General features: G+C 68.7%; 74 protein-coding genes and 2 tRNA genes (1 of these 76 running past the window's edge). 51 read left to right on the top strand and 25 right to left on the bottom strand.

The window, feature by feature from the left end; all coding sequences use genetic code 11:
- The 18 genes from BLU09_RS32010 to BLU09_RS31925 all read left to right on the top strand — a co-directional run.
- Positions 1–277 carry the final stretch of a Tad domain-containing protein gene (locus BLU09_RS32010; protein ID WP_090494291.1) on the top strand. The gene continues 1,808 nt to the left of window position 1, outside the view, so the window shows 277 of its 2,085 coding nt (coding positions 1,809–2,085); its start codon lies off the left edge, out of view; its stop codon occupies positions 275–277.
- An 8-nt stretch (positions 278–285) separates the two neighbouring features.
- Positions 286–1,479 carry a TadE/TadG family type IV pilus assembly protein gene (locus tag BLU09_RS32005; protein WP_090494289.1) on the top strand — a complete coding sequence of 398 codons (1,194 nt, stop codon included), beginning with the start codon at positions 286–288 and terminating at the stop codon, positions 1,477–1,479.
- A gap of 1 nt (position 1,480) precedes the next feature.
- Complete coding sequence (locus tag BLU09_RS32000) at positions 1,481–2,254, top strand: hypothetical protein (RefSeq protein WP_090494287.1); 774 nt, start codon at positions 1,481–1,483, stop codon at positions 2,252–2,254.
- Positions 2,251–3,060, top strand: coding sequence for a hypothetical protein (locus BLU09_RS31995; protein ID WP_090494285.1), 810 nt, complete (start codon positions 2,251–2,253; stop codon positions 3,058–3,060). The genes BLU09_RS32000 and BLU09_RS31995 overlap by 4 nt, the downstream gene beginning before the upstream one ends.
- A complete protein-coding gene (locus BLU09_RS31990) occupies positions 3,057–3,284 on the top strand; it encodes a hypothetical protein (RefSeq protein WP_011554647.1) in 228 nt (75 codons plus the stop codon). The genes BLU09_RS31995 and BLU09_RS31990 overlap by 4 nt, the downstream gene beginning before the upstream one ends.
- Positions 3,281–4,027: a hypothetical protein gene (locus BLU09_RS31985; RefSeq protein WP_090494283.1), complete on the top strand. Its 747-nt coding sequence runs from the start codon at positions 3,281–3,283 to the stop codon at positions 4,025–4,027. Before BLU09_RS31990 ends, BLU09_RS31985 begins: the two co-directional genes overlap by 4 nt.
- A 116-nt stretch (positions 4,028–4,143) precedes the next feature.
- Positions 4,144–4,875, top strand: a complete 732-nt coding sequence (locus tag BLU09_RS31980) for a hypothetical protein (protein ID WP_090494280.1) — start codon at positions 4,144–4,146, stop codon at positions 4,873–4,875.
- Positions 4,876–5,078: 203 nt separating this feature from the next.
- Positions 5,079–5,894: a Flp pilus assembly protein CpaB gene (cpaB, locus tag BLU09_RS31975; protein WP_011554644.1), complete on the top strand. Its 816-nt coding sequence runs from the start codon at positions 5,079–5,081 to the stop codon at positions 5,892–5,894.
- 41 nt (positions 5,895–5,935) lie between these two features.
- A complete protein-coding gene (locus BLU09_RS31970; protein WP_090494277.1) occupies positions 5,936–6,781 on the top strand; it encodes a type II secretion system F family protein in 846 nt (281 codons plus the stop codon).
- A gap of 10 nt (positions 6,782–6,791) precedes the next feature.
- On the top strand, positions 6,792–7,682 hold the full coding sequence (locus BLU09_RS31965; RefSeq protein ID WP_011554642.1) for a type II secretion system F family protein: 891 nt from the start codon (positions 6,792–6,794) through the stop codon (positions 7,680–7,682).
- A 6-nt stretch (positions 7,683–7,688) separates the two neighbouring features.
- Positions 7,689–9,143, top strand: a complete 1,455-nt coding sequence (locus BLU09_RS31960; protein WP_090494275.1) for an FHA domain-containing protein — start codon at positions 7,689–7,691, stop codon at positions 9,141–9,143.
- A gap of 27 nt (positions 9,144–9,170) precedes the next feature.
- Positions 9,171–10,919 (top strand): FHA domain-containing protein, encoded by a 1,749-nt coding sequence (locus BLU09_RS31955; RefSeq protein ID WP_090494273.1) that lies wholly within the window; start codon positions 9,171–9,173, stop codon positions 10,917–10,919.
- Positions 10,916–12,631 (top strand): exodeoxyribonuclease VII large subunit, encoded by a 1,716-nt coding sequence (gene xseA / locus BLU09_RS31950; protein ID WP_090494271.1) that lies wholly within the window; start codon positions 10,916–10,918, stop codon positions 12,629–12,631. The genes BLU09_RS31955 and xseA overlap by 4 nt, the downstream gene beginning before the upstream one ends.
- 42 nt (positions 12,632–12,673) lie before the next feature.
- Positions 12,674–13,030: an exodeoxyribonuclease VII small subunit gene (gene xseB / locus BLU09_RS31945; RefSeq protein WP_090494269.1), complete on the top strand. Its 357-nt coding sequence runs from the start codon at positions 12,674–12,676 to the stop codon at positions 13,028–13,030.
- 24 nt (positions 13,031–13,054) lie between these two features.
- Positions 13,055–13,435 (top strand): response regulator, encoded by a 381-nt coding sequence (locus BLU09_RS31940; protein ID WP_026113988.1) that lies wholly within the window; start codon positions 13,055–13,057, stop codon positions 13,433–13,435.
- A gap of 17 nt (positions 13,436–13,452) precedes the next feature.
- Positions 13,453–14,346 carry a polyprenyl synthetase family protein gene (locus BLU09_RS31935; RefSeq protein ID WP_090494267.1) on the top strand — a complete coding sequence of 298 codons (894 nt, stop codon included), beginning with the start codon at positions 13,453–13,455 and terminating at the stop codon, positions 14,344–14,346.
- Positions 14,346–16,097 (top strand): 1-deoxy-D-xylulose-5-phosphate synthase, encoded by a 1,752-nt coding sequence (locus tag BLU09_RS31930; RefSeq protein WP_090494265.1) that lies wholly within the window; start codon positions 14,346–14,348, stop codon positions 16,095–16,097. The genes BLU09_RS31935 and BLU09_RS31930 overlap by 1 nt, the downstream gene beginning before the upstream one ends.
- Positions 16,094–16,834, top strand: a complete 741-nt coding sequence (locus BLU09_RS31925; protein WP_090494263.1) for a TlyA family RNA methyltransferase — start codon at positions 16,094–16,096, stop codon at positions 16,832–16,834. Before BLU09_RS31930 ends, BLU09_RS31925 begins: the two co-directional genes overlap by 4 nt.
- Positions 16,835–16,843: 9 nt before the next feature.
- Here the strand turns inward: BLU09_RS31925 and BLU09_RS31920 are convergent, their stop codons facing one another.
- Positions 16,844–18,445 (bottom strand): hypothetical protein, encoded by a 1,602-nt coding sequence (locus BLU09_RS31920; RefSeq protein WP_090494261.1) that lies wholly within the window; start codon positions 18,443–18,445, stop codon positions 16,844–16,846.
- Between the two features lie 486 nt (positions 18,446–18,931).
- Here BLU09_RS31920 and BLU09_RS31915 point away from each other — a divergent pair, with 486 nt between their 5' ends.
- From BLU09_RS31915 to BLU09_RS31875, 9 genes are all read left to right on the top strand, one after another.
- A complete protein-coding gene (locus tag BLU09_RS31915; protein ID WP_090494258.1) occupies positions 18,932–21,442 on the top strand; it encodes an ATP-binding protein in 2,511 nt (836 codons plus the stop codon).
- Between the two features lie 43 nt (positions 21,443–21,485).
- The gene (locus BLU09_RS31910) at positions 21,486–23,360 is read left to right on the top strand and encodes a tetratricopeptide repeat protein (protein WP_090494256.1); all 1,875 of its coding nucleotides are present in this window, start codon (positions 21,486–21,488) and stop codon (positions 23,358–23,360) included.
- A 12-nt stretch (positions 23,361–23,372) separates the two neighbouring features.
- Positions 23,373–24,212 carry an alpha/beta hydrolase gene (locus BLU09_RS31905; RefSeq protein ID WP_090494254.1) on the top strand — a complete coding sequence of 280 codons (840 nt, stop codon included), beginning with the start codon at positions 23,373–23,375 and terminating at the stop codon, positions 24,210–24,212.
- A gap of 55 nt (positions 24,213–24,267) precedes the next feature.
- Positions 24,268–24,609, top strand: a complete 342-nt coding sequence (gene bacN / locus BLU09_RS31900) for a bactofilin BacN (RefSeq protein WP_002636699.1) — start codon at positions 24,268–24,270, stop codon at positions 24,607–24,609.
- Complete coding sequence (gene bacO / locus BLU09_RS31895) at positions 24,606–24,986, top strand: bactofilin BacO (RefSeq protein WP_011554629.1); 381 nt, start codon at positions 24,606–24,608, stop codon at positions 24,984–24,986. The genes bacN and bacO overlap by 4 nt, the downstream gene beginning before the upstream one ends.
- A gap of 3 nt (positions 24,987–24,989) precedes the next feature.
- Complete coding sequence (gene bacP, locus BLU09_RS31890; RefSeq protein WP_090494252.1) at positions 24,990–25,712, top strand: bactofilin BacP; 723 nt, start codon at positions 24,990–24,992, stop codon at positions 25,710–25,712.
- 64 nt (positions 25,713–25,776) lie between these two features.
- Positions 25,777–27,216, top strand: a complete 1,440-nt coding sequence (locus BLU09_RS31885) for a ParB/RepB/Spo0J family partition protein (protein WP_244172203.1) — start codon at positions 25,777–25,779, stop codon at positions 27,214–27,216.
- 3 nt (positions 27,217–27,219) lie between these two features.
- The gene (pyrE, locus tag BLU09_RS31880; protein ID WP_090494249.1) at positions 27,220–27,786 is read left to right on the top strand and encodes an orotate phosphoribosyltransferase; all 567 of its coding nucleotides are present in this window, start codon (positions 27,220–27,222) and stop codon (positions 27,784–27,786) included.
- Entirely contained in the window at positions 27,783–28,415 is a 633-nt protein-coding gene (locus tag BLU09_RS31875) for a hypothetical protein (RefSeq protein ID WP_090494248.1), read from the top strand. The genes pyrE and BLU09_RS31875 overlap by 4 nt, the downstream gene beginning before the upstream one ends.
- Before the next feature lie 6 nt (positions 28,416–28,421).
- Here BLU09_RS31875 and BLU09_RS31870 read toward each other — a convergent pair whose 3' ends face one another.
- The 3 genes from BLU09_RS31870 to nadB form a co-directional block, all read right to left on the bottom strand.
- Positions 28,422–29,015 carry an LOG family protein gene (locus BLU09_RS31870; protein ID WP_090494247.1) on the bottom strand — a complete coding sequence of 198 codons (594 nt, stop codon included), beginning with the start codon at positions 29,013–29,015 and terminating at the stop codon, positions 28,422–28,424.
- Between the two features lies 1 nt (position 29,016).
- Positions 29,017–29,670, bottom strand: a complete 654-nt coding sequence (locus BLU09_RS31865) for a rhomboid family intramembrane serine protease (protein WP_090494245.1) — start codon at positions 29,668–29,670, stop codon at positions 29,017–29,019.
- A gap of 93 nt (positions 29,671–29,763) precedes the next feature.
- Complete coding sequence (gene nadB, locus BLU09_RS31860) at positions 29,764–31,353, bottom strand: L-aspartate oxidase (RefSeq protein WP_090494243.1); 1,590 nt, start codon at positions 31,351–31,353, stop codon at positions 29,764–29,766.
- Positions 31,354–31,440: 87 nt separating this feature from the next.
- Here nadB and BLU09_RS31855 point away from each other — a divergent pair, with 87 nt between their 5' ends.
- From BLU09_RS31855 to BLU09_RS31810, 10 genes are all read left to right on the top strand, one after another.
- Positions 31,441–32,127: a lytic transglycosylase domain-containing protein gene (locus tag BLU09_RS31855; protein WP_090494241.1), complete on the top strand. Its 687-nt coding sequence runs from the start codon at positions 31,441–31,443 to the stop codon at positions 32,125–32,127.
- A complete protein-coding gene (locus BLU09_RS31850) occupies positions 32,084–33,580 on the top strand; it encodes a tetratricopeptide repeat protein (RefSeq protein ID WP_090494239.1) in 1,497 nt (498 codons plus the stop codon). The genes BLU09_RS31855 and BLU09_RS31850 overlap by 44 nt, the downstream gene beginning before the upstream one ends.
- 13 nt (positions 33,581–33,593) lie before the next feature.
- Positions 33,594–34,283: a CDP-diacylglycerol--glycerol-3-phosphate 3-phosphatidyltransferase gene (gene pgsA, locus BLU09_RS31845; protein ID WP_020477889.1), complete on the top strand. Its 690-nt coding sequence runs from the start codon at positions 33,594–33,596 to the stop codon at positions 34,281–34,283.
- Between the two features lie 81 nt (positions 34,284–34,364).
- Positions 34,365–34,439: transfer RNA gene (locus BLU09_RS31840), tRNA-Gly, on the top strand.
- Positions 34,440–34,490: 51 nt separating this feature from the next.
- A tRNA-Gly gene (locus BLU09_RS31835) sits at positions 34,491–34,565 on the top strand.
- Positions 34,566–34,766: 201 nt separating this feature from the next.
- The gene (locus BLU09_RS31830; protein ID WP_090494237.1) at positions 34,767–35,549 is read left to right on the top strand and encodes an ABC transporter permease; all 783 of its coding nucleotides are present in this window, start codon (positions 34,767–34,769) and stop codon (positions 35,547–35,549) included.
- An 8-nt stretch (positions 35,550–35,557) separates the two neighbouring features.
- On the top strand, positions 35,558–36,871 hold the full coding sequence (locus BLU09_RS31825; protein WP_090494235.1) for an ABC transporter ATP-binding protein: 1,314 nt from the start codon (positions 35,558–35,560) through the stop codon (positions 36,869–36,871).
- 41 nt (positions 36,872–36,912) lie between these two features.
- The gene (locus tag BLU09_RS31820; protein ID WP_090494234.1) at positions 36,913–40,701 is read left to right on the top strand and encodes a rhamnosyltransferase WsaF family glycosyltransferase; all 3,789 of its coding nucleotides are present in this window, start codon (positions 36,913–36,915) and stop codon (positions 40,699–40,701) included.
- A gap of 60 nt (positions 40,702–40,761) precedes the next feature.
- Positions 40,762–42,816 (top strand): methyltransferase, encoded by a 2,055-nt coding sequence (locus BLU09_RS31815; protein ID WP_090494232.1) that lies wholly within the window; start codon positions 40,762–40,764, stop codon positions 42,814–42,816.
- Positions 42,813–45,140: a glycosyltransferase gene (locus BLU09_RS31810; RefSeq protein WP_090494230.1), complete on the top strand. Its 2,328-nt coding sequence runs from the start codon at positions 42,813–42,815 to the stop codon at positions 45,138–45,140. Before BLU09_RS31815 ends, BLU09_RS31810 begins: the two co-directional genes overlap by 4 nt.
- A gap of 13 nt (positions 45,141–45,153) precedes the next feature.
- Here BLU09_RS31810 and BLU09_RS31805 read toward each other — a convergent pair whose 3' ends face one another.
- The 4 genes from BLU09_RS31805 to BLU09_RS31790 form a co-directional block, all read right to left on the bottom strand.
- Positions 45,154–46,428 (bottom strand): hypothetical protein, encoded by a 1,275-nt coding sequence (locus BLU09_RS31805; protein ID WP_244172202.1) that lies wholly within the window; start codon positions 46,426–46,428, stop codon positions 45,154–45,156.
- Positions 46,429–46,535: 107 nt separating this feature from the next.
- Entirely contained in the window at positions 46,536–48,731 is a 2,196-nt protein-coding gene (locus BLU09_RS31800) for a glycosyltransferase (RefSeq protein ID WP_090494226.1), read from the bottom strand.
- A 109-nt stretch (positions 48,732–48,840) separates the two neighbouring features.
- The gene (locus tag BLU09_RS31795) at positions 48,841–49,350 is read right to left on the bottom strand and encodes a hypothetical protein (protein ID WP_090494224.1); all 510 of its coding nucleotides are present in this window, start codon (positions 49,348–49,350) and stop codon (positions 48,841–48,843) included.
- A complete protein-coding gene (locus BLU09_RS31790) occupies positions 49,340–50,977 on the bottom strand; it encodes a glycosyltransferase (protein WP_090494223.1) in 1,638 nt (545 codons plus the stop codon). The genes BLU09_RS31795 and BLU09_RS31790 overlap by 11 nt, the downstream gene beginning before the upstream one ends.
- Positions 50,978–51,097: 120 nt before the next feature.
- Between BLU09_RS31790 and rfbB the strand changes: the two genes are divergently transcribed.
- From rfbB to BLU09_RS31765, 5 genes are all read left to right on the top strand, one after another.
- The gene (rfbB, locus tag BLU09_RS31785; RefSeq protein WP_090494221.1) at positions 51,098–52,123 is read left to right on the top strand and encodes a dTDP-glucose 4,6-dehydratase; all 1,026 of its coding nucleotides are present in this window, start codon (positions 51,098–51,100) and stop codon (positions 52,121–52,123) included.
- Between the two features lie 3 nt (positions 52,124–52,126).
- The gene (locus BLU09_RS31780; RefSeq protein WP_090494219.1) at positions 52,127–53,029 is read left to right on the top strand and encodes an SDR family oxidoreductase; all 903 of its coding nucleotides are present in this window, start codon (positions 52,127–52,129) and stop codon (positions 53,027–53,029) included.
- A gap of 15 nt (positions 53,030–53,044) precedes the next feature.
- Positions 53,045–53,926, top strand: coding sequence for a glucose-1-phosphate thymidylyltransferase RfbA (gene rfbA / locus BLU09_RS31775; RefSeq protein ID WP_090494367.1), 882 nt, complete (start codon positions 53,045–53,047; stop codon positions 53,924–53,926).
- Positions 53,923–54,474: a dTDP-4-dehydrorhamnose 3,5-epimerase gene (gene rfbC, locus BLU09_RS31770; RefSeq protein ID WP_090494217.1), complete on the top strand. Its 552-nt coding sequence runs from the start codon at positions 53,923–53,925 to the stop codon at positions 54,472–54,474. The genes rfbA and rfbC overlap by 4 nt, the downstream gene beginning before the upstream one ends.
- 81 nt (positions 54,475–54,555) lie before the next feature.
- Positions 54,556–55,911, top strand: coding sequence for an MFS transporter (locus BLU09_RS31765; RefSeq protein ID WP_244172201.1), 1,356 nt, complete (start codon positions 54,556–54,558; stop codon positions 55,909–55,911).
- Between the two features lie 10 nt (positions 55,912–55,921).
- Here BLU09_RS31765 and BLU09_RS31760 read toward each other — a convergent pair whose 3' ends face one another.
- The gene (locus tag BLU09_RS31760; protein ID WP_090494214.1) at positions 55,922–56,992 is read right to left on the bottom strand and encodes a hypothetical protein; all 1,071 of its coding nucleotides are present in this window, start codon (positions 56,990–56,992) and stop codon (positions 55,922–55,924) included.
- A gap of 138 nt (positions 56,993–57,130) precedes the next feature.
- On the opposite strand from BLU09_RS31760, the gene BLU09_RS31755 reads away from it, so the two are divergent.
- Together BLU09_RS31755 and BLU09_RS31750 are read left to right on the top strand one after the other, a co-directional pair.
- Positions 57,131–57,580, top strand: a complete 450-nt coding sequence (locus BLU09_RS31755; RefSeq protein ID WP_090494213.1) for an SRPBCC family protein — start codon at positions 57,131–57,133, stop codon at positions 57,578–57,580.
- A gap of 112 nt (positions 57,581–57,692) precedes the next feature.
- The gene (locus tag BLU09_RS31750) at positions 57,693–59,654 is read left to right on the top strand and encodes a DUF4185 domain-containing protein (protein WP_244172200.1); all 1,962 of its coding nucleotides are present in this window, start codon (positions 57,693–57,695) and stop codon (positions 59,652–59,654) included.
- Positions 59,655–59,660: 6 nt separating this feature from the next.
- Here BLU09_RS31750 and BLU09_RS31745 read toward each other — a convergent pair whose 3' ends face one another.
- The 5 genes from BLU09_RS31745 to BLU09_RS31725 all read right to left on the bottom strand — a co-directional run bounded on the left by BLU09_RS31745 (position 59,661) and on the right by BLU09_RS31725 (position 74,675).
- The gene (locus tag BLU09_RS31745) at positions 59,661–60,980 is read right to left on the bottom strand and encodes an MFS transporter (RefSeq protein WP_090494209.1); all 1,320 of its coding nucleotides are present in this window, start codon (positions 60,978–60,980) and stop codon (positions 59,661–59,663) included.
- Positions 60,977–61,879 carry a cupin-like domain-containing protein gene (locus BLU09_RS31740; protein ID WP_244172199.1) on the bottom strand — a complete coding sequence of 301 codons (903 nt, stop codon included), beginning with the start codon at positions 61,877–61,879 and terminating at the stop codon, positions 60,977–60,979. Before BLU09_RS31740 ends, BLU09_RS31745 begins: the two co-directional genes overlap by 4 nt.
- Positions 61,880–61,902: 23 nt before the next feature.
- Entirely contained in the window at positions 61,903–63,669 is a 1,767-nt protein-coding gene (locus BLU09_RS31735) for a B12-binding domain-containing radical SAM protein (RefSeq protein ID WP_090494207.1), read from the bottom strand.
- A 41-nt stretch (positions 63,670–63,710) separates the two neighbouring features.
- Complete coding sequence (locus tag BLU09_RS31730; RefSeq protein WP_090494205.1) at positions 63,711–64,685, bottom strand: hypothetical protein; 975 nt, start codon at positions 64,683–64,685, stop codon at positions 63,711–63,713.
- Positions 64,686–64,796: 111 nt separating this feature from the next.
- Positions 64,797–74,675 carry a non-ribosomal peptide synthetase gene (locus BLU09_RS31725; protein WP_090494204.1) on the bottom strand — a complete coding sequence of 3,293 codons (9,879 nt, stop codon included), beginning with the start codon at positions 74,673–74,675 and terminating at the stop codon, positions 64,797–64,799.
- Positions 74,676–74,815: 140 nt separating this feature from the next.
- On the opposite strand from BLU09_RS31725, the gene BLU09_RS31720 reads away from it, so the two are divergent.
- A complete protein-coding gene (locus BLU09_RS31720) occupies positions 74,816–76,840 on the top strand; it encodes a RiPP maturation radical SAM C-methyltransferase (RefSeq protein WP_090494202.1) in 2,025 nt (674 codons plus the stop codon).
- Between the two features lie 10 nt (positions 76,841–76,850).
- Here BLU09_RS31720 and BLU09_RS31715 read toward each other — a convergent pair whose 3' ends face one another.
- The 7 genes from BLU09_RS31715 to BLU09_RS31685 all read right to left on the bottom strand — a co-directional run bounded on the left by BLU09_RS31715 (position 76,851) and on the right by BLU09_RS31685 (position 97,620).
- Positions 76,851–79,187: a M28 family metallopeptidase gene (locus tag BLU09_RS31715; protein WP_143043235.1), complete on the bottom strand. Its 2,337-nt coding sequence runs from the start codon at positions 79,185–79,187 to the stop codon at positions 76,851–76,853.
- 139 nt (positions 79,188–79,326) lie between these two features.
- The gene (locus BLU09_RS31710; RefSeq protein ID WP_167371203.1) at positions 79,327–83,874 is read right to left on the bottom strand and encodes a non-ribosomal peptide synthetase; all 4,548 of its coding nucleotides are present in this window, start codon (positions 83,872–83,874) and stop codon (positions 79,327–79,329) included.
- 13 nt (positions 83,875–83,887) lie between these two features.
- Entirely contained in the window at positions 83,888–85,567 is a 1,680-nt protein-coding gene (locus BLU09_RS31705) for a PhpK family radical SAM P-methyltransferase (protein WP_090494197.1), read from the bottom strand.
- A gap of 132 nt (positions 85,568–85,699) precedes the next feature.
- Complete coding sequence (locus BLU09_RS31700; protein ID WP_090494195.1) at positions 85,700–91,846, bottom strand: non-ribosomal peptide synthetase; 6,147 nt, start codon at positions 91,844–91,846, stop codon at positions 85,700–85,702.
- Positions 91,843–95,130 (bottom strand): non-ribosomal peptide synthetase, encoded by a 3,288-nt coding sequence (locus tag BLU09_RS31695; RefSeq protein ID WP_090494193.1) that lies wholly within the window; start codon positions 95,128–95,130, stop codon positions 91,843–91,845. Before BLU09_RS31695 ends, BLU09_RS31700 begins: the two co-directional genes overlap by 4 nt.
- A 107-nt stretch (positions 95,131–95,237) precedes the next feature.
- The gene (locus BLU09_RS31690; RefSeq protein WP_244172198.1) at positions 95,238–96,248 is read right to left on the bottom strand and encodes a GNAT family N-acetyltransferase; all 1,011 of its coding nucleotides are present in this window, start codon (positions 96,246–96,248) and stop codon (positions 95,238–95,240) included.
- A 61-nt stretch (positions 96,249–96,309) separates the two neighbouring features.
- Complete coding sequence (locus tag BLU09_RS31685) at positions 96,310–97,620, bottom strand: PLP-dependent aminotransferase family protein (RefSeq protein ID WP_090494189.1); 1,311 nt, start codon at positions 97,618–97,620, stop codon at positions 96,310–96,312.
- Between the two features lie 274 nt (positions 97,621–97,894).
- Between BLU09_RS31685 and BLU09_RS31680 the strand changes: the two genes are divergently transcribed.
- Positions 97,895–104,131: a non-ribosomal peptide synthetase gene (locus BLU09_RS31680; RefSeq protein WP_244172197.1), complete on the top strand. Its 6,237-nt coding sequence runs from the start codon at positions 97,895–97,897 to the stop codon at positions 104,129–104,131.
- Positions 104,132–104,163: 32 nt separating this feature from the next.
- Here the strand turns inward: BLU09_RS31680 and BLU09_RS31675 are convergent, their stop codons facing one another.
- The 3 genes from BLU09_RS31675 to BLU09_RS31665 are packed head-to-tail and all read right to left on the bottom strand — an operon-like array spanning position 104,164 to position 108,490.
- Positions 104,164–105,921, bottom strand: coding sequence for a serine/threonine protein kinase (locus tag BLU09_RS31675; RefSeq protein ID WP_090494185.1), 1,758 nt, complete (start codon positions 105,919–105,921; stop codon positions 104,164–104,166).
- 36 nt (positions 105,922–105,957) lie between these two features.
- Positions 105,958–106,950 carry a tetratricopeptide repeat protein gene (locus tag BLU09_RS31670; protein ID WP_090494183.1) on the bottom strand — a complete coding sequence of 331 codons (993 nt, stop codon included), beginning with the start codon at positions 106,948–106,950 and terminating at the stop codon, positions 105,958–105,960.
- On the bottom strand, positions 106,940–108,490 hold the full coding sequence (locus BLU09_RS31665) for a PEGA domain-containing protein (protein WP_244172196.1): 1,551 nt from the start codon (positions 108,488–108,490) through the stop codon (positions 106,940–106,942). Before BLU09_RS31665 ends, BLU09_RS31670 begins: the two co-directional genes overlap by 11 nt.
- A gap of 246 nt (positions 108,491–108,736) precedes the next feature.
- Between BLU09_RS31665 and BLU09_RS31660 the strand changes: the two genes are divergently transcribed.
- Positions 108,737–109,816: a YihY/virulence factor BrkB family protein gene (locus BLU09_RS31660; protein ID WP_090494179.1), complete on the top strand. Its 1,080-nt coding sequence runs from the start codon at positions 108,737–108,739 to the stop codon at positions 109,814–109,816.
- Positions 109,817–109,865: 49 nt separating this feature from the next.
- Complete coding sequence (locus tag BLU09_RS31655) at positions 109,866–110,090, top strand: hypothetical protein (protein WP_244172195.1); 225 nt, start codon at positions 109,866–109,868, stop codon at positions 110,088–110,090.
- A 96-nt stretch (positions 110,091–110,186) separates the two neighbouring features.
- Here BLU09_RS31655 and BLU09_RS31650 read toward each other — a convergent pair whose 3' ends face one another.
- The gene (locus BLU09_RS31650; RefSeq protein WP_090494177.1) at positions 110,187–111,785 is read right to left on the bottom strand and encodes an ABC-F family ATP-binding cassette domain-containing protein; all 1,599 of its coding nucleotides are present in this window, start codon (positions 111,783–111,785) and stop codon (positions 110,187–110,189) included.
- A 314-nt stretch (positions 111,786–112,099) separates the two neighbouring features.
- On the opposite strand from BLU09_RS31650, the gene tgt reads away from it, so the two are divergent.
- From tgt to BLU09_RS31635, 3 genes are all read left to right on the top strand, one after another.
- Positions 112,100–113,269, top strand: a complete 1,170-nt coding sequence (gene tgt, locus BLU09_RS31645) for a tRNA guanosine(34) transglycosylase Tgt (protein WP_090494175.1) — start codon at positions 112,100–112,102, stop codon at positions 113,267–113,269.
- Positions 113,266–114,117 carry a tRNA (5-methylaminomethyl-2-thiouridine)(34)-methyltransferase MnmD gene (locus BLU09_RS31640; protein WP_090494173.1) on the top strand — a complete coding sequence of 284 codons (852 nt, stop codon included), beginning with the start codon at positions 113,266–113,268 and terminating at the stop codon, positions 114,115–114,117. The genes tgt and BLU09_RS31640 overlap by 4 nt, the downstream gene beginning before the upstream one ends.
- A gap of 153 nt (positions 114,118–114,270) precedes the next feature.
- A complete protein-coding gene (locus BLU09_RS31635; RefSeq protein WP_090494171.1) occupies positions 114,271–115,137 on the top strand; it encodes an alpha/beta fold hydrolase in 867 nt (288 codons plus the stop codon).
- The last annotated feature ends 206 nt before the right edge of the window (positions 115,138–115,343 follow it).

Raw genomic sequence — 115,343 nt, 5'->3', positions numbered from 1 at the left:
GTTCGCCTTCACTCCGGACACGGACGGCCTGGAGATGCTGAACAACCGGAAGAAGTTCCTGGGCCTGGTCGAAGGCCTCAACGTCATCTCCCGCGGCCAGGCCTACTACCACCGTCCCGGCAACTGGGCGGAGCAGCCCAACTTCTTCAACCCCTACTGGCGCCCGCGTCTGGCGTCCGTGTTCCAGGGCCGCAACTCGCTGCCGAAGATTGGTGAGATGATGGATGCGCTGCCCGGACCGCTTCAGGGCATTGCCCCGAAGATCATTACGCACTGAGGACTGCCATGCGTGCCCGTCTCCAAATGCGCTCGCGCTCAAGAGGTGCCGCCACGGTCGAGTTCGCGCTCTCCGTGCCGCTCCTCGTGATGATCCTGATGTTCAGCATGTACCTCACGGAGTTGGTGAGGGCGAAGCTCAAGCTCCAGGAGGCGGCGCGCTACGCCGTCTGGGAGATGACGAGCTACGCGCTCTCCGACTTCGCGAACGGGAAGCACGATGACGCCTTCGAGGACGCCCGCCGGGAGGCGCACAAGGAGTTCGTCGAGCGCTACAAGGACATGGACTCGGTGGAGCCCAACGGCACGGGCGGCAATTTCATTGCCCGCTACACGGACGTGACGGCGACCATCTCCAACAAGGAGATCGCGCTCCTCGAGAGTGGGATGCTCAGCCGCCCGAGTACCAGCGAAGGAGGCGGCCTGGCGGGCGCCATCCTCAGCCCGTTGAACAACGGCATGGGATGGGTTTTGAACCAGTGGGGTTTCAACAACAAGGGCTGGGTCGAATCCGAAGTCGAGATGAACTACGAGAACGTCATCCTGCCGACGCGGTACCTCGACAAGAGCGGTGGCAACGGCGGCTTCTTCAAAGAGAACATGATGGGCGGGCGCGACCTGGGCAGCCTGCGGCTCAAGTCGAAGTACTCCATGTACGCCAACGGCTGGCACATGCCGGACGGCGGTGACGCCATCATCCGTGGCCGCCGCGCCGGTCAGCACACCGGTGGTTCCCTCAGCCAGCCCCACGGCCTCTACCGCCAGGTGGACCGGATGGTGTTCCTGGGCTTCGCCTCCACGTTGGACAGCCTGGGCATTGGCGCCATCCTCGATGTGGTCGCCTCGGTGCTCCCCAACTTCCTGGGGACCTTCGTGGTGTCCCGGAACTACGGCGTGGGCGCCTCGCAGAAGGGCGACTGCACCGGCCTTGCCCAGTATGATGCGAAGGCCAGCAGCGGCCTCCACGTCATGCACAAGCGCCGCTTCGAGCTGACCGACCACGAACGGCCCAACTGCTTTGACACCGCGCCGTTCCGCGACGAGATGACGTACGCGAACAGCAACTACATCAAGGTCTTCAACGCCCGTGGCGAGTTCTACATGGGGTGCAAGCGGGCCATGGCGGACGACCCGACCGACCCGGATGCCCGCCCGGAGGCCACGGAGAATGACGAGCAAGACCTCAAGGTTCCCTGTGAGTAGGGTGGCGGCCGCCCGGAGGGCGCTCCTGTGCGTGCTGCTGGCCTCCGTGCCAGCAGCCGCGGAGCAGGAGCTGCCCATCTATCCGGGCACCATCCACACGCGCATCGGCAACGACCTGGTCATCGGTGGGGAGTACTACCGCCTCGCGTACTTCACGACGCCGGACCCCATGGAGAAGGTGGCCGCCTACTTCGCCCGGAAGTGGCAGGAAGAGGGCTACCCCACCGTGGTGGAAGGGGACATGCAGGACGAGGGCGTGGTGTCGGCGCTCTATACCCGCGAGGGGCTCCAGCGCGGCGTCGTGCTGCGCAAACACCTGGGCAAGACGGTGGGCTTCACCGCGCTGCGGGACTTGTGGGTGCGTCCGCCCAAGAAGCCGGCGCCCGGGCTGGTGGCGCTGGAAGGTGCGCTCTACAGCCAGGACCTGGCCACGCGAGATGACCCGGGTGGCTCGCAGAGCCGCACCACGCTGGTGACGGGAGAGCTGACGAAGGTGCAGCAGCAGGTGAACGCGGAGTTGGAGCGCCGCGGCTACGCGCCCGTGCGGCAGTCCGCGCTCAAGATGGGCGGCGGCACGCAGTTGACCATGGAGCACGCCCGCAAGGGTGAGCAGGTGGTGACGACGCTGTCGCCCGCGGAGGAGGGTGTCACCGCCGTGGTCCAGATGTGGATTGGCTCGGACCGGCCGGACGCGGTGCCCAACGACGATGCCGTGCGCCAGAGCCGCGAGGCTTACGAGCGGGAACAGGCCCAGAAGAAGGAGGGCGCGAAGTGAGGGCCCTGCTCGTGGTGGCCGCAGTCGTGCTGGCGTTCCCGGTCCGCGTGGAGGCGAATCCCGCGCGGGAGCTGGTGCAGCACATGTCCCGCGGCGCGCGTCCGGCCCGGCTGGGCGACTGGGTGACGTACCGCTTTAACGGCGGCGGCCTGCGCGTCTACTACTGGCGCCTGGCGGTGGTGGGGGAGGAGAAGGACAAGGAGGGCCGGGACGCGGTGTGGGTGGAGATGGAGGCGGGGACCCATCCGGCCATGAAGTCGCCGCTCGCGCAGATGCGCATGCTGGTGGCCCGGGAGGGCGACGAGATTCGCTATGACGCCATCTCCCGCCTCTACATCGGCACGGGCTTCGGCCAACCCCAGGAGTATTCGGACGAGGCGCTCCAGCACGTGCTCAAGCAGGAGGAGGCGGACGCGAAGAAGGCTCAGGCCGCACCGCCGGAGAAGCAAGCGCCGCTGCCTAAGGGCGTGAAGCCCACGACGCGCTCGGGCAAGGAGTCCCGGTTGATGACGCTGGCTGGCACCGTGGCGGCAGTCCCCGTCGAGGTCGTCCTGAAGAACACCGTCATCAAGCGGATGTGGCTCAGCCGTGAGATTCCGCTGCTGAACCTGGCCAAGATTGAGATTCCCGGCATCGGTCACGCCATGGAAGTGGCGGAGTACGGAATCGACGCCAAACCCCGCATGCGCATCCCCGCTCCAGACGCACCGAAGATCAAGCTGGAGTACGCGGATGCTATACTCGATGACCTGCCCGGCGCCGCGGACGACGGGCACGGACACGACACCTCTGAGGACACGCCGTGAACCACCCGAAGACGCTGCGTTCCCGCGCCCGTAACCGTCGCGGGCAGGCCATGCTGGAGTACTCGCTGTTGAACTGGATTCTCGTCGTCGCGCTCATCATCGGCGCGTCGGTGAAGGTCCGCTGGTCGGAGGACCGGCAGTCCAACGTCATCGACCTGTTCATGGAGGCGTACCAGATTTATTACGACTCCTTCTACTTCGTGCTGAACCTGCCGTTCCCGTGACAGCAAGCAGTGAGGTGGGGCAGCCGTCCCCGCTGGGGCTGCGGCTGGTGCACGCCGTCTTGTTCATCGCCTTCGCCGCGGGCGTGGGCGTGGCGTCCGTGCCCGAGTGGACGCACCTGGCGCAGGCCTTGAGTCAGCCCTTCCACGCGGGCGCGGCACCGCGCTGGCTGGTGCTGGCCGGTTCGTTGCTGGCTGCGGTGGGCACGGCACGCCTGGGCTGGGAGCTGGTGCGCGGCCGGTCCGCGCCGCTGTGGGCCTCCGGCGTCATCCTCCTCGGCGTCATGGCCACGCTCGCCGGCGGTCGTCCGCAAGGGCTGGAACAGTCCCGCTCCGACGTGGCGGCCAACCTGGAACTGCTCCGCGTGGCCCGGCGCGTCCACCTGCTGATGGTGCACGAGCTCCAGTCGCATGGAGAGACGCCTCGGTCGCAGGACGCGTGGCGCGCCGCGCTCCAGAAGTCCGGCGCCAGCGAGGTGCGGGTGTACACGCGCGCCTTCCTCCCCGTTCATCCCCAGGTCGCCTGGCTGCCCTCCGAGAGCGCGGTGCCGGACCCGCTCGTGCCGGGGCAGCTCGCGGTGCACGTGACGCCGGATGGCGTGGGCTTCTCGGTGCGGCTGGTGGGGCTCCACCAGGGCCAGCCGGCGCTCCTCAAGGATGACCAGGGGGCAACGCTGGTGCTGCGAGGCCTGTACAACCCGGACCTTCCGCCGCCTGCGCAGCCCACGTTTCCGCCCACTCCCTGACACCTCGCGCGCTCAGCAAGGTTGCGGGTTCCTAGAGACTCGGCCAGTCTCGCCAGACCTCATGACGCGGCGGTCCCGGCCGGTGGGTCGTCCTGGATTGACGGAAGGAGCGCGCAATGGCGCAGGCGGCATGGAAGTGGTTGGTCGTCGCGGCGGCAGTCGGGGCAGGGGTACTGGCATGCGACGGCGGTGACGGAAACAAACCGCCGCCCCCCACCGGGTTCGACGCGGGCGTGAATGTGTTCCGCCCCGGCCTGGGCGAGGACGACGGCGTGCCGCAGGGCACGCCCCTTTCCCTCCCCGAAGGCGTCAGCTTCGCCGGCACCCTTCGCGGCGCCGCCGAGGTCTCCGGCGAGTGCGAAAACGCCAGTGTGGAGTCACAGGGCTCGGGCGCCTTGGTCCGCGTCTGCGTGCCCCTCCGCAATAACACCGGGTCGCCTGTCGAAGTGGAGTTCCCCCCGGGGCTCGTCGTCGTGTCCACCTCCGAGGGACGCGGCCAGAACGGGCTGCTCATCGAGCGCACCATCCTCGTCGTTCCGCCCACCCCCCCGGGGCCCGGCGGGCGGGACGATGCTGGTACCCCGGACGGCGGGGTGGAGGAGAACGCCTATATCGTCCCCCTCTACATGTACTGCCTGAACAAGGAGCGGGACCCCTCCAACGAATTCATGACCTACGCGGTCGGCCCCATCACGTCGGATGACGCGCTGCAGGAACTGCTGCGGCTCCTCGAGGGGAAGGTCATCGACAGCGCCGAGGACGTGGGCGTGGTGCAGAACGCCCTCTATAGCATCACCGAGGGCCGCGGCCTGACGACGCCGGACCGCGACGCCATCAACGACCTCTGACGCGGTACGATGTCAGGTCCCGGATTGCGCGCGATACAGAGCTGTCGCGAGAGGTGGTTTTGACACCCGGTGTATCGCACGGCTAACATCGCGCGCCATCCGCTGATTGCACTGCACTGTATTCCAACACCTGCTCTGGACTCCACTTCGGACTCCATCATCGCCGCCGAACGGCTCCCCCCCGTTCTGGAGGTTTCTGAACCATGCTGAAGGGCAAGACTCCGCTCGTCGTCGCGCTTGTGCTGGGCCTGTTGGCCGGCGTCATCGCGTATTCCGCCATCAAGAAGAAGGAGGCGGATGTCCGCCGCGGATGGAACCTGGTGCCCGTCGTCGTGGCGGCGCAGGACGTCCCTGAAGGCACGGTCATCACCTTCGAGATGATCTCCCAGCGCTCCGTGCCGGAGCAGTTCGTGACGTCCTCCGTGGTGCGTCCGGACTCCGCGTCCTACATCGTGAACCAGAAGGTGCTGGTCGCGCTGCAGGCGGGTGATCCGCTGCTGTGGAGCCAGTTCGAGACGACCAAGGCCGCCGAGCGGCTGTCGTCGAAGGTGCAGAAGAAGGCGCGCGCCCTCACCATCGAGGCGAAGCACACCACGTCGGTGGGCGGTTGGATTCGCCCCAATGACCACGTGGACGTGATTGGCACCTTCCGCGACCCGCAGACGGACGAGAACGTCGCCGTGACGCTGCTCCAGAACGTCATCGTGGTGGCCACGGGCAAGATCACCGGTACCACCAACGTGAACCTCATCCCGGAGAACCAGCGCGAGTACAACAACATCTCGCTGATGGTGCTGCCGGAAGAGGCCGAAATCCTGGTGCTCGCGGTGGAGCTCGGCCAGCTGACGCTCAGCCTCCGCAACGAGGACGACGTGGACCTCATCGAGGAGCGTGGCCGCGCGACCATCAGCACGCTGCTGTCGGGTGAGCGCACCCGCGTGCTGGAGCAGAAGCGCCGCGAAATCATCCAGATCATCAAGGGCGGTGCCGAGCGGGCCGCGGGCGCTGGCGCGCCGTGATGGCGTGCGTCGTCCACCCTCGCTCTTAGGGAAGCGCGCACATGCTTGCTGGAATCGTCCTCCTCCTCGTCACCGGCTCGGTCTTCTTCTTCAGCCTGGTGATCTTCAGCGTCCTGTCGAAGGCGTATGAGCAGTACCAGGAGCGCTACGTCGCCAAGTCGATGAACGACTTGAGCGACATGTTCCTCTTCATCGATCCACGCCAGATGTTGATCCTCAACATCGCGTGCATGTGCTTGTTGGGGATCCTGTCGTACATCATCTTCAACCCCATCATGGCGGTGGTGGCCACGGTGTTCGGCTTCTTCCTGCCGATGCTGATGGTCAAGCACTACCGGAAGCGGCGCATCAAGAAGTTCAACGTGCAGCTGGTGGACGCGCTGCAGGCCATGGCCAACGCCTTCAAGGCCGGTCTCACGTTCCCCCAGGCCATCGAGCACGTGGCGCGCGAGGCGATGCCGCCGCTGTCGCAGGAGTTCGGGCTCTTCGTGAAGGAAGTGAAGCTGGGTGTGCCGCTGGAGGAGGCGCTCATCAACATGGGCCGCCGCGTGGGCAGTGACGACCTGGAGCTGGTCGTCGTGTCCACGAACATCGCCCGTCAGCTCGGCGGCAACATGGCCGAGATGTTCGAGACGATCTCCACGGTGATCCGCGAGCGCTTCCGTCTGGAGGGCAAGATCGACGCGCTCACCTCGCAGGGCAAGCTGCAGGGGTGGATCGTCGCGGCGATGCCCGGTGTGCTCGGCATGGTGCTCAACTACATGCGGCCCGACCTGATGGAGCCGATGATGGACCACATCTTCGGTTGGATCCTCGTGATCATCATCGCCATCATGGAAGTGATGGGCATCCTCATCATCCGGCGCATCGTCAACATCGATATCTGAGAGGTGCACCGTGGACGATGTCCTGACGCCAATCTTGATCGGCAGCTCGGCGCTCCTCTTCGCGGGCGCCGTGGGCTTCCTGGGCCTGGGGCTGTACCAGACGATGCTGGAGCGCTTCCTGTCGGAGGTCCGTGACGAGTCCACGGGCGGCATGAAGGGCTTTGGCTCGGTGGCCATCCGCCGCCTGGGCGCGATGAACCGCCGCTTCATGTGGCCCGGCTACGAGGCCAAGGCGCGCCGCAACCTCATCAAGGCGGGCGAGCCTCAGGCGTACAAGCCCGAGGACATCATGGCGCTGCAGGAAGTCAGCGCGGTGGTGGGCCTCATCATGGGCCTCATCCTGCTCAACGGCTTCGGCGTGAGCCTGGTGTGGGCGCCGCTGTTCCTGCTCTTCGGCATGTACTACCCGCTGATGTGGCTGAACGACCAGGTGAAGAAGCGCCACCTGCTCATCAGCCGCGCGCTGCCCTACAGCCTGGACCTGCTGACGCTGTCAGTGGAAGCCGGCCTGGACTTCACCGCGGCGCTGGCCAAGGTGGTGGAGAAGGGCAAGCCGGGGCCGCTGCGCGAGGAGCTGCAGCTGGTGCTCAAGCAGCTGAAGATGGGCAAGACGCGTGAAGAAGGCCTCAAGAGCATGATTGTCCGCGTGGACCTGCCGCCGCTGACCACCTTCGTCACCGCGCTCATCCAGGCGGACAAGATGGGGACCAGCTTGGGCAAGGTGCTGCGCATCCAGTCCACGCAGATGCGCATCGACCGCACGCAGCGCGCGGAGAAGCTGGCCGGCGAGGCGCCGGTGAAGATGCTCTTTCCGCTCATCGCGTGCATCTTCCCCACGGTGTTCATGGTGCTGTTCGGGCCCATCGTGTTCCAGTTCATGTTCGGAAACGTCGCGGGGTAGCGCCCCGTGCCCATCCTCCTGACCATCACGCAGGGGCTCCAGCAGGGACGGGAGCTCACCTTCGAGGCGGCCGAGGTCAACATCGGCCGCACCTCGGAGAACGACCTGGTGCTGCACGACCACGGCGTGTCGCGCAGGCATGCGCGCATCGTGCTCCGCAGCGACAAGTACTTCGTCGCGGACATGGGCAGCTCGAATGGCACCGTGCTCAACGGTGGGCTGCTGTCGGGTGAGCAGCAGCTTCGGGATGGGGACAAGATTGGCGTGGGCCCCGTCGAGTTCACCTTCGTCTGGGTGCCGCCGGAGGGGGACGAGGAAGCCACGCGGCCCATCCGCCGGGGCGACCCGGTCCCAGCGCTGGACCCGGACGCCACCCGTCCCATCCGCCTCAACGACCCCATTCCCGCCGAGAGCGGCATCGTGCTGCCGGAGGGCCATCCCACCGCGCAGCGGCCCGCGGTGGTTCCGGTGCGTCCGGGCACCGCCGCCGTGGCGAAGGCCGAGCCCGGCGCGGGGCAGACGGCGGCGGAGCGCGCACGCCGTCGCCGGGAGCTCGCGGGCAGTCCGGCGGGCAGGTTGCTCCTGTGGTGGGGGCAGCTGTCGAAGCCGGCGCGTCTGGGCGTGGGCGCGGTCGGAGGTGGCCTGGTGCTGGCGCTGGTGGGCGTGCTGGCCGTCTTCTTCATGCCCAAGGGCGAAGGCCGGGCGTCTGGCGTGGAGCCGGAGGACCTGGGCTTCGAGGTGATTTCAGACTCGTTCGGGGTGGGCGAGGGCGTGACGTGGGAGAACCCGGAGCACAAGTCGTTCGCCTTCCAGTTCGTCACCCCGACGCGGGCGGTGGCCGTGGTCCACTACATGGCCAGTGGCATCTCCAAGGAGGAGGTGGCGCTGGTCGTCAACGGCGTGGACGTGGGCTGGGTGCCGCCGGACGTGAACGCGGTGGCGGAGCGCGGGCTGGAGCAGATTCTCCCGCCCTCCGCGCTGAAGCGGGGTGAGCTCAACTCCATCGTCTTCGACAACGTCCGCAACCCGCCGGGGCGGGACACCTGGCGTGTGTGGAACCTGCGCCTGGAAATCATCCCGGTGCCGGAGTTGCCGCAAGACGAGCTCCTGGCCAAGGCGCGTCAGTACGTTACCGCAGGCGCCCGGTTCTATGAGTCGCGCGACGTCGGCGCGGAGAACCTCTTCAAGGCGTGGCAGCAGTACCGCTTCGCCTGGGTGACGCTGGAGGCGCTGGACACCAAGCCTGACATCTATCAGGACGTGCGGTTCCAGCTTGGCGAGGTGGCAACCGAGCTGGACCACAAGTGCAGCCAGCTGCTGCTCGATTTCCAACGCAGCGTACAGTACCGGAATGCGCGGACGGCTCGGGCCGCGTTGCAGGAAATGGGTCGACGCTTCCCTACGGCCGAGCATCGCTGCCACAATCTAGGTTTGCAGTTGGCTTATGAGCACGAGCTGTAGGCGCGTGCTCACTTCGACAGGAAGTCGGTGATTCGCATGTCCAACGGTTCCCCTCCGGCACGCCGCCGGCCCCCTTCCGGGGCGCCCTCGGGTGGGACCGGGTCCCGTCCCGCCGTGCGCAGGACGTCCGCCCGGCCCGCGCCTGCCCCCGTCTCCGCCGCAGCCCGGCTCATTTGCATCGCGGGCCCCAAGGACGGTGAGGAGTTTGCCCTGTCCGAGGAGGAGTACGTCATCGGTCGAGCGACCGATAACGCCATCTGCATCCCGGACACCTCCGTGTCCCGCAAGCACGTCATGGTGCGGAAGTCGGGAGCGGGCTGGGCGGTGAGCGACCTGGGCTCCGGCAACGGAACGCTCATCAATGGCGACGCCATCAACGAAGAGACGCCGCTGGCCAACGGTGACGTCATCACGTTGGGCGACACGGAGCTGCGCTTCGAGGACGTGGCCAACTCCACGATGATGGTCGGCGCGCCGGCCCCTGGTCCGCGTCCTCGTCCGGCGGCCTCGGGCAGCCGCGGCGCGGTGCCGCCCCGTCCGGGGCCTCGCGTCGAAGGTGGTCGCGTGCGCAGCGCGCGCGCGACGGCGGCCACGGCGCCGACCCCCGAGGAGCTGAAGAAGAAGAAGCTCATCAAGCTGGGGGTGGCGGGCGCGGTGGTGGTGCTGTTCGCGGGCCTGGGCGTGGTGCGGATGAACGTCCAGAAGCAGCAGGCGGTCGCCGCGGAAGAAGCCCGTCAGGGCAAGAACCACCGGGAGCGGCTGGGCAGCCTGTTCCAGGACGCCAAGAACCTGGTGCGCGAGGGCAAGTGGGTCGAAGCGAAGGCAAAGCTGGAGGAGCTCCAGTCCGAGGCGCCGGAGTACCCGGGCGTGGCGGACTACCTCGGGCACGCCGCGCGCGAGATTCCCGTCCAGGAGAAGCTGACGGCGGCCAAGGAGGCCCTGGCGAAGAAGGAGCTGGGCAAGGCCGGTACGCTGCTGGCCAGCGCGGGTGAGAGCCAGTTCCTCTACGAGCAGGTGAACTCGACGAAGCGCGCGCTGTCGGAGGCTGCGGACACGCGCACGCGCGAGGCGCGCAAGCTGCTGGATGAGAACCAGCTCGACATGGCCAAGGCCATCACCGAAGACATCCTGGTGGCCTTCCCGGAGCACCGCGACGCCAAGCTCATCAACGAGCAGGCGGCGCAGGCCATCATCGTCCGTGACACGCCCAGGCCCGTGGTCCAGGGGCCGGCCCCCAAGCCGTGGGAGCCCGCCGTTGACCGCTTCCGCGACGGCGACATGTCCGGCGCGGTGGCCATCCTCAACGCGTGCATGGCGCGCACGCCGCAGTGCAAGAAGGTGCTCGGGCAGGTGACGGAGTTCGGCAACCTCTACAAGCGGCTGGAGGACCTGGACGCCCGGGGCCTGTCGAAGCTGATGTCGCTGGACAAGGACATCACCGGCGGCCGTCCCAGCAAGATGGCGCGCAACGCGGGGACGCGGGCGGCCACCATCTTCTACAAGGGCGCCACCGCGGCGAAGGCGGCGGGGCAGTGGAGCCGCGCGATGGACTACTCGCGCAAGGCGCTGCAGGCGGACCCCGGGCACGCGGGCGCCACCAACATCATCAGTGAGCTGAAGGCGAAGGCGAAGGACGTCTACCTCCAGGCCTACTCCCTGAAGGACGGGAGCCCCGAGGAGGCCCTGCCCAAGTTCAAGGACGTGGTGGCGATGACGCCGCCGGATGACGAGTACCACGAGAAGGCGAAGACCTGGGTCGAGAAGCTGTCCCGATGACCCGGCGCAAGGTGGGAGGCGGCACGCTGCCGCCAGTGGGCCAGCAGGGAGACCTGTTTGGCAGTGGCGCCTCCACGCCTCGTGCGGCTGGCGCGGCGCGGAAGGCCGCGGCGCCGCCGAAGCCTCCGCCGCCTCCGGTGGACGAGGACGGCACCTCGCTGCTGGGGCCGATGGAGGGCGCGCCGCCTCCGCCGCCCAAGCCCGAGCGCGTGGTGCTGTCGGTGGGCGAGCTGACCCGCCAGCTGAAGCAGACGCTGGAGTCGCGCTTCGCCCGCGTCATCGTGCGCGGCGAGGTGACGGGCTTTCGCGGGCCCAACGCGCGTGGCCACTGGTACTTCTCGCTGAAGGACGCGGGCGCGGCCATCGACGCGAAGGTGTGGGCCTCCATGGCGGCCCGCCTGCGCTTCGCGCTGCGCGACGGCATGGAGGTGATTGCCGAAGGCAGCGTGGACCTGTACGAGCCGCAGGGCCGCTACAGCCTCATCGTCCAGCGGTTGGAGCCGGTGGGCGAGGGCGCGCTGGCGCTGGCCTTCGAGCAGCTCAAGGAGCGGCTGGCCCAGGAGGGACTCATTGGTCCCGGGCGTGTGCGGCCCCCCAGGCCGTTGCCGTACCTGCCTCGGCGGATTGGCGTGGTGACGAGCCGGACGGGCGCGGCGCTCCAGGACTTCCTGCGCGTGCTGCATTCGCGCAACCCACGGCAGAGCGTCCTGGTGGCGGATGCGCGCGTGCAGGGCGAAGGCTCCGCCGTGGAGGTGGCTCGCGCCATCGAGCGACTGGCTCGCACGGACGTGGACGTCATCGTGGTGACGCGCGGCGGTGGCTCGGTGGAGGACCTCTGGACCTTCAACGAGGAGCGGGTGGCGCGCGCCATCTTCGCCTCGCCGGTGCCGGTGGTGTCCGCCATTGGCCACGAAATCGACTTCACCATCTCCGACTTCGTGGCGGACCTGCGCGCGCCCACGCCCAGCGCCGCGGCGGAGCGCCTGGCGCCGGTGCTGGCCGACCTGGAGCTGACGCTGGCCACGCAGGCGGGCCGTCTGCGGCGTGCCATGGAGCGCCGGGTGTTGGAGCTGCGCGAGGAGCAAGGACAGCTCGCGTCGCGGCTGGAGGACCCTCGGCGGGCCATCAACCACCAGCGGCTGCACCTGTCCGAGCAGGTGGAGTCGATGATGCGCGTGCTGCGGCCCGCCGTGCGGGGGCACCGCGAGGAGCTGCGGTCGTTGACCGAAAGGCTGCAGCGGGCGCGCCCCCAGGCACGGCTGGGTGAGCAGCGGGCGCACCTGCTGAAGCTGGCCATGCGGCTGTCGGAGGCGGTGCGCGCAGGTGTGGCGACGCGGCACGGGGCGCTGGCAACGGCACGGCTGGGGCTCGAGAGGGCGTCTCCGGCGGCCCAGGTGTCCCGCGAGCGCGCCCGGCTGGCCGCGCACCGGGCGCGGCTGCTGGCGCTCCAGCAGGGGGCCCTGGCGGATGCGCAGAAGCGTTTCCAGCGTCTGGAGGGACGTCTGGACGCGATGAGTCCGTTGAAGGTGATGTCCCGCGGTTATTCGGTGGTGTTCCGCCAGCGCGATGGCGCGGTGGTCCGCACGGGCGCGGATGTCCAGGTGGGAGAGCGCCTGGGGCTGAAGCTCGCGTCGAACGGGGCGAAGTCGCTCGGGGGATGTGAAGAAATCGAAGCCACCGTCACGGCGGTGAAAGGGCCGGTGGACTGCTGACGGGCCACCCTCTAGAGTCCCGCGCCCCATGCGGGGAGGTGGATGGAAGTGGCGAAGTCGGACAAGGCGCCCAAGGCGGACAAGGTAGCGGAGACCGAGGTCCCCGAGCAGTACGGGGACGTGGTCTCCCGGCTCGAGGAGACGGTGGGCCGGCTGGAGAGCGGCAATCTCTCCCTGGAGGACTCGCTCAAGGCCTTCGAGGAAGGCATCCGGCTGGTGCGCCGGGGTGAGAAGCTGCTCACCGAGGCGGAGCAGCGCATCGAACAGCTCCTGCTGGACGAGGACGGAAACGACGTGGTGGCGCCCCTGTCGGTCGCCGCGCGTCCGGCGGCACCCGCGCCCTCGGCCCCTCGGGCCCCCGCTCCCCGCCCGCCCCCGGAGGATGACGTCCCGTTCTAGGTGCTCGGGCGCGTCCATTCCGGCATGTCGAAGCTGAAAATCACCATTGTCGATGATGACCGCGACACGCGGGAGCTGCTGGCGGCGGCCCTGGAGTACGAGGGCTTCGCCGTCACCATGGCGGCCAACGGCCTGCGGCTCATCGCGTCGCTCCAGCTTCACCGGCCGCATGCCATCCTCCTGGACGTCAACATGTCCTGGATTGACGGCTTCGAGCTGTGCCGGGCGGTGAAGAAGAACGAGCAGTTCCGGGACATCCCCGTCATCTTCATCAGTGGCCGCGGGGAGCCCGAGGACAAGCGGCACGGCATGGCGGTGGGCGCCGCGGACTACTTCGTCAAGCCGCTGGACATGGACAAGCTCGTCAGCCGCATTCGCGAGCTCGTGCCCGCGCAGATTCCATAAGAGGAGCACGGACGCTCGTGGCAACGTTTCAACTGAATTCCTTCCTGGCCGCTCAGCAGGCGCGCGTCGAGGCCCTGCTGAACGAGCGCGTGGCGCGGCTCGGGCCTTCCGGGACGCCGCCGCAGCTCGCGGAGGCCATGCGCTACTCCCTGCTGGCCGGCGGCAAGCGCCTGCGCCCGGTGCTCTGCCTGGCCTTCGCGGACCTCGTGGCGCGCGGAAGCGCCGTGTCCGCGGTGGCGGGCGACGCGGCGTGCGCGCTGGAGTACGTGCACACGTACTCGCTGGTGCATGACGACCTGCCGGCGATGGACAACGACGACTACCGCCGGGGCCGGCTCACCAACCACAAGGTGTACGGTGAGTCCATGGCCATCCTCGCGGGGGACGCGCTGTTGACGGAGGCCTTCACGCTGGTGGCCAGTGGGCCCGAGAGCATGCGCGCCGCGCTGTGCCGGGAGCTGGCGGTGGCCTCGGGCGCGGCGGGCATGGTGGGCGGGCAGGTGCTGGACACCGCCGAGGACCGGCCGTCCGCGCTGGACTACCTCATCCGGATGCACCGCATGAAAACGGGCGCCCTCATCCGGGCCGCGTGCCGCATGGGCGTGCTGGCCAGCGGTGGAGACGCGGACGCATTGGCGCGCGCGGACACCTACGGTGACGCGGTGGGGCTGGCCTTCCAGATTGCCGATGACGTGCTGGACGTGACGGCCACGGCGGCGGAGCTGGGCAAGCCCGCGGGCGCGGACGCCGCGGCCGGGCGCTTCACCTTCCCGGCGGTGGTGGGCCTGGAGGCGTCGCGGAAGCTGGCGGACCAGAAGGTGGCCGAGGCCATCGCGGCCGTGCGCCCCCTGGAGGGCGAGGACGGGCCGCTGGCGGCGTTGGCGCGCTACACGGTGGAGCGGAAGTCCTAATGTCGGAGTTGCTGTCACGCATCGGCTCGCCTTCGGACGTCCGCGCACTTCCCGAGGAGGCACTGCCGCTCCTGTGTCAGGAACTGCGCGAGGACATCATCTCCATCTGCGGCCGCGTGGGGGGGCACCTGGGGGCCTCCCTGGGCGCGGTGGAGCTCATCGTCGCGCTGCACCGCGTGTTCCATTCGCCCCAAGACGCGCTGCTGTTCGACGTGGGGCACCAGACGTACGCGCACAAGCTCCTCACGGGGCGGCGTGACCGCATGCACACGCTGCGGCACGCGGGCGGCATCGCGCCGTTCCTGGACCCGCGGGAGAGTCCTCACGACGCGCTGCTCGCGGGGCATTCATGCACGGCGGTGTCCGCGGCGCTGGGCGTGCTGGAGGGCCGGCGGCAGCAGGGGCACCGGGGCCATGTGGTGGCGGTGTTGGGCGACGGCGGCCTCACGGGGGGCCTTACATTTGAAGGGCTCAACAACGCGGGGGGGAGCTCCCTGCCGTTGGTCGTCGTCCTCAACGACAACCAGATGTCCATCAGCGCCAACGTGGGGGCCATCCCCGCGCTGCTGCGCACCCGCGAGGCGCGCGACTTCTTCGAAGGCCTGGGCTTCACCTACCTGGGCCCGGTGGATGGGCACGACCTGCCTGCGCTGATGCGCGCGCTGCGCGAGGCCCGTGCCTCGTCGCGGCCGGTGGTGGTGCACGCGCTGACGCTGAAGGGGAAGGGCTTTCCGCCAGCGGAGGCCGACGCGCAGACGCGTGGACATGCCATGGGCCCGTATGAGTGGCGGGACGGCAAGCTGGTGCGCTCGCGCGGTGGCCAGCGGACCTTCAGCGAGGCCTTCGCGGCGGTGCTGGAAGACGCCATGGCCCGGGACCCACGGGTGGTTGCGGTGACTCCCGCGATGTTGGAGGGCTCGGCGCTCAACGCGCTCAAGGCGCGCTTCCCGGACCGGGTGCACGACGTGGGTATCGCGGAACAGCACGCCGTCACGTTCAGCGCGGGGCTGGCCATGGCCGGCGCGCGGCCGGTGTGCTGCATCTATTCGACCTTCCTCCAGCGCGCGTACGACCAGATCATCCACGACGTGTGCCTGCCGGGCCTGCCCGTCGTCTTCGCCGTGGACCGCGCGGGGCTGGTGGGCGCGGATGGGGCGACGCACCAGGGCACCTACGACGTGGCGTCCCTGCGCCCGCTGCCGGACCTGCACCTGTGGTCGCCCATGGTGGGGGAGGACCTGGCGCCCATGCTGGACACCGCCCTGGTGGCGCCGCACGCCTCCGTCATCCGCTTCCCACGCGGCACGCTGCCGCCCCTGCCCGAAGGACTGAGCGCGGGTGAGGTGCCGCTGCGGGGGGCTCGCTGGCTGCTTCGCGCGGAGCAGCCCCGGCTCACGTTGGTGACGTTGGGGCCTTTGGGCATCGCCGCGCTGGAGGCCGCGCGGGGCGAGCCCGGCTGGAGCGTGTTGGATGCGCGCTGCGCTTCGCCTCTGGATGAGGCCGCCTTGCTGGAGGCCGGCCGGTCCGGTCATGTCGTGGTGGCCGAGGAGGGCACCACGCGCGGCGGGCTGGGCAGCGCGGTGCTGGAGCTCTTCGCGGCGCACGGGCTGATGGCCCGCGTCCGGTTGATGGGCATGCCCGATGCGTTCGTTCCCCATGGGGACGCGCGGGTTCAGCGCGCGGAGCAGGGGCTGGACGCGGCGGGCCTGCGGCGCGCGGGCCTGGCGCTGCTGGCAGGGGGCGGACGGTGAAGCCTCGCAAGGAGCGGCTGGACGTGCTGGTGGTGGAGCGCGGACTGGCCGAGTCGCGCACCAAGGCCCAGGCGCTCATCCTGGCCGGCCAGGTGGTGGTGGGCGACCAGCGCGTGGACAAACCCGGCACGCTGATTCCGCAGGAGGCGGAGCTGCGCCTCAAGGGCGAGGTGCTTCCCTACGTGTCGCGCGGCGGCCTGAAGCTGAAGGGCGCCATCGACCGCTTCGGGCTCGACGTTCGAGGCAAGGTGGCCGCGGACATCGGCGCGAGCACCGGCGGCTTCACGGATTGCCTGCTCCAGCACGGCGCCACGCGCGTCCACGCGATTGACGTGGGCTACGGGCAGCTCCACGAGAAGCTGCGCACGGACCCGCGGGTGCGCTCGCGCGAGCGTGTCAACGCGCGCTACCTCACGGAAGAGGACCTGCCGGAGAAGGTCGGCGTGGTCGTCATCGACGTCAGCTTCATCTCCCTCACGCAGGTGCTGCCGTCGGTGCTGACGTACCTGGAGCCGGGCGGGCTGTTGGTCGCGCTGGTGAAGCCTCAGTTCGAGGTAGGGCCAGACCGCGTAGGGAAGGGCGGCGTGGTGCGGGATGTCGCTGCCAGGCAGGACGCCATCGACACGGTGACGGCGTTCGTCCGCGAGCAGGGCCTGGAGGTCCTCGGGTTGATGGACTCCACGGTGCCCGGGCCCGCTGGCAACGTGGAGGCACTCCTCGTCGCCAGCAGGCCCTGAGTCCGCGCGCTACGGCCGGTAGCGGCGGTAGTCGGACAGAGGCAGCGTCTGCACCACGTCGAAGCCCGTGCGGACCCACAGCCGGCCTTCAGGGTCGATTGCACCGCTCAGGCTGTCGACCACCTGGTGGCGGAACAGCTCGCGGGCCTCGCCGCTGGACGTCTGGTCCACGGCGACGATTTCGTTGGGCAGCGTCGGCGCGCCATCCAGTCCGCGGGCCGGCGCGTTGAGCAGGAAGAGCTCCGGCGACCCCGGCCGGCGGAGCACCTGGAGCACGTTCAGCGCGCCATTCGCGTCGATGGAGCGGTTGTCCCGGTTGCGAATCTGCCCCGACGCGTCCAGGAACCACACGCGCTGCTTGCCCACCGCGACGAGGCGCGAGGCACCCGGGTGATAGACGATGTGCGCCAGCGGCACCGGGAGTGCGGGGCTCGTCCACTGGAGCCGAGCGCCCTCGCACTCGTCCTGGTTCGCGGCGCAGGCGATGACCTGCGATTGCTCCGAGCCGAGCTGGAGGCCCAGGAAGAGCGTGTTGCCCGTGTCATTGAAGGCGCCCAGGGGGAGGCGCTCGTTGCGCGCGAAGGTCCGCAGCTTGTACGCGGCCCGGGCCGTTCCGCCCGCGCCCTGCTCACCCGTCTCGCCCGCGTACAGCTCGGTGACGGTGACGTCCGTGCGCGAAGCATCCGGGCCCGTTCCCAGTGAGGCGATGAGAATCATCCCGTCCGCGCGAACCAGGGGCGGAGCGATGACGCTCTCCAGCGTCGTGGGTGCGTAGAGCCACTTGACCTCGGCCACGCTCTCCGACGTGCCGTCGTGGTTGTGGGAGAGCCGGCGCACCTCGTCGATGCGGTTGACGATGATGGCGTCACCGCCCGGCAGCACGGTGAGCTGCGTGGGGCCGATGTCCGTCGTCGTGCGCGCGGTGATGCGCAGGTCGGCGTCCACGGCGAAGGCGCCCACGTTCGGGGTCCACACCCAGCGCTTGCCACTGATGGGGTTGCGCTCGGTGATGACCGTCTCGGGAGTGCAGGCGATGGGCATTCCGACAGTGCCCGTCACCTTGCCGCTGAGGTTCACGCGGTACAGCGTGGAAATCTCCGTCGGCGGGACGCCGCAGCCCAAGAAGGTGGGATTGGCGCTGGTGCCGTCGATGACGAAGTGGTCGGTGACGACCTGTCCGGCGTTCTGCGGCTCCACGATGCGGCGCTGCACCGGGAAGTAGGAGACAGGGGCGGGCTGCGAGCGATTCGTACGCCCGTCGGAGCACGTGGCCACCGCGTTCAACGACAGGTTCGCGGCCAGGCCCGCCGTGGCGTAGGGAATGTCGTTGCGCTCCAGCGTCAGCGTCATGGTGCCGCCGCTGTGCGGGAAGGTCCGGAGCAGGGTCTCCCGGTCATTGACGTTGAGCGTCGAGCCGCCCTCGCAGCCAGACACCGTGACGATGACCTGGAGCTTGTCGTCGGAGATGATGCTCGCGGGCACCGTCAGGGCGACCTGGGGAGGATCCGGCGTGGGAGGGGGCGGTTCACTGCCGCCACAGGCGGCGGCTAGGCTGCCGGCGACGATGAGTGCGGAGCGCCGCGCGCGCCGCGTCAGGGAGGGGTGGGCCATGGCGGCGACTCTAGCCGGTACGCGGCGTCCCAGGCATCCAGGCCCGTTTGTCGGGGAGGCCCGAACCGATTCTCTCTCCCACCTGGGTACGGAACGTCCCCCAACGTCCGCGGGCTGTGGTAGTTCCGCCAGCGCCGTTGGGACCCTGTGCGGTGGGCGGCATCACAGCGCCAGGGATGCGCCAGGAAGTTGCATGTGCAGCCCCACTGGCGCCTGATGGGCGGTAGGCAGGGCGGGCGGCCGTGCGCGGTCCGCGGGTGATTGGGAAGTGACGTCCATCGTGTACGCTCGACTCCCGGAGGGCTTGGGGGCGGCGGGGACCGACGTGGCCACATCCTCCCACCCATGCCCGCCGTTCTGGCTCCAGGGCGTGTTCAGCGGCATGATCGGGATCCGAACCATGAACTCTTTCGCACGCAGCGGGTTTTTGCAGCCTCTCTACCCGGCGCAATGTCGCCGGGGCTGGGGTTCACCGTGAGAGTCGAGATGCAGGCTGATCAGCGGGGACGCGTGCTGGTGGTGGCCGCCAAGGAGGCGGGCGATGCGCTCATGGAGCGGCTCACGTCGAGCGGCTACCAGTGTGCGTCGGCGGAGAAGGAGAGCGGCCTGGCCCAGGTCGCGGACACATTGCAGCCAGAGGTCGTCCTGCTGGCGGTGACGGCGAAGCGGGCCGCGGAGATGCTGGAGTCGCTGCGCAAGGTGGACCGGCTCCAGCGCCTGCCGGTGCTGGTGGACCTGGGCCGCGCGCGCTCGGCGGAAGCTTTCAAGCGGCTGGCCGTGGACGATTGGATCCGCAGCGCCGACGAGGTGGTGCCCCGTCTGGAGGCCGCCCTGCGCGCAGGCCGGCTGCGTGACCGGGAAGAGCGGATCCGCCTGCGCATGGGGATGCTGCTGGAAATCACCCAGGCGGCCACCAGTTCGCTCGAGTTGGAGGAGATACTCCGCATCGCCGTGGACAAGGTGGGCCGTGTCACCGGGACGGACCGTTGCTCCGTGGTGCTGGTGGAGGGCAGCCATGCCCGCACCGCGAAGGTGGTGGCCACGCAGGAAGACCCGAGCCTCGTCCAATTGGACATCGAGGTGATGCGCTACCCGGAGCTGCGCCGCGCGCTGGAGACGCGGGAATCGGTGGTCATCGAGGAGGCACAGCGCGACCCGCTGATGGCGGAGGTCCGCACCAACATCCTGCCGCTGGGCGTGAAGTCCATCCTGGTGCAGCCCCTCATCTGTCAGGGCGACCTGCTGGGAGCGCTGTTCCTACGGGTATCGCGCGCTGACGCGTCGTTCGGCCGGGACGAGCAGGAGTTCGCCCAGGCAGTGGCCGGCGTGCTGGCCAACTCCATCCGCAACGCGCGCCTGCACACGGCGGTGAAGAAGAAGCGCGAGGACCTGGAGGAAGCCTACGTCCAGCGCTACCAGGAGCTGAACGAGGCCAACCGCCGGCTGAAGGAGCTCAACCGGCTCAAGGACGAAATCATCGCGGTGTGCAGCCACGACCTGCGCGCGCCGCTCCAGGTGCTCCTGGGGCACGGCCGGCTGTTGCAGGAAGGGCCGCTGGAGCCGCAGCAGCGCCAGTCCTCCGAGGCGATGATTCGCCAGGGCAAGAAGATCCTCGGCCTGGTGGAGTCGCTGCTGGAGAAGGGCAAGGGCGAGGCGGCGCGGCTGTCCATCGAGCCCCGGGTCCTGGACGTGGCACAGCTCTGCCGCGACGCCGTCAACGAGCTGGAGATTCTCGCCGCGGACCGGGGCGTGTCGCTGCGCGCCGACTGTCCCGACAGCCTGATGCTCATCGGTGACGAGGTGAAGCTGCACGAGGTGCTGCAGAACCTCATCACCAACGCCATCCACCACGCGCGCCAGGACGGCGAGGTGGTGGTGAGCACCCAGCGGCTGGGGCGTCCCGATGGAGACGCCGCCAAGGTGTGCGTGCAGGACGACGGTGTGGGCATTCCGCCGGACGAGCTGCACCTCGTCTTCGACCGCTACCGCCACGGCGGCAAAGGCGGGACCGGCCTGGGGCTGGCCATCTGCAAGGAGTTCGTGGAGCTGCACGGCGGTGAAATCTGGGCGGAGAGCCCGCCGGACACCGGCTGCATCTTCGTCTTCACGCTGCCGCTGGCGCAGGAAGCGCCGCGCAACCCGCGCCCGCCGCCCGCCGCCGCGTCCACGCCGCAGGAGCAGCCGCGCGTGCTGGTGGTGGAGGACGAGCCGGAGATCGCCGCGGTGCTGTCGGAGGTGCTGCGCTCCAAGTACCGCGTGGAGGTGGCGCGCGACGGCGCGGAGGGCTTGGCCCGGGCGAAGGCCCAGCGGCCGGACCTGGTGGTCATGGACGTGTTCCTGCCCAAGCTGGACGGCCTGGACGCGGCCATGGCGCTCAAGTCCTCGACGGACACCGCGCGCATCCCCGTCATCCTGCTGTCCGCCCACCAGGGCGTGGCGGAGAAGGTCCGCTCGCTGAACCTGGGCGCGGTGGACTACATGAGCAAGCCGTTCAACGCGGTGGAACTCCTCAACCGCACCGAGCGCGCCCTCAAGCTGCGCCAGGGTGAGCGCGAGCAGCAGGAGAAGGAGAAGTCCAGCGCCTTGCAGCGGCGCACCGGCAGCGACCCCGCCACGGGCCTGCACGACCGGCGCGGGCTGCTGCTGCGGCTGGAGCAGGAGGTGGCGCGCAGCCGGCGTTACCACCGCGCGCTCAGCCTCGCCGTGCTCCGGCCCGACCGGCCGGTGGATCCGGTGCCGTCCAGCATCGCCGATGTCATGCGCAAGCGGGTGCGCCACCCGGATGCCATCTCCCACCTGGGCGGAGGTGTGTTCGCCGTCGTCCTGCCGGAGTGCCAGGCGGAGGCGGCGCGCGCCGTCATCAGCCGCATGTTGCCGGATGTGGAGAAGGCGACGGACACGGAGTACCGGTCGGCGGTGGCGGATGTGAGCCAGGACAGCGACTCGGTCGAGAAGCTGCTGGAGAAGCTGGGCGCGCCGGCCCCCGAAGAGAGCTGAGGCGACTGCGCGCGGGACGGGCTCACGCTAGACTCATGCTCGCGTGCGCCCCTCTCGCCTCCTCGTGTCCGCCCTGCTGGCCGTCCTCGTGGCGCCGGGTGTGTCCGCGGCCGCCCCGTCACGGCGGCCGCGCGTGGACCCGGAGGCCATGCGGGAGGCCATCGACGCGGGCTCCACGGACGAAGGCCGCTATGCCTCCTCCGCCAGCTACACGAACTACCTCCAGTCCCGGCTGAAGCACCATGCCGGGGACCACCGGGGCGCGGTGGACGCGCTGCGGCTGGCCCTGGCCACGGATGATGGAAACCCGCTGCTGCTCACCCGGCTGGGGGAGGAGTACGCCCGTCTGGGCGACTTGACGCGCGCGGAGCGCGAGCTGCGCCGGGCCGTGCTGCGCGCCCCCGCCTACTACCCCGCGCACGTGCTCCTGGGCCGCGTTCTCACGGAGTCGAAGCGGTTCGCCCGGGCCCGCCTGCACCTGCGGCGCGCGGTGACCCTCAAGCCTCGCGAGCCGGAGGCGTATCTCGTCCTGACCCAGCTCCACCTGGAGATGGGGGCCCCGGACGAAGCGGTGAAGGTGGTGGACGCGCTGGCGCTGGCGCTGCCGGGGGAGGCCTCGGGGTACCAGCGCCTGGGGTTGGCGCTGGCGGAGCGGGGCGACACGGCGCGCGCCGAGCGCCTGCTGGTCGAGGCCGCCGCCCGAGCCCCGGGTGACGTGGAGGTGCTGACGGCGCTGGCGCAGCTGTACGAAGACACCGGCCGGCCCGTGCAGGCGGAGGAGTCCCTGGCTCGGGCGCTGGAGCGGGACCCGGACAGCCGCGAGGTGCTGCTGGGCGCCGGCCGCGCGGCGCTGAAGGCGGGCTCCGCCGTCCGGGCGCGAGCGTACTTCGACCGGCTGTTGTCCCTCTCCTCCGAGCCGGAGATGCCGGTACGGGTGGCCTTCAGCTACCTCGCCGCGCGCGAGCCCAGGGCGGCCGCGGAGGTGCTGGAGGCGGCGCGCCGGGGGGACCATGCGGACCCTCGGCTGGCCTACTACGCGGGGCTCGTCCATGAGCGGATGCGCCGCTTCGCCGACGCGGCGGAGGCCTTCGCGGGTGTGCCCGCTGAGGCGGATGTCTACGCCGACGCGCGCCTGCGCCGAGCCCGCTGCCTGTCGCTCCTGGGCGAGCACTCCCGGGCCCTCACGCTCTTCCGGGCCGCGATGCAGGAGTCGCCAGCGGACGTGGAAGTCCGGATGCAGTTCGCCCGAGCCCTGGAGCGCGGCGGCACGCCGAACCGCGCGGAGCTGCTCCTCCGCGAGGGCCTGTCCGTCGGTCCCTCCGCGGCGCTGTATGACGCCCTGGCCGCCACACTCCACCGGCAGGGCCGGGGGCGCGAAGCCCTGACACTGCTTCGCGAGGCGGTGGCCCGCTTCCCCCGGGACGAAGACCTGCTGTACGTGCTGGGCGCGGCGCATGAGCGGCAGGGCGACATGACGGGCGCGCTGGCCCGCATGCGGGCGGTGCTGGCTGTGTCACCGGACCACGCCGCCGCGTTGAACTTCCTGGGATACCTGCTGGCGCAGGCGGGGCAGAACCTGGACGAGGCCGAGCGGCGCGTGCGGCGGGCCCTGGAGCTGCGGCCGGACACCGGGGCCTACCTGGACTCACTGGGCTGGGTGTACTTCCGCAGAGGGGACTACGCCCGGGCCGTGGACGCGCTGGAGCGGGCCTCCACGCTGGCTCCAGACGAGCCCGTCATCCTCGAACACCTGGGAGACGCCTATCAGCGGGTGGCGAGGACGGACGACGCCGCGGCCGTTTGGCGGCGCGCCCTGGAAGTGCTGACGCTGGACCCCGAGTCCGCCGAGCCTCCCGGCCAGCGCGCCGCGTTGGAGCGCAAGCTCAATGCGCTACCCACGCGTGCGCCAGACCGCTAAGTTGGTGGGCCTATGGCGCGTAGCGACGAGGGCTTCTTTCCCGGCAGGGACGGGACACGACTGTACTGGAAGTCCATCCTTCCAGACGCCGAGCCCCGCGCGCATGTCGCGGTGGTGCATGGGTACGGTGACCACTTCGGGCGCTATGGCTTCGTGACGGACGCGCTGCTGGCGGACGGCTTCGCGGTCCACGGCTTCGACTACCGGGGCCATGGCAAGGCCGACGGGCGCCGGGCCTACTGCGAGAAGTGGCCGGACTACCTGGAGGACCTGGAGGTCTTCTGGGCGCGGGTGCGCGCGGTGTCGGAGGGCAAGAAGGCCTTCGTGTTGGCGCACAGCCACGGTGGCCTGATGTCGGCGACGTGGGCTTCCAGCCGGCAGGTGGAGGGGTTGACGGGGCTGGTGCTGTCGGCGCCGTACCTCAAGCTGGCCATCACTCCGCCGGCCTCGAAGCTGATGGCCGCGCGCGCGGTGGGCAAGCTGGTGCCATGGCTGAGCATCTCCTCCGGGCTGAAGGTGGAGGACCTCACCCATGACACCGACGTGCAGCGGGCCACCCGGGAGGACCCGCTCCACCAGGCCATCGCCACGCCCCGGTGGTTCGTCGAATCCACCCGGGCGCAGGGCGAGGCCGTGCTGCTGGCGCCGAAGATTCAAGTGCCGCTGTTCGTCCTGTGTGGCGCGGAGGATGGGGTGGCCGCTCCGGCGGCGGCGCGGGAGTACTTCGAGCGGGCGGGGTCGCCGGACAAGAAGTTCAAGGAGTACCCCGGAATGCGGCATGAGCCGCTCAACGAGGTGGGCCGTGCGGAGGTATTCCGGGATATCTCCGGCTGGATCTCCGCGCATCTCTGACATAATCAGGTCGCCCGGCTCCTAGGGAGGAGCTGGCGCTGGGTGAGGTCACCGCATGGCAACGGGTGAAACGGGCATCATCGGCAAGGGCATCGTCATCAAGGGCAACCTCACGGGAGGTGGGGACCTGGTGATCGAGGGACGTGTGGAGGGGCAGATTGCCCTGAAGAACCACCTCACCATCGAGAGCACCGGCAAGGTGCAGGCGGACATCCGCGCCGAGGAGTTGACCATCAACGGCGAGGCCAGCGGCAACATCGACGCCTCGTCGCGCGTGGCCATCAACGCCTCGGCCAAGGTGGCCGGCGACATCAAGGCACCTCGCGTCGTCATCGAGGACGGGGCTGTGTTCAACGGCTCCATCGAGATGGACGTACGGCTTCCTGACGACATTTGAGCTTCACGCCGCGCACGGCACGGCACACACCTTTCGAGAGGCGGACAACACTCATGGCGAATACGGTCATTGGCTCGAGCATCGTCATCGACGGGGAGATCTCCGGCGACGAGGACCTGGTCATCCAGGGCACCGTGAAGGGGAAGATTTCCCTCAAGGAAAGCCTCTACGTGGAGGGCAGCGGCGTCGTCGAGGCCGACATCGAGACGCAGAACGTGGAGATCGCCGGCCGCGTCACGGGCAACATCGTCGCCAGCGACAAGGTGGAGCTGAAGACGGACTGCCGCGTGGTGGGAGACATCAAGGCGCCTCGAATCCTCATCGCCGACGGTGCCTCCTTCAAGGGCAACGTCGACATGGACATGAAGGAGCGCTGATTCGTGGCCACCGCGAAGGAGCTCTCAGCGAGCAGCAACGTCGACAACACCGTGGTGGGGCCTTCCATCCTCATCAGCGGCCGGTTGACGGGCGACGAGGACCTCACGGTCCGAGGGCGCGTCGAGGGTGAGCTGACGCTCAGCCGCACCCTCATCGTGGAGCCCTCGGGCGTGGTGAAGGCCAACGTGGCGGTGAAGAACGCCATCGTCAGCGGCGTGGTGGTGGGCAACATCAACGCCACCGAGAGCGTGGAGCTCACCCGCGAAGGCCGCATGGTGGGCGACATCCGCGCCCCGCGCGTCATCATCGTCGACGGGGCCAGCTTCCGTGGCCGCGTGGACATGGGTGACGTGGAGCCGGGACGTCTGCCGGCCGAGCGCCCCGCGGTGGTCCGCCCCACGGCGGTGACCCGTCCCACGGCGACGCCCGCGCGTCCGACGATTCCGGCCGCACGGCCCATGCCTCCGCCGCCGCCGTCGCGGCCCACGCCTCCTCCACCGCCCGCGCGCCCCTCGGCGCCTCCCGCGGTGACGCGCCCCTCGGCGCCCATCACCCGTCCGGGGTTGGGTGGCCTGGGAAGCAAGCCGCTGCCGCCGCCTCCGCCGACCCGCGTGGAGCGGGCGGAGCCGCAGGCTGAGCAGGCGGGCTCTGCCGAGCCGCCAACGCCAGTCCTGGTGGGTGCTGGCGCGAAGAAGAAGGTCGTGGTGAAGAAGAAGACCCGCTAGCGCGCACGGCCCGCGCCGCCAGTCGTTGGCGGTGCGGGCGCGTGGGCTTATCAGGGGTGCCACCATGGACGCCGAGCACAGGGTTGATGGACAGGATGGGACGGCGGGTGCTGGGCCCGAAGGTGGCTCGCAGGCGCCGTCCGGGCAGGACGGCAGCCAGGGCGGTGCCGTGAGCGCCGAGCCGCCCGCTTCGGGGGGCTCCTCGGAGCCGCAGGGCGAGCACAAGCGCGAGGACGCGTCACCGGAGTCCGGTGGTGAGCACCGCGCAGAGGGCACGCCCCCCGCCGAAGGTTCGGAGCAGCGAGCCGAGGCCACGCCTTCCGAGCAGCAGGGCGTTGCGCATCGCGCAGAGGGCACGTCTTCCGAGCAGGGCGTTGCGCAGCGCGCAGAGGGCACGCCTTCGGAACAGGGCGAGCCCCAGAACGCCAGCTCCGCGCAGGGGCAGGGCGGTGAGCCTCCCGTCGCCAGTGGCGACACCCAGGGCGAGGGCGCACGACCGCACAACGTGGGCGGGGAAGCGCCGGGCTCCGCGGATTCCTCCGCGAGCGAAGGTTCGAAGGACCAGGCAGGTTCGCAGGAAGGTGGACTGCAGGCCGAGGGCACCTCGTCCCACGGTCAGGCGGAGCCACCTGCCAAGGATGCGTCTCATGCGCAGGGCGAGCACCAGGCCGTGAGTGAGTCCCACGGGCAGGACGGAAGCGAATCAGGAGGCGGGTCCGTCGCCAACGCGGAGACACGCGCCGAGCAGTCCCCCTCCGACGGCGAGGCCCATGTCACGCCCGGGCTGGACGAGCGCCCCCAAGGCGCGTTCTGGACGGGGGAGGCCGACGGGGACAAAGCCAGCGACTCTGACGAGGAGTCGCGGGAGGACGTCCTCCCCGAACCCGAGCAGCGGCTTTCGGGCCGGGTGACGACGGTGCTCCTGCCGCTGGAGAAGTTGCAGGACGAAAGCGCGTTCAAGCTGCGCCCGGAAGGCGACGTGTCGGGGCTGGCCACGGACATCGCGCGGCTGGGGCAGTTGTTCCCGGTGGACGTTCGCCCGGCGGGGGAAGACCGCTATCAACTCGTCTGTGGTTTCCGGCGGGTCGCGGCGCTGCGCTTCCTCAAGCGAGACGCCGTGCAGGCGCGGATCCACCTGCGGCTCTCGGACGAGGACGCGCTGGTGATGTCGCTGGCGGAGGCGATTCACGCCACGCCGGTGGGCCCGGAAGTCCTGGAGGCGAAGCGCGACGAGCTCGAGGCGCAGGGGCGCTTGAGCGCGGCCGTTCGCGACATGCTGGAGAAGGCGCTCGCCACCGAGGACACGCTGGCGCCGGAGGGCGTCGAAGAGGAGATTGACGCCGACGAGCTGGCGCAGGAAGTGGCGCAGCGGCTCGGGGCCATCAATCAGGACCTCTCACTGCTGGCGGACGTGTTCGCCGCGCTGGATGAGTCGCGCAAGGCAGAGCTCCTGATGCAGCTCCGCTACTCGTCCGAGCTGGTCACCTATCTGGAGGGGTTGTAAGCCATGGCGGAACCGCTCGTGCGTGACCGTGCCCGGCTGTTGGAGCTGCTCACCGAGCGCTCCTTCGAGCAGCGCCGCGTGGTGCTCTCGTCCGGCAAGGAGTCGGACTTCTACATCGACTGCAAGCGCACGGCGCTGCTGGCCGAGGGCCACTTTCTCATTGGCCGGCTGTTCCTGGAGGCCATCCGGCGCGAGGCCCCGGAGGCCGTGGGCGTGGGCGGGCTGACGTTGGGGGCCGACCCGCTGGCGTCCGCGGTGAGCCTCACCGGCTACCTGTCCGGCACGCCGCTGGCGGCCTTCATCGTGCGCAAGGAGCCCAAGGGGCACGGCACGGGTCAGTGGATTGAAGGCCTGAGCGGGCTGGGGCAGGGCGCGGCGGTGGCCATCGTGGAGGACGTCGTCACGACGGGAGCCTCCACGCTGAAGGCCATCGAGCGGGCCCAGCTGGAGGGCCTGAAGGTGCTGGGTGCCTTCGCGCTGGTGGACCGGTTGGAGGGTGGGCGTGAAGCCGTGGAGGCCTCTGGGCACCGGCTCCACACGCTCTTCACCCGCAAGGACTTCATTCCGTGAGTCGTCCGTTCATCACCGCGGCGCTGCTGGGGCTGCTCGCGGGCTGTGTCACCACGCCGCCCACCGCCATCAGTGATCCGCCGCCGTCGCTGCCGGATGAACACGCGGAGCATTCCTACCGGAAGATTCTCGCGCGCTACACGGGACAGAAGGAAATCTACGACGGCTTCGACACGCGCGTGTTCGCGGGCGTGACGCTGCAGACGCTGTCCTTTCGCGAGGCGCGCGTGCATCGCCAGGCCGCCTTCCAGCAACTGCCCACGGTGAAGGTGGAGCAGATGCTCGCCGAGGAGCAGGCGAAGGCCGCGCAGGCCCACGAGTTCTTCCTGGGCGTGCACTTCAACGACTTCGTCTACGCCGACTTCGACTCCAAGCACTCCATCTGGCGCCTGGCGCTGGTGACGCCCGCTGGCGAGGTGACGCCCTCGCGCATCCGCCGGCTGGGCCGGGTGAACATGCAGACGCGGGCGTACTACCCGTACACGTCGATTTTCTGGGTGGGGTGGGAGATTCAGTTCCCCACGCAGATGTCCGACGGGAGCCCCGTCATTCCGCCCGGCACGGAGACGGTGACGTTCCGCATGGCCTCGTCGTTGGGCAAGGCGGACATGCAGGTGCGCGCGCAGTAGCGCGGCTCACGTCTGGCTGGTGCGCTTCAGCCACTTCTCGGCGGGCGGCATCGTCGGGCCCGCCAGCAGCCGGTCCACCAGGGCCGTGGGAGACGCGCTCACGGCGAAGGGCACGGCCTGCTCCATGGGGACGAAGCCTTCCTCCGCGTGGTGCCGCGCCATGGCCAGCAATGGCTGGAAGAAGCCGCGCGTGTCCAGCAGGCCCATGGGCTTGCGGTGCAGGCCGAGCTGGGCCCAGGTCACGATTTCGAAGAGCTCATCGAGCGTTCCAAAGCCTCCGGGCAGGGCGATGAAGGCATCCGCGCGCTCCGCCATCAGCGCCTTGCGCTCGTGCATGGAGCCGACGGAGTGCAGCTCCGTGAGGCCTCGGTGGGCCAGTTCCTTGGCGCCAAGGAAGCCAGGCAGCACGCCGACGACGTTGCCACCCGCGGCCAGCGCGGCGTCCGCCACCGCGCCCATGAGCCCCACGCTGGCGCCGCCGTAGACGAGCGTCAGTCCTCGCCGCGCCAACTCGGCGCCCATGCGTGTGGCGGCGTCCATGTACTCCGGACGCGCGCCGGGCCGGGAGCCGCAGAACACACAGACACTTCGCACTTCCATGTCAAAAGCCTCCACGCCGCTCGGGGTGGGCTGCGTAGAGCGCCACCACCACGGAGAGAAAAAGAAGGATGGGCAGGGCGCGCGCGTAGACCTGCCGCCCCATGCGCAGGGCCAAGCCACAAGGCAGGCCGAAGAGGAAGCCGCCCAGATGCCCCGCCCAGCTCACGAAGGGGAGCAGGCTGAGGACAGCCACCTGCGCCAGCCAGATGAACAAGTCCCGGCGGCCCTCGCGTGTGGCGACGGGCAGCATGGCCCCCGCCCAGCCGAGAATCATTCCGGACGCGCCCACCGTGGGCACGTCGAAGTCGAAGATGAGTGAGAAGGTGGACGCCCCCAGCGCCGTCACCAGCGACAGGCCGAAGAAGCGCAGGCTGCCGATGCCTCGCTCCAGCGTGAAGCCGAGCGTCACCACCACCGACATGTTGAAGAGGAGGTGGAGGGGGCTGCCGTGCTCCAGCACCGCGCCCAGCAGCCGCCAGTACTGGCCCGCCTGCACGAAGGGGCCGTACAGGCCCAGGGGCGGAATCTGCATCCGCCCGTGCTCGCTCCGGACCACCTGGGAGATGGGCAGGACCTGCTCGGCCAAGAAGAGCGACACCGCACAGGCGATGAGCGCGTAGCACACCCAGGGGCGCGGCTGCGGTGGGCCTGGCACCGGTGGGCCAGGGGGCTGCGCGCCGGTGGCTTCACCGCCCGAGGCGGAGGAAGGGGCATCGAGAATGCGTCGTGGACGGGAGGACATTCGGGCTCACGGCTCCCTGGACACGACGGTGTCTCGCAGCCAGCGGTGGTCGTCCGGGTGCGGGTAGTCCAGCGTGTAGTGGAGGCCGCGGCTCTCCTTGCGGCGGCTGGCGCAGTCGACGATGAGGTAGGCGACATCGGCGATGTTCCGCAGCTCGATGACGTCGCGAGTCACCTTGAAGCGCCAATAGTAGTCGCGAATCTCCTCGCGCAGCAGCTCCAGCCGGCGCCGCGCGCGCATCAGCCGCTTGTCCGTGCGGACAATGCCGACGTAGTTCCACATGAGCCTGCGAATCTCGTCCCAGTTGTGGGTGACGACGACGCTCTCGTCCGACTCCACCGCGCTGCCCGAATCCCAGGGCGGCGGGTCCTCGGAGGGCGTGGGCTGGGAGCGCACTTCTTCGGCGGCCACCTGCACGGCGCGGTGGCCGAAGACGAGCCCTTCCAACAGCGAGTTGGACGCGAGCCGGTTGGCGCCGTGCAGGCCCGTGCAGGTGACTTCACCGATGGCGTACAGGCTGGGCACGTTGGTGCGTCCCTCCAGGTCCGTCACCACGCCGCCGCACATGTAGTGGGCCGCCGGGACGACGGGGATGGGCTGCACCGCCATGTCGATGTTGAACGCCTTGCAGGTGGCGTAGATGTTGGGGAAGCGCTCAGCGAGGAAGGCGCGTCCCAGGTGCGTCATGTCCAGGTAGACGCAGTCGTCGCCCGTGCGCTTCATCTCCGCGTCGATGGCACGCGCCACCACGTCACGCGGCGCGAGCGCGCCCATGGGGTGGTAGCGCTCCATGAAGGACGCGCCGCTCTTGAGCTTCAGCTTGCCGCCCTCGCCGCGCAGCGCCTCGCTGATGAGGAAGCTCTTGGCCTCGGGGTGATAGAGGCACGTGGGGTGGAACTGGTAGAACTCCATGTTCGCCACCTTCGCGCCCGCCCGGTACGCCATGGCCACGCCGTCACCGGTCGCCACGTCCGGGTTGGACGTGTACAGGTACACCTTGCCAGCGCCGCCGGTGGCCAGCACCGTCACCTTGGCCAGGAAGCGCTCGATGACGCCGTCCTCCAGCAGGGCGTAGACCCCCAGACACCGGCTGACCCCAGGGGAGGGGACGCGCCGGTCCTGGATGAGGTCGATGGCGGCCGTCTGCGGGAAGAAGGTGATGTTGGGGACTTCGTCACACGCGGCGAGCAGCGCGCGCTGCACCTCGCGGCCGGTGATGTCGCCCGAATGGATGATGCGGCGCGCGGAGTGGCCCCCCTCACGGGTGAGGTCGAATTCGCCGGTGATGCGGCGGTTGAACTCCGCGCCCAGGTCCGCCAGCTCCTGCACGCGGCTGGGGCCTTCCTTCACCGTGACTTCCACCGCGTCGCGGTGGCACAGCCCCGCACCCGCCACCAGCGTGTCCTCGATGTGGGCCTCAAAGGTGTCAGGGGGCGCGAGCACACTGGCGATGCCGCCCTGGGCATAGGCCGTGTTGCTTTCGAACCGGTCACGCTTGGTGAGGATGGCCACCGTGCCATGGCGGGCCGCCTGGAGGGCGAACGAAAGACCCGCCACGCCGCCTCCCAGGACGAGGAAATCGAACCGATGGGGCATGGTGAGCAGCCTTAACGACTGTAAGTGCTGGAAACAAGGCGTTTTCTTGAGGACTTTCCCGCGGATGTCTAAGGTTCGTGGGCCGATATGCGTGCCTATTCCGCGTTCCTCTCCGTCGCCGTGCTGGCCCTGCCCTTGTCGGCGGGGGCGGATGCCATCTACCGGTACGTCGAGAAGGACGGCACCATCATCTATACGAACGTGCAGCCCACGGGCAGCAAGCGGGCCAAGGTGCTGAAGGGCACGTTCACCAAGGCCCCCGCGAAGAACACGCCGGTGGTGGGCCGCAAGCGGACCCCGCCGGAGTTGGATCCGCACATCACCGCCGCGGCGCTGCGCTACCGCATCCCGCCGGCGCTCGTGCGCGCCATCATGCACACCGAGAGCAACTTCAACCCCAACGCGCTCAGCCACAAGGGCGCCAGCGGGCTGATGCAGCTCATGCCGGCCACGGCGACGGACATGTACGTGAAGGACATCTTCAACGAGCGCGACAACATCGAGGGCGGCGTGCGCTACCTGCGCGTGCTCGCCAACATGTTCGACGGCGACATGGTGAAGATGGTTGCCGCGTACAACGCCGGCCCCGAAGCGGTGAAGCGCTACGGTGGCAAGGTGCCCCCCTACGAAGAGACGCAGGGGTACGTGCGCAAGGTGCTCAAGCTCTACTACCACTACAAGGAGCGCGAGGCGGCCGTCTCGAGCGGCCCCAGCGAGCCCACATCCCAGAATGACGACGCGCGCGAAGGGGCGGGGGGAGACGAGCCCCGCTGATGATGAGTTCCTCCAGCAGCTCTCCCGCGGTGGCGAGCTGTTGGCCGCAGGCAGGGTCCACGAGGCTCAGCCGTTCCTGGAGCGTGCCCACCAGCTCCAGCCCCGCATGGAGAAGGCGCAGAACCTGCTGGGCCTCTGCTACTTCAAGCTCGGCCTGTACGACAGGGCAGCCGAGCTGTACGAGATGCTGGTGCGCGACAACCCGGTGGACCCGACACTGCGGGTCAACCTGGGCCTGGTGTACCTGAAGACGTCCGCGCTTCAGCGCGCGGCGCGCGAGTTCGAGACGGCCACCGACCTGGCCCCCGAGCACCAGAAGGCCCAGAACTACCTGGGCCTCACCCTGGCGCAGATGGGCGAGTACGGCCGCGCCCGCGAGCACTTCCTGCTCGCCGGCAGTGACGTCATGGCGGAGAAGATGTCTCGCGCCATCGCGGGGGAGAGCTACGCGAAGCCGGCCGCCGCCGCCACGCCGCCGCCCCGCAGCGCGCCGGTGGAGCCCCGTGTCGCCGAGCCGCCGCCGCCCGCCGCCGAACCGGAAGAAGAAGAGGAGATTCGCTTCGCCGAAGACGAGGGCCCCAGTGCCCTGTCCGACGCCTCGGCGTCCGAGGCGTCGGAAGCAGCGGCGGACAGTGGCGTGGCGCGGGAGGCGTCTCCCGAGTCGACCTTCGATGAGACCTCCGAGACGGTGGCCGCGAGCGTGCCGCCGGCGCCCGTGCCCCTGACGCGGTTGCATCTGCGCAAGATGCCCGCGACGTCGCCGGCGCCCACGTCTCCGGCGCCGGAGTCCTCACCCGTTCAGGACGGCGGGCGGTCGTCGCTGGCCGAGCTCGCCGGCTCGGTCGTCCTTCCCGGCGCGGAGGCGTCGCGGCCCTTCGGCGCGGGGCCGGGCTGCTACACCGTGGCGGTGGAGGGGGAGCTCCTGACGCGCCTGGAGGGCCTGGTGGCGCTGGCGGGGCAGCTCTCCTTCCAGCCGGAGATGAAGCGGTTCCGGGGCCGGGCCACGGACAAGTCGTTCGGGGAAGGGGCGGCGCGGATGGTGCGTGCCCGGGGGCAGGGCGTGCTCTACCTGGAGCCGGCGGCGACCCGTACTTTCCTGGCGGTGGACCTGGGCGAGGACTCCGCGTACTTCCGCGACGAGTGCGTGTTCGCCTTCGAGGAGCCGGTCATGTTCGAGAACGGACGGGTGCCGTCGGATATCGCGCCGGACCTGGACCTGGTGCACCTGCGAGGGCAGGGCCAGGTGCTCTTGAGTCTCCCGGGGCCGCTGCGTGCGGTGGCGGTGCGCCAGGAGCAGCCGGTGACGGTGCCGCTGACGCACCTGGTGGGCTGGCAGGGGAACCTCACGCCGCGCATGGTGCCCGTGCTCAAGTCCCCTTCTGGGGAGCCGCTGCGGGCGGCGGTGGAGCTGGGCGGTGAAGGTTTTGCCCTCATCGCCCTCGGTGTCCGCTAGAAGGGCCCCTGCCATGGCCACGGACCGAGCGGCGCGGAAACAGCGGAAGCGAGAGGAGCGCGCCCGAAAGCGCGCGGCGCGCAAGCCCAGCGTGTTGGTGCAGGAGTTCTGGAACCTGCCCAACATGCTCACGTTGGGGCGCATCCTCATCATTCCGCTCTTCGTGTGGCTGACCTACGACGCGGACCCTCTCAACTCGCTGCTGGCGGGGCTCGTCTTCGCGGTGGCCGCCATCACCGACGTGGTGGACGGCTACCTCGCGCGGAAGTGGAACCTCATCACCGTGGTCGGCAAGTTCATGGACCCGCTGGCCGACAAGCTCATCGCCATGGCGGCCCTGGTGATGATGGTGCGGCTGGGGCGCATCGCCGCGTGGGTCGTCATCGTCCTGCTGGCGCGGGAGCTCATCGTCAGCGGACTGCGCACCATCGCCGCCAGCGAGGGCATGGTCATCGCCGCGGGCCAGGAGGGGAAGTGGAAGACGTCCCTCCAGCTGGTGGGCATCATCTCGCTCTGCGTCCACTACGTGCATCCACTGGAGTTCGGCACCTTCTCCGTGCCGGTGGACTACAACCTGGTGGGCCAGGTGCTCGTCTACCTGTCCGGTGCCTTCTCGGTGTGGAGCGCGGTGGTCTACTTCCGGGCGTTCCTGGCCATGTTGGCGAAGCGTGGGGGGGAGCCTGACCCCGCGAAAAGTGTTTGACGGGTCCGGAAGGGCTCTGTATACCCCACCTCACTTCCGGCCCGGCGGTCACACGACGGTGACGGAAGCGCGGCACCTGATGCGGGAATAGCTCAGCGGTAGAGCATCGCCTTGCCAAGGCGAGGGTCGAGGGTTCAAATCCCTTTTCCCGCTCCAAAATCGGGCCCTCTGGAAACCCAGAGGGCCTTTTAGTTTGCAGGGTCTGACGCGGGAATAGCTCAGCGGTAGAGCATCGCCTTGCCAAGGCGAGGGTCGAGGGTTCAAATCCCTTTTCCCGCTCCAAATTGAGGCCCTCTGGGAAGCCAGGGGGCCTTTTGTTTTTCCGGTATCCTGGTGGCTCAGGTGCTGGAGCCAGGGCCGGACATTCGCTCGGTTGATGGCTTGCTCTTCAAATGAGCAGCCGTCCGAGGGCGTCAGCAGAGTGGGGCCGGGGCGCCGGGCGTCCTCGCAACAGCAAGCGGCCCTGCTATAGAAGGCCCCCTCATGATTCGGCTCGTCCGTGAACTGTATCAGTACCGGGGCTTGCTCATCAGCCTCGTCCAGCGGGAACTGAAGGCGCGTTATCGCGGCTCGTTCCTGGGCTTCCTGTGGACGTTCCTGAATCCGACGCTCCACATGCTGGTGTACGTGCTGCTGTTCACCGTGGTGATGCGGCAGAACATCCCCAACTTCCCGTTCTTCATGTTCACGGGGCTGTTGCCGTGGATCTGGTTCTCCACCTCGCTGGCCAGCGGCGCGAGCGCCATCAGCGACCGGCGAGATCTGCTGACGAAGGTCCGCTTCCCCGCTCAGGTGCTGCCCACCACGGTGGTGGTGACCAACCTCTGCAACTTCGTCCTCTCGCTGCCGCTGATGCTGGGGCTGGGCATGGCTTACGGGCAGTGGCCGACCTGGCATGTCGTCATGTTCCCGGTGGTGGTGCTCATCCAGCTCATCTTCACGCTAGCGCTGGCGTACATCCTGGCCGCCATCAACGTGACGTTTCGGGACCTGCAGCACATTGTCAGCAACCTGCTGACGCTTTGGTTCTTCGCCACGCCCGTGTTGTATCCGTTCTCCACGATTCAAGATGAGAACGTCCGCACGCTGATGATGGCACTCAATCCCATGGTCAGCTTCATGGCGTCGTACCAGGCCATCTTCTATGAACACCGGCTTCCGGATTCCGGACCGCTGCTGGCCCTGGGGGCGGTCTCCGTGGTGCTGCTGTGGGGCGCCTCGTCCATCTTCGAATCCCGCCGCGAAGAGTTCGCGGAGTCCATCTGAGCGTCGGCATGCCTGAATCCATGGACGCCATCATCCTGAAGGATGTCGTGAAGAGCTTCCGGAAGCGGACCATCCGGGGCGAGTACACGACCTTCAAATCCGAGCTGCTTCGCTGGTTGCGCGGCAAGCGCCAGGCGCGTGATGCGAGCCTCATCACCGCGCTGCGCGGCATCAACCTCGCCATTCCCAAGGGCAAGACGGTGGGCATCATCGGGCGGAACGGCTCGGGGAAGAGCACGCTGCTCAAGCTCATCACCGGCATCTACACGCCCACCTCCGGCGACCTGCAGATCAACGGTCGCATCTCCGCCTTGCTGGACCTGGGCGCTGGTTTCCATCCGGACTTCTCCGGACGGGAGAACATCCTCATCAACGGCATCATCCTGGGCATGACGCGCGCCGAGGTCCGGGCCCGGATGGATGAAATCATCGCCTTCAGTGAGCTGGGCGAGTTCATCGACGAGCCGGTGCGCACCTACTCCAGTGGCATGTACATGCGCCTGGCGTTCGCGGTGGCCACGCACGTGGACCCGGACATCCTCATCATCGACGAAATCCTCGCCGTCGGAGACGAGCACTTCAGCAAGAAGAGCCTCGCCAAGATGATGGACTTCAAGCGTCAGGGGAAGACCATCGTCCTGGTGACGCACGAACTGGGCACCGTGGAGCGTTGGTGCGACCTGGCTGCGTGGATTGATGGCGGCTACGTCCGCCGCGTAGGCAAGCCCTCGGAGGTCACTGCCGAGTACCGCGAGGCCATCTCCCTGGCCGAGGCCCAGTCCGCTGCCTTCACGCCCCCGGCGCTCACGGAGGGCGGCGGGGCGCTGCCACAGGTACCGGCCGCGACGCTTCCCTCGGAAGGCCCCGTTCGCATCCGCAGCGTTCAGTTGACGGACGCGCAAGGCGCACCCCTGGAGGTCCTGTCGCCTGAGCAGGGCGTGGAAGTACGCGCGGCGTTCGCGGTGGATGAGGCCTGCGAGGACGTGGACTTCGAGGTCCGGCTCCAAGCCGCGGACGGGCGAACCCTCTACGAGACGAGCACTCGCCGCGAGTCAGTGGTGCTTACGCGGATGCCGTCTCAAGGCGTGCTGCGCTTCCTGATTGAGCGACTGGGCGTCCTGGGCGGAGAGTATTCGCTGGTGGTGTCGGCCCGGTCCTCGAAAGGGGATTCGTCCGCGCGTTGTGTGTTCAAGGTGGTCTCCGAGGACGAGGACGAGGGCGTGTTCCGGCCTCCGCACCGATGGTTGGTGGAGGCGGGGTCGGAGGCTCAGCCGGGTGTCCCTTGCGCTTCGGGCACGCCCCAGCGCGTGGTGGTGGGATGAAGCGCTGGGAGCGCGCCAGAACCCACGGGGAAAGGTGATCCATGTGGCAGAAGTGGGCTGAAGTGACACAGGGGCCCGCGGAGGCGCCTGGTCCGGGGGAGTTCGCGCAGATGGTGGCTGCCCTCCGGAAGGTCTTGGAGGAGCGCCAGCCGTGCCTCCCCGAGCAGTGTGATGAGCGCAGCGCGCTGGAAGGCGCCTTGCGGCTGGCAACGGAACATCTCCACCGCGCGCTCCCCGAAGGGGGGCAGGGCTTGTCCTCGCTCCAGGAGGCCGCGCGGCTGGCGGACCCGGGTGCGTTCTCCGTTCCCGCCTCGCACCGGGCGCGTGGCGGCAAGTTGGTGACGACCGCCAAACGTGCCTTCGTCAACGGGCTCGCGCCCTTCCACATTGAAATGCTGCGCCCGCAGGGGCGCTTCAACCGCGCGCTGGTGCGGGTGCTGGAGTACCTGACGGTGCACCGGGCCCTGGGCCTACGTGATGACGTGACGTCCTGGGCCGTGGCGCAATTGGAGCCGCTGGCGGTGCCCACCCGGTGGGGAGTTGGCTCGCACCGCGGGCGCGTGGCGGGCGCGCTGGTGGGCTTCGCCAAGCGGGGCTATCTCCTCACGCTGGGCCCGGTGTTGGAAGCCGTACTGGAAGGGCAGGCCCGGTGGAACCTGGCCATGGTGGACGCCATCCGTGTGGCGGCGGGGCCGAACGCGCCGGCGGAGGCCGAAGCGCGGCGCGTGGTGGCAGAGGTCGAGGCGCTGCGGGAGCCGCAGGCCGGCCGCGCACTGCCCGGGGCACTGAAGGCGACTCACGTGCTGTGGGGCGAGGTGCTGCGGCGCCAGGCCCGTTTCAACTCCGAGTCCGTACTCGCGCTCGCCAACCTGTTGGGCACGCGGACGGCGCCTCCGCAGCCTCCGGCGCTGACGGACTATCCCGCCTGGTGTGAGTCGCGCGAACCGGCGCGCATCGCTGCGGCGCGTGAGGCTGTGGCGCGGCTGGTGGAGCGGCCCCGGCTGTCGCTCGTTACCCGTGTCCAGGACACACCTGAGTCCTTCCTGCGCGAGTGCCTGGGCTCAGTGGAGTCCCAGGTGTATGCCGACTGGGAGTGGGTGCTGGTGGATGACGCCAGCACGGCGCCTCATGTCGCGCCCCTCCTTCGGGAGGCAGCGGCGCGGGAGCCGCGCATTCGCGTTGTCGCCTCGGCCTCTGGTGGAATCGCCCGGGCCACCAATGCAGGGCTCGCGGTGGTGCGTGGCGACCTGGTGGGCTTCCTGGAGCCGGATGCAACGCTGGCGCCGCACGCGCTGGCCGAGGTCGCGCTGGCATTCGCGGCGCAGCCCGAACTGGACGTCCTCTACACGGACGAGGACCAACGGGATGCGGACGGCCGCCGGGCGGCGCCCTTCTTCAAGCCGGACTGGTCTCCCGACCTGCTGCGCTCCGTGAACTATGTGGGCCACTTCCTCGTGGTCCGTCGCGGAACGCTCGAGCGGGTGGGGGGCCTGCGCGAGGGATTCGACGGCGCCCAGGGCCATGACCTGGTGCTGCGGCTGAGTGATGCCTCCGCGCGCATCGGCCATCTCCCGGAGCCGCTGTACCACGGGCGTGCGGCGTTGACGCCGTCCCCAGGGAACGCCGAGGCCACGAAGGCGGGTGTGCGGGCGTTGATGGCGCACCTGGAGCGCAAGGGCGAGGTCGCCGAGGTGACGAGCCCGGCGCCCATGCAGTACCGGGTCCGCTATCCGGTGCGGGGCACGCCGAAGGTCTCCATCATCGTTCCCTTCAAGGACCGTCCGGACCTGCTGCGAACCCTGGTGGACAGCCTGCTGGCTCACACCCGGTATCCTCACTTCGAGGTGCTGCTCGTCTCCAACAACAGCACGCGTCCGGAGACGTTCGCGCTGCTGGAGCAGTGGGTGGACTCGCGGCTGGTGAAGCTGACGTGGGACCACCCCTTCAACTATCCCGCCATCAACAACTGGGCCGCGAAGCAGGCCACCGGGGAGCTGCTGCTCTTCCTCAACAACGACATGGAGGTGGTGGACCCTGCCTGGTTGGACGAGCTCGTGTCGCAAGCTCAGCGGCCCGAGGTGGGCGCGGTGGGGTGCAAGCTGCTCTTCCCCGAAGGCACCGTGCAGCACGCGGGCGTCGTGGTGGGGATGACGGGCTTCGCGGGGCACCCCTTCTGGCGGCTGCCAGATGGCCCCATCTCCACACCCTTTGGACATACGGAGTGGACCCGGAACTGGCTGTCCGTCACCAGTGCGTGCGTCATCCTCCGCCGCGAGGTCTTCGAGTCGCTGGGGGGCTTCGATGAGCGCTTCCAGGTGTGTGGCAGTGACGTGGAGTTGGGCCTGCGGCTGAACGCGAAGGGGCTGCGCGTCGTTTGCACGGCGCAGACCCGGCTCATCCATCACGAGTCCGCCAGCCGGCGCGCGGACGCCATTCCGGAGGCGGACTATTGGTTGTCGTATGCGGCCTACCGGCCCTGGCTGGGACCCAAAGGCGACCCCTTCTACAATCCGCACCTCACGCTGACCGCCACGGACTGCGGCCTTCGCCGCCACCTGGAGGACGGGGACTCGCTCGCGGTGCGCACCCTGGGGCGGGATGTGCCCAGTGCGAAGGACGTGAGAGGTGAGCAGCGCGCCCGGGCTCAGCGTCATCTGGTGGAGCACCTGGACGCCTGGGACTTCACGCCGGAGCAGGCACGGTCCGCGCGCGAGTCGGCGCCGGGGGCCCTGGTGGCGCTCCGCGCGAAGGGCAGGGTGGAGACCGCCACGTGGTTCGTGCCCGCGTTCGGCCACGTCTATGCGGGCATCCACACCATCTTTCGCTTCGCGGACCTGATGCAACGCCGCCATGGTGTGCGCAGCGACTTCGTCATCTACGACCAGCCGAATGTCCGGCCCGGGGACATCGAAGCGCGCGTGGCGAGCATCTGCCCAGGCGCGGTGGGCGCGGTGCGGGTGCTGCGCCGTCCGGAGGACGTGGCGGAGTTGCCCGCTTGTGACCTGGCACTGGCCACGGCGTGGACCTCCGCATACCGCGTGCTGCATCACCCTCGTGCCGGTGTCCGCGGGTACTTCGTTCAGGATTACGAGCCGCTGTTCCACGCGGCGGGAACACCTTCCGCGCTGGCCGAGCAGACGTATGGCCTGGGCTTCTACGGCATCTTCAACACGCCGGGCCTCTACCAGCACGTCGTGGACCTGCATGGAATGGACGGTGTCTGGTTCGAGCCGGCGGTGGATGGAACGCTGTTTCACGCCCGCCGTCCACCACGCCAGGGGCCTGTACGTGTGTTCTTCTATGGACGGCCTGGCAACGAGCGCAACGGCTTCGAACTGGGGCTTGCGGCCCTGGCCCGCCTCAAGCGGGAGCTGGGGCCGGCGGTCGAGGTGCTCGCCGCGGGAGCGGAGTGGGACCCGGAGGCCTATGGGGTCCGGGGGCTTGTCACCAATCTGGGGATGTTGCCCGCGGAACGGACGGCCGCGCTGTACCGCGAGTGTGATGTCGGGTTGTGTTTCATGTTCACCCGACACCCGTCCTATTTGCCGCTGGAGATGATGGGTTGCGGTGTCACTGTCGTGACGAACGATAATCCCACCAATCGATGGCTGCTGACGCATGGCGACAACTGCCTGCTTGCCGAGCCGACCCCGAGTGGCGTACTGGCCCGGCTTCGAGAAGCCGTTTCGGATGGCGCCCTCCGGCAGCGGCTCGGCGCGAATGCCGCGGAGCGGGTCCGTCGAACGACATGGGAGGCCGAGGTTGACCGAGTCATGACAGGCCTGCTGACGGGGGAGAGCGAGCTGCGCCCTGCCAGGCAGGTGGGGTGAAGCCAGTCGCTTCGGCGGAATCGCGCGGACCCTGGGGGGCCGCGCCAGAAGGGATATTTCATGCGGGACAGCACCCAGCACCGAATCGCTCCGGAGCTTGAGCCGGACCCTTCCCACGGGCCGCGTTCGGACGAGCCGGAAAGCAGCCAGTATTGGAAGTCCACCAGCGGCTACACGTACCGGGAGATGATCCGCAACCGGCAGGAGCACGGCAGCCGCGGCTATGCGCAACAGGAGCAACTGCTCACCACGCTCATGTTGACCGAACAGCGCGCGCTGTCACGGCCACTGGACGTGCTCGAGTTTGGCTGCGGCTTCGGCCGGCACGCGGCTTATCTGTCGTCGCTGGAGGGCGTTCGCTACCACGGCTACGACTTCTCCGAGGCCATGATGGAGCCGCTGCGCAGCGCGCCGCCCGTGGGGCTCCAGCCCGTCGAGGAGCGGCTCTGGAGCGGCCCGGACGCGCTCACGGCGGTGGGGAGCCGCCAGTTCGACATCGTGTTCACCGTCTCCGTGCTCATCCACAACCCTCCGGAGCTGCTTCCGGGGTTGCTGGACACGCTGGGGAAGCTCGTGCGGCCCGGAGGGCTGCTGTGTCTGGTGGAGAACAAGCTCGTCCCGGTGGGCGTCTGGGACAACGGCTGGCATGACGGCTGCTGGCTGCATCCCTATGCGGAGCTGGTACCCACGGGGTGGGACCTGCACTACGGCTCCGGGTTGATGGAGACGCACGACCTCTACGTCTTCAAGCGCCATGAGGGCCAGCGGCGTCGCTACTTCCTCCTCTCGGCGGCGGAGCGCGCCCGCGAGGAGACGCGTGAAGTGACGCTGGAGTCGCTCCAGGTCCAGTCGCTGCCCCGGTTGCGCGAGTGGACGCTCCAGGCGGGCGAGGCGCTGCGGGGCGCGGGGCGCACGGGAGACATGCGCGTCTCGGAGCTGAAGGAGCGGTTGGACGTCGAACTCCAGCGGTCGGCCCGGAGGCAGCGCCTGCTGGCACTTTCCGACGAACTGGCGCAGCTGCGAAGCGAGTCGCTGGAGGCGCCTCGGCCCGCGGCTTCGTCCGCGCCGACGTCGCCTGGGCACGTCGTCGTCACCGAGGGCGTGGTGGTCGACGCGCCCCTGGACACGCGCTGGGCACACCCGGAGCCCCGGCTGGCCCGGCTGGTCCACATCTTCCACCAGGAGTGGTACGGCATCCGCGCCGCCTCGGGCTACGCGCCTGGACACAAGATTGGTATCACCGCCAGCCGCCCGCTGACCGCGGCGGACCACCGGCGCATCGTGGAGACGTGCGAGGCGCTGGGGGCACGCGCTGTCGTCTTCCAGGGCTTCTCCCCGAATGCGCTTGAAGTTGTGCACATGCTGCGCCGCGTGTTTGGCGGTGCGTTGAAGCTGAGCTGTGTGTGGCATGGCTCCACGTCCCAGTTCCACTTCGACATCGAGCTGAACAGCTTCAGCCGGCTGCTGGCGCTGAAGGCGGAGGGGGTGCTGGACGGGGTGGCCTGCGTCAAACCGCAGATGCACCAGCTGTCGCCGCACATCTACCCGGACGTGCTGCTGAACTTCCCGCCGCGCGTCGCTCCCGAGGACTGCCGCCACCGGGCCCCCGCGACACGCGCGGCCCTGGTGCCCACGCCGAACAACTGGTGGAAGAACTTCTACTCCAATGTCTCCGTGGCCGCCTCGCTGCCTCGGATCGACCGCGTCTTCGTCACCAGCGCCTTCGCGTCCTCACCTGAGATTCCGCTGCGCGCGTCCATCGTCAACGTGGGCCCCTTGGGACGCGCCGAACTCTTCCACCTCATCCGCGAGTCGGACGTGCTGCTCAACGTCTCGCTCTCTGAATGCCAGCCGATGACGGCGCTGGAAGGCATGGCGCACGGCGTGGCGTGTCTCACCGGGCCAATCTCGCTTGGCAGGCTGGATGAACACCCGTTCCAGAAGATGGTCCAGATCGCGGGGACCGGGGCGCTCGGTGACATCCGCTCGGCGGTGTCCCGCGTCCTCGAACTTCGCGACCGCGCTCCCGACGAGTACGCGCAGATGCTGGAGGACTACACCCGCATCCTCTGCGCCGACGCCGTCAACCGTTACCTCGAGTTCGCCCAGCCATGAGTCCTACCCGCGTCTGTCTCGTCACTGACGAGCTCTACCCCTTCACGGCAGGGGGCATTGGCCGCCTCACGCACAATCTCATCGTGGATTCGCTGCGACGGACCGAGGACGTGGAGTTCCACGTGCTGGTCCCCGCGACGGTGCCGCTCCAGCCGGCGCAGGTCGAGGTGTACTTCGGCAACCGGGTGAAGCTGCACGTCTGTCGCTACCGAGAGCCCCAGCAGGGCGCCGCGGACGCGCATGGCATCTACCCGCCGCTGTCGGCCTTCCGCGACACGCGCTGGCATGGGGAGTCGCTGGAGTTCATGCGCTACCTCAAGGCGCGTGAGCAGGAAGGGCTGCGCTTCGACGTCGTCGAGTTCATCGACTTCCACGGTTGGGCCTTCTGCAGCCTCCAGGAGAAACGCCTGGGGCTCGCCTTTGCCCAGACGACCCTTTCGGTGCGGCTGCACTCCACCAGCGGCATCCTCATGCCGCTGGAGCCCAACACCCTCGAGGTGGAGAACCTCGGCCGGTATGAGATCGAGCGGAAGGCGCTGTTCGATGCGGATGTGGTGGTGGCGCACCTGCCCTGCATCGCCAGCATCAACCAGCGGTTCTACGGGTTCGACGAACAGTGGCTGCGCAAGGTCCGGGTGGAGTTTCCGCCCGTGGTCGTGGATGCGGCACCCGTGCCCGCGCCGCCGATACCCGCGACTCAGCGCAACCTCGTGTTCATCACGAAGATTCAGCCGCTCAAGCATCCCGATGTCTTTGTTCGCGCCGCCGTCCTCCTGATGCGCGGGTGGCCGGAGTACGCGGGTAAGGCCGTGTTGGCGTGCCATTCCTTTGATTCGAGCTACTTGGCGGAAATCAAGGGGCTGGTCCCCACGGACCTGATGGACCGCTTCGTGTTCATGAAGCCGGGGCCGGACCGGGACGTGCTGATGCGTTCGGGGGTGGTGGCCATCACCTCCCGCTTCGAGTCGCTCAACCTCACGGCTTACGAGAGCTCGGTCGCGGGCGGGCGGCTGGTCCTCAACGCGGAGTGCGCGGCCTTTGGCGACGACAGCCCCTTCGTGGATGGCGTCAACTGCCACAAATACGACGGCACGGTGGATGGCCTGGCGGCCACCCTGCGCAAGGCCTTGGAGGCGCCCGGGCTCGAGCCGGTGAAGTGGACCGTGAGCACGCCCTACTGGGAGACACAGGCCCCCGTCGCGGCGCACGCTGCGTCCACCAGGACGCCGCTGGTCAGCGTCATCATCCTCAACCAAGACCGTGGGCGCTCCCTGCCGGAGGCGCTGCGCAGCGTCGCTGCCAGCACGTACCTGGAGGTGGAGGTCATCGTCGTGGATGATGCGTCGACCGGGGGCTTCGACCTTCAGGTGCTGACGCGACTGGAGCAGTCCGCGGCGACCACCCAGGACCTCCGGGTCATTCGCTCTCCGGTGCGCCGCGGCCTGTCGGGGGCTCGCAACCTGGGCCTCCGTGCCGCGCGTGGCGAGTACGTCCTGTCGCTGGATTCGGATGGCTGCCTTGCTCCGGGGTTCATCCAGTACGCGGTGGCGGCGCTGGAGGCGCAGCCCGCGTTTTCGGGGGTGGCGCCAACCTCCGGACGTTTCCATGGGGCCGAGGACCTGGCGGAGCGCAGGTTCGCGGATTTCGACGTGTACCTGGGCGACTGTCCGTCCCTGTCATTGGTGGCGGACCGCGTGTCCTCGCACGCCGCGCTGCTTCGCAAGTCTCTCTTCGAGAAGCACGGCTACGACGAGGCCTTGTTGAGCCATGAGGACTGGGGGCTCTTCGTCCGGTGGGTCCAAGGGGGGCACCGTTTCCTGGTGACGAACCAGGCCCAGGTCTTCACCCGGCGGAGCGAGCGCCCGCCCCTGACGGACGCGGAGCGGCGTCGCTTCTTCCAGCGGCTCGTGGGCATCTTCGATGGGATGCAGGGGCCACTGCATCCCTCGGTGCGCGTGTTCAGCCTGCTGGCGCACTCGCGCGATGCGATGGTGGACCTGTTCAGCACCCTCCACGCACCCGCGCCCGCCTTGAATGCAGTCGCACCTGTTGAGGTGGCCCAGGCGATGTCGGCCGCGATGCGTCCGCTGCGCTATGACGTGGTGGACTGGATGAACGCCGCAGTGAAGCGTTTGCCTGGCGTGCATCCGCTCCTCAAGCAGGTGGCGGGGGCTACTGCCGTCGGGAGCGGCCCGGGTGACAGCGCGGAAGGTGGGGGGGGCTCGCCGCTGCGCTATGCACTGGTGGACCGCGTCAACGGCTTGTTCAAGCGAGCGCCCTTGGTTCACAGTGCGTTGCGCTGGACAATTTCCAAGGTCTCCTGATGCGCACGGGGCGCTACCCAGGCCGAGGCTGCGCTTCGGTTCCTGGGGGCGCCTCTTCGGTTGTGAGTAGCGCCAGCGTGGCGAAGGTGGCGATGACCGACCAGTAGATGAAGCGAAAGTCGTTGCCGATGCCGATGACGAGATAACTGAGCGCATAGCCCAGCCCGGACAGGGCTGTGCAGCAGGCTATCGGCGTCCTCCGGACGCGCCTCAGCGCCACGACCGTCAACGCGCCCAACACGAGGAGCCACGCCCAACCGCGGAAGAAGATCGACTTGCCAGCCCAGTTTTCAATGGCGCGCGCCCACTGGTTCACCAGTCCTTCTCTGGGTGTTCGAAGGTGGAATGGATTCGCATCGATGTCCTGGAGGATGGGAAATGGCATGGGACCCGCGAATGCACCCGTGAGGTGCCGGAACGAGGCAATCCGATGCTTCATCCAGGTTGCAGGGTGGGTGCGGAGGACCCGAAACCATTCGTCCACGAACTCCTGGCGCCGGAAGGCCAGTGCGTCGAACGGAATGGGGCGTGCCCCTTCACTTCCTCCGAAAAGCGGCCACACATGGGTCGGCGTGTAGCTGATTGCCAGTTCTTTCGCGGAGGTCTTCTCTGCCAGCAATGAGCTCGGTAACAGCTCCGGGTGGACAGTATAGATGCCTGCGAGATCGAACAGGAATAGCTGTCCCGCCGCCCATCCCCGGTTGGCATTGAGCACATGTTTGGGCAGGGCAGGCACAAGGGCGAGGCCCCCAATCATCACGACCAGAGCCGGTATTTTCAGGGGCCAGCGCCAACCATGTGGCGCGAGTTGGGCCATGGTGGGGATTGCCAATGGAATGGCTGCGACGATTGCGTTGTGACGAAATGCCACGCTCGCAAGAAGGAGTAGCAGTGCAAGAACGGGACGGTGAACCTTGAGCGCGGCGACTGCTCCGAGCAGCGCTGCGGCCATCATCACGTCCTTCCACAAGACGACAGCGAGTGCCCATACCGTCGGAGTGAGCAGGAATGCTCCCATGATGAGAAGCCCCCAACGCCCCTTTGTGGCATCCGACGACTTGACGAGTGCCGCCATGCACGCCCCCATCGCGAGGAGCTGCATGGCGAGCACGAGCCAGGGGGAGCCGACCAGCTTTCCGCTGATGCCTAGAATCCATGAGCCCAGAGGTGGATGGACATCGTTGTAGTGTCCATTGAGGCCCTGCGTGTACTGGTCGATGGAGTCGGAAGACATCAGCCCTGGCTGGAACGCGGCAAAGAGCGCCGCGGCCCAGAGCAGGACGCCCATCCGAAGGGCTCGATTCCGTGAGGGCTCATCCACGAGGAGCGTGGCGGACCACTTCCTGTAGATGGACTTGAGGGTGGCTTGAGTGTGCATTGCTTTGAGTGGATGCCTCATGAGGCCCTGGGAGGGCGCCGGACTCGAAGTCTGGAGAGGAGTTGGTGACGGAGCGGCCGGGAATCATCCGGGTCGTTGAGTAGTCGTTGGGCGGTGCGACGAACCAAGGTATGAACAGATTCGAATCGCTTGAGTGTGCTGTTGACCCTGTCGGCGACCTGCGTCAGGAGTGGAGCGGGGGCGGCGTTGGCCATGCGGATGCTGGCTTCTTGTCGGTGGGCGCGTCCTAGATGCATGCGGAGTGCGCGCTCCGGGTGGATCGGCAGCGTGGGGTGCTTCTGGCACAGGTAGGCCATCAGCGCATAACGGTCGTTGACGCGCATGCTGCGAGTCATCGAGTCCGGACGCAGCCGGTAGTGGAAGAGCGGCTCCGGGATGATGGAGCCCGTGAGGCCTCGCTCCGCCAGGGAACAGAAGACGTCCCAGTCCTCGTAGGCCGTGAGCCATTCGTCGTAGCCACCAACCTCTTCCACGCGCCGCCGTTCCATCAGCGCGGTGCAGGTGGAGGCTACGTTCTCCGCAAGCAGGGCGTCGCGCTCGGTGCCCCAGGGAATCCAGCCACCCACCGGCGCGTCCGGGCTGTCGACGAAGTAGGAGACGAGGGAGGAGACGTATGCCAACCCTGGCGTGCTCTCCATCACCGCAACGGCCTTCTCCAGGAATGTGGGATGGATGAGATCATCTGGATCCAGCGGAAGGATGTACCGGCCTCGTGCGGCGCGCAGCCCGACATTCCTCGCCGAGCTGAGCCCTCCGTTCGGCTTACGAAGGATGCGGACGTCCGCTGCATCGAGCGCGTCCAGTACGGCAATGCTATCCGGATCGGTGGAGCCATCATCCACGATGATGATTTCGTAGTCGGTGAATGTCTGTGCACGGATGGAGCGCAGCGTCTCCGGCAGGTAGCTCCCCATGTTGTAGTAGGGCACCAGAATGGACACATGGCGCGAGGTGCCGGGTGTAGCGCGGGGCGCGGCGCCAATGGGGCCAGGGTGGCGACTCGGCATGGCATCCGCCACTGTGGCCTCGAACCGGCGGACGAAGCTCGACGGCGCGCAATGCGAAGCGATGCGAGAAGGAGCTGCCTGACGAGCAGTTGCGCGGAGCGTGGACGAGGAAAGGGCCTGGCCGAGCATGGCTGCCAGATGCGCGGAGTCATCAGCCCGGAAGAGCAGACCGCTGTGGCCGTGCTCGATGAGTTCAGCAATGCCTCCGGCATCGCTGCCAACCACGAGTGCTCCGGCCGCCATGGCCTCCAGGCACACGTTGGAAAAGCCCTCCCACCGGGAAGGGATACAGCACACCGTCGCGCCAGTGAGGGTCGGGCCCAGTTCGGAGTCAGCACGCCCGGGGCCAAAATGGAATCTGCTCCTCCAAGCGGGCGCGATGCGCTGTTCCAGCCAGTCCCGCATGGATCGTCCGCAAGGGCCGGTGCGGGTGTCTTCGCCCACGAGGTGGACCTCCGCGGAGAGACCTCGGTCGAAGAGGGACTGCATGGCCTCGACGAGCAGGTGGACGCCCTTCCGGTACTCCAGGCTTCCGAAGTACAGCACTCGAGGTGGGCTGTCTCCTGCAGTCGGCGCGGTGGCGGAGCGCGGGGGGGGCTGGAAGGGAGGCGGAAGCACGAGACCGGTGTCCTTCATGCCCAGCCGAATCCGTGCACGTTCCAGGGCGGCCGCGGAGGGAGCGAGCACGAGGTCTGCTTCACGGATGGCGCTGTCCTCCATGTGCTCCCGCTGTGCGGCGTCCATGTCCAGCGCGGCAATTCGGTTGAGCCACAGCCGGTCGTGGCTGGAGTCGTGCAAACGCACCGCGAGGACCGCGGTGCGGAAGTGTCCCAGCGTCCGCCGGGCGCGCATCGCGAAGTAGCCCTCACCTTCGGTGTCAGGAAATTCGATGACGTCGAAGGGATGGCGCGTGTGGAGCTCCAGGACGCTCCGGTACGCCGACCACGCGTGGCGAAGGGCTTCGTGTGGGAACGCGCCTCGGAGGTCCGTCTCGCGCTCATCGACGGCGTGGACGCGGACATTGGAGAGGAGTGCCTTGGCCTGCTGCTCGGCCGCGTGGGCCTTCGTGAGGACGTGCACCTCGTGGCCCTCGGAGACGAGGGCCCGGCTCATCTGGGTGACGTAGGTCCCGAATCCATTTCCAGCGAAGGGGGTGAGTTCTTTGTAGACGAGACAGATTCGCAAGGACCTGACCTTGGGCAGGGACAGCGCCGAATGGACAGGGCATACACCCGAACGGCGGCCCGCCTCAACGGTGCCTCGGCCTCAACGGTGCAACGCTCGCCCTTCGTTGTCAGCGCTTTCGTTTCGGAGGCCGCCTCGGTGTCCCCGCTGGAGCGGGTTCGTGGCGCTCGGCAGTGACATGGCCCGTGGCTTCGAGCTTCGCCAGCCTGCGCTCCAACTCCTTGCGCCATGCGGCCTGGGCACGCGCCTGTTCGCGCTGCACGTCGTGCAGGGTGGCCAGCGCGTCGAGGATGGACTCGTTGAACTCCACCTGCTTGCGCAGCACTTCGTTGATGAAGGGCTGGAAGGTGAGCCGGAAGGCGCGCTTGGCCAGGACGAGCGCCGTGCCTGTGAAGCCTCCCCGGTGGGAGGTCGCCGGTTCCGCGTAGCGGCTGTCCATCTTCCCACGCGCCTCCTGGAGCAGCGCGGGCCAGGGCGCGGGCGTGGGTGGGCGGGCCGCCGCATCCAGCGTCTGGCGAAGCGCCTCCTGGGCTTCATCGGAGGGCGTGGGCAGTTGCTGTGTTTCGCGTGCCACGGCTTCGGCCGTGGGGCTGCGTGTGATGAGGTCTTCATGTCGCACGTGGGAGGACTCCCGTTGAAGCCAGCGTCGTGAGCAGTGCCTGCAATGCCGTCTCGACGTGAGCCGGCTCCTCCACCACCAACCTGCCACCCAGGTGCTCCCGAACGGATGCGAGCAGGGCCGGCTGGCTGGCAGGTGCACAGACGCCCCAGGCTCGCGCGGAGACATGGGGCAGCAGTGTCTGCGCAGACACCGTGTCCGCGCTCAGCAGCACCACGGGCGCGCTCGAAGCCCGCACCGCCGTCTCCAGCGCGGAGGACCCTGGTAGGGCCGTCCCAGGATTTGAGTCCACCGGTTGGTCGGGCGTGAAGTGCGTCACCGCGACACCGTCGTCGCTGAGGGGCTCCGGCGTCAGGGACGCGTCCTCTCCCCACGGGCGCAGGGCAAGCACCCGGGCACCCGGCAGGCGCTCCGCCAACCGGCGGGCCAGACGCGAAGCTGGCTCCTCGGACCGCACGGTGAAGCCCGGGCAGACGAGTTCCACGGTGGCCGCCGTCGTGGCCACCGGGCGCCGCGGCGCCGTGCCGGAGCAGATGCCTTCAAAGGCCACGCGGACCTGTTCGGCTACTGCCTCCTGCGACAGCTCGGCGATGCGTTCACGTTGCGCGTTGATGACCTGCGCGCGCAGCCCGGCGTTGCGGTCCAGCACGGCGAGCAGCTTCGCGACCTCGCGAGGCTCGTCCGAACGCGTGGCGAGCCCCGCGCCGCCCATCGTCTCCGGCACGGCGGCGGCACCGTAGGCCACCACGGGAACGCCCCGGTACATGGCTTCCAGCAGCGGCACGCCGAAGCCCTCGTGGCGGCTCATGGAGAGGTATGCGGACGCCGTGGCGAAGCAGGCGGAGAGCTGCGCGGCGCTGACGCGTCCCAGGAAGCGGACCTGCTCGGCGCCCAGCACGTCCTTCAACCCATGCAGATAGGCGCCGTAGGCCCCATCCCGGTGCAGGTAGCCCGCGACGACGAGCCGGCTGCGGGGCTGGTAGAGTCGCTGGTACGCGGTGAAGACGCGCAGCACGTCATCCACCTTCTTGCTGGGCACCGCGCGGCCCACGAAGAGGATGTTGGACATGCCGTCGTCCAGCTCGGCCTGGAGCGCCGGGTCCGGCGCCGTGTCGAACGTCACCCAGTCGATGGCGAAGGGCAGCACCGCGACGTTCGGGTAGCCCGCGGCCACCAGCTCCTCGGCGCTGAAGCGCGAGTAGGCGAAGGCCGCTTCGACGTGGGGACGCAGCGCCAGCAGTTCATCCCGGGCGGCGTCACACGCGGCGGCCACTTTTCGCTCGAAGCCCTCGAACAGCCTCGCGGGCGTCACGTTGTGGTAGACGAGCACCTTGCGGCCTGGGCTCTTCGCGATGCGTGGCACCAGCCGCGACTCGAAGCTGTGATGCACCAGCAGGACGGCGTCGCGGTCCGCTTCCCGCGCGTAGTCGCGCATCGGGCGGACCTGGTCCTTGCAGGCGTCGTCCCAGGCGTCGGCGTAGATTTCGGAGGCGTGGCCCCAGCGTCGCAGCAGGCCCTGGAGATAGCGCACCTGATTGCCCACGGCGTCGCCCCAGGCGAGCCGAGGGAGCACCTGATGGATGGCGGGAAGCCCGGTCCGGCGGGGAGGGGGGCGCGGTATGCTCACGACCGGCTCCCTTACCCCCGTGAAGGGCCGCCCACAAGCGTGGCTTCCCTCGCGCCTTGACGGTCGTGGACCCCTTCGATACGCAGGCGCTCGCTCCGAGCGCACGAGGTCCACGGGACAATGAACGTACTGGTGACAGGTGGCTGTGGCTTCATCGGGTCCAACCTCGTGAAGTATTTGCGCCGTGAGCGGCCTGCCTGGACGGTGGTCAACCTCGACAAGCTCACGTACGCCGGCAACCTGGAGAGCCTGTCCGAGCTGGAGGGCGACCCCCAGCACGTCTTCATCCGGGGCGACATCGGCAATCGCGAGCTGGTGGAGCACCTGATGTCCGTGCACGCCATCGACGCGGTGATGCACCTGGCGGCGGAGAGCCACGTCGACCGCTCCATCCTCGGGCCGGAGGTGTTCGTCACCACCAACGTGCTGGGCACCCAGCAGCTCCTGGAGGCCAGCCGCGCCCGCGGCGTGAAGCGCTTCCTCATGGTGTCCACCGACGAGGTCTACGGCTCGCTGGGGCCCACGGGCGCCTTCACCGAGTCCTCGCCGTTGCAGCCCTCCAGCCCGTACTCGGCCAGCAAGACGAGCTCCGACCTGGTGGCGCTCGCGTATCACCACACGTTCAACCTGGATGTCGTCGTCACGCGCTGCTCGAACAACTACGGCCGCTACCAGTTCCCGGAGAAGTTGATTCCGTTGATGGTGGTGAACGCGCTGCACGACAAGCCGCTGCCGGTGTACGGCGACGGCGGCAACGTGCGCGACTGGCTCCACGTGGAGGACCACTGCCATGCGCTGCTGTTGGCGCTGGAGAAGGGTCGGGCCGGCGAGGTCTACAACATCGGCGGCGGGGCGGAGCGGCGGAACATCGACATCGTGAAGGCGATTCTGGGCCTCGTGGGCAAGCCGGAGTCGCTCATCCAGTATGTGAAGGACCGGCCGGGACATGACCGGCGCTACGCCATCGACCCGTCGAAGATTCGTGCGGAGCTGGGCTGGACGCCCGCGCACACCTTCGAGCAGGGCCTGGCGGAGACGGTGCGCTGGTTCGTGGACCACCCCGCGTGGTGGGAGCGCGTCACGAGTGGCGCCTATCGCCAGTACTTCGAAACGCAGTACCGCACGCGCCTGCAGGGGAGGGCCTGAGCCATGCGCTTGCTCGTCACGGGGTCCAACGGGCTGGTGGGCAGCCGCGTGTGTTCCTTGCTCCACCAGGGCGGGCACCAGGTGGTGGGCCTGGGCCGAGGTGCCCGGCGCACGGGCGGAGCGTATGGCTACGCGAGCGTGGACCTCACGCGCGAGGCGGACGTCGCCGCCGCCGTGGAGACCGCCGCGCCCGAGGTGGTCATCCACTGCGCCTCCATGACGGAGGTGGATGCCTGCGAGAAGGACCCGGAGGCCGCGTACGCGGGGAATGTCACCGCGGCCGCCGCCGTGGCGCGGAGTGCTCGCAAGGCCGGGGCGCACCTGGTGCACGTGTCCACGGACTACGTCTTCGACGGCGAGGCCGGGCCCTATTCCGAGGACGCGATTCCGAATCCTCGCGGCGTGTACTCCGTGACGAAGCACATGGGGGAGCAGGCCGCGCGCGTGCTCGCGCCCGGCTGCACCATTGCTCGCACCGCCGTGGTGTATGGCTGGCCTCCGGTGGAGGGCCGGCTCAACTTCGGTGCCTGGCTGGTGACGGCGCTGGAGAAGGGGCAGCAGGTGCGCCTCTTCGAGGACCAGATCGTGTCGCCCAGCTTCGCGGACAACGTGGCCGCCATGCTGGTGGAGTTGGGGACGCGGCGGCTGGGTGGAGTGTGGAACACTTGCGGCGGAACGGTCATCGACAGGGTGGGCTTTGGCCGCGCACTGTGCGAGGTGTTCGGATTCGATGCGAGGCTCATCGTTCCTACCCGGATGGCGGAGCTGAAGCTCGCCAGCCCCCGCCCGCTCAAGAGTGGCCTGCGCACCGACAAGGCTCGTGCCGAACTTTCCGTTCCTCCCTTGTCGCTCGCGGAGTCCTTGTCGCGCTTCCATGCGACCTGGCTCGCGGCTCGGGGACACTGAAGTGCCGAGGTGGACATGAAAGGCATCATCCTCGCCGGTGGCTCGGGGACGCGGCTGTACCCACTGACGCGCGTGGTCAGCAAGCAGCTGCTGCCCGTGCATGACAAGCCGATGATCTACTACCCCCTGAGCACGCTGATGCTCGCGGGGATGCGGGACGTGCTGGTCATCTCCACGCCGCAGGACCTGCCGCGCTTCCAAGAGCTGCTGGGCAGCGGCGACCAGTGGGGCATGCGCTTCAGCTATGCGGAGCAGCCCAGGCCGGAGGGACTGGCCCAGGCCTTCGTCATCGGCCGGGACTTCGTGGGCGCTGACAGCGTGTCGCTGGTGCTGGGCGACAACATCTTCTACGGCCACGGCCTGAGCGAGCTGGTGAAGCGCGCGGCGTCGCGTATCTCGGGCGCGACGGTGTTCGGGTACTACGTGAAGGACCCGGAGCGTTACGGCGTGGTGGAGCTGGACGCGAAGAACCGCGCGGTGAGCCTGGAGGAGAAGCCGCTGAAGCCGAAGTCCAACTACGCCGTCACCGGGCTGTACTTCTACGACAACCAGGTGCTGGACATCGCCGCGGGCCTCAAGCCGAGCAAGCGGGGCGAGCTGGAGATTACCGACGTCAACGCGGAGTACCTGCGACGCGGCCAGCTCGACGTGGAGCTGATGGGGCGCGGCTACGCGTGGCTGGACACCGGCACGCACGAGTCGCTGATGCAGGCGTCGAACTTCATCGAAATCATCGAGCGCCGCCAGGGCCTCAAGGTGGCGTGCCCGGAGGAGATTGCGTTCCGCATGGGGTACATCGGCGCGCAGCAACTGCTGACGCTGGCAGAGCCGATGCTCAAGAACGACTACGGCCAGTACCTGCGAGCGCTCGCGGAGAACCGAGGGGCTGTTTCGTGAAGGTGACGCCGCTGGAGATTCCGGACGTGCTGCTGCTGGAGCCCAAGGTCTTCGGTGATGACCGCGGCTTCTTCATGGAGATGTTCCATGCGGCGCGGTACGCGGCCGTGGGCATCCCCGGGCCCTTCGTGCAGGACAACTACTCGCGCTCGGCGAAGGGGACGCTGCGGGGCCTGCACTTCCAGGAGCCGCAGGCTCAGGGGAAGCTGGTGCAGGTGTTGGCGGGCGCCGTGTACGACGTCGCGGTGGACGTGCGGCGCGGCTCGCCCACCTTCGGCCAGTGGGTGGCGGCGGAGCTGTCCTCGGACAACCGCCGTCAGCTCTGGATTCCGCCGGGTTTCGCCCACGGCTTCTGCGTGGTGAGTGACTCCGCGGACTTCCACTACAAGTGCACCGCGCTCTACGCGCCGGAGACGGAGCGGAGCGTCGTGTGGAATGACCCGGACCTCGCGATTCCCTGGCCGGTGCGCGAGCCGCGGTTGTCGCCCAAGGATGCCCAGGCCCCGAGACTCCGCGACGCGCCCTTGCTTCCGGAGTACGTGGGCTGAACCGTGCCTGGGCATCCGGCTTCCAGCAACGCTGAGGCAGGTGGAGATGCTCCAAGGGGCTCGCGGCTGGCCTCGATTGCGGTGGCCAGCGCGCTGTTCATGGAGTTCGTGGACTCCACCGCGCTGTCGACCGCGCTGCCCCGGTTGTCGCTGGCGTTCGGCACCGACCCCATCCACCTGAAGCTGGCGCTGACGTCGTACATCCTGGCGTTGGCGGTGCTCACGCCCGCGAGCGGCTGGGTGGCGGACCGGTTCGGACCCCGTCGCGTCTTCATGTTCGCGATGAGCGTGTTCCTGCTGGGCTCGGTGCTCTGCGGCTTCTCTCAGTCGCTGACCCAGTTGGTCATCTTCCGCACCCTCCAGGGGCTGGGCGGTGCGTTGATGACGCCCGTGGGGCGCATCATCGTGGTGAGCTCGGCGCCGCGAGAGCGCCTGGTGGCCGCCTTGAGCTGGTTCACCATGCCGGCGCTCGTGGGCCCGCTGGTGGGGCCTCCGCTGGCGGGCCTCATCTTAGGCGTCGCGGACTGGCCGTGGATTTTCTTCATCAACGTGCCCGTGGGCATCCTGGGCATGCTCGCGGTGGCGCGCTTCGTTCCGCCGCTGCACCAGCCGGACCCGGGACCCTTCGACACGCGGGGCTTCGTGCTCGTGGCCGTCGCCATCACCACGCTGATTGGCGCGGCGGAGACGGTGGGCATCGGGCTGATGCCGCTGCCGTTGCAACTGGGGCTCGCGGCCGTCGCGTTCTCGTCGCTGGGGGCCTACGTGTGGCACGCGCTGCGCGTGGAGCGGCCCGTGTTGAATCTCCGGCTGCTGCGCATCGACACCTTCCGGGCCAGCCTGATTGGCGGAACCCTGACGCGCATGGGCCTGGGGGCGTCGCCCTTCCTCCTGCCGCTGCTGTTTCAGGTCGGCCTGGGCTGGACGCCCGTCGAGGCAGGGCTGGTGACCATCGGCGGCGGCGTGGGCGCGCTCGCCTGCAAGTCGGTGGCGCCCTACATCATCCGGCGATTCGGCTTCCGGCAAACGCTCATCTTCGCCAACCTGGCGTCCGCCGTCCTGACCGCGCTGCCGGCCATCTTCCGGAACAGCACGCCGATTCCGCTCATCGTTGGCGTGCTCATGGTCAGCGGATTCATGCGCTCGATGCAGTTCACCGCGATCAACACCGTGGCGTATGCGGACATCCCTCCGGACACGGTGAGCGGCGCGTCCACGCTGTCCGTGGTGACGATGCAGATGGCGCTGGGGTTGGGCATCAGCTTCGGCGGGTTGATGCTGCACCTGGCGCGCGGCGCTGGCGAGGCGCCGTTGACGCCGGACCGCTTCGTGCTGCCGTTCATCGCGGTGGGCATCATGTCGTCGCTGGCCGGACCGCTCTATCGCCGGTTGTCGCCCAATGCCGGGGCGCACATCGGGGGCCGCAGGGTGGGGTGAGCCGAGCGGCTCATGTGCCCGAGCGAAGCCACTCCGCGAGTCTTGCGCGTTTCTTCCCGCGAAGGTTCGTCATCAACGCGCTGTCGTTGAAGTTCCACGCTGCGCCGAGGCGCTTGCCTGTGCGCGCAACCCAATCAGGAAGTTGCATCAACTCGCATGCGCCAAGTCCCAGGATGTCCTTGTGCAGCTTTTCGTTGTCGAAGTGGGTGTCGCTCCAGGCGTTTCTATCGAGGCCATCCTTTCGGGATGTCTGCCAGACACTGAACCAGCGAGGGGAGCGGCTATCCACGTTGATGTTGCAATGATGGACGAGGGCGTTCGTCGCCTGGGTGTCCCCAGCCAGAAGGTAGGTCCTGAACCAGATGGCATCCAGCTCACCGAAGCCCAGGCGCCGCGCCAGGTCGAGCGCGGGCGAGCGCGCGCGACGTCCCTGGAGCAGGGCCTCCATTCGCGCGAACAGGTCGTCCATCACGGGGGTGGAGCGCGCGTGCTTGCGCAAGTCCTCCAGACGGTCCAACTCCCAGCCCTGGCTCTGCACGGCCCGCTCCACATGGGGAATGAGCGCATCGACCGAGGCGTCCGATGCATCCACCGTCAGCACGGCCAGCATGTCCAGCGACACCTGCTCACAGGCCACGACAGCGGTCTGGATGGCCTGGAGCAAGGACGGGGTGTTCGCCAGCGCCTGGAACTTTGCTTTGCGCTGCTTCGAGCCCCACGCATACGTCGTCTCCAGGTCGAGCAGGCCCTGGAGTGCCTCCTTCCAGGTCGCTCGGAGCTCGTCGTCTGAGGCTTCTTGGGGGACCGCTTCGCGTAGGAAATAGGCGTGGGGCCGGGAGTCGGCTTCGAGGCGACCCAGGAGCGCGCGGATGACAGGGGCAGGAAGCTGCTGGCAGTTACGCCCGAATGACCAGAGGGACGCGGGCTGCCCGTGAATGAGACTCAACGCGGCGTGTGACGCAAGGTCGGGGTCCACATCCGCAGGCAGCGTCTTGAGCGTCTTGGTGAACTGCTCCCAGTTCTCGCGGACTGGCGCGCGGAGAATGGATTCCACTTCCGCCACGGTGGGGCGCTGAGGCATGCCCCAGGCTCTACCAGAAACGCCCCGGGCTCACCCGTGACGAAGGTCAACCGAGTGGTTGTTCATCGCCAAGGCCGGGAGTATGTTGAACCATGTGGTTTATCAAAGGCGCCAACCCTCGGATGGAAAGGAAGAGCCATGTCCTCAGCACAGAGCGTCCAGGTTCGCGTCACACGGCGTTTCAATGCGTCGCCTGAGCGGATGTTCGATTCCTGGCTCGAGCCGGAGATGGTCGGCCAGTGGATGACCGGGCCGACGGTCCGGGACGAGGAGGTGCTGCGGCTCGCCATCGACCCGCGCGTGGGCGGCAAGTTCTCCTTCCTCGTGCGGCGGGCCGGAGAAGAAATCGACCACGTGGGCACGTACCTGGAGCTCGACCGGCCGCGCCGGCTCGTCTTCACCTGGCACATCGACAAGGAGGGGGACGAGCTCAGCCGGGTGACGGTGGAGATCTCCCCTCGCGACACCGGCTGTGAGCTGACTCTCACCCACGAGATGGACGCGAAGTGGGCCGACTACGCGAGCCGCACGGAGCAGGGCTGGGCCACCATGATTGACGTGCTCATTCGCGTGCTGGCGCAGGGCTGACACTCCAGTTGCCGGTCGTGCCTTGATTTAAAGGTTAATCTCGTTATGCGACTAGAGTCACCTCTCCCGTCCGGGTTGCACCGTGACAACCAGAGAGGTGGCCATGAAGCGCATGACGACATGGAAGCGGACGTTCCTGCTGCACGCCACGTGGGCGCTCCTGTGGGGCACCCCGGCGGCGGCCGTGACGCCGTCGAACGTGACGAAGGTCTCCCGGGTGACGGGCGCGACACCCGCCGGTGAGCTGCTGCCGAACCCGAACCAGACGCACACGAACCACGACGTCCATGGGACGGACCTGGGCATCGTCTGGGACAAGGGCGGTGGCGAGGTGTTCGTCCTGTTCGGGGACACCTTCGGCGCGGGCTGGTGTGGCAATGGCGGCTGTGGGGGCGGCTGGCGCAGCAACGTCCTGGCGCGTTCGTCCGATACGAACCTGGCCGACGGCTTGTCCTTCTCCTCCATGATTCAGGACGGGCCTCGGCATGCGAAGGAGATCCTCGCGTCCCGGAAGGTCAACTTCGACGAAATCACCGTCATCCCCACCGCGGGCGTCACCATCGGCTCGCGGCACTACATCCACTACATGTCCATCCACCACTGGGGGGAGGCGGGCATGTGGTTCACGAACCATGCGGGCATCGCGTACTCGGATGACCAGGGGCAGAACTGGGTGAAGCACCCGACGGCGCGTTGGCAGAACACGCCGGCCTGGACGAACAACTTCCAGATGGCGGCCTTCGTCAGGAACGGTGGGTTCGTCTACATGTACGCGACGCCGAACGGCCGCTTCGGCAACGTCCACCTGGCCCGCGTGCCGGAGACGGCGCTCCTGGACATCAACGCCTACCGCTACTGGGATGGAAACGGATGGAGCGTGTCGCAGGCGGCGGCGCGGCCCGTCGCCATTGGCATCGCGGGTGAGTTGTCCGTCTCGTACCACGCGCCGCTCGGGCGCTTCCTGATGACGTACCTGAACGAACACCGGCAGGCGGTGGTGATGCGTGACGCCGCCACGCCCACGGGGCCCTGGAGCGGAGAGAAGGTGCTCGCCAGTGGAGCCGTGTACCCGGGCCTCTACAACGCGTTCATCCACCCCTGGGGCAACACCGGAAACTCGCTGTACTTCGTCATGTCCCAGTGGACGCCGTACAACACCTTCCTCATGCGGGCCACGCTGGCCCACGACGCGCACAGCGACAACCTGCTCTCCGAGCCTGGCTTCGAGACACAGGCGGCCACGCGGGTGATGGCGCCCTGGTATCTGCAAGGCTCGGGCGGCGTGGACCGGGCGCTCGGCAACGCGCGCAGTGGGCAGGACAACGGCTTCGTGTACGCGAGCAGCGGTTGGAATGCGCTCAAGCAGAGCGTCGTCGTCCAGCCTTACACGGACTACACGCTGCGCGGCTGGGTCCGCAGCTCCACCAACAACACCGCGGGCTACTTCGGGGCTCGCGGGCCGGGCAATGGCCCCATCCTGGGCGAGGTGCCCTTCGGCGCGCTGGGGGCGTACACGGAGCAGGTGGTCCACTTCAACTCCGGGCCGAACGCGCTCATCGAGGTGTATGGCGGCCTGTGGGCGGACAACGGCGTTACCTGGATGCAGCTCGATGACGTCAGCCTGACGCGCGGGAGCAATCTCATCCACCAGGCGGGCTTCGAGCAGCAGTCCACGAACAACGCCACGTCGCCCTGGTACACCGAAGGGAAGGCGGGCATTGACCGGGGACTCGGCCATGCGCGCACGGGCACCAACAACGCCTGGGCGCGGAACGACACGGGGTGGAATGCCGTGAAGCAGGAGGTCGCGGTGACGCCGAACACCCAGTACACGCTGACGGGCTGGGTGAAGACGTCCACGAACCACGCGGATGGCTACTTCGGCGCGCGGCTGCTCCGGGGCGGGCCCATCCTCAACGAGGTGCGCTTCGCTCAGCCGCTGGGCAACTACACGCAGTTGTCGGTGTCGTTCAACTCCGGCGCCCAGCACAGCGTGGAGGTGTTCGCGGGGATGTGGGCGAACAACGGCGACACCTGGATTCAGGTGGATGACCTGACGCTGACGCGGAACTGAGGCCCCCTACCGCGAAGGCGGGGACACGGCCCCGGTGAAGGGGGTGCCGGGTGGCGTCTCCTCGACTTCGCGGACGTGGCGGGCGGCATAGCCCCGCACCGCCGCGATGAGCGTCAAGAGGCCGGCGGCGATGAAGCACAGCGCGATGCCCCGGCTGCGCGCGTCGAGTTGTTCCAGCGGCCCGAAGAGCGCGGGGATGGAGAAGGAGACGCCGTCCAGGTGGTCCGCCATGACGCCCGCCGCGAGGTACGCCAGCGGCTGGACGGACCAGGCAATCATCCCGCGCATGGCGAAGACGCGCCCCCGGAGTGCGGCGGGGACCTGTCCCTGCCAGATGGCCTGGCTGCTTGCATCCATGATGGGGATGCAGAAGCCGGCCATGAAGGTGCAGTACCCGAGCATCCTCAGGGTGGGGAACAGCCCTGCGAGCACCACGACCGTCCCCAGGCCCAGCCCGACGCCGAGCACCCCATGGATGCGGTTCTTCGGCCCTCCCCACGCGGTCATCACGACGCTCCCCAACAGGAGCCCCAGGCCCCCCGTGGACAGCAGTCCCCCGAGAACGGCCGGGTTGGCGATGTCCAGCACCAGCGGAGGGAGCAGCACCTGCATGGCGGAGAGCGAGCAGTTGGTGATGACGGAGAACGTGAGCAGACCGAGCAGTCCCCGGCGTTCCTTGAGGTAGTTCCACCCTTCGAGGGCCTGTTGCAGCGCGGACGTGCCCGCATCCGAGGAGGCCCCGCTCCCAGCGGGCAGGCTCCGAATGAGCGACAACGTGGTGATGGCGGCCAGGCAGCTGATGAAGTCGATCAAGACCACCGTGCCCAGACTGGTGGCGCTCAGCAGGAACCCCGCCAGGGGAGGGGCGATCAGGGGCACGGCGGCATCGCTCGCCTGGACGAGGCCGTTGGCTCGGCCCAGGTGCTTCGCGGGGATGAGGGCTGGGGTCAGGGCGGTGTACGACGTCCGCTGGAACGCACCGCTCACCGACGCGATGGCGGTGCCCACGTAGACGTGCCAGGGCTCGAGCTGATCCAACGAGATCAGAATGGCATAGACGAGGGTGACCAACCCCGCGCCGCAATCTCCCAGACGCATCGCGTTCCGGAGATCCCAGCGATCCACCAGCACCCCCACGATGGGTGCCACGAGCACCCCGGGTAGGATGGTCAGCACGGAGATCAGCGCGAAATCCGTGACCGAGCTGGTGAGGCCATACACCCAGAGCCCCAGGGCGAAGCTGGTCAGGGCGCTGCCGAGCTTCGACACCGTCTGGCCGCCCCAGATGATGGCGAAGCGCAGCACGCCGTTCCCTGATTCGCTCATCGCTGCTCAGACGCGGGGGACCTGCGGTGCAGGGAGGAATAGGCCTCTTGCAGCTTCATCCCCAGGGCAATGCGTGCCGCCACGGGACCGACGCGAACCGCTGACGGGATGTCCCACCACCAGAGGTTGTACGCGATGGAGGGGGAAACAGTGTGGACGCGATGCCACCAGTTCACCGGCAGGAAGAGCAGGTCGCCCGGTTCGAGGATGAAGTCGTAATCCGGCCGGAGCCCGCTCGCGGTCATCCGCTTCGCCGCTCCCACCTCGAGGTCCACTCCGCTCAGGTCCGCGGCCCAGTCGAGCGGTGCCGGTCGGAGTCGCTGGGCCTGCTGGGGCGCATAGAGTTGCCAGCGCTTCTGGCCGGAGAGCTGGGCGTAGAGGTTGTGGGCGCGATCCCTGTGAAGCTGGGCGAAGGTGCCGCGCGGGGCAATCCAGACAGAGGACTCGGTGAGGCGGTTCAACCACCGGGGGGCATAGTCCGGGAAGCGGGCGTCCTCTCGCAGGGAGGGGACAGCCCGAAGCAGCGATGGACCCACCAGGTGGTTGATCTCCTCCGGCCGCTTCCCCAGCATCGTGTCCGCGACTTCGTCCAGGTCGCTTTCGAGCGGAAGCGACGAGGAGGCCCCCACCTCGTCCAGATAGGTGGACAGCTTCATCCGCCGTGCGCCGCCCAGGGGCTCCGAAGTGCCTGACAGGGCGCCCCACTTGTAGAGCGCCGACCTGACGGTGATCTCGACGCCACCGTGCATGGCGCGGAACCACTCGAACGTCCACTTCGAGAAGGCGGGCCATGCCTGGACGGCGCCGGTGAAGATGACCGGTTGTCCCGCCTTCTCCCACGACGCGATGAAGTGCTCGCGGGAGACGAGCGGAACCCGGGGGATGGCCTGCGGCATCATGGCGTGCTCCTCCAGCCTCCGCGCTACTGCACGGTCACCGCCGTCTCGAGGCCGCGCCGTTTCAGGTCCAGGATCAGCAAGTCGAGCGACATGTTCTCGTCGTTCGTCGAGAAGATCTTGTTCTCGTTGAGGTACTGCGACATCTCGTTGATGAAGCTCTCGATGTACTCGACCTTCCGCGGGTAGTCGTCCTCGTCCGCGTAGCCCAGCAACGAGTCGAACGAGCTGGACCGCTCGTAGCGCTTGCGGAAGGGGGACTTGGAGTAGTCGCGCGAGGTGATTTCGAGCGGGGTGAAGAGGCGCAGCTCGAGCCGTCCTCGGACCGTGAAGAAGGGGCGGACCTTCTTCTCCAGCACGTTCTTCCGCAGGAAGTCCACGGTCATCTTGAGCTGATCCACGGTCTCGCCGGGATAGTTGTGGAACAGCATCAGCTTGTTCACGATCCCCTTCTGGCTGCTGATGTCGAGGATGTTCTGCACCTGCCGGATGGAGACCCCCTTGATCATCTTCTTGAGGACTTCCTGCGAGGCGGACTCCAAACCCCATTCGATGACGCGGATGCCGGCCTTGTGCCAGAGCTCCAGGATCTTCTCGTCGGTGAACTGGGGCTCGAAGCGGGCGTAGGTGAGGATGTTCACGTCGAGGCCGCGCCGGATCAGCTCCTCGGCGATGGCCGTACCCTCCTTCACCTCCAGCATGTCATCCACGAAGTGGAAGAAGCGCGTGTTGTAGCGCTTCGCCAGCAGCTCGATGATGTCCACCGTCTTCACGGCGTCGTTGCTGTAGTAGCCGGAGTACGTCTTGTAGTGGTTGCAGAACGTGCACTTGGCGAAAGCGCAGCCGCGCGAGGTGGACAAGGGCAACGTCGGCAGCAAGAACTTGTCGAGGTCGTAGCCATCGAAGTCCGGCCGGAAGATCGAAAGCTGGATGTCGTGGCGCGGCTCGTTGACCTTGATGTTCCCTTCCGCATCCCGGAAGACGACGCCGTCGAGCTGCTCCACGGGCTTGCCGCGCAGGAACTCCAGGAAGGTGGTCTCCGCTTCCTTGAGGAAGGCGTAGTCGATGCAGTCGTTGTTCTTGAGGTACTCCTCCTTGAAGGTGGAGGCGTCCGGTCCCCCGACGGCGATCTTTCCCTCGATGAGCGGCTTGAGGCGCCTGGCGAACCAGAGGGTGGCCTTGCGCTGAATCTGGATGACGGAGAAGCCCACCACGCGCGGGTTGAGGGCCGCCACCTCCCGCACCTTCTGGTGCAGGAAGTTCGTCACCGGGTTGTCGATCTCTCCGCCGGCCTCGTCATAGGTCAGCGCCAGATCGATGACGATGTGAAGCATCCCGGTCAGCACGAAGATGAGCGAGGCGAGGCTGCTCTCCTGCTCGTCACAGAAGACCTCTTCGTACTTGCGGGCCTGGAGCTTCTGCTTCACCTGTTCGACCCTGGCGAAGCCAATCTGGTTGTCGATGTAGTGCAGGTAGACGAGCGCGTTGCGAATGCGATCGAAGTCCGCCGGGATGTCGATGTGCGCCTTGGCGAGCTCAGGGAGGAACCGGTAGGCCAGATCCTTCAGCATCTCCTCCGTGAGGAGGAAATCCCGGAGCAGCACGTTGACGTCCTGCTGCTTCACCTTGAAGAAGTTCTTCCTCAGGGCCGCCGTCAACGTGGGCACCGCCAGATGCGGATAGTCCATGTTGTGGTTTGGCATCTTGAGGAGGACCGCGTCGGTGCGGCGCTCGCGGGCGGCCGGCGTGTCGGCGTTGTCCTTCCCAGGCTGGGCGGCGTTGTCGTCGGCCATGGACGGATTGCTTGCCATCGGTGTACCCCCGTGTAGTTGGTTCAGCTCTTGCGTCCCTTGTCGGTCGCGAGCTCCAACGAGGTGCGCTCCAGGATCCACCTGTTGTCCACGAAGACGGGGGACTGGCACTCGTAGGTGTCGGCGATCGAATCCAGATCAAACTCCAGCACCACGCTGTTGCTGCTGTGCCGCCACTCATTGTACTGGCCCAGCGAGGCATACCGCTCGAGGAAGGCCTGATCGAACGCGGCGATCCGGGCCTCCACCGCGGCCTCCACCCCGTAGCTCGCGCGCAGCTTCGCGATATCGGCTTCGACGGACAGCTCCTGGTTCATGATGCGCGCGAGGTGCCACAGCTCCTTCAGCGCGTAGAAGTGCTTCACGAAGCCGCCCCGGCTCAGGTTCACCGAGTCGTTCAGCTGCGGCCAGCGGGACCAGAGTTCGGCGAGGGCGCTCGCCAGTTGCGCCGAGTCGTCGCCACCGGCCGTGAAGGGGACCTCGATCACCGGGAAGCGAGTCAGGAGGGCTCGATCCTCCGGGCTCTCGGAGAGCTTCCGCAGCTCGGAGAGCAGCGCCGGGAGCGTCTGGGGCAGCCGCTCGGCGGTGATGCAGAACCGGAAGTCGATGATGTAGCGCCGCAGGAGGGCGGCCGTGGACCGGAGGCTGTCCGCCAGGCCGGAGAAGTGGTCATGGTCCGTCAGGTGCGGCAGCAGCATGAGCTTCGGCAGCCGGCAGTCCAGGCGGGTGAGGAGATCGACGAACGACGCATCCGGTTGCGCCGGGCTCAAGATCTTGAAGTTCGGGTCCGGCTTCTGCGAGTCCTTGCGGTCCCGGAACACGCCAATGATCTGCTCGAGCTGTGCGCGTACCTGCGCGTTGTCGTGGGGCACCACGAGGAATGCCGTCAGGTGCGCATAGTGTGTGTTGTGGTACCAGCGCAGCTCCTGCTCTATCCGCGCGAGGAGGCTCTGCTCATCCTGGACAGGGAGGACATACTCGACGATTCGCTTACGCAATCTTCCTCCACCTTACAGATGGCGGGCTGTTCACGATTCACAGGAATTATAACGGTCGGCGGGCGTCAACGCTACCGGGGCCATTCGCGCTGCGCTGCGTCGGCGCTGGGGCTATCCCTCTTCTCCGGGGCGCCGTGGGGTGACGGGTTTGGGTTTGATGCGGCGCAGCCGATCGAAGTCCGAGGCGCGGCGTGTGTCTTTGAGGACGTCTTCTTGCTTGCGCTCGGTCTCCGTCTGGAGGTCCAAGCGGGCCAGGCTCCTGTCCGCCCCGCCGGCGAGCTGCCGCAGGAGCAGCTCGTATTGCCGGTGCATCCGCGCAATGGTCGCCTCGTCGAAGATGTCGGCGTCGTAGCTCCACGAGGCCTCGAGCCCGCCGTCGTGCTCCGTGAGGATGACGACGAGGTCGAACTTCACCGCGTCGAAGTTGGGCGTCACCTGGCTCAAGCTCAGGTTCCCGAGCCGGAGCGGTGGCAGCGGCGTGTTCTGCAACACGAAGAGAATCTGGAAGATCGGGTTGTAGCTCAGTGAACGCTCAATCCCGAGCTCGTCCACGACGCGCTCGAAGGGCACGTCCTGGTGCTCGTAGGCCTCGAGCGTCAGCGCCCTGACGCGCTGAAGGAGCTCCTGGAAGGAGAGGGAGCCTTGAACTTGGCACCGGAGCGCGAGGGTGTTGACGAAGAACCCGATCAAATCCTCAGTGAGCGGGTGGGCCCGGTTCGCCAGGGGAACCCCCACCACGACGTCCTCGCTGCCCGTCAGCCGGTGAAGCAGCGTGTAGAAGGCCGCCAGCGCGGTCATGAAGAGCGTCGTCCCCTCCTGTCTTCCGAGCTTCTGGAGCGCTTCGGTGTCCTGGGGGCTGAGCCGTCCAACGACGAGCTTGCCGCGGTGGCTCGGAACCTCGGGTCGTGGGAGCGCGGAGGGTAACGCGAGCCGCGCGGGGGCTCCTGCCAGCCGCTGGCGCCAGTACTGGAGCTGGCGCTCGAGGAGCTCGCCCTGGAGCCAGTGCCGCTGCCAGTACGCGAAGTCGGCATATTGGATGGGCAGGGGCGGCAGCGGGTTCTGCTGGCCTGCGCTGAACGCCTCGTAGAGCGCTGTCATCTCGCGGAAGAGCACTCCCAGTGACCAGCCGTCCGAGACGATGTGGTGGAGCGTCACCAGCAAGGCGTGCTCCTGTTCGTCCAACCGCAGCAGGCGAACGCGCAGCAACGGGGGCTTGGCGAGGTCGAACGGCCGCTCCGCCTCCGCTTTCTCGATCTCCCGGGCACGCGCCTCGCGCTCGCCCGCGGGCAACGCGCGGAGATCCTCGACCGGCATCTTCAGCGTCAGCGCCGGCACGATGCGCTGGACCGGGCGTCCCTCCTGGGACTCGAACGCGGTGCGGAGCACCTCGTGGCGCTCCAGCAGCGTCTCCACGCATCGCTCGAGCACCGCCACGTCGAGCGCGCCGGTGAGCCGCAGCGCTCCCGGGATGTTGTACGTCGAGGCGTGCGGCTCGAGCTGGGCGAGGAACCAGAGCCGTTGCTGCGAGTAGGACAGGGGCAGGGGGGCGCCCCTGTCCACTGGGGAGAGCGGCCGTGAGGCGGCCTGCCGGGAGCGGCTTGCCGCCTCGATTCGCTCCGCCAGCGTGGCCACGGTGCCGCCTTCGAACAACGACTTCAGCGGCAGTTCGATGCCGGTGGTTTCACGCACCCTCGACAGGAGCCGTGTCGCCAGCAGCGAGTGTCCACCCAGCTCGAAGAAGTTCTCGTGAATTCCGACGTGGGTCCTTCCGAGCAACTCGCGCCAGAGCGACACGAGGGTCAGCTCGGCCGCGGTGCGAGGTGCGCTCAGGGCGCCTCCAGCCTCTGGGCTGTCCAGAGGCGCTTGGGCAAGCACCCGCCGATCGACCTTGCCGTTCGGGGACAGGGGCAGTGCGTGGTGGAACACGACGGCGGATGGAATCATGTGCTCGGGGAGCTGGGGCTCCAGGTAGCCCCGCAGGTCGCCGGAGGTGAGGGCGGAGGCGTCCCGGAGGACGACATGCGCCACCAACCGCTTGGTGTCCGCGCGCTCCCCGGCCGCCACCACGGCGGCGTCGCGCACTGCAGGGTGCCTGAGTAAGGTGGCCTCCACCTCACCGGGCTCAATCCGGAAGCCGCGGACCTTCACCTGACTGTCCACCCGGCCGAGGAACTCGATGCGCCCATCGGCCCTCCAGCAGGCGAGGTCTCCCGTCCGGTACATGCGGCTGCCCGGCTCGCGGCTGAACGGGTCCGGCAGGAATCTCTCCGCGGTCAGGTCGGCATGCCCCATGTACCCACGCGCGAGCCCGTCGCCCGCGCAGTACAGCTCGCCGGGAACTCCGATCGGCACGGGTTCGAGCTCGGCGTCGAGGACATGGACCCGCGTGCCCGTGACAGGCGCGCCGATGGGGACCGGTGCCGTGGCCTCCTCCAGCGTCTCCATGGGGTGGCAGCAGGTGAACGTGGTGTTCTCCGTGGGGCCATAGCCGTTGATGAGCCGGAGCCCGGGGTGACGCTCGAGCACGCGGCGCACGTGGGCGGGGGAGAGCACGTCTCCGCCCGCGAGGAGCTGCCGCACGCCCGAGAGCGCCTCCAGGTGGTGCTCCACCACGTTGTGAAAGAGCCCCGCGGTCAGCCACAGCGTGGTGACCCGGTGCCTTGCCAGCGTGTCCTCGAGGCGCTCGAGTGGTGTCCCGTCGCCGGGGAACAGGACCAGGCGGCCACCGTTCAGCAGCGGCCCCCAGAGCTCCAGCGTCGCGGCATCGAACGAGAATGGCGCGAGGTGGAGGAAGGCATCCTCCGAAGACAGCGTCACGTAGTTGGGAGAGGTGACGAGGCGGACCACGGCCCGGTGGGGGATGCAGACGCCCTTCGGCTGGCCGGTGGAGCCGGACGTGTACATGACGTAAGCGAGGTTCTCGGCTCCCACCGCATCCGGCACGCCTCCCGCGGGCTCACCGGCGATGGACGGCCATCCGGCGTCGAGGCAGAGCCGGTCCGCGAGGGTGCCCTCGAGCATTGGCTCCAAGGCCTCCTCGGTGAGGACCAGCCTCGCGTCCGCGTCCGTCAGCATCCGCGTGAGGCGCTCCCGTGGGTGGCCCGGCTCGAGAGGCAGGTATGCCCCCCCTGCCTTCAGGATGCCCAGCATGCCGATCACCCTCTCGAACGAGCGGCGCACATACAGCCCCACCCGGGTATCGGGTCCAACGCCGCGGCGCCGGAGGTGATGCGCGAGCTGATTGCTGCGTCGATCCAGCTCCCCGTACGTCAATCGCTGGTCGTCCAACTCGACGGCGACGGCGTCTGGAGTCCGGGTGGCCTGCTCCGCGAAGCACTGGTGGATGGTCACTTCACGCGGGTACCCACGCCCGGTGTCGTTGGCCCGGGTGAGCACCGCCACCTCCGGCTCGGTCAGCAGCGGGAGCCGCGCAATCGGCGCGCCAGGGTTCTCCAGCGCCCTCCGGAGCAGCCGCTCGAAGTGCTCGGCCATGCGGGACACCGCTTCGGTGGGGAGCCAGGTGGTGTCGAACTGCCAGCTCGCCACCCAGCCATCGCCCCTTTGTTCGACTTCGAGCAGGAGGTCGAACTTCGCCTGCTCGGGCAGCACCTCCTCGAAGGAGGTCTTCAGGCCCGGCAACGTGGGGCCCCCGCCGGGCGTGTCCCGCAGGAGGAACATGCGCTGCAGGAAGGGCGGCCGGCTGGACGCGCGGACTGGCCGGACCGCCTCCACCAGCTTTTCGAAGGGAAGGTCCTGGTGCGCGAGGGCGGTGAGGGCCACCTCGCGTACCCGTGCCACGAGCTGCTGGAAGGTGACGTGCTCGGGAACGTGGTTTCTGAGGACCAGGGTGTTCACGAAGAACCCGGCCACCCCTTCAAGCGCTTGATGGGGCCGCTGCGCCACCGGCGTGCCGACCACGAGATCTCGTTGCCCGGTGTGTCGGTACAGCAGCGCCTCGAATGCGGCGAGCATCGCCATGAAGGGCGTCGCGCCCTCTGCGTGGCAGAGCGCGTGCAACGAGGCCATCAGCGGCGCGGGCAGGGGGCGCCGGACGACGCCGGCGGGACCTGGGACGCTGGAACGGGGCTGGCGGGAAAGGGGGAGCTCGAGCTCCGCCGGTGCGCCCTCCAGTGTCGTCCGCCAATGCGCGAGCTGCCGCTCTCGCACTTCGTCATCGAGCCACCCGCGCTGCCACACCGCGAAGTCGGCGTACTGCACCTCCAGCGCTGGCAGCGCCGCCTCGCGTCCGGCGCTCCGGGCGCCATAGAACTCCGCGAGGTCCCGGAAGAGGATGTCGAGCGACCACGCGTCGCACACGATGTGGTGGAGTACCACCACCAGGCGGTGCTCCTCTTCGCCCAACCGAAGCAGCCGCGCGCGCATCAACGGCGCTCGTGAGAGCTCGAAGGGGCGAGCAGCCTCTGCGCGGACCAGCTCCTCCGCGCGAGCCTCCCGTTGCCCGGGAGGCAGCGCGCGCAGGTCATCCACCTCGAAAGGCAGTTTCACCGCGGGTTCGATGAGCTGGACCGGTTCTCCATCCCGCTCGAGCAAGCGGGTTCGCAGGATTTCGTGCCGCCGGGTCAGCTCGCTCAGGGCGAACTCGAGCGCGGCGGCGTCGAGCCTTCCAAGGAGGTGGAGCGTCCCGGGCATGTTGTAGGCGGCGCTGCCGGGCTCCATCTGGGCCAGCAGCCACAGCCGTTGCTGCGCGAAGGACAGTGGCGGTGGTGTGCTGCGGCTGGCGCGGACGAGTGGCGGAGTGGCGCGGGGGGCAGGGGTGTTTCCGGCCTGATCGATTCGCGCCGCCAGCGCGGCGATGGTGCCCTCCTCGAACAAGGCCCTGAGCGGCAGTTCCACCCCGAACGTGCTCCGGAGCCGGGCGAGGACCTGCATGGCCAGCAAGGAGTGGCCTCCCAACTCGAAGAAGCCCTGGTCGATGCCCACGCGGTCGAGCTGCAAGACGTCCGCCCAGAGCGCGGCGAGCACCGCCTCGGTCTTCGTTCGCGGCGCCTCGCCCTCGGTCGAGGAGGGCGGAGGGGGCAGGGCGCGCCGGTCCACCTTTCCGGAGGAGCCATAGGGGAAGGCGTCGAGCCGGACGATCGCGGCCGGCACCATGTAGGGGGGCAGCCGCGCGGCCAGCTGAGCGCGCAGGGCCGACGGCGCCACTCCCGGTGCGGCAACCGCGTACGCGATGAGCCGCGCCTCCTTTCCGGCGTTCTCCGCCTGGAGCAGGACGATGGCGTCGCGGACGCCTTCACAGGCACGGAGCGCGGTTTCAATTTCACCCAGCTCCACGCGGAAGCCCCGGACCTTCACCTGCTCGTCGGCGCGGCCTAGGTACTCCAGCACGCCGTCCGCACGCATGCGGGCCAGATCGCCGGTGCGGTACATGCGGCTGCCCGGCGTGGTGGCGTGCGGGTCCGCCATGAAGCGCTCGGCGGTCAGCGCGGGATCGCGGAAGTAGCCTCGGGCCAGTCCCTCACCCGTCAACCACAGCTCCCCCACGCCGCCAGCCGGTACGGGCTCGAGCCGCCCATCGAGGACGTAGGCGCCCATCGTCCGCAGCGGTTGTCCGATGGGGACGTCGTCGAGCCCCGTCGTCGTCGCGGCCGACAGGTCGTGGCAGGTGGCGGACACCGTTGCTTCGGTCGGCCCGTAGACGTTGATCAGGTGAATGGACGGTGGCGCGTGGCGGTGCCACTGCGTCACCCGGTCGGCGCGCACACGCTCTCCTGCGACGATCACGAAACGCAGCGACGCGGGGAGCGTGAGTTCCCTCTCGGCCATCGCGGCGACCACCGTGTGGAAGAAGGCGGTCGGCAGATCCAGCAGCGTCACGGCCCACCGTTCACACCCGGCGAGGAAGCCCTCCACGGTGTCGAGCATCGCCGCGTCACGGAGGACGAGCGTGGCGCCAGTGCAGAGCGCGAGGAAGATCTCCTCCACGCTGGAGTCGAAACTGAGGGAGTTGAACTGGAGGACGCGATCCTCGGGGACGACGCCAAAGCGCACCCGCTCCGCTTGGACGAGGCTCGCGAGGGCGCGATGGGACACCATGACGCCCTTGGGGCGCCCGGTGGAGCCGGACGTATAGATGACGTAGGCGAGGTTCTCCGGCGTCACGGCGGAGGGCGGCGGCTCATCGCGTGTTTCCCCGGCCTCCACCGTCACCACGGTGACGCCCCGGCTGGCGAAGAAGTCCGCGTGGGATGCACGGGTGACGGCGATCCGCGCCTCCGAGTCCGCGACGACGTCCGCGCGCCGCGCGTTGCTGAACTCGGGGTCCAGCGGTACGTAGGCCCCGCCCGCCTTGAGAATCCCGAGCACCGCGACGAGCTGCTCGATCGAGCGTTCGAGGTAGAGCACCACCCGTGTGTCGGGACCTACGCCCAGCTCGCGCAACCGCCAGGCCAGCGCGTTGGCCTGGGCGTCCAGTTGCCCATACGTCAGCGAGTCCTCTCCGGACAGGATGGCGGCCGTCTCCGGAGCGTGCCGCGCGCGCGCCTCGAACCAGGTGTGAATGCAGGCGGGCGGTGGCGTCTCCTGCGCCCGCCCCCATGCGAGCAACCGTGCCCGGTCTTCCGCGGGGTCGAGTTGCAGCGCGGCCAGCGGCGCATCGGGCTGATTCACGGCGCTGCGCAGCAGCGACTCGTATCTCCGCAACAGCCGCTCGGCCGTCCCGGGCTCGAAGAGGTCCACGTTGTATTCGAGCGCCACATGGAAGCGCCCGTCGAGTTCAGCGATGGAGAGGGCGAGGTCGAGCTGGGCCGTTCCGAGCTCCAGCTCCAGGGACTCCATGGCCACGCCCGCGAGCGAGAGCCGCGCGCCACCCGTGCCCTGGGCCAGGGCCGCCAGTCCTTTCTCGCTCCGCGGCGGAGATTGCTGGAAGGAGAAAATCGTCTGGAACAACGGGGAGCGGCTTGCCTGACGCAAGGGGGCCAGACGCTCGACGAGGAGGCTGAACGGCATGGCCGCGTGCTCGAGCGCTTCATGGACGGTCCGGCTCGCTTGCGCCATCAACGCGCGGAACGAGAGCCCACCATCCAGTTCCAGCCGCAGCACCAACGGGTTGACGAAGTATCCGATCGTCTCCGCCAGCTCGGCGCCCTCGCGGCCCACGGTAGGCGCTCCTACCCAGAGCTCCCGCTGGCCATTGTGCCGGTACAACAGCGCGGCATACGCCGCGAGCAAGGGCGCAAAGGGAGTTGCCATCTCGCGGCGAAAGAGCTCCTTCAGCCGCGCCGTGAGCGCCGCGTCCAGCACGCGCTCCCGTCTGCCACCACGGTACGTCTGCACCGGTGGGCGGGGGTGATCCGCCAGGTGTTCGAGGACCGGCGGGGAGCCCGACAGCCGGCGCCGCCAGTACTCCCAGAGGCGCTGTCCGTGCGCTCCATCGAGCCGCTCCTGCTCCCAGCGCACGCCGTCCGCGTAGGAGGCCGCGGGGGCGGGGAGCACCGCCGCGACCCCGTCCCGCTCCGCGGGGTAGAGCGCGGAGAGCTCCCGGGCAAGCTGTCCGAGCGACCAGAAGTCCGCGATCAGATGATGCGCCACCACTAGCAGCACCTGCTCGGTCTCGCTCCGCTGGTACAGCCGGAGCCGAAGCAGGGGGCCCCGCTGGAGCTCGAACGGGCGCGAGGCCTCTTCGCGGAGCCGGGCGCGCAGCGTGTCGTCACTCCAGGTGGAGGCGTCCTCGTAACGGAAGCCGGCTTCTCCGTCCGGGTGGACCCGCTGGAAGGGCGTCCCTTCCTGCGCGTGGAACGTGGTGCGCAGGCTGGGGTGGCGCTCGACGAGCCGGTGCACCGCGCGCCGGAGCAGTCCCTCGTCGAGTGGCTCCAAGACGCGGAGCGACGCTGCGATGTTGTAGGCGGCGCTGTCGGGCGCGAGCTGGTGCATGAACCACAGCGCGCGTTGGCCGTGGGACAGCGGGAAGTCACCCACCTCCGCGCTGGCCGTGCGTTCGGGTTGCCACCGCTCTCCGGCTGCGCGCGCCGCTTCGACTCCAGCGGCGAGCTCCGCCAGGTTGCGGCTGCCCAACAGGCGCGGCAACGGCACGATGACGCCCCATCGCAGCTGGATCCGGTGCTGGAGCTCCACGCTCGACAGCGAGTCCAGGACCAGCTCCTTCAGGTCCGCCGTGGCGGCAACTGGCAGCGACAGAACCTGGGAGACCTCTTCCACGACTTCGCGCCACAGCGGCGAGTCTCCGAAGCCGGGCGGCGCGTTCTCTGCCTCGGTGAGGGACCCTGTCGTTGCCGTATCCCGTGTGGCGTGTGCCAGGACCTGCAGCTCGTCCGCGAGGAACGCCGCGCGGCAAGCATGCCGTTGAATCTTCCCGCTCGAGGTCTTGGGCACTGAGCCGGGTTCGATCAGCACCACCGACGAGGCCATCAACTCGTGGTGCTCGGCCACCGCTCTGCGAATCGCGCCGAGGACCTCGTCGAGGCTGCCTTCCACGCGCTGCGCGTTGACCTCGTAGACGATCACGAGCTGCTCGGTGCCATCCGCTTCCACGGAGAAGGCCGCGCCAGAGCCGGGGCGCACCGCCGGGTGGCATTTCTCGACCGTGAACTCGATGTCTTGGGGGAAGTGATTGAGCCCGCGGATGATGATGAGGTCCTTTGCGCGCCCGGTGACGAAGAGTTCACCGTCGCGGAGGAACCCAAGGTCACCCGTGCGGAGAAACGGGCCATCCCCCGTGCCGCTCAGCCGGGCTTGGAAGGTCCGCCGGGTGGCCTCGGGTTGACCCCAATAACCACCGGCCACGCTCGAACCCGAGACCCAGATTTCGCCAATCTCCCCATCGCGCCGGAGCTCGAAGGTCTCCGGATCCACGACCGCCAACCTGCCGTCGATCACATTCCGCCCGGAGCCCACCAACGGGTGTGCCGCGGCGTGGCCGGCCTCCACCGGGATGGCCTGGCCGCGCTGGAGCGCCTGTCCGTCGAAGGACGCCACCTGGGGGGCTTGCCCCACCTCGGAGCCCGAGACGATCAGCGTCGCCTCGGCGAGCCCGTAGCAGGGATAGAACATTTCGCGGCGGAACCCGACCGGGCCGAACGCCTGCGTGAAGCGATCGAGGGTCTCGGGACGGATGGGCTCGGCGCCGTTGAAGGCCACGCGCCAACTGCTCAAATCCAGACCCTCGCGCTGCTCCGGACGGATTTTTCGCGCGCACAGCGCATACGCGAAGTCGGGTCCTCCGCTGGTGGTGCCGCGGTACCGGGAGATGGCTTGCAGCCAGCGCAGGGGCTGCTGGAGGAAGTCCATCGGTGACATGAGCACGGCCGGGTAGCCCGTGTAGAGCGGCTGGAGGATGCCGCCGATGAGCCCCATGTCGTGGTAGGGCGGCAGCCAGATGATGGCCCGGCTTGTCGGGTCCTGCCGGAAGCACCGCCGGATTGCCTCCAGGTTGTGTAAGAGATTGCGGTGGGTGAGCGTTACTCCCTTGGGCAGGCTGGTCGAGCCGGAGGTGTACTGGAGGAATGCGAGTGAGTCGCCGGAGAGCGGCGGCGGAGTCCACGCATCCGAGGCGCGATCGTCGACTTCATCCGTGACGATCCAGCGCAGTTGAGCCAGCTCGGGGGCGATTGGATAGAACTGCCGGAGCAGCTCCAGGTGCTCGCTCCGGATGAGGCCGGCGGCGGCCTGGGCGTCGGTGGCGATCGCCTGGAGCCGCAGGAGCGAGCGATCGTGCCGTGGCGGGTACACGGGGACCGCCACCATCCCGGCGTAGAGACAGCCGAAGAACGCGGCGATGTACTCCACCCCTGGCACATAGAGGAGCAGGATGCGGGTGCCCGGCGGCAGCTCCGCCAATCGGGCCGCGATGGCCCGGGCGCGGCGATCCAGCGCGGCGTATGTCAGCCGGTCCTCCTGCGTCTCGCCATCAACCAGGAAGGTGTAGAGGCCGAAGTCCGGCGCTCGTTGAGCTCGCTCGCGCAGAAGCTCCACCAGCGTGAGCGCGTGGGCAGGATTATCGCTGTGATGGCTCATTGGGCGTGCGGATTCTATGCCCAGTCTGGAGCCCGCCGCATCCCGGAGCGGAGCGGGCGGTGCGTTTGCCACAGGGCGTCTGGAGAGGAGTTTCGCGCTGCGGTAAAGTCTTTCCTCTCCCGTCTCCGCGTGGGTGCCTTTTGAGGATCTGTCTCATCGCGCTTCCCTGGTCTCTGTACCGCCATCCATCGGCCGCCCTGGGCGCGCTGTGCGCCTACCTGAAGCAGCAGGAGCCCACTCTCGAGGTGGTGTGCCGTTCTGACTTTCTCGACGCGGCGGCTGCGCTCGGTTTCGGCTGCTACGACCGGATCTCGCAGTCCTCTTACGATGTCGGCGAAATGTTGTACGCAGCGCTGTGTTTCCCGGAGAGGAAGGAGCAGGTGCGCGCCTTCTTCATCTCGCGGATGGAGGAGTCAGGTGCGCCGCTCACGGGATCGGGCAGCTTCCTCGACCCGGAGATTCACGGCGAGCGTCCTACCTGGTCGAGCGCGTTCGACGTCATCCAGGCCCGCCTGGAGGCGCACCTGGACCGCGTGGCGGAAGAGGTGGCCGGACGCTACGAGCTCGTCGGTTTGACGACTTGCTTCGGACAGCTCTTCGCGAACCTGGCGCTCAGCATGCGAATCAAGCGGCGCTCCACCGGGACGCGGATTGTGCTCGGGGGCTCGACGGTCTCCGAGCGCGTCGGCCCCTCTCTCTTGAGGGAGCTCGACTGCTTCGACTACGTCATCCAGGGCGAGGGCGAGCAGCCGCTGCTGGCATTGGCGCGCGGACTGGCCGCGGCAGAGGACGTCAGCGGCCTGAAGGGGCTCATCACGCGGGAGACCGCCAGCGTCCTGCCGCGCGGCGCGCCCTTCTGGGAGGTGTCCGACGTCAACAACCTGCCCATCCCTGATTACAGCGAGTACGCGTCCCGGGCGGAGGCGCTCAACTTCCTCTGGTTGATGACGGTGGAGGGCTCCCGGGGTTGTTGGTGGGATCGGGCGAAGCGGACCGGCAACCCCAAGGCGACGTGTCACTTCTGCAACCTGAACGTGCAATGGAGTGGCTACCGCGAGAAGGGGGCCGAGCGGCTCGTCTCGGAGGTGGTGGCCCTCAACGAGCGCTACCACAACAACGTTCTTTTCTTCCTAGACAACATCATCCGGCTCAAGGGGGTGGATGAGTTCGCGCAACGGCTCATCGATACCGGCAAGGACTGGGTCATCTTCTATGAGATGCGTGCCAACATCCGTCCCCACGAGCTGTTGATGTTGTGGCAGGCCGGTGTCCGGTTCGTCCAGTTCGGCATCGAGAGTCTCTCCGAGTCGTACTTGAAGCGGATCGGCAAGGGGACGTCGGTCATCACCAACCTTCAGGTGATGAAGATCTGCCATGAGCTGGGGATCTCGAACGGCGCGAATCTCCTCACGGACTTCCCTGGCGGGCGGCCAGAGGAAGTGGCGGAGACCTGCGAGACCATCCAGCGGTACGCGCTCGGCTACGAGCCGCTTTCGGCCAACCGTTTCTGGCTCGGACGCGGGGCCACCGTCCAGGTGCTGAGTCAGGAGTACGGGGTCCGCAACCTGCGCAACGCCGACTTCTACCGGGCCGGGTTGCCCGAGGCGCTCTACGAGCGGCTGGACCTGCTCGATCTGTCGTATGACCAGGACGGACCCGTGGCTGACTGGAACCACGTCCGCGCGCTCTGCAAGCAGTGGGGGGCCGCTTACTCCGCCGCCCGCGCCAGCGAGTACCGGCACCTGCTGACGTACCTCGACAGCGGGCAGTCCATGCGCATCTTCGATGCGCGGACCGGCGTGCTCCGGACGAGCGTGTTCAAGGGCCTCGCGCGCGATGTCTACATGTACTGCGCGGAGATACGCCGCTGGGACGATCTCAACCAGGAGTTCATCGAGTCGGGCAGGGCCACCGCGCGGCAGCTCGCGGAGCTCATCGAGGGGTGGAACCAGCAGGGCTTGCTCTACCGGGAAGGGCAGCGCTTGGAGGGGGGCCGGTTCCTCTCGCTGGCCCCCGCCTTCACGCCCGAGCTGGCGTCGCGGCGCATCCGTGCGGCCCACGCGGCGGAGTTGCAGCGGCGCGGCGCCAGGGCTGATGTGCCGAAGCCCCATTCCATGCTTCCTCGGGCGGGTGACCAGGCCCCGCCCGTCCAGGTGAAGGCGTAGGCTGGGCGGGTCAGAGCCGGAGGGTGGCGTACGTGGAGACGCGCAGGTTCGCTGTCGTCCACGCGGGGAGCCGCGAACGCGCCTCTTCGAGCGGCGGCGTCCATTCCGCGAAGTAGGCTTGTACGTCCACCGGTACCTCCTCCTGGCCCCTCAGACGCAGCGAGACCTCGTAGTGCCCTCCTGGCGGTGCGAGCACGTCGAGGACATAGACCGAGTCCTCCGGCGCTAGCGGCGGGAGGGGGGCCGGGAGCGACCATCCCGCGAGGGCGGCCCTCGGAATCCGCACCCGGCCGAGGTATGCCGCGCCCAGGTGGAGGCGCAGCCGCACGGTCCGGAGCGCGGTGGTTTCGTCGGCCTGTGATTCGAGCACCTCGACCTGGGGGGCGGGCAGGTCCGCGGGCGGCACTGGCGCGGTGTAACCACCGCGAAAGCCCGGCATCCGCGCGGCCGTTTGGAGAGGCCCGGGCTGCCCGGAGAGCGCGGCGCGCGGGTCGGGAAAGTCCCAGCTAGAGTACTGCAGCTCACTGCGGCCCTCCTGAAGGCGGTGCTCCAGCCAGAGCCGCTTGGGCCGTTCGTCTGTGTACGGGAAGCGCAGGAGCAGCACGGACAGGAAGGCCATGCTCGCCGTGGCGAAGGCCGCGGCCGATGGGCCGAAGCGGGACTGCTCGTGGATGGGGGCAAGTCCGAGCACGGACGCCATGGCCACCGGCAGCGCCGCCAGCAGCGCCACGAGTGGATCGAGCGGTATCCCCAGCCGAAGGTGGCCCGCCACCGGGACGAAGAGCTCAAGCAGGGAGCGTCCCATCTGCACGGTCAGCAGCAAGCCCGGCACCCAGCTCGCATAGAGGGCCATCATCCGAGCGCGAGGCGAGGCGAGGACGGTGGCGGCGATGAGCCCGAGCGCGCCGCCCACGGTCCACCACAACGCCAGGTAGGCGGTGCCAAGCCCCAGGAGCTGCAACGCTCCGAGTGTCAGCACCCACAGCCAGAGCCCTCCGAGCCAGGCCGTGAACACGCGCTCCTGGCGCGCCACGCCCCGCGCAGCCAGCCTTCGCGCCCACAGCGCGCGGGGGAGCAGCGCCCCCGTCACCGCGAGCGTGCCGAAGGCCGCGACGGCCAGCCACGGCGAGGCGTACCAGCCATGTGGGCGTCCGAATGCGTAGTGGGGCAGGAGGCCGAAGGCAACCGGCAACACCAGCGCCACCGCGAGCGACAGTGTACAGAAGCCGAGCCCCTCGGCGGCCAGGGACAGGCGGACGCGTTTCCTCCGTGAGGCGACGACGGTGGCGCCGGCCACCAGCAGCGCGGCGGCCGTGGCCCAGGCCCACGCAGCGTGGGCGCCGTACTGGAGCATCCAGCGCCCCAGCACGTCGTAGTAGATGGACGGGCCCGAGCCCTTCCCGTCCGGGAATGGCCGTGTGGCGAGCTCGCGTGTCACTGCCAGCGCGCTCTCGCCCATGTGCTGAAGGCTTCCGGGTTCTACCCGCTCGGGCCGATCCAACGGGGAGTGCACCGCATAGCCGTCCCGGAAGAGGGCGAGATCCAATCCGGAGATGCCCGCGCTGCGGTACACGTGGCCGTCGGTGCCCGCCGGAACCAGTCGATGCTGGAAGAGGTCCTGGCCCAGCACGTCGCCGAACGGTTGGGGCACGGCCCGGGCATAGGCCTCCAGGAGCCAGGATGCGTCCGGCCCGGCCTGGAAGAGGATGGCCCGGCCGCCCAGCCCGGTGGCCTCGAGGTTCAGGAAGGTGCGGACCTGGCTCGCCCACCGGTGCTGCATGAAACCGGCCGCGCCGAGCAGGCCATACTCCTCGGCCCCATTGAGATTGAAGACGACCGTGTTCTCGAGCTCCGGTCCGTTCGCGAGTGCGCGCGCGACCTCAACCATCGCGGCGATGCCGAGCGCGTCGTCCGCTGCTCCGGTGCCTTCGGGGGAGGTGTCGTAATGGGCCGAGAGGAGCACCGCATCCGGCCTGCGTCCCGGCAAGCGGGCCACCACGTTCCGGACGGTGTAGGCAACGAGGGTGTCGTCATCGAGATAGACGCCCTCCGCCTCCTGAATCTCGACCTCGAGGCGCGGAAGCTCGCGCAGCACGCCGGCCAGGTAGGAGGCGGCCTCCTGGTGGGCAGGGGTGCCGGGGATGCGCCGGCCGATGCCATCTGCCAGGTGCCGCATGACGCGTTGGGCACGCGCTTCGGAGAACTCGGTGGACGGTGCGTCCGCGGTGAGGGGACGGGGTGTCCGGATCGCTTCGGCCTGGAGCGCGACGACCACCAGGGTGAGCCCCAATCCGAGCAGCCAGGGCCGAAGCGCGCCGTACCACGAGGAGGGGGAGGGAGGGGCCACGTCGTACCGTGCGAGAGGCGCCACCGGCGATGCGGCAGTGCCCACGCGAGATTAAGAGTTCACCGCGCCACCGGACAAGGACGCTTCCGGCAACGCGTTCCGGAGGGCGCGGCCTCCGGAAGAGGTACATCACCCGGCGCTACTTCTTGAGCTTGCCCAGCAGCTTGTCCAACTTCGACTGGTCCAACCCGGCCAGTGGGAAGTCTGACGGCGCGAGGACCTGTCGCTCGGGAACCCCGCGCTCCGCGAGCAACGTCCGGAGCGTGTCCAGGTACCGAGCGGAGAGCCGCTCCACGGTGGTGGTCTCATACATGTCGGTGCTGAAGTACCAGGTGACATGGAGCTGCCCGTCCGCCACGCGGGCAATCACCGCCAGCTTGTGCTGGCGCGTGGGGGCCCGTTGCTCCGGGTGGTCCAGCACGGTGAACCACGGGCCCGCGAGGTGGTACTGCCCCACGTACCGGAAGAGCACTTCGGCCTGGGGCGCACGCGCCAGCCGGGCGCGAAGCTCCGCGTCGGGTGAGAGGTAGCGCAGCACTCCGTAGCCCAGGCCCCGGTTCGGGACGGACCGGAGCTGCTCCTTCACCGTCCGCACGGTGGCGCTGGGCCCCACCCGTTCCGGCGTGAGCCGCACCGGGTACAGCGAGGTGAGCCAGCCCACCGTTCGGGAGAGATCGACGTCCTCGAAGACGTCCTCGCGCCCGTGGCCTTCGATGTCCAGCAGCACTTCCGGATGACCCGTCCACTCGTGCAGGGTCCAGGCGAGGGTGGCGATCAGCAGCTCGCCAATCTCACACCGGTAGGCCTCGGGCAGCTCGTTGAGCAGGAGCCGGCTCTCTTCAGACGACAGGGCGTGTGTGAGTTCCCGCTCCAGGCTCGTGGGAACCAGGGGCCCCGGGCGCTCCACTGGAAGCGGCCAGGGTTGCTCCTTCTCCTGCGCGGTCCAGTGCGCGAGTTCCTCCCGCAGCCGGGGCGAGTCCGCGTAGCCCTGGAGGCGCTCGAGCCATGCGCGGACCGAGGTGGTCCTGGGCGGCAGCTTGCATTCGCTGCCTCCTCCGAGCTGCTCATAGGCGAGCTGGAGCTGTTCGAAGAGGACGCGCCAGGAAACGCCGTCCACCACGAGCCGGTGCGCGGCGATCATCAGCCGGCTCGGGCGGTGGGGGCCCAGCTCGAGCAGGGCGGTCACCACCACGGGGCCCCCGTCCAACCGGAGCTTCGCCTGGAGTTCATGCCCGAGCGCTTGGAATCGCTCCTCGAGCAAGGCGTCAGGGACCGAAGCGAGGTCAATCCGAGTGAACGGCATCGGTGCGCCAGGCGGGGCCATGTGGGCTTCCCAGCCGGAGCCATTGCGTGTCACCCGGAGCCGGAGCACGTCGTGGTGGTTCAGCAGCGCGGTCAATGCTTGTTGGAGCCTGGACGGGTCCAGGGGTTGCCGCGCTTCGAGTGGTACGACAATGCCCCAGCCATCCAGGTCCGGTACTTCCTGCTCCAGGAACCAGCGCTGGATCTGGGTCAGCGGCAGGGGCCCGCTGACCGGCCCTTCGTCGTCGGGAGAGGCAGGTGCCTGGGCCGCGACGCTGGCCAGCTCGGCGATTGTCTGGTGCTTGAAGAGCTGCCGCGGGGTCAGCTTGAGTCCCGCCTGGTCGGCTTTCGAAACGACGAGGATCCCCAGAATCGAGTCCCCGCCGACGCTGAAGAAGTTGTCGGTGACGGACACCTCCTTCAGGTTCAGGACCTGGCACCAGATGTCCGCCAGGGTGGCTTCCACGGGCGTCCGGGGGGCGACGAGTTGGCTGCGCTGCCTCCGCCGCGCCTCCTCCAGGGAGGGGAGGGCCTCGTGGTTGACCTTCCCATTCAGGGTGAGCGGCAGCTTCTTCAGGTGGACGTAGACGTTCGGGAGCACCTCCTCGATGAGCCGCTCCGCGAGGAAGGCCCGGAGTTGAGCGTGCTCCTGCTCCTGGCGCGAGACGTAGTAGGCGACGAGCACCTCGTTACCGTTCGTGTCCCGTTTCAGCATCATCACGCTGTCGCGCACCTGAGGGTGCTGATTGAGCGCGTGGCGCAGCTCGTTCAGCTCGATGCGGTAGCCGTGGTACTTCACCTGGTTGTCCGCCCGCCCGAGGTGCTCCAGGGTGCCGTCGGGCAGGTGACGGGCGAGATCCCCTGTCCGGTACATCCGCGTACCGGGCGTGGCGCTGAAGGGATTGGGCACGAACGATTGCGCGGTCAGGTCTGGGCGGTTCAGGTACCCCCGGGCGAGCGCGGCACCACCGACGTAGAGTTCGCCCGACATTCCCACCGCGACGGGCCGCAGCCTCGCGTCGAGCACGTAGACCTGGGTGTTGTCGATGGGGCGCTCGAGCGGGAGGGTGCTGAGCTCGGCGAGTGGTCGCGACGGATCCAGATGGAACGTCATCACGCCCACCGTCGTCTCCGTGGGCCCGTAGTGGTTGTAGATACGGCACCCGGGCGCCTGGGCTTGCAGTTCTTCGGCCCACGCGCGGGGCGTCGCCTCGCCGCCCAGGATGAGCCGCTGACGCGGGAGGAGCGCCCCGGCGGTGCCTGCGCTCGCGAGCGCGCGCAGGTGGCTGGGGACAATCTTGAGCACGTCAATCGGGTTGCGCTGGAGGTACTCCACGAAGGCCGCTGGATCCGACACGCGCTCGGCGGAGATGACGTGAAGGGTTCCGCCGAGGCAGAGCGCGGGGAAGATGACGGTATTGCCGAGGTCCGCCGAGAAGGTGGAGACGGTGGCGTAGGCCGCGCCTTCGGGCAGGTCCAGCCGCTCCATCACGCTCGCAACATAGTTGTGGAGTTGCCGGTGCTCGACGACGACACCCTTGGGGCGGCCGGTAGAGCCGGAGGTGAAGAGGACGTACGCCGGGTGCTCCGGAAGGGCTCCGCAGGGCGGGGCACGGGTGGGTTCCCCGGCGAACGTGGCCTCTTCGTCGAGGCACAGCACCTCGCGGCCCTCGGCCTCGGGGACGGTTTCGCGCAACCGTCTCTGGGTGAGGAGGACCTTCGCCTGGATGTCGTCGAGCAACCCGGCAAGCCGTTGCCGGGGTTGGCCCGGATCGAGCGGGACGTAGGCCGCGCCAGACTTCAGGACGGCCAGGATTCCCACCATGATTTCGAGCGAGCGGTTGAGGTACAGCCCCACACGCATCTCCGGCCCCACGCCCCGGCGGCGGAGCGCGTGCGCCACCCGGTTGGCCCACGCGTCGAGCTGCGCGTAGGTGAGCGTGCGCTCCTCGTAGACGAGCGCCACCCGGTCCGGATGGCGTGCGGCCTGCTCTTCCATCCAGGTGTGGACGCAGCGCGCCGGGTACTCCCGGGCCGTGGCGTTGAAGTCCACCAGCAACCGTGCCCGCTCGCGTGGGCTCACCGCATCCAAGCCATCCAACCGCGCCCGCGGCGAGCCGGCGATCTGCTCCAGGAGCGCCTCGAGTTGCCCAATCACCTGTTCAGCGGCTGCGGGCGGGAAGCGGCTTCGATCGTACTGGAGTTCGAGCGTGAGCGTGGAGCGCGTCCGCACGCAGCAGAGGCACAGCTTGGATTGATCCACGTAGGCGCGCGCCGATTCGAGTCGGAGCACACCCGCGCCCGCGTGCGGCGTCTCCGGCAAGTCCTCCCAGCGGAAGCCGATGGCGGGGAAGTCCCGGCCGGGGACGCGCTCACCATCCGCGGCAGGCCAGACATAGTACCGTTGCCACTCCAGCGCCTCGCGCTGCGCCTGCTGGAGCTGGAGGGCCAGCTCGCCCAGCGGTTGGGCCGCGTCGAGGCGGACGCGGAGCGGCACCCAGCGGGAGAGGGGGCCGACCACTTCCGCCAGTTCCTCGTGCTCGCGTCCGTCGCTCTGAAGGCCCAGCACGAAGTCCGTCTGGCCGGTCAGCTTCCAGAGCTCCGCGCTCCAGGTGGCGAGCAGCAGGCCCTCAAGGGAGCACCCCAGCTCGCGCGCCGCCGCGTCGAGCCGCGACAGCCGCTCGCCGTTCAGCGCCAACTCGAGCGACGCCGGGTCGAACGCCTGCGCCGCGTTCGCGTGCCCCTCAAAGGGCAGTGTCACCGCCGCGCCTGCGGTGGTCCCGTGCTTCTCCCAGAAGGTGGCCGCGGGGTGGTCTCGCTCCGTCAGCTCCTCGCGCAGCTCGTTCTGCCATTCGGAGAAAGAGAGGTGAGAGGCCGGCTCTCCGTCCTGCTCCGATTCCTGGGCTTGCCCTGCGATGTCTCGCTGCAGCTCCGAGCAGACGCGCCGCAGGGTGGCGGCGTCGGCGCACAGCGCTGGCGCCACCAGCCCCAGCAGGTGCTGCCCGGTGTCCAACGTCATCAGGCTCACGCGGAGGACGGGGCCGGTGCCGAGCTCGAAAGGGCGCTGGCCCATCTGTTGGAAGTGCGCGAGGGCGCGTTCCTCGCGCGTGGCGGCGGGGAAGGTGCGGAAGTCCACCCGGTCCCACGTCACCTCGCCGCTCGTCATCACCTCCTGCACGGGGGCGTCCAGTCCCGGCAGGCTCGGGAAGCGGGTTCGGAGCGGCTCATGCCGCGCGACGAGCCGCGCCACCGCGTGCTCGAGGGCACCGGGTTGGGGGGCGCCCTCGAGCCGCATCAATGCCTGGACCCGGAGCGTCTGGTGCTGGCCGTGCAACCGCCACAGACGAAGCTGCTGAGGAGAGAGCCGATACGCTTCGATGCTCAATTGCGAACTCCCATCATCTTCCGGCCAGCACCGCTTGGGAGGATGCGCCGCTCCATTGGCGCACCAGCGCTTCCATCTGTCCCACGTAGTCACGCTGCTGGACGCGCTTCGCCTCTGAAGAGACGGAGGCGATCTCCAGCGCGAGGAGCTGGTGGGCAAGCCGCATCAGCGCCTTGAACTGCTCGGTCTGGAGCCCGCGCCCGAGCAGGTAGGGGATGATCCAGAAGTCGAACGACCACTGCGGCAACCAGACGGAGTCCTTCACCGTGAGGAACATCCGGTCGATGTGGTCCATCGCCTCCAGGCTCTCCATGGTGTCGTGCCGCCAGATGAACCCCTGGCCGGTAATCCCATACTGCTGCCGCTTCGCATCCACGGCGGTACCGGGTTCGCAATACCAGAGCTGTGTGCGGTAGTAGTCCGGCCGGGTCTCCTGGATGAACGCGAGGGTCTCTTCGACCGTCTCTTCCGTCTCGCCGGGGAAGCCCAGGATGAATGACGCGAAGGTGAGGATGCCGTGGGCATGCAGCCGCTTCATGCCGCTCACGTATTTTTCAACCGTCGCGGCCTTGTTCATGTTGGCCAGGATCCGCGGCGAGCCGGATTCAATCCCAAGGAAGACGCCGCGGCACCCGCTCTGCGCCGCCAGGTCCACGGCCTCGTCGTCCGAGTTGCTGCACCGGAAATAGGAGAACCAGTTGAATCCGTAGCGGCGCTCGATCAGCAACCGGCACAGTTCCTTGAAGCGCTTCAGCGGCACGTTGAACGTATCGTCAATGAAGACGACGTTCTGGGTGCCCAGCTCGGCCATCGCGTCCAGTTCGCGTGCCACCGCATCCATGCCCGCCAGGGTCAGGCTGCCGGCACGCATGGGATAGGCACAGAACGAGCAACTGTATGCACAGCTCCGGGCGGTGCGGGTCTGGAGCGTGGGGCCCAGGGGGTTCTCCGCCATGCCGCGCCAGTCGATGATGTTCTCGTCGAGGGAGTTGCTTTCCGCCTGCGGTGGGTTGATGCGGTAGCGCCCGGCGCGGACGGGCCCGCCCTCGGCGGGGTAGATGAGGTTGGGGACGTCGCCCAGCTCCTGGCCCGCCTTCAGCCGGTCGAGGACCCGCGAGAGCGTGAGTTCGCCCTGGCTCTCGACGACGTAGATGTCCGCGCCGAGGTCGTCGAGCACCACCGCGAGCTCATTCCCCTCGTAGCGCCGGTGATGGTTGGAAACCAGCGGACCGCCGACGATGATCCGGACGTCGGGGTTGTGCTGGCGGATGAACTGCACCATCTCGATGACGGGATCATTGAGGACGTAGAAGGTGGTGGTGATGGCCACCGCGCGAGGGTTTTGCGCGAGCAGCTCGGCCAGGCGCTCCTTCTCGTGCTGAAACAGGTTGAGGTACGTCACGTCGTGGCCGTGGCGGCGCAGGAAGCTGCAGAGATAGACGGCCGCGAGGCTGGGGATGCCTCCAGAGCGGAACGCCGCGTGCGGCGTCCCCGAGGGGAGGGCGCGGCGGTACACGTGGTTCAGCAGGTCCACGTAGTTGAGCCGCTTGCCCTCGAGCTCGATGAAGCTGAACTTCAGATCCCGATAGGCTTCGGAGTCCTCGCCATAGCGCCGGATTCCGGCTTCGTACTCGTCGAACGGGGTCTCGTTGTACCCGATGACGATGCAATCGCGACGTGTCGACTCCGCCATGACCGCTCCCCTGTGCTTTGGCCCGCTGCTGCCGGATCCGCCTCGCCACGGTGAGCTGGGGCTGCTTCCGGGGTGGGCCGGGAGCGCTCCCCTCTACCGCTACCTGTGAATTGCGGATTTTGCGGAATTCTCTCAGACGCCGCTACCTGATTCAACCCGCGCTGGGAGCACCCACTCCTGGAGTCCCTCCATCAGCGCACACAGTCTCTGTCCGGGGTTCCCGAGGAGACGCTCGAGCACGTACTGCATCTGCGCCAGCGCACGGGTGGCTGTGTCCTCGTCAATCCGATCGCGCTGCCAGCCGAGCTCGAGCCTCAGCGGAGGGCCCGGGACTGCCACCAGTGACAGCGGGTAGGGCCAGCGATCGATGATCCGCATGGCCTCCACCGTGAACCCCGGCGCAGCGCGCTCGAGGACGAAGCGGATGGGGTAGTTCTCGAAGCGGAGGACGCTGTCGAACAAGGGGCTGTCGTCTGGCAGTCCGCTCCAACGCCTCAGCGTCGCAAGTGGAACGTGGCCGAACTGGCGTTGCTCGGCCTGTTGGGCTTGCAGCTGGGCCAGCCACTCGATGACGGGGGCGTCCGGTACCAGCCGGACCCGCGTGGGAAGCGTGTTGATCAAGTGGCCGACCATGTCCTCCACACCCGGGAGGTCCACGGGGCGCACGGCCGCGGTCACCCCGAAGACGACCTCCTCGGCGCGGGGACCATTGGCCAGGACCAGTGCCCACGCGCCTTGGACCAGGGTGTTCAGCGTGAGCCGGTGGGTCCTCGCCAGTTCCTGGAGCGCCTTCGTGGTGGCCGGCGCCATCTCGAGCGTTCGTTCCGCATACCGCGCATGCTCCAGCGGGCGCTGTCCGCCGGCTGGGGCGTGAGCGGCCGCCGGTGGTCCGGTCAAACCCGCCAACTCGCGTCGCCAGTATTCCTCCGCGCGCCAGGGCTGCTGGCGCTGCAACCAGGCGACGAGCTCCCGGAAGGGGGGCCGCGGCGGCAGCTCCACGGGGACACCGCGCGAGAGGCTCCCGTAGACCGTGAACACCTCTTCCAGCAGCAGGGACATGCTCCAACCGTCGAGCATGCCGTGGTGGCTGCTCCACACGAGGTGGCACGCCTGTGGCGCGAGCTGGATGAACGTGAGTCGTAGCAGCGGCGGCCGGTCTGGGCTGAAGCCGGTCTCGCGGTCCGCCTCGAGGAATTGCTCCAGCAGGGCGCGCGCCTCACTGTCCGTTCGCTCCGTCCAGTCGAGCCGTTCGACGGGGAGCGAGGGGGCGCGGTGGACGAGCTGGTGGGGCTCCGCCATCGGCTCCAGGGCCACCGCGCCACGGAGCGCCGGGTGCCGCTCCATCACTCGCTGGCAGGCCGCGACGAAGGCTTCCGGCGAGAAGGTGCCCACCACCCGGCACGAGAGCTGGGTGAAGTAGGCCCACGCTCCGGGGTGGGCTCGCGTGTGCTCGAACATCTCGCGCTGGCCAAGCACGAGTGGATACACGTCTTCCGTGCCGGGCGCCTCCGCCAGCAGGCGCTCAAGAGACACGGGTGCCAGCCGTGCCAGCGGGAAACGGGCCACGCGCTCCCGGTGCCCGCCCACGCGCGCGAGTGCGACGAGCTCCCGCAGGACCTGGAGGAAGCGCTCCGCGAGTCGGGCGATCGTCGAGGCATGGTGACGGGCCCCGCTGTAGGCCCAGCCGATCCTCAGCCGACCGGCGTGGATGAGTCCGTTGACCTCGAGCGCGTGGGTGCGCGGCGCCAGGGGGCTGACGGTCGGGCCGGGGGACTCTTCCGCGGGTTGAAAGAGGCCGTCGCCCGCGAACACCTGATCGAATTGCCCCAGGTAGTTGAACAGCACCTGCGCTTCGTCCCCGGGGGGACCACTGGTGTCATCCTGGCGCAGGTAGCGCAGGACGCCGAAGTCGATGCCCTGGTTCGGGATGCGCTGGAGCTGGGCCTTCACGGACTCCAGCAGCTCCACGAGGCCGTCACCCGTGGGGGCTTCGAGCACGACAGGGAAGATGGAGGTGAACCACCCCACCGTGCGTGAGAGATCAACGTCATCGAACAGCGGCTCCCGACCGTGGCCCTCCAGGTCCACGAGCCACCTTCGGCCCCCCGCCCAGTTCGCCAGCACGGAGGTGAGCGCGGTGAGCAGGACCTCGTTCATCCCGCAGCGGAACGCCTCAGGCACCTCGCGGAGGAGCGCGGACGTCTCCTCCGCGCCGAGTTCCACCGCGTAGGTCCGGGCGTTCGCGGCGGTGTCGCTGGCGGCCGTTGCTCCGGGCAGGTCCTCCGGGAGCCTTGCCACGTTGGAGCGCTCCATCCGCCGCCAGTAGTCGAAGGCAGGGGCGGCGGAGGCCGCGTACTCGCGCAGCCGTCTGGACCAGTGCTGGTACGAGGTGGTCTTCGCGGGCAGTTGGATTTCGCGTCCCTGGAGGAGGGACTGGTGCGCCGCCTGGAGATCCTCCAGCAAGACGCGCCAGGAGAAGCCGTCCACGGCCAGATGGTGGGCGAGGAGCAGCAGGCGCCCCGGCTTCCCGTGGCCGAGGTCGAACCACGCGGCCCGCAGCAACGGCCCCTGTTGGAGATCCAGGCTCTCTTGCAGGCTGGCCGCGGTGGCCTCCAGCTCGCGGCGCTGATGTTCCGGGGGCAAGCCGGAGAGATTGAAAGTGCTCACGGCTGGCGCGCGCTCCAACTCGACGCAGTGCTGGGTCCAGCCATGCCCGGCTTCTTCAAAGCGCAGCCGGAGCGCGTCGTGATGGACCAGGAGCGCCTGGAGCGCTGGCTCGAGGAGGTCCGGGCGGAAGGACGCGTGGGTTTCCAGCAGCACGGCCTGGTTGAAGTGATGAGGGGCAGGTTGGGGCTGCCGGAAGAACCAGCACTGGATTGGCGTGAGTGGGACGTCGCCCTTGACCAGTCCCTGCTCCGCGATGATGGCCCCACCGGTACCCGCCGCAGCAGCGAGTTCCTCGAACGTCTGGTGATCGAAGAGTTGCTTCGGGGTCAGGTGCAGGCCGGCCCGGTTCGCCCGGCCGATCAACTGCACGCCCAGGATGGAGTCGCCGCCGAGGTCGAAGAAGTTGTCGCGGATGCCGACCCGGTCCAGGCGCAGGAGTTCGGCACCGAGGGAGCACAGCAGGGCTTGCGCGCGGGTCTGCGGCGCGACGTACGCGTGGTGGGGCTCGCGTGCGAGCGCCTCTGGCGCGGGGAGCGCCCTGCGGTCCACCTTGCCGTTCGGTGACAGGGGCAGTGCGTCCAGTGGCACCACCACCGAGGGGACCATGTGCTCCGGGAGCTTCGCGCGAGCGAGCTGGCGCAGCACCTCGGGCTCCACGTCCGCGCCTTCGCCCGGTACCACGTAGGCCACCAGCCGCTTGCTGCCCTCGATGTCCTCGCGCGCGACCACCACCACGTCGCGCACGCCGGGGGCCTGGCCGAGCACCCCCTCAATCTCGCCCAGCTCGATGCGATATCCCCGCACCTTGACCTGCTCGTCCCCACGGCCGAGGAAGTCCAGCACTCCATCCGGGAAGCGGCGCACCCGATCCCCAGTCCGGTACAGTCTGGCGCCAGGGATGCCGCCGAACGGATCCGGCACGAAGCGCTCCGCGGTCAGCGCCGGCCGGTCGAGGTAGCCGCGGGCCACGCCGTCCCCGCCGATATAGAGCTCCCCGGGCACTCCCACCGGTACGAGACGCAGGTGCTCGTCGAGCACGTAGAGCCGCGTGTTCGCGATCGGCCGGCCAATCGCGACTGTCCCCGTGCGGGCGTCATCTGGGGTTGCCTCGTGGACGCAGCAGCCCACCACCGTCTCGGTCGGCCCGTACTCATTGATGAGCCGCGTCCCTGGTGCGTGGCTCCTCCATGGCTCCAGCGCTTCGGCGGTCAAGGCCTCCCCGCCAATGACGAGCGCTCGCGCCTGTCCGGCCAGCGCCGCTGCGTCGAGCTGCCGCGCGAGCAGCCTCAGGTGTGTCGGCGTCAGCTTGACGAGGCTGAAATCCGGCTTCGAGCGGAGTGCCTTGGCCAGTCCCTCCAGCCGGTCGTCCTCTGGGACCAGCGTCACCGTCCTTCCTGCCACCAGCGGCGCGAGAAGGCTCGTCACCGTCAGGTCGAAGGAGATGGAGGAATGCACCGGAGCCCCCGAGCCCTCCGCCACGTGGTACGCGCCGGTGCACCAGCTCAGGTAGTTCACCACCCCCCGGTGTTCGATCATCGCCCCCTTCGGCGTGCCGGTGGAGCCGGAGGTGTAGAGGACATACGCCAGGTTCCGGGCGGTGACGGAGACGTCCAGATTCGACGTCGCCTCGCGCGCCAGTGGCTCCTGGTCCGCGTCCAGGCACAGCAGCTGCTCTCCCTGCGAGGGGAGCCTATCGGCGATTCGTTCGAGGGTGACCAGCACCGGAACGCGGGCATCCCGGAGCATGAAAGCGAGCCGCTCGGCGGGGTAGGTGGGGTCGAGCGGGAGGTACGCACCGCCCGCCTTGAGGATGCCGAACAGGCCCACCACCAGCTCCGGACCGCGATCGAGGCACAGGCCGACCACCGTCTCGGGGCCAACGCCCATCGCCTGCAAGCGCCTGGCGAGCTGATTCGCCCGCTCGTTCAGCTCGCGGTAGCGGAGCGCGAAGCCTTCGTGGAGGACCGCGAGGGACTCGGGCGTTCGGCGGGCCTGCTCCTCGAAGAGCGCATGAACGCAGGCTGCGTGGGGGTACTCCGTCCGGGTGTCGTTCCAGACGGCGAGCAGTTGCTGCTCCTCGTCCGCGGACAGGAGCGGGAGCGCGGAGATGCGGCAGCCAGGGGCCGCCACCGCGCCCTCCAGGAGCCGCTGGTAGTGCGCCACCATCCGGCGAATGGTGCCTTCATCGAACAGCTCCGTGCTGTACTCCCACTTGCACTCCAGTCCCCGCGGCGTCTCCGCCACGAAGACGGTGAGGTCCAGTTTCGCGGAGGACTGCTCCACCTCCACCGGCTGAATCGTGAGGCCGGGCAGCGACAGCTCCGAGAGCGCCACGTCCTGGAGCAGGAGCTTGACTTGAAAGATGGACGCATGGCCCCGGCTCCGCTCGGGATTGAGCACCTTGACCAGCTCCTCGAACGGCAGGTCCTGATGCGCGTACGCGTCCAGCGCCGTGGCGCGAACCTGTCCGAGCAGCTCCCGGAATGGAGGATCTCCTTCGAAGCGGGTGCGCAGCGCGAGCTGGTTGACGAAGAAGCCGATGAGCCCCTGGGTCTCGGCGCGGCTGCGATTGGCCACGTCCGTGCCCACGACGATGTCATCCTGTCCGGAATAGCGATGAAGGAGCGCTTGGAACGCCGCCATCAGCATCATGAACAGGGTCGCGCCTTCGCGCCGGGCCGATGCCCGGAGTGCCTCCGCCAGCTCCGTGGGGATGAGGGACCCCAGGCTGGCGCCCGCGCCACTCCACGCCGCCGGACGCGGCCGGTCTGATGGCAACGCCAGCACCTGCGGCGCGCCCGCGAGCTGCCGCCGCCAGTACGAGAGCTGGCGTTCGAGCACCTCCCCCTGGAGCCAGTTGCGTTGCCAGAGCGCGAAGTCCGCGTACTGGATGGGCAACTCCGGTAGCGCGAACCCGGTGCCGGGAGCCGCGGTGTAGAGCGCGGCCACCTCCCGCACGAGCACGGTCTCGGACCAACCGTCGGAGACAATGTGATGGAGCGTGAGCAGCAGCACGTGATCGTCCGGAGCGAGCCGCAGCAGGGTGGTCCGCACGAGCGGTCCCCGGGTCAGATCGAATGGCCGCGAGGACTCTTCCTGAACCATCCTCGAGGCAATCGCCTCTCGGCCGTCGGGCGGATGTGCCTCCAGCGACACCACCGGGACAGGATGGGGGGCTGGCGGGGCGATGATCTGAACTGGCTGGTCCTCGGCCATCTGGAAGGTGGTGCGCAGCGACTCGTGACGCCGCACGACCTCGGAGCAGGCGCGCTGGAATGCCTCCACGTCGAGCGGACCGCGCAGTCTGAGCGGCACCGCCATATTGTACAGGGGACTGTCCGGCTCGAGCCGGTCGAGGAACCACAGCCGCTGCTGCGCGAACGACAGCGGAATCCGCGGGGGGCGCGGCGCGCTCGGGATGATGGCGTGGGTGGGGGTGGCCGCGTGGGCTTCTCGAAGGAAATCGATCAGCTCCGATTTGTGGGCGCGCAAGGAAGCGCGCAGCTCCTCGGTGAGCACGCCCTTGGGCGCGCTGCAACGGAGCTGCTCCTGCTCCAGCCACAGCCTCACGCCGCGCTGGCGCAGCCCCGTGACCAGCTCGAGGACCGTCACAACTCCACCTCTTCGCGCTCGGCGTCCTCCGGCTCGTCCTTGGGAGGGCCCGAGGTCGCCCAGCGGAGGGCTTCGATCTTCTCTGCCAGCCGGGCCACGGTGGTCAGCTCGAACAGGGTCCGCAGCGGCAGGTCGACTCCGAAGAGTTCGCGCAGCCGGGAGTGCGCGCGGACGGCGAGCAGCGAGTGACCGCCGAGCTCGAAGAAGTCATCCTCGACGCCGATCGACTGGCGCGACAGCACCTCTTGCCAGAGCGCCACGAGCCGCTCCTCCACATCGGAGCGGGGGGGCGCGGGCGGACGCGCTTCCTGGGCAGCGGCGGCGTCCGGTATGGGCAAGGCCTTGCGGTCCACCTTCCCGTTGGCGTTCAGCGGCAACGCGGGCAACACGACGAAGACAGAGGGCATCATGTAGTGCGGCAGATGTCCCTGGAGGAACTCACGGAGGAGGGTGATGCCCTCGTGGCCGTCGCGGGCGCTGCCCTCGGCAGCTCCGGGCCAGGCCCCCTCGCGCGGCACCACATAGGCGACCAGCTGCTTGCCGCGGGTTGGCAACTCGCGCGCCACCACCACGGCTTGCCTGACCGTTGGGTGCCGGGCGAGCACCGACTCCACCTCACCTGGCTCCACCCGGAAGCCGCGGATCTTCACCTGGAAGTCCGCCCGGTCGAGGAACTCGATGCTTCCGTCGGGGCGATAGCGGCAGATGTCGCCCGTCTTGTAGAAGCGCGCCCCGCTGAGGGCGGAGAACGGATCTGGCAGGAACGATGCGGCCGTGCGCGCGGGGTTGTTCAGGTAGCCGCGGCCCACCCCGATGCCGCCAATGTACAGCTCCCCAGCGAGTCCGACAGGCACCGGACGCAGCCGCGAATCCAGGATGTACATCGTCAGGTTCGGCAGCGCGTAGCCCACCGGCACGCGCTCCTCGTCGTCCGGTGGTGGCTGGGACACCGTGTAGAGGTTCGTGTCGTCCGAGGTCTCCGTCGGGCCGTAGGCATTGAGCAGCGGCACGCGCGGGTACAGTTTCAGCCACCGTCTGCAAAGCGCGGGCGGGAGCACCTCGCCGGTGGGAATGAGCCAGTGGAGCGCCTGCATCGGCAACCGCGCGGGGTCCATCCGCTCGAGCTGCTCAATCATCGCCGTCATCAACGAGGGAACCACCTCGAGGAGGGTGATGCCTGTCCGGTCCAACTCCGCCAGGAAGCGGGCGGGATCCCGCGTCAGCTCGGTGTCGAGGATCTGGACGCGTGCTCCCAGCATCAGCGGGGCGAGGAACTGCCAGACCGAGATGTCAAAGCACTGTGAGGCCGTTTGAGCCATCACGTCCGCCGGCCCCAGCCGCAGGAAATCAATCATGCCGCGGATGTGGTTGATCTTCCCTGCGTGCTCCAGCATGGCGCCCTTGGGGGCGCCCGTGGAGCCGGACGTGTAGATGACATACGCCAGGTTCCGCCCGTGGCTGCGGCAAGGCGGATCGTCCGCCGGGGCCTGGCGCTCCAGCAACTCCGGGATCTCCAATGCGCGTGGCCGGGCACCGGCGGGCAGGAGCGCCAGCGCCGCGTCGAGCAGCGCGCGGCGCTCACGGGACACCACCACGATGGGGGTCTGGCTCTGTCCGAGGATCTGCGCCAGCCGCTCGGCGGGGTGCTCTGGATCCAGCGGGAGGTAGGCGCCTCCCGCCTTGAGAATCCCGACGATGGCGGCGAGGAAGTCCACCCCGCGATCGCCGAGCAGCGCGACGACGACGTCGGGCCCCACGCCTTCCGTGATGAGCGGATGCGCCAGCCGGTTGGACCGGGCGTTGAGCTCACGGTAGGTGAGCTGGTCGTCGCGGTGGGCCACGGCGATTGCGTCCGGGGTCCGTGCGACCTGCTCCTGGATGAGCTGCGGGATGGCGCTGTTGAACGGGTAGTCCGCTCGCTGCTGGTTCCAGTCGAGCAGGACTTGTCGGCGCTCGGCGTCCGGCAGCATCGAGAGTTCGTCCAGGCGCCGCCCGGGGTGATGGGCCAGCTCCTCGAGCAGCCGCGCGTAGTGCGTCAGCAGCCGCGCGAGCGTCGCGTCGTCGAGCTGCCGGCGATCGTAGCTCGCCAGGAGGGTGAAGGCGGGACCGGGGACGACGTCGATGTGAAGGATGTAGCTGGTGAAGTCGTAGGTCTCGATGTCCGTGACGGTCACGCCATGGCCCGGCGAGGTCTCTGCGTGGGAGAAGGGGAAGCTCTCGAAGACGAGCAGCGTCTCGAAGAGGTTCTGGCCGCGCGGCACCTCGCTCCAGCCGTGAATCTGCACGAGCGAGCTGTACTCGTACTGGCGCGCCTCGGCCTGCTCGCGCTGGAGCTGTTGGAGGTATGGCAGGACGAGGCCGTCCGGATCGACCCGCGTCCGCACCGGCTGGGTGTTGATGAACATGCCCACCATGGATTGCGCCCCCGGCAGGCTGGCGGGCCGTCCGGATACCGTGGTGCCAAAAACGACGTCGGACTGACCGCTATAGCGGCTGAGCAGGAGCGCCCAGATGCCTTGGAAGAGGGTGTTCGGCGTCAGCGCGTGCGTCCGGGCCAGGGCGCGGAGCTGCTCCGAGGTCTCTCCGGAAAGATTGAACGAGGCGCGCCCATGCCAGGAACCCTCGGCCTTCGTGGCCCGCGCCACCGGCAGGGGCGTGGGCGAGGCGAAGCCTGCCAGTCGCTCGCGCCAGAAATGCTCTGCCTGCCCGGATGATTGCTGTTGGAGCCAGGCAATGTAGTCGCGGTAGGGGCGCGTGACGCCGCGCGCAGGGCGTTCACCTCGGACGAGCGCGTGATACGCGTCGAGGCACTCCTCGAGGAGCAGCCCGAGTGACCAGCCGTCCAGCAGCAGGTGATGACAGCTCCAGACGAACGTGTGGGTCCGAGGGCCGGTGCGTATGAGGAGCAGCCGCATGAGCGGCGCCTGGTCGAGCGCGAACCCGCGCTGGCGATCCGCATCGAGGAGGGCCGCCAGCTCACGGCGCTGTGCCTCCGGTGCGAGGTGGCTCCAATCCTGCCGGGTGAGCTGCACGGAGACGGCGCGGTGGACGACCTGGAGGGGCTCCTCCAGCTCCTCCCAGGTGAACGAGGTGCGCAGCGCTGGGTGCTGATCGAGGACGTGCTGCCACGCTGCCTCGAAGTGCGCCGGCTCCACCTGCCCCTCCAGTGTGCACGTAATCTGGAGGAAATACTGTCCTGCCTCGGGCGCGTACAGGGTGTGGAAGAGCATCCCCTGCTGCAGGGGCGAGAGCGGGTAGATGTCTTCGATGGCGTGGTGTGACATCAGTCAGCCCGTCCGGTTCGTTGAGAGGGACACGCCGCGAGCAGGGCGGCAATGCGAGAGGTACCGTTCTTCCAATGGCAGTTCAATCCAGGGAACACGTTCCACGCCTATGTATGGGTGAAGCGTGCGCCGCGCGCCCACGCCACGCGTTCGTCGATGCGGCGGCTCAACCGGTAGAGCGCCGGACTGAAGCCCATTCGGGGCCAGGCGCGGGAGGCGGCCAGATTGGTTGCGCGCCAATCGGTGACACAGGCGCGGAATCCCATTCGCCTGGCCTCCTCCACGCCGCGCGCGAACAGCGCACGGCCAACGCCGCGGCAGCGAACGTCCTCCCGTGTGACTCCTACCGTGAAGGTGACGCTCTTCGGAGGCGTCAGCAGGTCGTCGGGTGTCTGTTCGGCAGGGCTGAAGATGGCGAACCCGAGCAGCCGTCCATCCTGCTCGGCGAGCCAGATGCGATCGGCTTCGCCCTCAATCAGCTCCGTGTAGTCCTGCGGCCAGTCTTCGGAGAACTCGGGCAGGTACGGCGCGAACACGGGTGACGCGCGCTGGTGCTCGAAGATGTGCCCCGCCATTTCCAGGAGCCGATCCAAATCGTCCATGCCCGCGCGGCGGATCCGGAGGGGGCTGTCCAGGACGCCGGGCCGAAGGTCCACCGGGTCCAGGGCACGGAGCGCGTGGACTTGCTCATGCCCGAAGCCGGCGCCGTACCAGGGCTCGAGCGCGGGACGATCATGGGCTGGGACGAGCGCGGCGTGAACGAAGCAGCCTTCCTGGACCCACTGCGCGGCCAGGGCCGCATACAGGTCGCGGTACACCTCGGGGCTCGTTCCCGGGGCGAGGGCGTGGCCGGGCGCGAACAGCCAGGCCGAGCGCCCCCACGTGGTGTCGATCCGCAGTGTCCCGAGGGCGAAGCCGATGAGCTGCCCATTCTGGAGCGCGGCGAAGCCGCTCGTGCGAGGCCGCTGCCGGAGCGCTTCCAGGATTCGCCGCGCTTCGGTGGCTGACTCGGGCTCACCCGGCAACAGCGGGAGCGCGGCCCGATGGGCACGGTGCCGCAGGGCGAGCAGCGAGGCGGCCGCTTCCAGGTGCTCGTTCGCGAAGGGGACCAGGTTCATGGTCCGAGCTTGTCCCGTCTTCCGTGGACAGTCCATGTTCCCTGGAAGCCATGCCGCGGCCTCACTCCACGGGCTGCGTCAACGCCAGGCGCACCAGTCGCATCGCTTGTTCGAGCAGCTTGGGGTCGTCGGATGGGAAGCGGTAGGGGAACCGGTACCGCGCGCGCAGCGCCGCCACACGTCCGGCGAGCTGCTCCGTCGGCTGCGTCTGGAGGATCGCCGCGACGAAGAGCCCGGCGAGCTCCTCCATGTCGTCGGCCATGAGTCCGTGGTACGTGGGCTCGTTCAGGCCGACCCGGAGGACCGGTTCAGGAATCCCGGGCAGCGATGGATAGGCATTGGTGCGGATGCCCGCGTCGAACAGCCGCTGGCTCGCGGTGAACGCGTCCACGCCGGATGCCCGCGTCCGGACCCAGAGCTGATGGCCGGCCGAGAAGCCGCGTTCCTTGCCGTCAAGCTCCAACCCAAGACGATCGAGCGCGGCGCCGAAGCACCGGGTATTCAGCACCACCTGGGCGGCGTACTGCTCACCCCGGCAGTGCTTGAACTCGAGCAGCGCCAACGCCAGGCTCACCGTCGCGCCGAAGTGGTGGCTGCTCACCATGTACTGCTGGGTTGCTCGGAAGCGCTCGAAGAGCTCCCTCCGGTTGGTGGCGAAGATGGCCTTCTGCGGTCCTGGGAAGGTCTTGTGGGTGGAGCCGCCGAAAGAGTGGGCGCCCTCCGCGAGCGGATTGGGAAGCTGGCGGCCGAGCACCAGACCCATCCAATGGCTTGCGTCGATGTGGAGCAGGGCGTTCGGGGCCTCTCGCTGGACGGCCCGCGCCAGCGGTTCGACGCCCAGGGGAAACAGCGCATTGGACTGATCGATGTAGACGAGCCCCGGCTGGTGGGCCCGCAGCGTCTCGGCGAGCTGTGTCTCGTCCACGGTGTGCGCGTCGGGGCCCGTGGCGTAGCAGACCTTCAACCCCAGCCGGGCGGCGACGCTCGCGGTCGCATAGTGCCCGCCCTGGGCGCGGGACAGCAGCATCACCGTGGAGCCAGGGGGGCCTCCGAGCGCGGACAGCGTCAGCGTCATCAGGTTCAGCCCGGACAGCGCGCGCACGTTGACGAACTCGGCGCCGGCCAGCTCGCGCAGCAGCGGCCTCGCCAGCTCGGTCTCCAGCGAGGACAGTTCTTGTACGCCCCGGAACTCCCAGGGCTCGTCTTCTGCCCCATCATTGAAAAAATAGCGGTGGTGTAGATCGAGCAGCATCGGCAGCTTGGCCAGCGCCGACATGCTGTTCTCGCTCGGCACCATGTTCAGGGTGCGCGCGGCGCGTGTCTCGTGCTGTTCGAGGCGGGTCAGGATCTCTGAGATCTGTTCCAGGTCCACGGACGCTCCTTGAGGCAGTGGCCCGCGAGAACGGCCTCCACTGCGCAATCCTAACGTCATGTGTCAGGCGCGGGTTCGCTTGTGGGGCAGCGAGCGGCACTTGCATGACTTTCCCATGATGGGCACAATCCTGGACTCTCGCAGGAGTTTTCCGGATGAACGTCCGGATGCGCAGACCCACGTCGCGTGAACATTCCGTCCAGACGGCAGCGCGCTTCAGCCATTCCCGGGCGGGCGCTCGGGCTGGGTGGGGAAGCGTTCGAGGCGGTGAGGAATGACGAGGTCGACACCGCAGGTGGGACTCTCTCTTGGGGCCGCTTCATCCTTCCTGCTGCATGAGCAGGTCGCGGAGCAGGCTCGGCGCACGCCGGACGCCATCGCGATCTGGTCCGAAGAGGGGGAGGTGTCCTATGGCGAGTTGGAGGCTCGTGCCAACCGGCTCGCCCACCACCTGAGGCGGCTTGGGGTGGGGCCCGAGTCCATCGTGGGGCTGCACGTCCCACGCTCCATCGACATGGTGGTCGGTGTGCTTGGGATCTGGAAGGCGGCGGGTGCCTATCTTCCGCTCGATCCGGAGTATCCCGCCGAGCGCCTGCGGCTCTTCCTGGCGGACGCACGCGCGGACGTGCTGGTGACCTCCGGCGCTGTGGACGCGCGGTGGGAGTGGGGCGGCGATCGTGTCGTCGATCTACGGCGGGGTGCAGCCCGAATCGCTTCCGAGCCCGATTTCCCGCCCGACAACGGACTCGCCGCCGAGCACCTGGCCTATGTCATCTACACGTCGGGCTCTACCGGGAGCCCGAAGGGCGTGATGGTGACGCACCGGGCGGTGGCCAACCACTTGCGCTGGCGTCAGGCGACGTACCCCCTTGGGGCGGCAGACGCGTTCCTGCAAAAGGCCTCGCTGAGCTTTGACATCTCGGTCTGGGAGATCTTCGCGCCGTTGATCGCTGGCGCGCGCCTGGTGCTGGCCCGGCCGGGCGGGCAGCGGGATGGAGGCTACCTGGCCAGCTTGATCGCGCGGCAGAACGTGTCCGTCGCGCACTTCGGTCCCACGCTGCTTCGGGTGCTGCTGGAGGCGCCAGAGCTGGAGCGCTGCGCATCGCTGCGGCACGTCTTCTGTGGTGGCGAGGTGGTCCCGGTCTCCTTGTGTGAGCAGTTGCTGGCGCGGGTGCCGGCGCGGCTTCACCACCAATATGGGCCGACCGAGGCGACCATCGATGCCTCCTGCTGGGACTGTGTCCCGGGGGAGACGCGCTCCTATGTCCCGATGGGAGCGCCGGTGTCGAATACGCGGCTCCATGTCGTGGACGCGCGGGGTCATCTCGCCGCGCCGGGTGAGGTGGGAGAGCTCTTCATCGGGGGCGTGGGGCTGGCACGGGGATACCTCCGGCGCCCGGACCTCACGGCCGCTGCCTTCGTCCCGGATCCGTTCAGCGAGGATCCAGGCGCGCGGCTGTATCGCACGGGAGATCTCGTCCGACGGATGCCGGATGGGACGCTGCAGTTCCTTGGACGCCGCGATCATCAGGTCAAGGTTCGTGGCTACCGTGTCGAACTGGGCGAGATCGAGGCGGCCCTCGTGGGTCACCCCGGGCTCCGCGAGGCGGTGGTGGTCCATGGCGAAGGGGAGGGCGAGCGCCGACTGGTGGCTTATGTCGTCCCGGCGCGGGATGCCGCGGAGCCGCTCGGGCTCACGGCGCTTCGGGCGTTCCTGGAGCGGTCCTTGCCGGACTACATGGTTCCGGCGGTCTTCGTTCAGTTGGACGGACTTCCCCTGACCCTGACAGGCAAGGTGGACCGTGGCGCGCTTCCCGAGCCATCGGCGTTCAACCGCCTCGTGCCATCAGGCCTTCAGGAGGCGCCGCGGGATTCGCTGGAGGAAAGGCTGTCTCAGCTCTGGGGAGAGGTGCTGCGCGTCGCGCCCCCGGGGCGCCACGCGCACTTTCTGGAGCTGGGGGGGGACTCCATCCTCGCTGTCCGGATTGCTGCCCGTCTCCGCGAGGCGGGTTGCCGGTGCCGGCCCTCCCAGCTCTTCAGCCATCCCACCATCGCGGAGCTGGCCGGGGTGCTGCGCGCGGCCTTGCAGGAACTCCCGGACGGAGGGAAAGCCTCCGCTGTCCCGGAGGACGAGTGGGCCTCATCTGCCGAGTCAGAGCCGTATCCGCTCTCGCCCATGCAGGAGGGAATGCTGTTCCACACGCTGCTCGCGCCCGGTTCGCGCGTGTACCACGAGCAGTTGGAGTTCGAACTTCGCGGTCCGCTCGTTCCGGAGCTCATCGAGCAAGCGTGGTGTGAGGTGGGAGCCCGTCATCCAGGGCTGCGGATGCGCTTCCAGTGGGAAGGGCTCTCCGCTCCACGTCAATTCGAGGCGCGAGAGTTGCCGCCGATCGAGTGGTGGGACTGGCGCTCACAGGAGCCGCTCGCGTTCGAGGAACGGCGCGAGCGTTTTCTCGCCGAGGATCGGGCGCGCGGTTTTTCGCTCACGGACGCGCCGCCGGTGCGCCTGTCGGTGGTCTGGCTGGAGGATGGGCGGTATTGGGCCGTCTGGAGCCTGCACCACCTCGTCTTTGATGGCTGGAGCGCGGCGCTCGTTCTGGGCGAACTCTTCGCCACGTACGCGGCGCTCCGGGCTGGGACCCGCCATGCGCTGCCCCCGGCCCGGCTGTACCGGGATTTCGTGCGATGGGTCCGCTCGCGCGATTTCTCCGCGGAGGCTCCCTTCTGGAGGGAAACGCTGGGCCCTGGCGTCTCTCCAACGCCCTTGTTCGTGGACCGCCGGCCCACCCGCCGCGTGCCGGAGCCGGACGCGGCGCTGCGGCTGGGGCTCGACGCCGGACGGACCGCTCGGCTCAAGGCCCTGGCGGTGCGTCACCGCATCACGCTGAACACGCTTCTGGCGGGAGCGTGGGCCGTGCTCCTGGGGCGCTACAGCGGCCAGCGCGAGGTGATGTTTGGGCTGGCGGTGTCCGGGCGTTCCATTGAACTGGACGGAGTGGAAGGCATCGCCGGGTTGCTGCTCAACACGTTGGCCGTGCGGGTGGAGGTGCCCTCCCAGGCCACCGCCGATGGCTGGCTGCGCACGCTCCAGGCTCGGCTCACCGAGCTCCTTGCTCACGAGCAGACACCACTCGCCGAGGTCCAGCGGTGGTGCGCCGGCAAGCCCGGTGAGGCGCTCTTCGAGAGCCTGCTCGTCTTCGAGAATTACCCCGCGGAGGCGGCGTGCTGGAGCCCGCCGGGCACCGGGCTCGTTGTCGAGCGCCGCTTCGGCGCGGCGCGTGCTCCCTATGCGCTTACGATCACCGCGCGTCCGGGCGAGTCGCTCGAACTCTGGGCCTCCTACGAGCGTGACCGGTTCAGCGACGAGGTGATTCAACGGTTGTTGGGGCACCTGGAGCAGTCACTCTGGGCGCTGGTGGAGGGAGGCTCCAAGGCGCTGGCGTCGCTGGAGTTGCTGCCGGCGGACGAACTGTCGGCGCTGCTGGAGCGAGGCCGAGGACCGCGGGTGGCACCACCGGACGAGGCCGATCTCCCCGCCCTGTTCGAAGCCCAAGCCGCGCGCACTCCGGAGACCGTCGCTGCGGTGTTCCAGGATGAGCGGGTGACGTACCGTGAACTGGACGCGCGCGCGAACCAGCTTGCCCACATGCTGCGAGGGCATGGCGTCGGTCCAGAGGTGCGGGTGGGGCTCTGCCTTCCGCGCTCGCTGGAGCTGCTGGTCGCGGTGCTCGGGGTGCTCAAAGCGGGCGGGGCTTATGTTCCGTTGGATCCAGACTACCCGGCCGAGCGGACGGCCTACGTGATGGCGGACGCGGGCGTGGCCGTGCTGTTGACGCAGTCCTCGGTGCGCGGCCGGCTTCCCGCGGGGCAGGTCCGGTCAATCCTCTTCGATGAAGTGCGCGCCGAGCTGGCCGCGTTGCCCTCCACGCCGCCGCCGCGTCCGACGCTCTCCTCCCGGTTGGCGTACGTCCTCTATACCTCCGGCTCCACCGGGCGTCCCAAGGGCGTGATGGTGACGCACCAGAACGTGCTCAACTTCCTCCAGTCGATGCGGCGCGAGCCGGGGCTGGGGCCCGAGGACGTGGTGCTCGCGCTGACCTCACTCTCCTTCGACATCGCGGGGCTGGAGTTCTTTCTGCCGCTGGCGGTGGGAGCCCGCGTGGAGATTGCTCCGCAGGCGTGGCAACGCGATGGGGCACTCCTGGCCACGGGGTTGAGCAGGTGCGGCGCGAGCGTGCTGCAGGCCACCCCCGCCACCTGGCAGATGCTGTTGCAGGCCGGGCTCCCGGCGGGCCTGCGGCTGCGAGCCTTCTGCGGTGGAGAGGCCATGTCCCGGCCGCTTGCCCGCGCGCTCGGGGACGCGGCCGTGAGCGTCTGGAACCTGTACGGCCCCACCGAGACGACCATCTGGTCCGCGGTGGAGCGCCTCCAGGACGAGGAGGCCGACCCGTCACTCGGACACGCCATCGACAACACGGAGTTGTACGTCCTCGATGCGGGTGGACGCCTGGCGCCGGTGGGCGTCGCCGGCGAGCTGTTCATTGGCGGCGAGGGCGTGGCCCGGGGCTACCTTGGTCAGCCAGCGCTCACGGCGGAGCGCTTCGTTCCGGATCCCTTCTCGGCCCGGCTGGGGGCGCGCCTGTACCGCACGGGCGATCTCGTCCGCTGGCGGGAGGGCGGGGGGCTCGAGTTCCTTGGGCGCATCGACCATCAGGTGAAGGTGCGTGGCCACCGCATCGAGCTGGCGGAGATCGAGACGACGCTCTCAGGGCATCCGGCGGTGGAGCAGGCGGTGGTCGTTGCCCGGGTGCACGCGGCAGAGGATGTGCGGCTGGTGGCCTACTTCATCCCGGGGACGGGTCAGGATGGGAGGGATGTGCCGGCGCTGCGCCAGTGGCTCTCGGAGCGGTTGCCTGGGCCCATGGTGCCCACCGTGTTCATCCCGCTGGCCTGCTTCCCGTTGACGCCGAACGGCAAGGTTGATCGCCGCGCATTGCCAGCTCCGGATTGGGGGGCCGCGCCACGGGGAGCGGGGGCGTCTGTCCCACCGCGGAGCGCTACCGAGCGCGCCGTGGCGGAGCTCTGGCGCGAGCTGCTGGGGGGGAGTGCGGTCTCCGGCGTGTTCGACAGTTTCTTCACGGTGGGCGGACACTCGTTGCTGGCGGTCCGGTTCGCCATGCGGGCGCGCACGACCTTCAGGGTCGAGCTGCCGCTTCAGGCGCTGCTCGAACAGCCGACCATCGCGGGGATGGCAGCGGTCATCGACGCCGCGTTGGAGCGCTCGCCGGTTCCGAAAGGGGAGGCGGAGGCGGATCCGCTGGCCGACGCCGTGCTGCCACCCGGGATCGAACCTCGTGGCGCGATGCCCGCGCGGCCTCGCCCCCCTCGGCACCTCCTGCTGACTGGCGCGACCGGCTTCGTGGGGGCCTTCCTGTTGAAGGAGTTGCTGGAGCGGCTGCCCGCGCGCATCCACTGCCTCATCCGCGCGGCTGGGCGCGAGGAGGCGGGGGCCAGGCTGGAACGAAAGCTCCGCGCCTATGGGCTCTGGGAGGATCGCTTCCGGGAGCGGATTGAACCTGTTGCGGGAGATCTGGCGGAGCCCGGGCTGGGGCTCTCGTCCGCGCAGTTCGAAGCACTTGCCGGGCGGATCGACGCCATCTACCACTGCGGCGCGGTGGTGAGCTTCCTCTACCCATACCGGGAGATGAGGGCGCCCAACGTGCAAGCGACGCAGGCGCTTCTGGAGCTTGCGTGCCGGGGCCGGCCGAAAGTGTTCCACCACGTGTCCACGCTGTCCGTCTTCCCGCCGCATCTTCGCCAGGGAGGGGGCCTGCTCGCGGAGGATGATGCCATCGAGGGCGCGACGGGCTTTCGCACCGGCTATGCCCAGAGCAAATGGGTGGCGGAGCGGTTGGTGGCGCAGGCCCGTAGCCGGGGCATGCAGGTCGCCATCTACCGTTTGGGCAACGTGACCGGCCACAGCCAGACGGGCGTCTGGAATACCACCGACTTCGTCACCCGGAGCCTGAAGAGCTTCATCCAACTCGGCAGCATGCCGGTGTTGGATGGCACGCTGGATCTGCTGCCGGTGGATTTCGTGGCGAAGGCGATCGTGCACCTCTCGCGAGAGCCCGAGTCCTCCGGGAGGACGTTCCATCTGAGTCACCCGCGCCCGGTGTCAGCCGGGCTGCTGCGGGGGTGGCTGGAGACGTTGGGCTATTCGCTGCGGAGCCTGTCGCAGACCGAGTGGCTCGATGAGTTGCGGCGGGAGACCGAGCGTCGGGACCACAACGCGCTGTTCGCGCTCGCTCCGCTGATTGGAGCGCGGGAGGCGCCGGGCGGCGCGGGGCCCCTGCGGCTCTTTTCATCCTGGGGACGCGTGGATCACCGGAACACGCGCGCGGGATTGGAGGGCAGTGGCATCGAATGCCCGCTGGTGGACGAGTCCCTTTTCCGCACCTACTTCAAGTACTTCGTCGAGAGCGGCTTCCTTCGTGCGCCTGGAGCCTGAGCGCCGGCCCACGCCGGCCGGGGCTCTACCGCCTAGTCGGACACCTCTGGAGGCAGCATGTCCTGGCAGCGCCGGATGCCCCGCTGGGCCTCCACGAGCTGCGGATGGTCGCGCTTCAGGGCGCGATAGAGGGTGATGGCCGTCTCGCAGTTGCCGTCGTTCTCCAGGGCGCGGGCGCGGGCCATGCGCTTCGAGGCGTCCTCCACCTTGCCCGCGAGCGCCGCCAGCTCGGGCTCGACGGCCTCCAATCCCAGGCTCCGTGCCTGGGCCAGCCGTTTCATCGCGCTGTCCAGCCGGCCTTCGTTGAAGTCATTGCCGATGTCGATGGCCTGTCCCGCCGCGAGCACCTTGAGCTGCCGGGTCGCGACATCGTCGGGCGCCGTCTCCACCCTCCCGGTGGTGGCGTGAGGTGAGGCTCCGGCCTCATTGGCGGGGGGCGCCGGTTGCGTCGGGGAGGCGACTGGAACCAGGGTTCCCTCGTTGACGGCGTCGCCGCTCCCGCCCCGGATGGCCACGAGGCCCACGCCGCCCAGGAGCAGGACGCCCGCGATGCCCAGCCCCACCACCGTGCTGGACTTCGAGCGCTTCGGCGCCGCGTAGGGAGAGGCCGCGTGCGCCGTCTTGTTGAAGCCCTCCGCGCCTACCCGGAGCCCGGAGGGCGCGGCGGGCTGGGTCAGTGGAATGGGCGCGGTGCCTGTCACCGGCGCGGCCTCCGCCGGGGCGGCGCGGACCAGGGTGGCCTCGGAGCCTTCCGTGCCAAAGAGGAGCGTGGCCGGTCGCGCTGGTTCGAGGCCACCGCCGGTGATGGCGGGGTTGATGCCACTGACGGCGCGCCGGCTGGTGAGGGTGGGCAGCGCGTTGACCAGGTCCGACGCGAAGGCCTCCATGGTGGCGTAGCGCTCCTCGCGGCGCTTCGCGGTGGCCTTCTGGATGACGGCGTCGACAGCTGGATGTTGGAGGTCCGCCGTCACCTGCGCCAGTCGTGGCATGGGCTGGTGGACCTGCTTCTGCATGATTTCGGAGACGCTGTTGCCGTCAAAGGGCTGCTGACCGGTGAGCAGCTCGAAGAGGACGATGCCCACCGCGTACACGTCGGCGCGGGCGTCCACGTCCAGGCCCATGGCCTGCTCGGGGGACATGTAGCGCGGCGTGCCGGCCACCGAGCCCTGGATGGTGAGCCGTGTCGCGCCGTCGGTGATTCGGGCGATGCCGAAGTCCAGCACCTTCACATGCCAGCCGCGCATGCCCTGCCGGACCATGATGTTCTCCGGCTTGAGGTCGCGGTGGATGACCTGGCGCGCGTGGGCATAGGCGAGCACGTCCGCCACCTGGAGGACGATGTCCACGGCCTCGTCGAGCGCGAGCCGGCCACACGTGGCGAGCAGACTCTTGAGGTCATCCCCCTCCACGTACTCCATGGAGATGTAGAGGCTGCCTTCCTCGTCCTGCCCGAAGTCGTGCAGCGTCACCGCGTTGGGGTGGGCCACCCGCGCGTAGCTCTTGGCTTCGTTGAGGAAGCGGCGGGCCACGTCCGGGTCCATGGACAGGCCGCTGTTGAGGAACTTCATCGCCACCTGCTGGCCGATGCCCACCTGTTCGGCCAGGTACACCGAACCCATGCCGCCCTGGCCCAGCCGCCGGAGGATGCGGAAGCGGCCCGCCACGACACGGCCGAGCATCCGGTCCACGGCCGGCGCCACCGTCAGCAGCTCGGTGCCACCACAGGCCAGACAGGCGCCGTCCCACTTCTCATGCTGGGTCTCGCACCGCTGGCAGATGAAGAGCGACATGGTGTCCTTGCAGGGCAGGAGGGGAGGGGACCGCGGTCAGCGCGTGGCCGGGGCGTAGCGCTGGAAGAGGATGCGCTCCAACTCGCGAGCCCCCGCCTCGGGGGACTTCCGCTGGGCGGAGGCCGCGCGCAGCACGTCCGTGCGCGCATCTTGCGGCAGGTCCGTCTCCAGCACCGTCAGCGCGCCGTCCAAATCTCCGGCGCGCTGGAGCGCGGCAGCGCGCCACACGCGGTACTCGGTGCGCTCGGGCGCCGCGGATGCGGCCTTCGCGAACAGGCGCTGCGCCCCGGCGGAGTCTCCACTCTGGAGCGCCGCGAGCCCGTCCAGGAAAGGCGCCTGGGCAGCGGCCTTGGCGGACGGCTCCCCCGTGTCGCGAGCCAGGTCGAAGAGCGCGCCGGACTCCCGCAGGCGCGCCGGGGGGAGGGCTTCACCGGCCAGGGCCCGCTGGTGCAGGTCGTCGGTGGTGGCCTGGGAGGCCGCGCTCAGCCGCGCGGCCATGTCTCCCAGGTCCGTGCCCAGGTAGCCCTCTGACACCAGCGTGCGCAGCGTCTCGCCCGCGGCGCCGGGGCCGACCAGCCGGCCTTCCTCCAGCGCGGCGAAGAAGCCGGCCTTCAGCTCCACGTGCCGGGCCGTCATGTCGGGCGGCACCTTGTTGCGCTTCTTGCGGCGCGCGGCCTTCAGCTTGCGCTCGCACAGGGCCAGCTCGCGCTGCGCCTTGGTGCGGTCCTGGATGTCCGGCGCGCTGCGCACGTAGGCGCGGTAGGCGGCGCAGGCACCGGGGACGTCCTTGGCCCCCATACGCGCGCGGGCAAGGCCCAGGTAGGCGGGCAGCAGGGACGGGTTGGCGCGCGTGGCCTGGAGCAACACCTCCGCCGCGTCCTTGTGCTTGCGCTTGTTGTAGAGGCGGGTGCCCTCGGCCAGCAGCGCATCGCCACGGCCGACGGAGGGCCCCACCAGGGGCTCGGCCAGGGACAGGCCACACGTCAGCAGCACACAGGCCCACGTCAGGCGCCGCAGGTCAGAACGCATAGCCCAGCCCTCCGCGAATGTTGCTCGTTCCGGCAATCTTCTTCAGCAGCGTGAAGCTGTGCTGGTACGCGACGGAGGCGTACAGGCCCTCGTATACGAAGATGCGCGCGGTGGCCTGTCCGGACGCGTGCAGGTCCAGCGCGTAGAGGCCGTCCTTGAAGATGGCCGCGTCACCCGCGCGTTCCTTCACCAGCAGTCCTCGGCCCTCCAGTCCCACCTGGAGGGCGAAGGACACGGGCCCGAGCACGTAGCGCAGCTGCGGCTGGAGCGCGCGCAGCGACACCGCCTGCACCTGCGTGTCCAGCGACGACACGCCGTCCGGCCCCGCGCCGCCCACGCCAGGCGGTACGTCGATGCCCAGCGTCCAGGTGTCGCCCGTGGAGGCGTAGGTGGCGCCCACCAGCATGACGCCGAAGAACTGGCCATAGCGGCCGTACTCGACGCCCACGCCGCGCAGGTTGCGCGAGCCCGGCGCGCGCACGTCCCGGGTGCGCAGGCTCTCCAGCTCCTCCGAGGTGCTCAGCGGCTGGGACGCCAGCGACGTGCCCGTGAGGCGCTGCATCTCGAACGAGGCCTCCAGGTAGCTTTGCCGCGCCATGGTGGCTTCCTTGCGGCGGCGCATGGCCAGCTTGAAGGACTGCATGGAGGTGGGCGTCAACGCGTGCTCCAGCGTGTATGTCTCGCCGGGCGCGATCTCCGCCTTCACCTCGTGGGGCTCGTAGCCGTCCAGCGTCAGCGACACCCTGCGCGTGCCGGGCTGGATGCCCTGGTCCACCGCGGTGGTCCCCACCGGCTGGCCGTCCACGCGAATCTCCGCGCCCTCTGGCTGCGCCTTCACCACCAGCCGCGCGGGCACCTTCTCCAGAGCGGCGTCCAGCTTCACCTGCTGGCGCGAGCTCAGCACGCGCGTCTCTTCCTTCGGAAGGTGCGAAGCCAGCTCGAAGCGGAAGGTGTGCTCACCCGGCAGCACCTCCGTGGTGAAGGGCGTGGCGCCCACCTTCACGCCGTCGATGAAGACGGTGGCCCCCGCGGGCGTCGTCTCCGCCACCACCGTGGCATTGAGCGACAGGAACTTCACCAGCACGCCGGCCAGGGCCTTCTCGAACGCGGGGTTCGCCGTCTCCGCCTGACCCCGGGCGCCCGTGCCGGTCCGGATGCTGACGGCGCGGAAGCGGTAGCCGGCGTCGTCCTGGCCCACCTGCACCAGCACCACGCGCTCCAGGCCCAGTGACTCAAGGTACGCCTCCAGCGGCTCCCGGCAGCGCGCCTCGCCGGATACGCAGCGCAGGTCGCCGCCCTGGCCCTTCAGGTGCATGGCCAGGGCGCCCCGGCCGATGAGCTGCTCCGCCTGCACGTCCTGCGGTATCAGCGCGGCAATCCCTTCCTCGGTGCGTTGCAACAACGCGTCCTGTCCTGGGTACAGGGCCTGGACGAGCCACAGCGTTTGCGAAGGGGTGGGGGCCTGGGTGTCCGGAGGCATTCCGGGTGCGGCGCCGGCGCTCAGCGCCAGGCTGACACTCAGGAGACAGGAGACGAACATGGCGTCCTCGGGGGAGAGGGCCGCGGCGGAACCGACCGGCGGCCCCCGTCCAAGGTGTACGCCAATGAACGCTCTCCTGCCTAGGGGGGAGGTCCGAGAACAGAGGGATTTCAGGGAAGCCGCCTTCCAGGGGCTTCCTGCTCGCCTGCCCTCCGGCCGCATGCAGGGAAGCTGGGGGCTGGAGGTCGCCTGGGGTGTGGGGAATGCGCATCGTTCCCCCGGTCGCGGCACCTCCGAGGAGGCGGAATGGTTCTCCCTGGCAAGGGAATGGGCTGGAAGAAGTTCTTTCTGGCGCTGAAGGACGAGTGGACGCGCGACGAGGTGGGGGACGTCGCTGGCGCGCTCACCTTCCGGATGATTCTGGCGCTGTTCCCATTCCTGCTGTTCCTGGTGTCGCTGGCGGGGCTCCTCATCGAGCCCGCCCAGGCCCAGGTGCTCATCCAGGAGCTGGCGCGGGTGGCGCCCCGGGAAGTGACGTCCATTCTGAGCGAGCGCATCGAGGCGCTGGCGAACAGCCGGCCGGTGGGGCTGCTGACGGTGGGCGGTGTCGGCGCCGTCTGGGCGGCCTCCGCGGGCGTGGTGGCGCTGATGACGGCGCTCAACAAGGTCTACGGCGTGACGGAGTCGCGTCCCATCTGGAAGCTGCGCGGCATCGCGCTGCTGGTGACACTGGGCGGAGCGGCGGTGGCCATCTTCGCGGCGTTCGCGGTCGTCGTTACGCCCGTCATCGCTGGCAAGCTCCCCGGCGGGTTGGGCACCGTGCTCATGTGGCTGCGGCTCCCGGTCGCGGGCCTGCTGATGATGTTCCTGTGGGCGGTGCTGTACTACGTGCTGCCGGACGTGAATCAGAAGTTCCGATTCATCACCCCGGGCTCGGTGGTGGGCGTGCTCATCTGGGTGTTCGCGTCGTGGGGCTTCTCCCAGTATGTGGCCAACTTCGGCAAGTACGACGTCAACTACGGCGCCATCGGCGGTGTCATCGTCATGCTGCTGTGGATGTGGATCTCCGCGCAGGTCATCCTGCTGGGCGCGGAAATCAACGCCATCCTCGAGCACCGTTCCCCGGACGGAAAGGCGCCGGGCCAGAAGGACCCGGAGCAGGGCAAGGCACTGACCGCCACCAAGACGGAGCTGGAGGCGGGAGGCGCGTCGCTTCCGGGCGCTCCGGGCTTCCAGCCCGTGGTGGACCCGGTGACGGGCCGGCCCCTGGATGGCCCGCCGTCCGCTCCACCCAGGCTGCGTGACACGCCGCTCGCGGCGGCCCTCAAGTGGACCGTGGGCATGGGCCTGGGGTTGTTCCTGCTGCGCAAGTCGGCCCCCCGGTAGACGGTCCTTCTTTCCCCAGTGACGCCGGGGCGTTCGCGCGTGACGACGGGTGGCTTTTGACTCGCGGCACCAGGGTCAGTGGTGGCCGGCGGACTGCTCCGGTGTGCTCTGCGCCTATCCGGATGCGTGGTACATCTCAGTGGACTGGACCCCGGCCTTCGGTACGCCGGGGCTGGCCATGTCGTTGGGGCGATACGGGCAGGGGGACACGGACTCGGCGAGTGACTGGTCGGTGCGCATGTCCTCGTTCGGCTACGTCAACCCGATGCCGTAGCTCGCGCCAGACGGCGCAACGACAATCGCCGCCTCGCCCCGGGAGCGCATCCCCGGGCCGGGCGGCGATTCGTGTTTCTGGCCGGTGTCGGAGGGACTACCGGCGGCGCGCGGCGACGTCGGAGTGCTTCTCCACGAACTCCGAGTAGGGTCCGTTGAAGTCGAGCACCTCCTGGCCCGCCTGGAGCGACCAGATGCGGGTGGCCACCTCGGAGATGAGCTCCTGGTCGTGCGTGACGACGATGACCGTGCCCTCGTACTTCTGGAGGCCTTCGGCCAGCGCGGCGATGGACTCGAGGTCCAGGTGGTTGGTGGGCTCGTCGAGCACCAGCACGTTGTCCTGCATGATCATCAGCTTGGACAGGAGCAGCCGCACCGTCTCACCACCGGAGAGGGTGTCGGTGTTCTTCATCCGCTCCTCACCGGAGAAGAGCATCCGGCCCAGCACGCCGGAGATCTCCTCGTTGGTGAGCTTGTCGTGGAGGTCACGCAGCCAGCCGAAGCAGGTGGTGCCCTTGCGCACGACGCCGTGGTGGTCCTGCGGCAGGTAGCCCACGGAGGCCTGGTGGCCCCAGCCAATCTTCCCGCCGTCCGGCTCCAACTGGCCGGCAATCATCTTCACCAGCGTGGACTTGCCCACGCCGTTGCGGCCGATGACGCAGACCTTCTCGCCCTTGCAGACCAGGGCGTTGAAGGGCTTGATGACCTCCTGGCCGTCGAAGGACTTGTGGATGCCTTCGACCATCAGCGTCTGCTTGCCGCTGACCACCTTCTGGTCGAAGCGGATGAACGGGCGCGCGATGTTGGAGCGCTTGAGGTCGTCCGACTTCAGCTTGTCGATCTGCTTGATGCGGCTCTGCACCTGTGAGGCGCGGGTGCCGGCGTGGAAGCGCGCGACGAAGTCCTGGAGCTGGGCAATCTTCTTCTTCTTCTCCGCCGTCTCGGACTCGACGCGGCTGCGCACCTGCGCCTTCTGCCGGACCATGTCGTCATACCCACCGGGGTAGTGGATGATGGTCTCGTAGTCGATGTCCGCGATGTGCGTGCAGATGGCGTTGAGGAAGTGCCGGTCGTGGCTGATGGTGATGAGCACGCCCTCGTAGTCGTGGAGGAAGCTCTCCAGCCAGCGGATGGAGTCGATGTCCAGGTTGTTCGTGGGCTCGTCGAGGAGCAGGCCTTCCGGCTTGCCGAACAGCGCCTGCGCGAGCAGCACGCGGAGCTTGAGGCCGCCGGTGAGCTGCTTCATGGGCTCTTCGTGGGAGGCCTGGTCGATGCCAAGGCCCGCCAGCAGGGTGGCCGCGTCGCTCTCCGCCGAGTAGCCGTCCTCCTCGGCGATGACGCCCTCCAGGTCGCCCAGCCGGTTGCCGTCCTCCTCGGTGATGTCGGACTTGGCCAGCAGCTCGTTCTTCTCGGACATGGCCGCCCACAGGGCACGGTTGCCCATGAGCACCACGTCGAGGACGCGGTTGTCCTCGTAGCGGAAGTGGTCCTGGCGCAGGATTCCCAGCTTGCGAGGCCGGACGATGTTGCCCATGTCCGCTTCCTCGTCCCCGGCGAGGATCTTCATGAACGTGGACTTCCCGGCCCCGTTCGGACCGGTCAGGCCGTAGCGGCGGCCCGGCGAGAACGTGACGTTGACGTCCTCGAAAAGCTTCTTGGGCCCGTAGGCCTTGGAGACGTTGATGACGTTGAACATGGCGGCGGCGTTGTAGCGGAAATGGTGCGGTGGGCCAAAGCGGCGACGTGTTTCGCGTTCTGCAGGAGACCGCGAGGACTCCATGTAACCGCTGGGAAGGCGGGAGAATGCCGCCCCGGTGTCGACTTCAGGCCCCGGAAGCGGCGGCGGAGGACGTGAGATGCCCGGAGGCCGACGGCGTTCCGCCTTGGACGGAATGCCAGGATGCCTGTACGGCTGTCCAGGAGGGCAGGGGGCCCGGATGGCGGGTGGGGGAGCGGGCAGGGCAGATGGATGCGGTGCCTGCCGGGCATGACGGGTATAAGGGCCGGCCCATGGCCGTTCGTTTCGAGCTCCTCACCACCGACCCCACGGGCGCGCGTGCAGGCATCCTGCACACACGCCGGGGTTCCTTCAAAACCCCCATGTTCATGCCGGTGGCCACCCACGCGGGCTTCCGGCACCTGGCCATGGAGGAGGTGAAGGAGGCGGGCGCCAGCATCCTGCTGGCCAACACCTACCACCTGATGCTCCGGCCGGGCGCGGAGGTCTTCAAGCGCTTCGGCGGCATCCACCCCTTCATGCAATGGGATGGGGGCGTGCTCACCGATTCGGGCGGCTTCCAGATCTTCTCCCTGCCGGAGGACCGGCTCATCACGGAGAAGGGCGCCCACTTCCGCAGCTTCTACGACAACAGCCGGCAGCTCCTCAGCCCCGAGTCGAGCATCGCCATGCAGCAGGCCATCAACTCGGAAATCATGATGGTGCTGGACGTGTGCATCGACTCGCGGACCGACGAGGCCGGCACGCGCGAGGCCATGGAGCGCACCCACCGCTGGGCGGTGCGCAGCCTGGAGGCGAAGGCGGCGCGGGACACGGGGCAGGCGATGTTCGGCATCGTCCAGGGCGGCGTGTTCCCTCACCTGCGTGACGAGAGCGCGGACTTCCTGACGAAGCTGCCTTTCGACGGCTTCGCCATTGGCGGTCTGGCCGTGGGCGAGACGAAGGTGGAGCGCGAGTCCATGACGTTGCGCGCCACCGCGTCCCTGCCCGCCGACAAGCCGCGCTACCTGATGGGCGTGGGCACGCCCACGGACCTGGTGGAAGCCGTGCTGCGTGGTGTGGACATGTTCGACTGCATCATCCCCACCAAGATGGCGCAGCAGGGGTATGCGTACACGTTCAGCGGGCTCGTCCGCATCTCCCGCAGCGTGTTCCGCCTCTCCGACGAGCCGCTGGACGCGGAGTGCGACTGCTACGTGTGCAAGCGCTACACGCGCGGCTACCTGCAGCACCTGATGCGGGGCAAGCACCACCTGGGCTCGCGCTTCCTGTCCGTGCACAACGTCCGGCACTACCAGAAGCTGATGGGGCGCATCCGCGAGGGCATCCTCGGTGGTACGTACGCGCAGGTGTACCGCGAGCTGAAGGCGGCCATCGCCACGCCCAAGGACTTGAAGGACGAGGCCAACGCGCGCGAGGTGACGCTGAAGGAGGTCGGGTGAGCACCGCACCCGAAGCCAACCCGCGCGACGGCGACTTCGAGCTCATCACCCTGCGCAATGGCGCTCGCGCCGTGCGGCACCTGGGCCATGGCGAGGTGATGCACCCCTCCGTGGGGCCGTGGCAGGAAGCGCTGCGCCTCTATGTGGAGCAGGCACGGCTGGCGGACCGGCTGCGCCAGCCCGGGCCGCCGCTGGTGATTCATGACGTGGGGCTGGGCGCCGCCACCAACGCGGTGGCCGCGCTCACCTGCGCCAGGAGTCTGGGCGCGGAGCAGCGCCGGCTGCTGGAGGTGGTCAGCTTCGAGGTGGACCTGGCTCCGCTGCGACTGGCGCTGGCGGACGCCGAGGGCTTTCCCTTCCTCCAGCCGTTTCGTGACGCGGCGGAGGCGCTGATGCGCGACGGGGTGTGGGAGGCGGAGGGGTTCCGCTGGCGACTGCTGCTGGGGGACGCGGTGCCTCACCTGGACGGCGCGCTGCCCGTGGCGGACCTCGTCTACTTCGACCCGTTCTCTCCGGCGTCCAATCCGGACATGTGGACCGAAGCGGTGCTGGCCCGCGTGCGCCGGCATTGCCGCGAGGACGGGGAGGGGACGTTGCTGCTCACGTACAGCGCGGCCACGCCCACGCGGGTGACGCTGCTGCTGGCCGGGTTCTTCGTGGGCGCGGGTGTGTCGACGGGGACGAAGGGCGAGACGACGGTGGGCGCCTCGCGGCGTGAGTCGCTGGAGGCGCCGCTCGGTGAGCGGTGGCTGGAGCGATGGAAGCGCTCGTCGTCCCGGGCGCCGCATGGTGGGCAGCTCACGCCCGACATCGAGGCGCGCGTGCTGGCGCACCTGCAGTGGCGGTGACGGGCCGGCCCGCAGGGTGCCCTTCGGCACGCCACGCTGTGTGGCTCGGCACGGCGTTGGGTCGGGTTTCCGGGGCGGGTGCTGCTTCCGCCTCTGCGTGCGGGCTCCGAGTGACGGAAGACATTCGCCGCGGTCCGGGTTAATCGACCGGACATGCACGACGCCCTTCAGATGGAGGACTGGGGCGGCACCGGTCCGGTGCTGCACCTGGCCCACGCCAACGGCTTTCCTCCGGGGTGCTACCGCAAACTCATCGAGCACCTGAAGCCGCGCTACCGCGTCTTCACGCTTCGCACGCGATGCCTCGTTCCGGGCTCCGACCCGCGCGAGCTGCGGACCTGGGATGACATGGCGGATGACCTGATTCACGCCCTGCGTGCGTACGGCGTGCAGGGTGTCGTGGGCGTGGGGCACAGCATGGGCGGCGTGGCGACGCTGCTGGCCTCCGCGAAGGCGCCTGCGCTCTTCCGGGCCGTGGTGGCGTTGGACCCGGTGTTGTTCACGGGGGCGCGGGAATGGGCGCTCCGTGCCTTGACGCTGCTCGGGCTGCGAAGCCGCGTGCCGCCCGCGAGTCTGGCGCGGCGGCGGCGTGAGTCGTGGGGCGCTCGTGAAGAGGCCGCGCGAAGCTACGGCAAGAAGCCGCTGTTCGCGCGCTTCGACCCGGAGTGCTTCCAGGACTACATCACCCACGGCCTCACCGAGGCCCCGAGCGGCGGCTTCCGGCTGACCATCCCCAAGGCCTGGGAGGCGCGTGTCTTCGAGACGTCTCCGAAGGATGTCTGGCGCGAGCTGGGCACTGTGAACGTCCCGTCACTGGTGATTCGCGGCGGTGAGTCCGACACGCTGACGCGCGACGCGCTGGCGCGGGCCCGCCTCACCTTGAATGATCCCCAGACGGAGGAGCTTCCCGGCACGGGGCACCTCTTCCCGCTGGAGCAGCCGGAGCGATGCGCCCAGCGCATCGTCACGTTCCTCGATGGCCTGGAAACGGCCCGCGCGGCTGCCAGGGCCGCGCGTTGAACCACTGGGGCGGGTGCTGACATGTCCGGCGCCGATGGCCTCCAGGGGCGCTGACTGGACCCCTCCGGAGCGACCATGCGAGGTCGCTGTTCGGAAATGTCGGGACTTTTGTCGGCGGTCTCAACCGGTGAACGCACCAGTCAGGATGCGCTGAAGGCGAGCGCATCCGGGAGAGGTGCCCGGTGGAGAGTCGAGGCAAGCTCGGC

The organism is Myxococcus virescens (genome assembly GCF_900101905.1).
GTDB classification, from domain to species: domain Bacteria; phylum Myxococcota; class Myxococcia; order Myxococcales; family Myxococcaceae; genus Myxococcus; species Myxococcus virescens.
The sequence above is the reverse complement of the archived record's forward strand: the minus strand, read 5'-3'. Positions and strand labels throughout refer to the sequence as shown.

Coding starts and splice junctions, on each gene's coding strand:
- BLU09_RS32005 (WP_090494289.1), top strand. CDS start 286: ATGCGTGCCCGTCTCCAAATGCGCTCGCGCTCAAGAGGTGCCGCCACG.
- BLU09_RS31980 (WP_090494280.1), top strand. CDS start 4,144: ATGGCGCAGGCGGCATGGAAGTGGTTGGTCGTCGCGGCGGCAGTCGGG.
- cpaB (WP_011554644.1), top strand. CDS start 5,079: ATGCTGAAGGGCAAGACTCCGCTCGTCGTCGCGCTTGTGCTGGGCCTG.
- BLU09_RS31970 (WP_090494277.1), top strand. CDS start 5,936: ATGCTTGCTGGAATCGTCCTCCTCCTCGTCACCGGCTCGGTCTTCTTC.
- xseA (WP_090494271.1), top strand. CDS start 10,916: ATGACCCGGCGCAAGGTGGGAGGCGGCACGCTGCCGCCAGTGGGCCAG.
- xseB (WP_090494269.1), top strand. CDS start 12,674: ATGGAAGTGGCGAAGTCGGACAAGGCGCCCAAGGCGGACAAGGTAGCG.
- BLU09_RS31940 (WP_026113988.1), top strand. CDS start 13,055: ATGTCGAAGCTGAAAATCACCATTGTCGATGATGACCGCGACACGCGG.
- BLU09_RS31930 (WP_090494265.1), top strand. CDS start 14,346: ATGTCGGAGTTGCTGTCACGCATCGGCTCGCCTTCGGACGTCCGCGCA.
- BLU09_RS31920 (WP_090494261.1), bottom strand. CDS start 18,445: ATGGCCCACCCCTCCCTGACGCGGCGCGCGCGGCGCTCCGCACTCATC.
- BLU09_RS31915 (WP_090494258.1), top strand. CDS start 18,932: ATGCAGGCTGATCAGCGGGGACGCGTGCTGGTGGTGGCCGCCAAGGAG.
- BLU09_RS31905 (WP_090494254.1), top strand. CDS start 23,373: ATGGCGCGTAGCGACGAGGGCTTCTTTCCCGGCAGGGACGGGACACGA.
- bacN (WP_002636699.1), top strand. CDS start 24,268: ATGGCAACGGGTGAAACGGGCATCATCGGCAAGGGCATCGTCATCAAG.
- BLU09_RS31885 (WP_244172203.1), top strand. CDS start 25,777: ATGGACGCCGAGCACAGGGTTGATGGACAGGATGGGACGGCGGGTGCT.
- pyrE (WP_090494249.1), top strand. CDS start 27,220: ATGGCGGAACCGCTCGTGCGTGACCGTGCCCGGCTGTTGGAGCTGCTC.
- BLU09_RS31870 (WP_090494247.1), bottom strand. CDS start 29,015: ATGGAAGTGCGAAGTGTCTGTGTGTTCTGCGGCTCCCGGCCCGGCGCG.
- nadB (WP_090494243.1), bottom strand. CDS start 31,353: ATGCCCCATCGGTTCGATTTCCTCGTCCTGGGAGGCGGCGTGGCGGGT.
- BLU09_RS31855 (WP_090494241.1), top strand. CDS start 31,441: ATGCGTGCCTATTCCGCGTTCCTCTCCGTCGCCGTGCTGGCCCTGCCC.
- BLU09_RS31850 (WP_090494239.1), top strand. CDS start 32,084: ATGACGACGCGCGCGAAGGGGCGGGGGGAGACGAGCCCCGCTGATGAT.
- pgsA (WP_020477889.1), top strand. CDS start 33,594: ATGGCCACGGACCGAGCGGCGCGGAAACAGCGGAAGCGAGAGGAGCGC.
- BLU09_RS31830 (WP_090494237.1), top strand. CDS start 34,767: ATGATTCGGCTCGTCCGTGAACTGTATCAGTACCGGGGCTTGCTCATC.
- BLU09_RS31825 (WP_090494235.1), top strand. CDS start 35,558: ATGCCTGAATCCATGGACGCCATCATCCTGAAGGATGTCGTGAAGAGC.
- BLU09_RS31820 (WP_090494234.1), top strand. CDS start 36,913: ATGTGGCAGAAGTGGGCTGAAGTGACACAGGGGCCCGCGGAGGCGCCT.
- BLU09_RS31815 (WP_090494232.1), top strand. CDS start 40,762: ATGCGGGACAGCACCCAGCACCGAATCGCTCCGGAGCTTGAGCCGGAC.
- BLU09_RS31810 (WP_090494230.1), top strand. CDS start 42,813: ATGAGTCCTACCCGCGTCTGTCTCGTCACTGACGAGCTCTACCCCTTC.
- BLU09_RS31805 (WP_244172202.1), bottom strand. CDS start 46,428: ATGGGCGTCCTGCTCTGGGCCGCGGCGCTCTTTGCCGCGTTCCAGCCA.
- rfbB (WP_090494221.1), top strand. CDS start 51,098: ATGAACGTACTGGTGACAGGTGGCTGTGGCTTCATCGGGTCCAACCTC.
- BLU09_RS31780 (WP_090494219.1), top strand. CDS start 52,127: ATGCGCTTGCTCGTCACGGGGTCCAACGGGCTGGTGGGCAGCCGCGTG.
- rfbA (WP_090494367.1), top strand. CDS start 53,045: ATGAAAGGCATCATCCTCGCCGGTGGCTCGGGGACGCGGCTGTACCCA.
- BLU09_RS31760 (WP_090494214.1), bottom strand. CDS start 56,992: ATGCCTCAGCGCCCCACCGTGGCGGAAGTGGAATCCATTCTCCGCGCG.
- BLU09_RS31755 (WP_090494213.1), top strand. CDS start 57,131: ATGTCCTCAGCACAGAGCGTCCAGGTTCGCGTCACACGGCGTTTCAAT.
- BLU09_RS31750 (WP_244172200.1), top strand. CDS start 57,693: ATGACGACATGGAAGCGGACGTTCCTGCTGCACGCCACGTGGGCGCTC.
- BLU09_RS31745 (WP_090494209.1), bottom strand. CDS start 60,980: ATGAGCGAATCAGGGAACGGCGTGCTGCGCTTCGCCATCATCTGGGGC.
- BLU09_RS31740 (WP_244172199.1), bottom strand. CDS start 61,879: ATGATGCCGCAGGCCATCCCCCGGGTTCCGCTCGTCTCCCGCGAGCAC.
- BLU09_RS31735 (WP_090494207.1), bottom strand. CDS start 63,669: ATGGCCGACGACAACGCCGCCCAGCCTGGGAAGGACAACGCCGACACG.
- BLU09_RS31725 (WP_090494204.1), bottom strand. CDS start 74,675: ATGAGCCATCACAGCGATAATCCTGCCCACGCGCTCACGCTGGTGGAG.
- BLU09_RS31705 (WP_090494197.1), bottom strand. CDS start 85,567: ATGGCGGAGTCGACACGTCGCGATTGCATCGTCATCGGGTACAACGAG.
- BLU09_RS31695 (WP_090494193.1), bottom strand. CDS start 95,130: ATGTCACACCACGCCATCGAAGACATCTACCCGCTCTCGCCCCTGCAG.
- BLU09_RS31690 (WP_244172198.1), bottom strand. CDS start 96,248: ATGAACCTGGTCCCCTTCGCGAACGAGCACCTGGAAGCGGCCGCCTCG.
- BLU09_RS31680 (WP_244172197.1), top strand. CDS start 97,895: ATGACGAGGTCGACACCGCAGGTGGGACTCTCTCTTGGGGCCGCTTCA.
- BLU09_RS31675 (WP_090494185.1), bottom strand. CDS start 105,921: ATGTCGCTCTTCATCTGCCAGCGGTGCGAGACCCAGCATGAGAAGTGG.
- BLU09_RS31670 (WP_090494183.1), bottom strand. CDS start 106,950: ATGCGTTCTGACCTGCGGCGCCTGACGTGGGCCTGTGTGCTGCTGACG.
- BLU09_RS31665 (WP_244172196.1), bottom strand. CDS start 108,490: ATGTTCGTCTCCTGTCTCCTGAGTGTCAGCCTGGCGCTGAGCGCCGGC.
- BLU09_RS31660 (WP_090494179.1), top strand. CDS start 108,737: ATGGTTCTCCCTGGCAAGGGAATGGGCTGGAAGAAGTTCTTTCTGGCG.
- BLU09_RS31650 (WP_090494177.1), bottom strand. CDS start 111,785: ATGTTCAACGTCATCAACGTCTCCAAGGCCTACGGGCCCAAGAAGCTT.
- tgt (WP_090494175.1), top strand. CDS start 112,100: ATGGCCGTTCGTTTCGAGCTCCTCACCACCGACCCCACGGGCGCGCGT.
- BLU09_RS31635 (WP_090494171.1), top strand. CDS start 114,271: ATGCACGACGCCCTTCAGATGGAGGACTGGGGCGGCACCGGTCCGGTG.